The sequence below is a fragment of the Sphingosinicella sp. SM1-17 genome (assembly GCF_056821765.1).
Window position 1 is genome coordinate 219,089 of the sequence record NZ_JBPDIO010000001.1, and the last position, 111,659, is coordinate 330,747.

General features: G+C 64.6%; 113 protein-coding genes, 1 other RNA gene and 1 pseudogene (2 of these 115 running past the window's edge). 47 read left to right on the forward strand and 68 right to left on the reverse strand.

Translation table 11 applies throughout. The features are described 5' to 3' along the window. Both ACRYLT_RS01150 and ACRYLT_RS01155 read left to right on the forward strand, forming a co-directional pair. Positions 1-85, forward strand: the 3' end of a protein-coding gene (locus tag ACRYLT_RS01150; protein ID WP_482662275.1) for a DUF885 domain-containing protein. It extends 1,703 nt beyond the left edge of the window; the window shows 85 of its 1,788 coding nt (coding positions 1,704-1,788); the start codon falls outside the window, past its left edge; it ends in the stop codon at positions 83-85. Between the two features lie 14 nt (positions 86-99). Next, a complete protein-coding gene (locus ACRYLT_RS01155; RefSeq protein ID WP_482665371.1) occupies positions 100-582 on the forward strand; it encodes a DNA-deoxyinosine glycosylase in 483 nt (160 codons plus the stop codon). On the opposite strand, the gene ACRYLT_RS01160 is transcribed toward ACRYLT_RS01155, so the two are convergent. Together ACRYLT_RS01160 and ACRYLT_RS01165 are read right to left on the reverse strand one after the other, a co-directional pair. Continuing rightward, a complete protein-coding gene (locus tag ACRYLT_RS01160; protein WP_482662276.1) occupies positions 565-903 on the reverse strand; it encodes a hypothetical protein in 339 nt (112 codons plus the stop codon). The two genes, ACRYLT_RS01155 and ACRYLT_RS01160, sit on opposite strands and share 18 nt — an antisense overlap. Next, entirely contained in the window at positions 900-1,646 is a 747-nt protein-coding gene (locus ACRYLT_RS01165) for a 3'(2'),5'-bisphosphate nucleotidase CysQ (protein WP_482662277.1), read from the reverse strand. Before ACRYLT_RS01165 ends, ACRYLT_RS01160 begins: the two co-directional genes overlap by 4 nt. Before the next feature lie 89 nt (positions 1,647-1,735). Here ACRYLT_RS01165 and ACRYLT_RS01170 point away from each other — a divergent pair, with 89 nt between their 5' ends. The 3 genes from ACRYLT_RS01170 (at position 1,736) to ACRYLT_RS01180 (ending at position 7,039) form a co-directional block, all read left to right on the forward strand. Next, complete coding sequence (locus ACRYLT_RS01170; RefSeq protein WP_482662278.1) at positions 1,736-2,857, forward strand: NAD(P)/FAD-dependent oxidoreductase; 1,122 nt, start codon at positions 1,736-1,738, stop codon at positions 2,855-2,857. 5 nt (positions 2,858-2,862) lie between these two features. Then, positions 2,863-4,992, forward strand: a complete 2,130-nt coding sequence (locus tag ACRYLT_RS01175) for a transglycosylase domain-containing protein (RefSeq protein ID WP_482662279.1) — start codon at positions 2,863-2,865, stop codon at positions 4,990-4,992. Positions 4,993-5,056: 64 nt separating this feature from the next. Further along, positions 5,057-7,039 (forward strand): transglycosylase domain-containing protein, encoded by a 1,983-nt coding sequence (locus ACRYLT_RS01180; protein ID WP_482662280.1) that lies wholly within the window; start codon positions 5,057-5,059, stop codon positions 7,037-7,039. Position 7,040: 1 nt separating this feature from the next. Here the strand turns inward: ACRYLT_RS01180 and ACRYLT_RS01185 are convergent, their stop codons facing one another. Beyond that, the gene (locus ACRYLT_RS01185) at positions 7,041-7,250 is read right to left on the reverse strand and encodes a hypothetical protein (protein WP_482662281.1); all 210 of its coding nucleotides are present in this window, start codon (positions 7,248-7,250) and stop codon (positions 7,041-7,043) included. A gap of 126 nt (positions 7,251-7,376) precedes the next feature. Here ACRYLT_RS01185 and ACRYLT_RS01190 point away from each other — a divergent pair, with 126 nt between their 5' ends. Continuing rightward, a complete protein-coding gene (locus ACRYLT_RS01190) occupies positions 7,377-8,378 on the forward strand; it encodes an AI-2E family transporter (RefSeq protein ID WP_482662282.1) in 1,002 nt (333 codons plus the stop codon). A 6-nt stretch (positions 8,379-8,384) separates the two neighbouring features. On the opposite strand, the gene ACRYLT_RS01195 is transcribed toward ACRYLT_RS01190, so the two are convergent. After that, entirely contained in the window at positions 8,385-10,727 is a 2,343-nt protein-coding gene (locus ACRYLT_RS01195; RefSeq protein ID WP_482662283.1) for a transketolase, read from the reverse strand. A gap of 138 nt (positions 10,728-10,865) precedes the next feature. Here ACRYLT_RS01195 and ACRYLT_RS01200 point away from each other — a divergent pair, with 138 nt between their 5' ends. Continuing rightward, entirely contained in the window at positions 10,866-11,132 is a 267-nt protein-coding gene (locus tag ACRYLT_RS01200) for a hypothetical protein (RefSeq protein ID WP_482662284.1), read from the forward strand. Between the two features lie 2 nt (positions 11,133-11,134). Here ACRYLT_RS01200 and ACRYLT_RS01205 read toward each other — a convergent pair whose 3' ends face one another. From ACRYLT_RS01205 to ACRYLT_RS01280, 16 genes are all read right to left on the reverse strand, one after another. Continuing rightward, positions 11,135-12,553: a dihydrolipoamide acetyltransferase family protein gene (locus ACRYLT_RS01205; protein ID WP_482662285.1), complete on the reverse strand. Its 1,419-nt coding sequence runs from the start codon at positions 12,551-12,553 to the stop codon at positions 11,135-11,137. Positions 12,554-12,559: 6 nt separating this feature from the next. After that, positions 12,560-13,564 carry an alpha-ketoacid dehydrogenase subunit beta gene (locus ACRYLT_RS01210; RefSeq protein WP_482665372.1) on the reverse strand — a complete coding sequence of 335 codons (1,005 nt, stop codon included), beginning with the start codon at positions 13,562-13,564 and terminating at the stop codon, positions 12,560-12,562. Positions 13,565-13,569: 5 nt separating this feature from the next. Further along, positions 13,570-14,841 (reverse strand): thiamine pyrophosphate-dependent enzyme, encoded by a 1,272-nt coding sequence (locus ACRYLT_RS01215; RefSeq protein ID WP_482662286.1) that lies wholly within the window; start codon positions 14,839-14,841, stop codon positions 13,570-13,572. Between the two features lie 821 nt (positions 14,842-15,662). After that, the gene (locus ACRYLT_RS01220) at positions 15,663-17,048 is read right to left on the reverse strand and encodes a sensor histidine kinase (protein ID WP_482662287.1); all 1,386 of its coding nucleotides are present in this window, start codon (positions 17,046-17,048) and stop codon (positions 15,663-15,665) included. Next, positions 17,045-17,725 carry a response regulator transcription factor gene (locus ACRYLT_RS01225; protein WP_482662288.1) on the reverse strand — a complete coding sequence of 227 codons (681 nt, stop codon included), beginning with the start codon at positions 17,723-17,725 and terminating at the stop codon, positions 17,045-17,047. The genes ACRYLT_RS01220 and ACRYLT_RS01225 overlap by 4 nt, the downstream gene beginning before the upstream one ends. A 407-nt stretch (positions 17,726-18,132) precedes the next feature. Further along, positions 18,133-18,366 (reverse strand): hypothetical protein, encoded by a 234-nt coding sequence (locus ACRYLT_RS01230; protein WP_482662289.1) that lies wholly within the window; start codon positions 18,364-18,366, stop codon positions 18,133-18,135. A 28-nt stretch (positions 18,367-18,394) separates the two neighbouring features. Further along, positions 18,395-18,739 carry a PspC domain-containing protein gene (locus ACRYLT_RS01235; RefSeq protein WP_482662290.1) on the reverse strand — a complete coding sequence of 115 codons (345 nt, stop codon included), beginning with the start codon at positions 18,737-18,739 and terminating at the stop codon, positions 18,395-18,397. Then, on the reverse strand, positions 18,736-19,071 hold the full coding sequence (locus ACRYLT_RS01240; protein ID WP_482662291.1) for a hypothetical protein: 336 nt from the start codon (positions 19,069-19,071) through the stop codon (positions 18,736-18,738). The genes ACRYLT_RS01235 and ACRYLT_RS01240 overlap by 4 nt, the downstream gene beginning before the upstream one ends. Continuing rightward, a complete protein-coding gene (locus ACRYLT_RS01245) occupies positions 19,068-19,736 on the reverse strand; it encodes a PspA/IM30 family protein (RefSeq protein ID WP_482662292.1) in 669 nt (222 codons plus the stop codon). The genes ACRYLT_RS01240 and ACRYLT_RS01245 overlap by 4 nt, the downstream gene beginning before the upstream one ends. An 86-nt stretch (positions 19,737-19,822) precedes the next feature. Beyond that, the gene (locus ACRYLT_RS01250; protein ID WP_482662293.1) at positions 19,823-19,990 is read right to left on the reverse strand and encodes a hypothetical protein; all 168 of its coding nucleotides are present in this window, start codon (positions 19,988-19,990) and stop codon (positions 19,823-19,825) included. A 170-nt stretch (positions 19,991-20,160) separates the two neighbouring features. Further along, complete coding sequence (locus tag ACRYLT_RS01255; protein WP_482662294.1) at positions 20,161-20,394, reverse strand: hypothetical protein; 234 nt, start codon at positions 20,392-20,394, stop codon at positions 20,161-20,163. 35 nt (positions 20,395-20,429) lie between these two features. Next, entirely contained in the window at positions 20,430-20,663 is a 234-nt protein-coding gene (locus ACRYLT_RS01260) for a hypothetical protein (protein ID WP_482662295.1), read from the reverse strand. A 109-nt stretch (positions 20,664-20,772) separates the two neighbouring features. Continuing rightward, positions 20,773-21,768, reverse strand: coding sequence for a DUF2891 domain-containing protein (locus ACRYLT_RS01265; protein ID WP_482662296.1), 996 nt, complete (start codon positions 21,766-21,768; stop codon positions 20,773-20,775). After that, positions 21,769-22,716 carry a DUF979 domain-containing protein gene (locus ACRYLT_RS01270; RefSeq protein ID WP_482662297.1) on the reverse strand — a complete coding sequence of 316 codons (948 nt, stop codon included), beginning with the start codon at positions 22,714-22,716 and terminating at the stop codon, positions 21,769-21,771. It lies immediately after the preceding gene. Continuing rightward, on the reverse strand, positions 22,713-23,399 hold the full coding sequence (locus ACRYLT_RS01275) for a DUF969 domain-containing protein (protein ID WP_482662298.1): 687 nt from the start codon (positions 23,397-23,399) through the stop codon (positions 22,713-22,715). The genes ACRYLT_RS01270 and ACRYLT_RS01275 overlap by 4 nt, the downstream gene beginning before the upstream one ends. Beyond that, on the reverse strand, positions 23,396-26,965 hold the full coding sequence (locus tag ACRYLT_RS01280) for a hydantoinase B/oxoprolinase family protein (protein WP_482662299.1): 3,570 nt from the start codon (positions 26,963-26,965) through the stop codon (positions 23,396-23,398). Before ACRYLT_RS01280 ends, ACRYLT_RS01275 begins: the two co-directional genes overlap by 4 nt. Positions 26,966-27,048: 83 nt before the next feature. Between ACRYLT_RS01280 and ACRYLT_RS01285 the strand changes: the two genes are divergently transcribed. Genes ACRYLT_RS01285 through ACRYLT_RS01295 form a run of 3 tightly spaced genes read left to right on the forward strand, consistent with a single transcriptional unit; the run spans position 27,049 to position 29,225 of the window. Then, positions 27,049-28,080, forward strand: a complete 1,032-nt coding sequence (locus ACRYLT_RS01285; RefSeq protein WP_482662300.1) for a YihY/virulence factor BrkB family protein — start codon at positions 27,049-27,051, stop codon at positions 28,078-28,080. Continuing rightward, the gene (locus ACRYLT_RS01290) at positions 28,077-28,742 is read left to right on the forward strand and encodes an HAD family hydrolase (RefSeq protein WP_482662301.1); all 666 of its coding nucleotides are present in this window, start codon (positions 28,077-28,079) and stop codon (positions 28,740-28,742) included. Before ACRYLT_RS01285 ends, ACRYLT_RS01290 begins: the two co-directional genes overlap by 4 nt. A gap of 36 nt (positions 28,743-28,778) precedes the next feature. Beyond that, positions 28,779-29,225, forward strand: a complete 447-nt coding sequence (locus ACRYLT_RS01295; RefSeq protein WP_482662302.1) for a hypothetical protein — start codon at positions 28,779-28,781, stop codon at positions 29,223-29,225. A 4-nt stretch (positions 29,226-29,229) separates the two neighbouring features. Here ACRYLT_RS01295 and ACRYLT_RS01300 read toward each other — a convergent pair whose 3' ends face one another. The 20 genes from ACRYLT_RS01300 to ACRYLT_RS01395 all read right to left on the reverse strand — a co-directional run bounded on the left by ACRYLT_RS01300 (position 29,230) and on the right by ACRYLT_RS01395 (position 47,528). After that, positions 29,230-30,168: a hypothetical protein gene (locus ACRYLT_RS01300; protein WP_482662303.1), complete on the reverse strand. Its 939-nt coding sequence runs from the start codon at positions 30,166-30,168 to the stop codon at positions 29,230-29,232. 128 nt (positions 30,169-30,296) lie between these two features. After that, positions 30,297-31,016 (reverse strand): type II secretion system protein N, encoded by a 720-nt coding sequence (gene gspN, locus ACRYLT_RS01305; protein ID WP_482662304.1) that lies wholly within the window; start codon positions 31,014-31,016, stop codon positions 30,297-30,299. Further along, the gene (gene gspM, locus ACRYLT_RS01310) at positions 31,013-31,483 is read right to left on the reverse strand and encodes a type II secretion system protein GspM (protein WP_482662305.1); all 471 of its coding nucleotides are present in this window, start codon (positions 31,481-31,483) and stop codon (positions 31,013-31,015) included. The genes gspN and gspM overlap by 4 nt, the downstream gene beginning before the upstream one ends. After that, entirely contained in the window at positions 31,480-32,529 is a 1,050-nt protein-coding gene (gene gspL / locus ACRYLT_RS01315; protein WP_482662306.1) for a type II secretion system protein GspL, read from the reverse strand. Before gspL ends, gspM begins: the two co-directional genes overlap by 4 nt. Then, positions 32,510-32,923, reverse strand: a complete 414-nt coding sequence (gspG, locus tag ACRYLT_RS01320; RefSeq protein ID WP_482662307.1) for a type II secretion system major pseudopilin GspG — start codon at positions 32,921-32,923, stop codon at positions 32,510-32,512. Before gspG ends, gspL begins: the two co-directional genes overlap by 20 nt. Further along, on the reverse strand, positions 32,923-34,146 hold the full coding sequence (gene gspF / locus ACRYLT_RS01325; protein ID WP_482662308.1) for a type II secretion system inner membrane protein GspF: 1,224 nt from the start codon (positions 34,144-34,146) through the stop codon (positions 32,923-32,925). The genes gspG and gspF overlap by 1 nt, the downstream gene beginning before the upstream one ends. Beyond that, a complete protein-coding gene (locus ACRYLT_RS01330) occupies positions 34,139-35,614 on the reverse strand; it encodes a GspE/PulE family protein (RefSeq protein ID WP_482662309.1) in 1,476 nt (491 codons plus the stop codon). Before ACRYLT_RS01330 ends, gspF begins: the two co-directional genes overlap by 8 nt. Then, the gene (gene gspD, locus ACRYLT_RS01335) at positions 35,611-37,650 is read right to left on the reverse strand and encodes a type II secretion system secretin GspD (protein WP_482662310.1); all 2,040 of its coding nucleotides are present in this window, start codon (positions 37,648-37,650) and stop codon (positions 35,611-35,613) included. The genes ACRYLT_RS01330 and gspD overlap by 4 nt, the downstream gene beginning before the upstream one ends. After that, on the reverse strand, positions 37,647-38,447 hold the full coding sequence (locus ACRYLT_RS01340; RefSeq protein WP_482662311.1) for a type II secretion system protein N: 801 nt from the start codon (positions 38,445-38,447) through the stop codon (positions 37,647-37,649). Before ACRYLT_RS01340 ends, gspD begins: the two co-directional genes overlap by 4 nt. Before the next feature lie 257 nt (positions 38,448-38,704). Then, on the reverse strand, positions 38,705-39,481 hold the full coding sequence (locus ACRYLT_RS01345; RefSeq protein WP_482662312.1) for a prepilin peptidase: 777 nt from the start codon (positions 39,479-39,481) through the stop codon (positions 38,705-38,707). A gap of 42 nt (positions 39,482-39,523) precedes the next feature. Further along, on the reverse strand, positions 39,524-39,907 hold the full coding sequence (locus ACRYLT_RS01350) for a hypothetical protein (protein WP_482662313.1): 384 nt from the start codon (positions 39,905-39,907) through the stop codon (positions 39,524-39,526). A gap of 118 nt (positions 39,908-40,025) precedes the next feature. Further along, the gene (locus tag ACRYLT_RS01355; protein ID WP_482662314.1) at positions 40,026-40,865 is read right to left on the reverse strand and encodes an HpcH/HpaI aldolase/citrate lyase family protein; all 840 of its coding nucleotides are present in this window, start codon (positions 40,863-40,865) and stop codon (positions 40,026-40,028) included. Continuing rightward, entirely contained in the window at positions 40,862-41,314 is a 453-nt protein-coding gene (locus ACRYLT_RS01360; RefSeq protein WP_482662315.1) for a MaoC family dehydratase, read from the reverse strand. The genes ACRYLT_RS01355 and ACRYLT_RS01360 overlap by 4 nt, the downstream gene beginning before the upstream one ends. 10 nt (positions 41,315-41,324) lie before the next feature. Continuing rightward, entirely contained in the window at positions 41,325-41,762 is a 438-nt protein-coding gene (locus ACRYLT_RS01365) for an ion channel (RefSeq protein WP_482662316.1), read from the reverse strand. Between the two features lie 3 nt (positions 41,763-41,765). Then, positions 41,766-43,652 carry an acetyl/propionyl/methylcrotonyl-CoA carboxylase subunit alpha gene (locus tag ACRYLT_RS01370; RefSeq protein WP_482662317.1) on the reverse strand — a complete coding sequence of 629 codons (1,887 nt, stop codon included), beginning with the start codon at positions 43,650-43,652 and terminating at the stop codon, positions 41,766-41,768. A 7-nt stretch (positions 43,653-43,659) separates the two neighbouring features. Next, the gene (locus ACRYLT_RS01375) at positions 43,660-44,052 is read right to left on the reverse strand and encodes a hypothetical protein (RefSeq protein ID WP_482662318.1); all 393 of its coding nucleotides are present in this window, start codon (positions 44,050-44,052) and stop codon (positions 43,660-43,662) included. 16 nt (positions 44,053-44,068) lie between these two features. Then, positions 44,069-45,664, reverse strand: coding sequence for a carboxyl transferase domain-containing protein (locus ACRYLT_RS01380; RefSeq protein WP_482662319.1), 1,596 nt, complete (start codon positions 45,662-45,664; stop codon positions 44,069-44,071). Further along, positions 45,661-45,981: a hypothetical protein gene (locus ACRYLT_RS01385; protein WP_482662320.1), complete on the reverse strand. Its 321-nt coding sequence runs from the start codon at positions 45,979-45,981 to the stop codon at positions 45,661-45,663. Before ACRYLT_RS01385 ends, ACRYLT_RS01380 begins: the two co-directional genes overlap by 4 nt. After that, a complete protein-coding gene (locus ACRYLT_RS01390; protein ID WP_482662321.1) occupies positions 45,978-46,364 on the reverse strand; it encodes a DUF1801 domain-containing protein in 387 nt (128 codons plus the stop codon). Before ACRYLT_RS01390 ends, ACRYLT_RS01385 begins: the two co-directional genes overlap by 4 nt. A gap of 9 nt (positions 46,365-46,373) precedes the next feature. Beyond that, positions 46,374-47,528, reverse strand: a complete 1,155-nt coding sequence (locus ACRYLT_RS01395) for an isovaleryl-CoA dehydrogenase (RefSeq protein WP_482662322.1) — start codon at positions 47,526-47,528, stop codon at positions 46,374-46,376. A gap of 196 nt (positions 47,529-47,724) precedes the next feature. Here ACRYLT_RS01395 and ACRYLT_RS01400 point away from each other — a divergent pair, with 196 nt between their 5' ends. Beyond that, entirely contained in the window at positions 47,725-48,921 is a 1,197-nt protein-coding gene (locus tag ACRYLT_RS01400; RefSeq protein WP_482662323.1) for an acetyl-CoA C-acyltransferase, read from the forward strand. A gap of 142 nt (positions 48,922-49,063) precedes the next feature. On the opposite strand, the gene ACRYLT_RS01405 is transcribed toward ACRYLT_RS01400, so the two are convergent. Then, positions 49,064-49,498 (reverse strand): hypothetical protein, encoded by a 435-nt coding sequence (locus tag ACRYLT_RS01405; protein WP_482662324.1) that lies wholly within the window; start codon positions 49,496-49,498, stop codon positions 49,064-49,066. 119 nt (positions 49,499-49,617) lie between these two features. Continuing rightward, positions 49,618-50,568, reverse strand: a complete 951-nt coding sequence (locus tag ACRYLT_RS01410) for a LysR family transcriptional regulator (RefSeq protein WP_482662325.1) — start codon at positions 50,566-50,568, stop codon at positions 49,618-49,620. A 146-nt stretch (positions 50,569-50,714) separates the two neighbouring features. Between ACRYLT_RS01410 and ACRYLT_RS01415 the strand changes: the two genes are divergently transcribed. Both ACRYLT_RS01415 and ACRYLT_RS01420 read left to right on the forward strand, forming a co-directional pair. Then, complete coding sequence (locus tag ACRYLT_RS01415; protein ID WP_482662326.1) at positions 50,715-51,044, forward strand: UrcA family protein; 330 nt, start codon at positions 50,715-50,717, stop codon at positions 51,042-51,044. 77 nt (positions 51,045-51,121) lie between these two features. Next, positions 51,122-51,682: a glycine zipper 2TM domain-containing protein gene (locus ACRYLT_RS01420; RefSeq protein WP_482662327.1), complete on the forward strand. Its 561-nt coding sequence runs from the start codon at positions 51,122-51,124 to the stop codon at positions 51,680-51,682. A 54-nt stretch (positions 51,683-51,736) separates the two neighbouring features. On the opposite strand, the gene otsA is transcribed toward ACRYLT_RS01420, so the two are convergent. Genes otsA through ACRYLT_RS01455 form a run of 7 tightly spaced genes read right to left on the reverse strand, consistent with a single transcriptional unit; the run spans position 51,737 to position 59,711 of the window. Beyond that, the gene (otsA, locus tag ACRYLT_RS01425) at positions 51,737-53,164 is read right to left on the reverse strand and encodes an alpha,alpha-trehalose-phosphate synthase (UDP-forming) (RefSeq protein WP_482662328.1); all 1,428 of its coding nucleotides are present in this window, start codon (positions 53,162-53,164) and stop codon (positions 51,737-51,739) included. Then, a complete protein-coding gene (locus tag ACRYLT_RS01430) occupies positions 53,161-54,951 on the reverse strand; it encodes a glycoside hydrolase family 15 protein (protein ID WP_482662329.1) in 1,791 nt (596 codons plus the stop codon). Before ACRYLT_RS01430 ends, otsA begins: the two co-directional genes overlap by 4 nt. After that, a complete protein-coding gene (otsB, locus tag ACRYLT_RS01435; protein ID WP_482662330.1) occupies positions 54,948-55,679 on the reverse strand; it encodes a trehalose-phosphatase in 732 nt (243 codons plus the stop codon). Before otsB ends, ACRYLT_RS01430 begins: the two co-directional genes overlap by 4 nt. A 47-nt stretch (positions 55,680-55,726) precedes the next feature. Next, positions 55,727-56,212 (reverse strand): SH3 domain-containing protein, encoded by a 486-nt coding sequence (locus tag ACRYLT_RS01440; RefSeq protein ID WP_482662331.1) that lies wholly within the window; start codon positions 56,210-56,212, stop codon positions 55,727-55,729. A gap of 16 nt (positions 56,213-56,228) precedes the next feature. Beyond that, complete coding sequence (locus ACRYLT_RS01445; RefSeq protein ID WP_482662332.1) at positions 56,229-57,635, reverse strand: NAD(P)H-dependent flavin oxidoreductase; 1,407 nt, start codon at positions 57,633-57,635, stop codon at positions 56,229-56,231. Positions 57,636-57,691: 56 nt separating this feature from the next. After that, the gene (locus ACRYLT_RS01450) at positions 57,692-58,834 is read right to left on the reverse strand and encodes a glycosyltransferase (protein WP_482662333.1); all 1,143 of its coding nucleotides are present in this window, start codon (positions 58,832-58,834) and stop codon (positions 57,692-57,694) included. Between the two features lie 4 nt (positions 58,835-58,838). Further along, positions 58,839-59,711: an alpha/beta fold hydrolase gene (locus ACRYLT_RS01455; protein ID WP_482662334.1), complete on the reverse strand. Its 873-nt coding sequence runs from the start codon at positions 59,709-59,711 to the stop codon at positions 58,839-58,841. 118 nt (positions 59,712-59,829) lie between these two features. On the opposite strand from ACRYLT_RS01455, the gene ACRYLT_RS01460 reads away from it, so the two are divergent. Both ACRYLT_RS01460 and astD read left to right on the forward strand, forming a co-directional pair. Beyond that, positions 59,830-61,251 carry a protein adenylyltransferase SelO family protein gene (locus ACRYLT_RS01460; protein WP_482662335.1) on the forward strand — a complete coding sequence of 474 codons (1,422 nt, stop codon included), beginning with the start codon at positions 59,830-59,832 and terminating at the stop codon, positions 61,249-61,251. 31 nt (positions 61,252-61,282) lie between these two features. Then, positions 61,283-62,719 (forward strand): succinylglutamate-semialdehyde dehydrogenase, encoded by a 1,437-nt coding sequence (astD, locus tag ACRYLT_RS01465; protein ID WP_482662336.1) that lies wholly within the window; start codon positions 61,283-61,285, stop codon positions 62,717-62,719. A 37-nt stretch (positions 62,720-62,756) separates the two neighbouring features. Here the strand turns inward: astD and ACRYLT_RS01470 are convergent, their stop codons facing one another. Both ACRYLT_RS01470 and ACRYLT_RS01475 read right to left on the reverse strand, forming a co-directional pair. Further along, complete coding sequence (locus ACRYLT_RS01470; protein WP_482662337.1) at positions 62,757-64,886, reverse strand: prolyl oligopeptidase family serine peptidase; 2,130 nt, start codon at positions 64,884-64,886, stop codon at positions 62,757-62,759. Between the two features lie 63 nt (positions 64,887-64,949). Then, complete coding sequence (locus tag ACRYLT_RS01475; protein WP_482662338.1) at positions 64,950-66,440, reverse strand: replicative DNA helicase; 1,491 nt, start codon at positions 66,438-66,440, stop codon at positions 64,950-64,952. Positions 66,441-66,536: 96 nt separating this feature from the next. On the opposite strand from ACRYLT_RS01475, the gene ACRYLT_RS01480 reads away from it, so the two are divergent. Genes ACRYLT_RS01480 through dcd form a run of 3 tightly spaced genes read left to right on the forward strand, consistent with a single transcriptional unit; the run spans position 66,537 to position 68,004 of the window. After that, positions 66,537-67,052 carry a UPF0262 family protein gene (locus tag ACRYLT_RS01480; RefSeq protein ID WP_482662339.1) on the forward strand — a complete coding sequence of 172 codons (516 nt, stop codon included), beginning with the start codon at positions 66,537-66,539 and terminating at the stop codon, positions 67,050-67,052. Beyond that, a complete protein-coding gene (locus ACRYLT_RS01485; protein ID WP_482662340.1) occupies positions 67,052-67,450 on the forward strand; it encodes a hypothetical protein in 399 nt (132 codons plus the stop codon). The genes ACRYLT_RS01480 and ACRYLT_RS01485 overlap by 1 nt, the downstream gene beginning before the upstream one ends. After that, positions 67,450-68,004 (forward strand): dCTP deaminase, encoded by a 555-nt coding sequence (gene dcd / locus ACRYLT_RS01490; RefSeq protein ID WP_482662341.1) that lies wholly within the window; start codon positions 67,450-67,452, stop codon positions 68,002-68,004. The genes ACRYLT_RS01485 and dcd overlap by 1 nt, the downstream gene beginning before the upstream one ends. A 36-nt stretch (positions 68,005-68,040) precedes the next feature. Here the strand turns inward: dcd and ACRYLT_RS01495 are convergent, their stop codons facing one another. The 6 genes from ACRYLT_RS01495 to ACRYLT_RS01520 all read right to left on the reverse strand — a co-directional run bounded on the left by ACRYLT_RS01495 (position 68,041) and on the right by ACRYLT_RS01520 (position 75,736). Continuing rightward, a complete protein-coding gene (locus tag ACRYLT_RS01495) occupies positions 68,041-68,916 on the reverse strand; it encodes a cytochrome c (protein WP_482662342.1) in 876 nt (291 codons plus the stop codon). A 149-nt stretch (positions 68,917-69,065) separates the two neighbouring features. Then, positions 69,066-70,418 (reverse strand): methyl-accepting chemotaxis protein, encoded by a 1,353-nt coding sequence (locus ACRYLT_RS01500; RefSeq protein WP_482662343.1) that lies wholly within the window; start codon positions 70,416-70,418, stop codon positions 69,066-69,068. 102 nt (positions 70,419-70,520) lie between these two features. Then, positions 70,521-71,108 carry an NADPH-dependent FMN reductase gene (locus tag ACRYLT_RS01505; protein ID WP_482662344.1) on the reverse strand — a complete coding sequence of 196 codons (588 nt, stop codon included), beginning with the start codon at positions 71,106-71,108 and terminating at the stop codon, positions 70,521-70,523. Positions 71,109-71,160: 52 nt separating this feature from the next. Continuing rightward, positions 71,161-72,015: a pirin family protein gene (locus ACRYLT_RS01510; protein WP_482662345.1), complete on the reverse strand. Its 855-nt coding sequence runs from the start codon at positions 72,013-72,015 to the stop codon at positions 71,161-71,163. Next, positions 72,012-74,354: a ribonuclease R family protein gene (locus ACRYLT_RS01515; RefSeq protein WP_482662346.1), complete on the reverse strand. Its 2,343-nt coding sequence runs from the start codon at positions 74,352-74,354 to the stop codon at positions 72,012-72,014. Before ACRYLT_RS01515 ends, ACRYLT_RS01510 begins: the two co-directional genes overlap by 4 nt. Positions 74,355-74,359: 5 nt before the next feature. Then, positions 74,360-75,736 carry a M28 family peptidase gene (locus tag ACRYLT_RS01520; protein ID WP_482665373.1) on the reverse strand — a complete coding sequence of 459 codons (1,377 nt, stop codon included), beginning with the start codon at positions 75,734-75,736 and terminating at the stop codon, positions 74,360-74,362. Between the two features lie 119 nt (positions 75,737-75,855). On the opposite strand from ACRYLT_RS01520, the gene ACRYLT_RS01525 reads away from it, so the two are divergent. Further along, positions 75,856-76,746 carry a hypothetical protein gene (locus ACRYLT_RS01525; RefSeq protein WP_482662347.1) on the forward strand — a complete coding sequence of 297 codons (891 nt, stop codon included), beginning with the start codon at positions 75,856-75,858 and terminating at the stop codon, positions 76,744-76,746. A 4-nt stretch (positions 76,747-76,750) separates the two neighbouring features. On the opposite strand, the gene ACRYLT_RS01530 is transcribed toward ACRYLT_RS01525, so the two are convergent. Continuing rightward, positions 76,751-77,758, reverse strand: coding sequence for a fumarylacetoacetate hydrolase family protein (locus tag ACRYLT_RS01530; protein WP_482662348.1), 1,008 nt, complete (start codon positions 77,756-77,758; stop codon positions 76,751-76,753). An 87-nt stretch (positions 77,759-77,845) separates the two neighbouring features. On the opposite strand from ACRYLT_RS01530, the gene ACRYLT_RS01535 reads away from it, so the two are divergent. The 7 genes and pseudogenes from ACRYLT_RS01535 to mmsB form a co-directional block, all read left to right on the forward strand. After that, positions 77,846-79,342 (forward strand): CoA-acylating methylmalonate-semialdehyde dehydrogenase, encoded by a 1,497-nt coding sequence (locus ACRYLT_RS01535; RefSeq protein ID WP_482662349.1) that lies wholly within the window; start codon positions 77,846-77,848, stop codon positions 79,340-79,342. 2 nt (positions 79,343-79,344) lie between these two features. Further along, the gene (locus tag ACRYLT_RS01540; protein ID WP_482662350.1) at positions 79,345-79,860 is read left to right on the forward strand and encodes a hypothetical protein; all 516 of its coding nucleotides are present in this window, start codon (positions 79,345-79,347) and stop codon (positions 79,858-79,860) included. Continuing rightward, a complete protein-coding gene (locus ACRYLT_RS01545; protein ID WP_482662351.1) occupies positions 79,857-80,999 on the forward strand; it encodes an acyl-CoA dehydrogenase family protein in 1,143 nt (380 codons plus the stop codon). The genes ACRYLT_RS01540 and ACRYLT_RS01545 overlap by 4 nt, the downstream gene beginning before the upstream one ends. A gap of 20 nt (positions 81,000-81,019) precedes the next feature. Continuing rightward, positions 81,020-82,081: an enoyl-CoA hydratase/isomerase family protein gene (locus ACRYLT_RS01550; RefSeq protein ID WP_482665374.1), complete on the forward strand. Its 1,062-nt coding sequence runs from the start codon at positions 81,020-81,022 to the stop codon at positions 82,079-82,081. Beyond that, positions 82,078-83,862, forward strand: a complete 1,785-nt coding sequence (locus ACRYLT_RS01555) for an alpha/beta fold hydrolase (RefSeq protein ID WP_482662352.1) — start codon at positions 82,078-82,080, stop codon at positions 83,860-83,862. The genes ACRYLT_RS01550 and ACRYLT_RS01555 overlap by 4 nt, the downstream gene beginning before the upstream one ends. Before the next feature lie 15 nt (positions 83,863-83,877). Continuing rightward, positions 83,878-84,651 carry an enoyl-CoA hydratase gene (locus ACRYLT_RS01560; RefSeq protein ID WP_482662353.1) on the forward strand — a complete coding sequence of 258 codons (774 nt, stop codon included), beginning with the start codon at positions 83,878-83,880 and terminating at the stop codon, positions 84,649-84,651. Beyond that, positions 84,644-85,597, forward strand: a pseudogene (mmsB, locus tag ACRYLT_RS01565) (3-hydroxyisobutyrate dehydrogenase); the annotation flags it as partial. The gene ACRYLT_RS01560 and the pseudogene mmsB, both read left to right, overlap by 8 nt. Before the next feature lie 24 nt (positions 85,598-85,621). On the opposite strand, the gene ACRYLT_RS01570 reads toward mmsB, so the two are convergent. Then, the gene (locus ACRYLT_RS01570) at positions 85,622-87,088 is read right to left on the reverse strand and encodes a glycerol kinase (RefSeq protein ID WP_482662354.1); all 1,467 of its coding nucleotides are present in this window, start codon (positions 87,086-87,088) and stop codon (positions 85,622-85,624) included. A gap of 28 nt (positions 87,089-87,116) precedes the next feature. Here ACRYLT_RS01570 and glpD point away from each other — a divergent pair, with 28 nt between their 5' ends. After that, positions 87,117-88,550 carry a glycerol-3-phosphate dehydrogenase gene (glpD, locus tag ACRYLT_RS01575; protein WP_482662355.1) on the forward strand — a complete coding sequence of 478 codons (1,434 nt, stop codon included), beginning with the start codon at positions 87,117-87,119 and terminating at the stop codon, positions 88,548-88,550. Positions 88,551-88,556: 6 nt separating this feature from the next. On the opposite strand, the gene ACRYLT_RS01580 is transcribed toward glpD, so the two are convergent. Beyond that, positions 88,557-88,691, reverse strand: coding sequence for a hypothetical protein (locus tag ACRYLT_RS01580; RefSeq protein WP_482662356.1), 135 nt, complete (start codon positions 88,689-88,691; stop codon positions 88,557-88,559). A gap of 68 nt (positions 88,692-88,759) precedes the next feature. Here ACRYLT_RS01580 and ACRYLT_RS01585 point away from each other — a divergent pair, with 68 nt between their 5' ends. Beyond that, positions 88,760-89,170 carry a hypothetical protein gene (locus ACRYLT_RS01585; RefSeq protein ID WP_482662357.1) on the forward strand — a complete coding sequence of 137 codons (411 nt, stop codon included), beginning with the start codon at positions 88,760-88,762 and terminating at the stop codon, positions 89,168-89,170. Positions 89,171-89,177: 7 nt separating this feature from the next. Beyond that, on the forward strand, positions 89,178-89,660 hold the full coding sequence (locus ACRYLT_RS01590) for a hypothetical protein (RefSeq protein ID WP_482662358.1): 483 nt from the start codon (positions 89,178-89,180) through the stop codon (positions 89,658-89,660). Here the strand turns inward: ACRYLT_RS01590 and ACRYLT_RS01595 are convergent. Beyond that, positions 89,657-90,664 carry an SDR family oxidoreductase gene (locus tag ACRYLT_RS01595; RefSeq protein WP_482662359.1) on the reverse strand — a complete coding sequence of 336 codons (1,008 nt, stop codon included), beginning with the start codon at positions 90,662-90,664 and terminating at the stop codon, positions 89,657-89,659. The genes ACRYLT_RS01590 and ACRYLT_RS01595 overlap by 4 nt on opposite strands. Positions 90,665-90,792: 128 nt before the next feature. Between ACRYLT_RS01595 and ACRYLT_RS01600 the strand changes: the two genes are divergently transcribed. Next, positions 90,793-91,251: a PA2169 family four-helix-bundle protein gene (locus ACRYLT_RS01600; protein WP_482662360.1), complete on the forward strand. Its 459-nt coding sequence runs from the start codon at positions 90,793-90,795 to the stop codon at positions 91,249-91,251. A 102-nt stretch (positions 91,252-91,353) separates the two neighbouring features. Here ACRYLT_RS01600 and ACRYLT_RS01605 read toward each other — a convergent pair whose 3' ends face one another. After that, positions 91,354-92,427, reverse strand: coding sequence for an aspartyl protease family protein (locus tag ACRYLT_RS01605; protein ID WP_482662361.1), 1,074 nt, complete (start codon positions 92,425-92,427; stop codon positions 91,354-91,356). A gap of 338 nt (positions 92,428-92,765) precedes the next feature. Between ACRYLT_RS01605 and ACRYLT_RS01610 the strand changes: the two genes are divergently transcribed. Both ACRYLT_RS01610 and ACRYLT_RS01615 read left to right on the forward strand, forming a co-directional pair. Next, positions 92,766-93,278, forward strand: a complete 513-nt coding sequence (locus ACRYLT_RS01610; protein ID WP_482662362.1) for a hypothetical protein — start codon at positions 92,766-92,768, stop codon at positions 93,276-93,278. A 2-nt stretch (positions 93,279-93,280) separates the two neighbouring features. Beyond that, complete coding sequence (locus tag ACRYLT_RS01615) at positions 93,281-93,496, forward strand: helix-turn-helix domain-containing protein (protein WP_482662363.1); 216 nt, start codon at positions 93,281-93,283, stop codon at positions 93,494-93,496. 132 nt (positions 93,497-93,628) lie between these two features. On the opposite strand, the gene rplQ is transcribed toward ACRYLT_RS01615, so the two are convergent. The 3 genes from rplQ to mscL all read right to left on the reverse strand — a co-directional run bounded on the left by rplQ (position 93,629) and on the right by mscL (position 95,103). Further along, complete coding sequence (gene rplQ / locus ACRYLT_RS01620; protein WP_482662364.1) at positions 93,629-94,051, reverse strand: 50S ribosomal protein L17; 423 nt, start codon at positions 94,049-94,051, stop codon at positions 93,629-93,631. Positions 94,052-94,262: 211 nt separating this feature from the next. Next, positions 94,263-94,541, reverse strand: a complete 279-nt coding sequence (locus ACRYLT_RS01625) for a type II toxin-antitoxin system HicB family antitoxin (RefSeq protein ID WP_482662365.1) — start codon at positions 94,539-94,541, stop codon at positions 94,263-94,265. 133 nt (positions 94,542-94,674) lie between these two features. Next, on the reverse strand, positions 94,675-95,103 hold the full coding sequence (mscL, locus tag ACRYLT_RS01630) for a large conductance mechanosensitive channel protein MscL (protein ID WP_482662366.1): 429 nt from the start codon (positions 95,101-95,103) through the stop codon (positions 94,675-94,677). Between the two features lie 220 nt (positions 95,104-95,323). Between mscL and rimP the strand changes: the two genes are divergently transcribed. The 13 genes from rimP to ACRYLT_RS01695 all read left to right on the forward strand — a co-directional run bounded on the left by rimP (position 95,324) and on the right by ACRYLT_RS01695 (position 109,405). Further along, on the forward strand, positions 95,324-95,851 hold the full coding sequence (gene rimP / locus ACRYLT_RS01635; protein WP_482662367.1) for a ribosome maturation protein RimP: 528 nt from the start codon (positions 95,324-95,326) through the stop codon (positions 95,849-95,851). 3 nt (positions 95,852-95,854) lie between these two features. After that, a complete protein-coding gene (gene nusA / locus ACRYLT_RS01640) occupies positions 95,855-97,486 on the forward strand; it encodes a transcription termination factor NusA (protein ID WP_482662368.1) in 1,632 nt (543 codons plus the stop codon). Continuing rightward, a complete protein-coding gene (locus tag ACRYLT_RS01645; protein ID WP_482662369.1) occupies positions 97,452-98,183 on the forward strand; it encodes a DUF448 domain-containing protein in 732 nt (243 codons plus the stop codon). The genes nusA and ACRYLT_RS01645 overlap by 35 nt, the downstream gene beginning before the upstream one ends. Further along, positions 98,180-100,693 (forward strand): translation initiation factor IF-2, encoded by a 2,514-nt coding sequence (infB, locus tag ACRYLT_RS01650; RefSeq protein ID WP_482662370.1) that lies wholly within the window; start codon positions 98,180-98,182, stop codon positions 100,691-100,693. Before ACRYLT_RS01645 ends, infB begins: the two co-directional genes overlap by 4 nt. A gap of 198 nt (positions 100,694-100,891) precedes the next feature. Then, positions 100,892-101,296 carry a PaaI family thioesterase gene (locus ACRYLT_RS01655; protein ID WP_482662371.1) on the forward strand — a complete coding sequence of 135 codons (405 nt, stop codon included), beginning with the start codon at positions 100,892-100,894 and terminating at the stop codon, positions 101,294-101,296. Continuing rightward, positions 101,286-101,687, forward strand: a complete 402-nt coding sequence (gene rbfA / locus ACRYLT_RS01660) for a 30S ribosome-binding factor RbfA (protein WP_482662372.1) — start codon at positions 101,286-101,288, stop codon at positions 101,685-101,687. The genes ACRYLT_RS01655 and rbfA overlap by 11 nt, the downstream gene beginning before the upstream one ends. Then, complete coding sequence (locus ACRYLT_RS01665) at positions 101,684-102,217, forward strand: GNAT family N-acetyltransferase (protein ID WP_482662373.1); 534 nt, start codon at positions 101,684-101,686, stop codon at positions 102,215-102,217. Before rbfA ends, ACRYLT_RS01665 begins: the two co-directional genes overlap by 4 nt. A gap of 11 nt (positions 102,218-102,228) precedes the next feature. Next, on the forward strand, positions 102,229-102,840 hold the full coding sequence (locus tag ACRYLT_RS01670) for a thymidine kinase (RefSeq protein ID WP_482662374.1): 612 nt from the start codon (positions 102,229-102,231) through the stop codon (positions 102,838-102,840). Between the two features lie 3 nt (positions 102,841-102,843). Beyond that, positions 102,844-103,740 carry a tRNA pseudouridine(55) synthase TruB gene (gene truB / locus ACRYLT_RS01675; protein WP_482662375.1) on the forward strand — a complete coding sequence of 299 codons (897 nt, stop codon included), beginning with the start codon at positions 102,844-102,846 and terminating at the stop codon, positions 103,738-103,740. Positions 103,741-103,757: 17 nt separating this feature from the next. After that, complete coding sequence (gene rpsO / locus ACRYLT_RS01680) at positions 103,758-104,027, forward strand: 30S ribosomal protein S15 (protein ID WP_482662376.1); 270 nt, start codon at positions 103,758-103,760, stop codon at positions 104,025-104,027. Positions 104,028-104,209: 182 nt separating this feature from the next. Then, the gene (gene pnp, locus ACRYLT_RS01685) at positions 104,210-106,582 is read left to right on the forward strand and encodes a polyribonucleotide nucleotidyltransferase (protein ID WP_482662377.1); all 2,373 of its coding nucleotides are present in this window, start codon (positions 104,210-104,212) and stop codon (positions 106,580-106,582) included. Between the two features lie 326 nt (positions 106,583-106,908). Then, on the forward strand, positions 106,909-109,035 hold the full coding sequence (locus ACRYLT_RS01690) for a PAS domain-containing sensor histidine kinase (protein WP_482662378.1): 2,127 nt from the start codon (positions 106,909-106,911) through the stop codon (positions 109,033-109,035). Continuing rightward, complete coding sequence (locus ACRYLT_RS01695; protein WP_482662379.1) at positions 109,028-109,405, forward strand: response regulator; 378 nt, start codon at positions 109,028-109,030, stop codon at positions 109,403-109,405. Before ACRYLT_RS01690 ends, ACRYLT_RS01695 begins: the two co-directional genes overlap by 8 nt. A 42-nt stretch (positions 109,406-109,447) precedes the next feature. Here the strand turns inward: ACRYLT_RS01695 and ACRYLT_RS01700 are convergent, their stop codons facing one another. After that, positions 109,448-109,708: a hypothetical protein gene (locus ACRYLT_RS01700; RefSeq protein WP_482662380.1), complete on the reverse strand. Its 261-nt coding sequence runs from the start codon at positions 109,706-109,708 to the stop codon at positions 109,448-109,450. A 152-nt stretch (positions 109,709-109,860) separates the two neighbouring features. After that, positions 109,861-110,224: a transfer-messenger RNA gene (gene ssrA, locus ACRYLT_RS01705) on the reverse strand. A gap of 52 nt (positions 110,225-110,276) precedes the next feature. On the opposite strand from ssrA, the gene ACRYLT_RS01710 reads away from it, so the two are divergent. Further along, a complete protein-coding gene (locus ACRYLT_RS01710; protein WP_482662381.1) occupies positions 110,277-110,609 on the forward strand; it encodes a hypothetical protein in 333 nt (110 codons plus the stop codon). On the opposite strand, the gene ACRYLT_RS01715 is transcribed toward ACRYLT_RS01710, so the two are convergent. Next, positions 110,569-110,964, reverse strand: a complete 396-nt coding sequence (locus ACRYLT_RS01715) for a hypothetical protein (protein WP_482662382.1) — start codon at positions 110,962-110,964, stop codon at positions 110,569-110,571. The genes ACRYLT_RS01710 and ACRYLT_RS01715 overlap by 41 nt on opposite strands. Positions 110,965-111,285: 321 nt before the next feature. Between ACRYLT_RS01715 and ACRYLT_RS01720 the strand changes: the two genes are divergently transcribed. Then, positions 111,286-111,659, forward strand: partial view of a copper resistance system multicopper oxidase gene (locus ACRYLT_RS01720; RefSeq protein WP_482662383.1) — the beginning only. The gene runs 1,390 nt beyond the window's last position; only the first 374 of its 1,764 coding nucleotides appear in the window; it begins with the start codon at positions 111,286-111,288; its stop codon lies off the right edge, out of view.

Genomic DNA, 111,659 nt, shown 5'->3' on the forward strand with positions numbered 1-111,659 from the left:
CCACGATCAGGTCATCGGTACGGGTGCGTTGCCGCTCGCGATCCTGGAGGGGAAACTCGAAAGCTGGATGGAGCGCGGCCGCTGACGAACGGATCGCCTCTGCAGCATTGCTTCCCTCCGGTCACCCGTTCTGACACTCGGCTGCTCCTGCTCGGCAGTCTGCCCGGAGCCCGCTCGCTCGCGCAACAGCGCTATTATGCGCACCCCCGCAATCAGTTCTGGGCGCTGACCGGCGCCGTGATCGAGCAGGACCTGGTCTCGCTCCCTTACGAGGCACGGCTTCAAGCTCTGCTTCGCGCGCATATCGGGCTCTGGGACACGGTCGCTTCGGCAGCGCGAAAGGGAAGTCTCGACTCCCACATCAGGCTTCACGAGCCGAGTGATGTCCGGGCCCTCGCGGATCGCCTTCCGGGATTACGGGCCATCGGCTTCAACGGCGGCGCGGCGGCAAGAGTCGGTCGCCGGCAGCTCGCCGGCTACCAGGCGGCCGACCTGATCGATCTTCCTTCCAGCAGTCCTGCCTATACGCTCGCCTTCGAAAAGAAGCTTGAAGGGTGGATGCGGCTACGGGCCTATCTCTGACGGTTCCGATCCGACCTTGTTGCTGACCGGTGGCGGACCGCGACGAGCGACCAGAAACAGGACCAGCGGCCAGACGAGCGTGTTGACGAAGTCAAGCAGCGAGGAGACTGGGTCCCACTCCGGTCCGCTATAATCGACCAACTCGTTCAACAAGGCGAGCAAGGCGACCACCGCCAGCGGAACCGGGGAACGCATTCGTCGCTGCAGCACCAGCGCCGTGAGAACGAAGATCGCCAGGCCGACATGGACGTGGATCAGATCCTCTGACATCCCGGTCGAGTCGCTGAGCGCGTTCTTCAGCTCAGAGTATCGAAGGATCATATTGCCCCATCCGAGCGCCGGCCGTAGATCGCAAGCACCTGCTCGGCAAGTTCGGGACGCGCAATCAGCAGGTCCGGCATCAGCGCGCTCGAGCGATTATAGACGAGCGGCGAGCCGTCGGCCCGGCTTGCATGAAGACCCGCGCCCAGGGCCACGGCGACCGGGGCGCAATTGTCCCATTCATGCTGGCCTCCGGCATGAAAATAGAGGTCGGCGTCGCCAGCCACGATCGCCATGGCCTTGGCTCCAGCCGAGCCCATTTCGACAAGCTCGGCCCCGAGCAGCGCCGCCAGCTCAGAGGCTTCCGCGGGGGGGCGGGTCCGGCTGACCAGCATCAAGGGGCGCTGTCCGGAACGCCTGGGCGGCAGCGCAACCTGATCCGACCGGAACAAGCGCCCTTGCGCCGGCACGGCCACGGCCCCGACCCGCGGAGCACCACCGATCGACAGGCCGACATGGACAGCCCAGTCGGACCGCCCCTCGCTATATTCGCGTGTTCCGTCGAGAGGGTCGATGATCCACAGCCGCTCGCTCCGAAGCCGTTTCGGATCGTCCGCACTCTCTTCCGAAAGAACCGCGTCTTCCGGCCGCCATTGCTGAAGCGCGGTCAGGATGAAGGCGTTGGCGACCTTGTCGCCAACCCCGCCAAGTGCGGCGCCTTCAAGGAAGGATTGATCGCGCAACTCCATCAGCAGGCGCCCGGCCCCCTGCGCCAGCTGCGCCGCCAGCTCTTCATCGGTCATGATCGGCAGATGCCCGGCAATCGTGGTCCTCACAAGCGCGATGTCAGTCGCCTCGTGACCCCTAGTACCAATTGCGCTAGCTGCGCCCCGTGGACAGCGCGGACTTCCTGATCATCGGCGGCGGAGTCGCGGGCCTTTCCGCAGCCGCACGGCTTGCCGAACACGGGCGGGTCATTGTGATCGAGGCGGAATCGGCTCTCGGCTATCACTCGTCGGGACGCAGCGCGACCTTTTCCCACTACGGCATCGGCAACCGGATCGTTCGGGCGCTCACTTTCTGCAGTCGCGACTATTTTCTCGCTGCGGGCGAGGGGCAGCTTTGCCATCGCAGCACCGCCTTGTTCGTCGCAACCGACGAGATGCTGCCGGCGCTCCAGGCTCTCGAACAGGACATGGCGCCTTTCACCGACAGCGTCACCCGTGCCGATGAATCGGAAATGCGACGGCTCTTCCCGGCGCTTCGGGTCGGCTCGGACGACATCGTTTCGGGCATCGTTTATCCCGATGGCCTTCGGCTGGACTCCGACGCTCTGCTCCAGGGCTATGCCCGGTCGGTTCGCGATGCCGGCGGACAGATTCTGACCGGCCGGCGGGCGACAGCGGTCGAGCATCGCGGCGGCAGGTGGACATTAGAGGATCAGAGTGGCGAGTGCTGGTCGGCGCCGATCTTGATCAATGCTGCAGGCGCCTGGGCCGACTCCGTCGCAGATCTGGCCGAAGTCCGCCCTCTGGGCCTGAAGCCGCTTCGGCGAACCATCATCGTCGTCGACGGCCCATCGGGGACGGATGTTCGCGGATGGGCCTTCGTGAAGACGGCGGTCGACGATTTCTACATTCTGCCGGAGTCCGGCCGGTTGATGGCGTCTCCGGTCGACGAGATCGAGTGCGAGCCGTGCGACGCTCAACCGGAGGAATATGATGTCGCACTCGCCGCCTGGCGGGTCCAGCGCTACACCACATTGGCGGTGGATCGGATCGCTCATCGATGGGCGGGGCTCAGGACGTTCGCTTCCGATCGAACACCTGTGGTCGGATTCGCGCCCGACGCGCCCGGCTTCTTCTGGCTTGCCGGCCAGGGCGGGTTTGGCCTGCAGACGGCGCCAGCCGTCGCAGAGGCGGTGGAGTCCCTGATTACCGGAGCGGCCTGGCCGAAAGGACTTGCCGAACAAGGGGTAAAGGTGGAACATCTCGATCCGACAAGGCTGGGGTAACCTTCGTGGGTTATTTGGGATTCGGTCGAGCCGACCGAGCGGATCTGGAACTCGAGCCTTCGCGCGATCCCCCGAACGATTCCGGAATCTCCTTCGACATATGGGAAACGCTGAACGAACCGGACCGCATCCGGATCGAACAGGCCATGCGGGAGCTTGCCCAGGTACGCGCGCACGCGGCGGCGCTCTATTATGGGGAGGCGGGTCCATCCGGAGTCGGCGTTCCGCCCTGGCCGGGCGCTCCGCCGCACGTCCGATCTCACTATCTTAAGCTGGCGCTCTATGCCTTGCAGCCGCGCTATATCGGACTGGAAGATGCCGAGCTCCCCCGCCCGCGCATCGTCGACGCGACTCTTGAAGGTCACACCCGACGCTACAATCGCGTCGCCCAGCGTATTCGAACGGCGACCAAGGTCTTCCTCTATGCGTGCTTCGTCGGCCTCACCCTTCTGCTTGCCTGGCTCGCGCTTACCGCTCCATTGAGCCGATCGCTCCAGCCGATTGCGGCGCCGAGCGTGGTGGTACTCGCCAGCGACGGCGAGCCCATCGCCCGGCGCGGCGCCGTTCGCGTGGCGCCTGTGGACGTCACGGAGTTGCCGGCCCATGTAGGCCAAGCGTTCGTCGCGATCGAGGATCGGCGATTCTACCGGCATCTCGGGATTGATCCCTATGGAATCGCGCGCGCTTCCTTCCGCAACTGGCGAGCCGGTGCCGTGCGCGAGGGGGGCAGCACCATCACCCAGCAGCTCGCCAAGACCAGTTTCACGGGTGCCGAGCGCAGCATGGGACGGAAGGCGCAGGAAGCCTTGATCGCCCTCTGGCTCGAAGGCTGGCTGAGCAAGGAAGAGATTCTCAGCCGGTATCTTTCGAACGTCTATTTCGGCAACAACATCTACGGCCTGCGGGCCGCATCCCGCTTCTATTTCAGCGTCGAACCTGAAGAGCTGTCGCTTTCGCAAGCGACGATGCTCGCCGGCCTGGTCAACGCTCCGAGCCGGCTAGCGCCCAACCGGAATCTCGAGGGTGCCCGCCGGCGCGCCCGCCTCGTGACTGCAACCATGGTCGATGTCGGCTATATTGGCGAGTCGGAAGCGGAAAGGCTGCGACCGGCGCGGCTTCGCCTCGCGCCTCGGGACGACCTGCCAACCGGAACCTATTTTGCCGACTGGGTGCTTTCCGGAGCCGAATCCGGCGGCCGCGACGAATATGGCGAGCGGACCATCGAGAGCACGCTCGAACGAGAGCTTCAGCGCGCCGCCATCGCCGCCTTCCGCGAGGCGCGGATCGGCAATCGTCAGGCGGCTCTGGTTGCGATGCGAACGGACGGCCGGGTCGTGGCAATGCTTGGCGGTCGCGACTATGGGCGCAGCCCCTTCAATCGGGCGACGCAGGCACGACGCCAGCCGGGCTCCACTTTCAAGCTGTTCGTCTATCTCGCCGCTCTCCGATCCGGAATGTCTCCGGACAGCCTCGTCGAAGACCGTCCCATCGAAGAGGGCGAGTACCGGCCCCGCAACGTGGATGGAGTCTACCGGGGCGACATCACGCTCCGCGAAGCCTTCGCCCGGTCGAGCAATGTCGCGGCGGTCCGGCTTGCTCGGCAGGTGGGTCTGGCCAATGTCATTCGTGCAGCCCGCGACCTCGGAATCACCGCGCCAATCCCGGCCGATCCCAGCATCGCCCTTGGCAGCGCTCAGGTGAGCCTCATCGAGATGACCGCGGCCTATGCCGCCGTCGCCGGAGGTCGCTACCCGGTCCGTCCGCGAGGCCTTGCGGAAGAGCAAGGCGAGGGTGGCCTTGCGGAGCGCCTGTGGGACAGCATGCTGTCGGACGAACCGTCAGGCAGGAGAGACCGAGCATTCGAGCCGCTCCGCGACATGCTGGCCTATGCCGCGTCGAAGGGGACGGGCCGCGCCGCCGCGCTGCCGGTGACAACCTATGGAAAGACCGGCACCAGCCAAGGCTATCGCGATGCCTTGTTCATCGGGTTTGCCGGCGACCTGGTCGTCGGTGTCTGGGTCGGGAATGACGACAATCGACCGATGGGACAGGTCGGAGGCGGAGGGTTGCCCGCACGGATCTGGCGAAGCTTCATGATTCGAGCGCTCGATCTTCCGCGGCCGGTATCGCAATAGATCGCGCTTGATCACCAGCCGCGAAACATGCTGCTAGGCTGCTCGTTCAGCCGCCGAGAGGGCAATGTACGCCAGACCAGACGTTGAGAGCTTCAAGGAGCCGGGCGACGCGGATGACTCGGTTCCGCAGCCGCCTCTTTCGCGCGTTCGCAAGTTCAAGCGCGTCGCGCTCTTCACCCTCATCGGCTTTGCACTGATCCTGCTCTGGCTGATCGTCACCGCGCCTCTCTCCCGTTCGCTTCAGCCGGTGGGCGCGCCCGGGCTCACCATTCTTTCGGCTGAGGGGGAACCGATCGCTCGCCGCGGCGCGATCATCGGCGAGCCTGTCTCGGTCGATGAACTGCCGCCGCATGTCGGCCAGGCTTTTGTCGCCATCGAGGATCGTCGCTTCTATCGCCACCTCGGCGTTGATCCCTGGGGCATAGCGCGAGCGATGGTTCGCAACCTGCGTGCCGGACGCGTTCGCGAAGGCGGCAGCACCATCAGCCAGCAGCTTGCCAAGACCAGTTTCCTCAGCCCGGATCGCACCGCCGCCCGCAAGGCGCAGGAGGCACTGATCGCGCTCTGGCTTGAGGTTTGGCTGAGCAAGGAGGAGATACTCGGCCGATACCTTTCCAACGTCTATTTCGGCGACAATATTTACGGGCTGCGAGCCGCCGCTCGTCACTATTTCGATGTCGCGCCCGAAGAGTTGACCGTGGAGCAGGCGGCGATGCTAGCCGCTGTCGTCAATGCGCCATCCCGGCTTGCGCCGACTCGCGATCTCGAAGCGGCGCAGGATCGATCCCGGAGAGTCATGCAAGCGATGGCCGAGGCCGGCTATATCAGCGAGCAGGAGTTGGCCGAGCTTCGTCCCGCTCGGCTGAGGCTCGGGCCAAGCGATGACGTCCCGACCGGGACCTATTTCGCCGATTGGGTCGTACCCCAGGCAGCGGAGCTTGAGGAGGGCAGCTATGGCGAACGGCAGGTCCTGACGACGCTCGATGGCGACCTTCAGCGAATGGCCACACGGGCCGTCCGCCGAGCGGGATTGGGCCGCGCGCAGGTAGCGCTGGTTGCGATGCGGCTGGATGGTCGTGTGGTGGCCATGGTCGGCGGAAAGGATTACCGCCGAAGCCCGTTCAATCGCGCTACCCAGGCGCGCCGCCAGCCCGGTTCGGCCTTCAAGCTATTCGTCTATCTGGCCGCTTTTCGTGCCGGCTACACGCCCGAAACACCAGTGAACGACGTGCCGATCAGGCTGGGCAGCTGGGAGCCGCGCAACTATGGCAATTCCTACCGCGGCCGGATCTCGGTCAGGGAAGCCGTGGCTCATTCAAGCAACTCGGTCGCGGTCCAGGTCCAGGAGCGGGTCGGGCGTGACGCCGTCATCCGGGCTGCGCGAGATCTTGGAATAACCACGCCACTGCGTCCCGAACCGACGCTTGCGCTCGGCACGAGCGGCATGAGCCTGCTCGAGTTGACCGCCGCCTATGCGGCTGTCGCCGCCGGTCGCTACCCCATTCGTCCGCGCGGCCTTCCCAACCAGAGCGCCGGCTGGTTCGGTTCCGATCCCATGGAAGGGCTGAGCCGCGATCGGGCCTTTCCGATGCTCCGCGACGTCCTTTATGCCGTCACGAACCGAGGAACTGGCCGGACGGCCGCCTTGTCCGTTCCGACTTTCGGCAAGACCGGCACCACTTCCGATTATCGGGACGCCCTCTTCATCGGCTTCGCCGGCGACCTTGTCGTCGGCGTATGGGTCGGCAACGACGACAACAGCCCGCTCCCCGGCATATCCGGCGGCGGGACGCCCGCCCGCATCTGGCGCGCCTTCATGAGCGAGGCACTCGGTATCGCACCCGCCCCGCCGGTCGTTCGAGTGCCCCTTTCGGAAACCGATCGCGCGCCCTCAGTAGCCACTTCGAACAGCCAGAACGAAGCTCCACAGACGGAGCCCGAGGCCGAGCCCGTCCCGGGCGACGCTCCGGCGCCATCGCCTCAAGTACCCACGGTGGTCGCTCCGCCGCCAACGGCTCCGAGGGAGGAAGTCGAGCCTCAGCAATAGATCAATGGTCGGAGGTTGGCGGCGTTCGCCTCGCCCGCCGACGATCATAATATTTCTTTGCCCCATAAGCGCCGAGAGCAGCGATCCCCAGCGGCGTGAAGGCACGACGGACCAGCCAGGGTGCCGCGGCGCCGATCAATGCGCCCTTCATTCCCTCATTCCTGCCCGCGAGCCGCCTGCCGATGCCGGCGCCGATTAACTTGCCAATCATGATGGTCTCCGTTCTAGTCTCGCCTTTCGAAAACAGCGCCGGATAGGGCTGAAGGTTCCGCGGGTCATCGGAGGACAGGGTTTGAGCGAACCGCCAATTAGCCATCGTCTTTTCATTGAGCGACTGGTGATTGCGATTGCGGTGGTCGGGATCGCGCTGCTGCTCTGGAATTTACGCGGCCTTTTCATGCTGGTGTTCGGCGCGGCCCTGGTGTCGGTGATCCTCAACATCATTGCTCAACCTCTCCGCGAACGGCTGCGGCTGCCCGGCTGGGCGGCGCTTCTGGCCTCCGTTCTCATTGTCGCTGCCATCTTCACGGTCGCCTTCTGGACGTTCGGGGCGCAAGTGACTCGGCAGGCGGAAGCATTGCGGGAAATGATCCCCACTGCCTGGCAGGCGGTCCAAGCGCGACTGGACGCCTGGGGACTAGGCGAAACCGTTCGCGAGTGGACGGCGGGGCTGAGCTCAGGGGGAGGGGTACTGTCCAACCTCGGCAATATCGCGGTGACGGTAGGCAATGGGATCGCGGACACATTGCTGGTCCTGGTCGGAGGAATCTATCTTGCGGCGCAGCCGGATCTTTATCGAGTCGGGATCTTGAAGCTGGTGCCGGAAAGCGGCCGAGCTCTGGCTGCGCAGGCGCTTGATGCCAGCGCTCGGGCCCTGCAACTGTGGCTGCTCGGCCGGCTGGTTTCGATGGTCGCCGTCGGCCTGCTCACCTGGCTTGGCCTGACGATCATCGGCGTGCCGTCAGCCATGGCGCTGGCTCTTCTCGCCGCCTTGCTCGAATTCGTTCCCTTCATCGGCCCGATCATTGCGGCGGTTCCAGCCATTGTCCTGGCCCTTGCGCAAAGCCCGGAGACGGCGCTTTGGACGGTCCTTCTGTTCCTCATCATCCAGCAATTGGAGGGCAATGTGCTGGAACCGCTGGTCCAGCAGCGGGCGGTCGATCTGCCTCCCGCCCTGCTTCTCTTCGCGCTTGTGGCCGGAGGGCTGGTCTTCGGAGTGGCCGGAGTCATCCTCGCCGCGCCCTTGACGGTGGTTCTCTTCGTGCTCGTCAAACGCCTCTACGTGCAGGAGGCGCTCAACACAGCGACCCCCCTGCCCGGCGACGGATCCCGCGACTAGAGCCGATCAATCCAGGAAAAGCTCGGCTGCGGCTTCCACGATCGCATCTATATCCAGTCGATAGGCGCGGTAGAGGTCCGTCAGGCTGCCGGTCTGGCCGAAGCGATCGACCCCGAGCGGGCTGACCTTGTGACCGTGGACCCCGCCCAGCCACGAGAGCGACGCAGGCGCGCCGTCGAGCAGAGTCACCAGTCCGGCGGTGCGAGAAAGCGGTGCCAGCAGCTTTTCCACATGCGAACGTTCCGCCGGTCGCCCGTCCCATCGCCTGCTTCGGCTCTCGCTCCAGCCGCGATGGAGCAGATCCGGCGATGTGACGGCGAGCAGGCCAAGGCCAGGGATATCCTCGCTGAGGGTCTCCCAGGCGGACAGCGCCTCCGGCGCCACGGCGCCGGAATAGACGAGAGCGGCCTCGGCGCCCTCGCTCGGCTCGCGAAGCCAGTAAGCTCCGGCGAGTGCTGGCGCCTTCCATGATTCGTCGGATCGTTCGACCTGGCGGATGGTCCGGGTGGTCAGGCGTAGATAGACGCTCTCCCCCTCCGCGCTCTGCAGCAGCCTGAAGGCTTCCTCCATGAACAAGGCCAACTCGTCGACGAAAGCCGGCTCGTAGTGGCGTAGGCCCGGTTGACCCATGGCGATCAGCGGCGGGTTGATCGATTGATGGGCTCCGCCCTCGGGACCAAGCGTGACTCCGGATGGGGTGGCCACCAGCAGGAACCGCGCGTCCTGATAGCAGCCATAGTTGAGCGCATCGAGGCCACGGGCGATGAACGGATCGTAGACGGTGCCGATCGGGAAGAGGCGCTGGCCGAACAGGTCGCCGGCGAGACCCAGGGCCGTCAGCATCAGGAACAGATTGTTCTCGGCAATGCCCAGTTCGATATGCTGCCCTGCCGAATGTGCGCCCCACTTCTGCGCGGACGGGATCTTCGCTTGGGCGAAGACGTCGGCCAGTTCTTGGCGTCGAAACAGTCCCCGCTGGTTCACCCAGGCTCCCAGATTGGTCGAAACGGTCACATCGGGGGAGGTGGTGACGATCCGGTCCGCCAAGGGGAGCGCACCTTCTCCAGGAGCCTTACCCGCCGACCGGGAAAGATCGAGCAGGATCCGGCCGAAGGCCGCCTGAGTGGACTGCTCCTCGCCAGGCGGCGGAACGATCGTCGGCACTTCCGTCTGGTTCCAGGCCCTGTCGCGCTTCGCCCTCGCAATCCGACTGCCCTCGACGAGGGAGCGGGCCGCCGCCGCAGAATTGTCGCCAAGACCAGCCCAGGGCTCCCATTCCTCTCCCTCCGGGATTCCCATCCTTTCGCGAAGAGCGGCGATCTGGGTAGGCGTCATCAATCCGGCATGATTGTCCTTGTGGCCGGCGAAGGGCAGTCCCTGGCCCTTGATAGTGAAGGCAATGAACAGCGTCGGCACATCGTCCTGAGCCGAGTCGAACGCTTCGACGAGCGCTTCCACGTCATGGCCGCCCAGATTGGTCATCAGAGCCTGCAGGGCCTCGTCGTCGCGAGCGTCGAGGATGGGCGCCACGCCGGGAACATCCCTGAGCAGTCGCTCGCGCCAGGCCGCACCGCCGAGATAGGTGAGCGCCGAATAATCGGCATTGCTTACCCTATCGAGCCAGCCTCTGAGTTCGTCTCCTCCTTCTTCCAGGAAGGCGGACTCGAGCTGGCGGCCGTAGCGCAGGGTCACGACTCTCCAGCCGCAGCTTGCGAAGATTTCGTCGAAGCGGCGGAACATCCGGTCGGCGCTCGTGGCATCGAGCGACTGGCGATTATAGTCGACGATCCACCAGCAGTTGCGGATATCATGCTTGTAGGCCTCGATCAGGCATTCATAGATGTTACCTTCATCGAGTTCGGCGTCACCTAGCAGCGCAACCATCCGGCCGACTTCAGCGGACTCCATCAGCCGGTGAGCGATCAGATAATCCTGGACCAGGCTTGCGAAGGCGGTGATCGCAACTCCAAGCCCGACCGAGCCCGTCGAAAAATCGACCGGGATCCGGTCCTTGGTTCGACTGGGGTAGCTCTGCGCCCCGCCAAAGCCCCTGAAAGCCTGAAGTTGCTCGCGCGACTGGTTGCCGAGCAGATAGTGGATCGCGTGAAGAACGGGTCCCGCATGCGGCTTCACCGCCACCCGATCGTTGGGACCAAGCGCATGGAAGTAGAGCGCCGCCATGATCGTCGTGATCGAGGCGCAGGACGCCTGATGCCCGCCCACCTTCAGCCCGTCCAGGCTCTCTCTGACGTGATTGGCATGATGGATCGTCCAGGATGAGAGCCAGCGCAGGCGATCGTCGATCAGCCGTAGCGCGTCGAGATCGAGCCCTTCCGTCTTCTTCAGCATGAGGCGCCTCTAACCGCATTCGGTTCAAAGCTGGAATCTCTTTTGGCTTCCAGGCGCCTCGCTCGGCCAGAGGAGAACCGGGCAAGGTTGATCCTCTTGGGCTGGAAGTGTAGAAATTGGCACAGGAGAGGATCAGGAATGCTTGATCCGACGCGTCCGCACTGGGTTCCCGCGGTCGTCTCGCCGGAGCGCGACTGGGCCGGCAAGCCCGGCTGCCGCCGCGGCGCACGCTACCTGATTGGCGAGCGGGAGTTGAAGCCTGCCTCGGAGGACATTCCCACGTTCGACAGCCGCGCCGAATGCCTGCGCTGGATCATGGCTCATCGAATCGAGCTCAACCGCAATGTACCCGGCGCAGCCGTGGTGCCCGTCGATCTGGCGCGCTGGATGCTCGGACTCGCCTAGCTTCACCTCATCGACAACAGGCGCAGCGGGTTTTCGATCAACTTCTTGAGGTCCTGCATGAACAGCGCGGCATCCCAACCGTCGATCACCCGATGATCGCACGACAGGGAAAGGTTCATCATCTTGCGCACGTCGAGCTCGCCGTCGACGACGACGGGCGTCTCCTTGACCTTGTTCACGGCGATGATCGCCACTTCCGGTCGGTTGATGACCGGCGTCGAGACGATTCCGCCCATCGGACCCAGACTGGAGATGGTGATGGTCGATCCGGACAGTTCGTCGCGGCTCGCCTTGCCGGAGCGGGTCGCCTCCGCCAGGCGAAGGATCTCGCTCGCCAGATCCCAGACGTCGCGACCGTCGGCATTTCGAATGACCGCTACGGCAAGGCCGTTATCCGTCTGTGTCGCCATGCCCATATGCACGGCGCCCGAGCGATGAATGACGTTCGCCTCGTCATCATAGCGGGCGTTGAGCTGCGGGAAGTCGGTCAGGGTTCGGCAGAGAGCGGTGATCAGAAACGGAAGCATCGTCAGCTTCGGATTGGCGCCGCGATCGGCGTTCATCATTGCGCGCGTCGACTCGAGCGCCGTGACGTCGAACTCCTCGACCAGCGTGAAATGCGGAATTCGACGCTTGGCCTCCTGCATGTTTTCGGCAATCCGGCGTCTCAGTCCGACGACCTTGACCTCCTCATCCGTCCGGCGCGCCGAAGCGGCGCGCGAAACGCCGCCGCCATTGTACAGCAGATAGGCATCGAGGTCGGCGTGGCGGATCCTGTCGCCTGAATATCTGACCTGCGCGAGATCAATGCCGAGATCGCGGGCGCGCTGGCGAACCGCCGGCGAAGCCAGTACCGTTGCCCGCTGCGCATCGGCGGATCCGTGCCGGTCGCCCCTGGACCCGTTGACCGCTCCAGGAGCCTGTTCGGAGCGCTCATCGGTGGAGGGAGCTTCGTGCCGAGTGCGGCTCCCGCCGGACGAGGGCTGCGCCCGCCATTCGCCGATTCGACGACCTTCCTGTCCCCGATCTTCGGATCGACGGTCTTGCCCGGATCGACGGTCGGGGGCGGCGCGTCGTTCCCCGGCTTCATCCTCGGTGGTTGGAACCAGGTCTTCAAGCGGCTCCGGCACCTCGGCCATTCCGTCCGCCATGGGTTCCTGTTCAGCGGCAGGTGCTTCGCCTTCGGTCTCCAGAACGACCAGAACGCTGCCGATCGGGATCATGTCGCCGACACCGCCCGCGACTTCGAGCACCTTGCCCGCGACCGGCGATTCCATCTCGACCGTCGCCTTGTCCGTCATCAGGTCGGCGAGTTGCTGATCCTCGGCGACCAGGTCCCCGGGCTTCACGTGCCAGGCGACGATCTCCGCCTCGGCAATGCCTTCGCCGATGTCCGGCAGTTTGAATTCGTAGCGGGCCATGCGGGGTCAGTCCTCCACTGCAGCCTTGAGCGCCGGGCCCAGTCGCGCCGGGCCCGGGAAGTAGGTCCATTCCATCGAGTGCGGGTAAGGCGTGTCGTAGCCGGTTACGCGAACGACCGGGGCCTCAAGATGATAGAAACAGCGCTCCTGCACGAGCGCCGACAGTTCGGCACCGAAGCCGGCGGTCCTCGTGGCCTCGTGAACGATGACGCAGCGCCCGGTTTTTCTCACCGACTGTTCGATGGTTTCGATGTCCAGCGGCACGATGGTCCGAAGGTCGATCACCTCGGCGTCGATTGCTTCCGCCTCCGCCGTCGCAAGGGCGACATGAACCATGGTTCCATAGGCCAGGACCGTCACCTCCTCGCCTTCGCGGACGACGGCCGCCTTGCCGAGCGGGACGGTGTAGTAATCCTCCGGAACCTGGGCCAAAGGATGCTTCGCCCAGGGGGTGACCGGGCGTTCGTAGAAACCATCGAACGGTCCGTTGTAGATCCGCTTGGGCTCGAAGAAGATGACCGGATCGGGATCTTCGATCGCTGCGATCAGCAGGCCCTTGGCATCGTAAGGATTGGACGGGATGACCGTCTTGATACCAGGCATGTGGGCGAAGAAGGCTTCGGGAGACTGGCTGTGCGTCTGGCCGCCGAAGATCCCGCCGCCATAGGGAGAGCGGATCACCATCGGCACCGACCATTCGCCGGCCGTCCGGTAGCGGATTCGTCCGGCTTCCGAGTAAATCTGATCGAAGGCCGGGAAGATATAGTCGGCGAACTGGATCTCGACCACGGGCTTGAGGCCATATACCCCCATCCCGATGGCGGTGGCGACGATCCCGCCTTCCGCGATCGGCGTGTCGAACACCCGGTGCCGGCCATATTTCTTCTGGAGTCCCGCCGTCACTCGAAACACGCCGCCGAAATAACCGACATCCTCGCCGAACACGACGACGTCGGGATCGCGCTCCATCATCACGTCGTGGGCGCTGTTCAGCGCCTCGATCATGTTCATGGCCTTCATTTGCGTCGCGCCTCCGCTTCGGCGAGCGCAGCTTCCCGCTGTTCGGCCAGATGCCAGGGCACGGTCTCGAAAACCTCCTCGAAGAGCGACGGTATGTCCTCGAAATGGCCGTTGCCGAGCGTTCCGAGCCTTTCAGCTTCCTTCTGAGCCGACCGAACCTCTGCGCCCAGTTCTTCCTCCAGTGCCGAATGGCGTTCCTCGTCCCATTCGCCAAGGCCGGCGAGATGGGCCTTCAGCCTTTGGATCGGATCCCCGAGCGGCCATTTCGCGCCGGCTTCCTGCGGGCGATAGGCGGTCGGATCGTCGGAGGTGGAATGGCCTTCCACCCGATAGGTGAACAGTTCGATCAGCGTTGGGCCGAGATTGGAGCGCGCCCGATCTGCCGCCCAGCGGGTTGCTGCGTAGACGGCCAGCGGATCGTTCCCGTCCACTCGAAGCCCCGCAATCCCGTACCCCACCGCGCGTGCCGCAAAGGTGGTCAGCTCCGCACCGGCGATTCCGGAGAAAGTGGAGATCGCCCACTGATTGTTGACGACGTTGAGAATGACCGGTGCCCGGTAGACGCCCGCGAAGGTCACCGCATTGTGGAAATCGCCTTCGGCCGTCGCGCCGTCGCCGATCCAGCCTGCGGCGATCCGGCTGTCGCCCTTGATCGCCGAAGCCATGGCCCAGCCTACCGCCTGAGGAACCTGGGTCGCAAGATTGCCGGAAATGGAAAAGAAACCCTTCTCCCGATCCGAATACATGATCGGTAGCTGCCGGCCTTTGAGCTTGTCGCCCTTGTTGGAATAGATCTGGCACATCATCTCGACCAGCGGGTAGTCGCGGGCGACGAGGAGCCCCTGCTGGCGATAGGTTGGGAAGCACATGTCCTCCGGGTCGAGCGCGTGCGCCGCCGCAACCGCCACCGCCTCTTCCCCGCGGGACTTCATGTAGAAGCTGGTCTTTCCCTGCCGCTGGGCTCGGAACATGCGCTCGTCGAAAATCCGGACCAGCATCATGTCCCGCAGCATCCGTCGCATCTTCTCGGCGTCGAGCCTCGGGTCCCACGGCCCGACGGCCTTCGCCTCGTCGTCCAGCACCCGCACCAGCGTGAAGCACAGCGGATGCGTATCGGTCGGCGGCGCCGCGACATCGGGCTTCGGAACGCTTCCGGCGGCCGGGATCGCGATATGGCTGAAGTCGACCTCTTCGCCAGGCCGAGCATCAGGTTCCGGAACGTGGAGCGAGAGCGCCGGCCGATTGGGGCGCTCGATCTTGGTGGCCATCCTCTACCCTGTTTTCGTCTGGGTCTGCGCTGCCGTTAGTCGATTTTCAGCAGCTGTGCACCCCTTGTGAAGCTGCCGGTCCCGCAGGGAAATGCGCAAGGTCGATCAAGCCGATACGTCAAAACGGGGCTAGAAGGGCGGGAGTTTGGGGGGGCGATCATGCCATTGCTTACCCGTCTTGTTCTGATCCTCTGCCTGATCGTGCCGACCAGTGGCGCCTTGGCACAGCCGAACGGCCGGCCGGAAACGATCGCCATTGTCAGCGCCGACGTGCTGCCGATGACTGGCACAGAGAGGCTCAAGGACCAGACGGTGCTGATCTCCGGCGATCGGATCCTCAACATCGGCCGGCGCAGCCAAATGAGAGTTCCGGCGGGCGCTCGAAGGGTCGATGCCCGCGGCCTGACCTTGATGCCGGGCCTCGTCGACATGCACGTACATCTCGCTCCAGCGCCCGGTGAACCGGGCGAGACGGCGCAGCGGATGGCGAGCTCGGCGAACAACCTGCTGGTCCGCGAGGCGGTCGAGCGCCGGGCGCTCGCTGGTCCACGCTTCTACGCGGCCGCACCGGGGCTTCATCTCAACAACACGGCCTCGGTCGAAGCGTCGCGGCAAGCGGTCGCCGCCGCACGCGAAGCCGGTTACGACCTGATCAAGTCGCACCATCTGCCGGACCCGGCCATCTGGGAGGCCGTTCAGGACGAGGCGCGGCGCCTGGGCCTCCCCACGACCGGTCACGTCGACAACCCGATCGGGCTCGCCCGAGCCATGGCAGCCGGCCAGCAGGTCGAGCATCTCGACCGGACGGCGCAGACTGCAAGTCAGGCTGATTTCGCCCTGCGGGCGTCGCCGCTGTCCCCGAGTGAGCTCATCCGCCAGTTGACGGTCAGCCCTCGACTGTCGGATCGGAACTCCAGCTTGGACTCGTGCAGCGCTGCGACGGCCGACACGAACGCAAGACCTAGTCCCAGCCCCGGCGTCTCCACCGCCGCAGGCGCCCGGAAGAAGCGCTGACCGAGCTTCGACAGGCTTTCCGGCGGGACTCCGGGGCCATCATCGATCACCGTCAGGAAAATGTCGCCCCCTTCTCTCCCCACAGCAACCTCGATCCGGCCGCCGGCCGGCGTGTACTTGATGGCATTGTCGATGAGATTGACGAAGGCTTGGAACAGGAGGTCGCGGTCGCCGAGCACCAGAAGCGGCGGCCGAGCGTCCGAGCACAGCCGCTGCGAACGCGCCTCCGCCTCCGGCTGATAATAGTCGACGGCATCGAGGAGGAGAGTGGCGGCGTCGACGGCAGCGAAGTCGCGGGCCGGAAGCGAGCTTTCCACTCGAGCGATTCGCAGCACGGCCTCGAAGGTGGACTGAAGGCGGTCCGCCTCGGCGATTACCTCGTTCAGTATCCGGTCGTCCGTCCCGGTTTCCGACTGTAGCTCCAGAAGACCGGCCTGAAGTCGGGCAAGGGGGGTTCGAAGCTCATGGGCGACGTTGTCGGAGACCCGGCGCACCGCCTCTATCGACTCTTCGATCCGGCTCAGCATCAAGTTGAAAGTGTCGCCGAGCCGGTCGAAATCGTCGCCGGTGCCGCGAAGCTCGATGCGTTCGGTCAGATCGCCCGCAATCACCCGCCGGGCCGTACTCGACATGGCTTCCATGCGGCGCCCGATCGCCAGGCTCATCAGCGCTGCGCCGAAGATCCCGAGCAAGGCGAGCGCCGGAAGCAGCCAGACGAGGGCTTCCGTCAACTCTTCCTCCAGATCGTCGAGATCGTCGATGTCGCGCCCGATCATGAGCCGAGCGCCATCCTCGAACCGCTGGTCAAGCACCAGCGGCTCATGTTCGTCCTCGTCCCCCTCCCGTGAAATGTCCGCTTCGATCCGATGCCACGATCCGGTGAAGCGGGTGGGCCAGCTTGGAAGATTTGCGGTGGCGATCGATCCGTCGGGCCTCAGCAGAGCGTGGTAGGCGAGCCTTGGCGAAGGCGCACCGGCGCGCTCCTCCAGTCGATCTGCAAGTCGCTCCGCCCCATGCTGGTGGTACAAACGCGCCAGCTCGCGGCCTTCGACGGCAAGCTCGTCGCGAACTTCGCCAATCGGGGCGGCAATCGCCACCCAGTAGTAAAGCCCGCCGAGAACGGCCACCGAGGCACTGAAGAGGCCGACATAGACAAGCGCGAGGCGGAAGGAGAGACTACCGAGCAACCTCATTCGAGGCGTCGCCCGATCGCATAGCCGGCACCCCGAACGGTTTCGATCAAGGGCGTCTCGAATCCACGATCGACCTTCTGGCGAAGACGGCTGACATGCTGATCGATGATGTTGGTCTGGGGATCGAAATGATAGTCCCAGACATGCTCCAGTAGCATCGACCGAGTCACCACCCGACCGGCATTGCGGGCAAGATATTCGACGATACGGAATTCCCGGTCGGTCAGCTCGATCCGACGTCCGTTCCGGACGACGGTACGTCCGAGGCGATCCACCACAAGCTCGCCGATCCGGATCTCGGAGGGCTCCTGGATGTTCGGCTTGCGTCGCCCAAGTACCTCCGCCCTCGCCAACAGCTCGGAAACTGCAAAGGGCTTCGGGAGATAGTCGTCGCCTCCGGCACGAAGGCCGCGAACCCGTTCGTCGGTGTCGCCGAGAGCGCTCAGGATCAGGACGGGCGTCGAGTCGCCTGTCGCTCGAAGAGTCTGCAATATCCTCATGCCTTCGACTTGGGGAAGCATCCGGTCGAGGATGATGAGGTCGTAGCGCTCCGTAGAGGCCTGGAGGAGCCCAGATCTCCCGTCGGCGCGATGGTCGACGAAATGTCCGTTCTCGCGAAGCGCCTTCCCGACATAGGCCGCGACGCGCGCGTCATCCTCGATCAGCAGGACGTGCATGGCCGCGACCTTCGCGGTCGCGGCAGCTCAAGACAAGTCTCGCGAGCCAAGATGGAGGATTTCAAATCTTTCCGGAAATCGGGCGCAAGGCCGATTGCCTAGACCGGCTCCGTCGGCGGCCGCGCCGGAACCGCCGCTGGGGAGATCGGATGAGGACAGCTTTTGCGATGGCCGCAGGCGCGGGCCGAGGAGCCTTCCGATGCAGCTGATCTGCGCCGTGATCGGTCATCAGGCGACGCCCTTTTCGGCGCGCCGCCGTCGAGGACAGTGGGTCAGTCGTTGTGTTCTATGCCAGCGGACGCTGGTCCGGCGCGGCCGCGATCCCTGGCAAGCCTCGGACGAGGAACTGCCTGACCTGAGCTGAGGAAGCGAGTCCCTCCCGCAGCGTGCGGGAGGGCTCGACCGACCTAGAGATCGATGCAGGCGGCAATCGACTCGAGCTTTCGGATCCGCTCCTTGAGATCCGCGATCTCAATCCGCTCGGCGGCAGTGCCAGACTCCTGGGGACGCTGGTGTCCGGCAAGCTCCAGTCGCTTCACCTCCAGCCAGCCCTGCCAGCCCTTCAGGCCGGCGAACAGGGCGATACTGAGCGCGAGCAGCCCGAAGCTCGCCATGGTTATCATCGTCAGCGGTTCGCTCATTCTCTCCTCCCGGATCTGTCTTTCCTGATCAGCGAAGTTCCTCGATTTCGCGCGCGAGGCGGCTGTTGGAGCTGGTGACGTAGGTCTCGATCGCCTGCATCCTCAGGTCCAGATTGCGCGTCCGTTCGTCGGATTGCTCGCTTGCCGCAAAGCGCCGCAAACCGGATCCCGAAGGGCGACCCCTTCGGCCGACCAAGGCGGCAACGAAATAGGCGACAATCGTCCAGGGGAAGGCGCCGATCAGGGTCGCGAGTACCAAGCCGACCCGGATGATCGTCGCGTCGATACCGGTCCGATTGGCCAACCCGGCGCACACGCCCAGGAACTTTCCCTGCTCCTGGTCCAGTTCGAATATTCTGCGATTCGCCCTCATCTCGTCCTCCCTGGTTCGGCGCCCTCGGCGTCGGATTTCGGAAGCTTTTCACGCTCCCGCGATTCCACCGCGACGAGGCGCTCCAGCACCTCCAGTCGCTGCTCCATCCGCTCCATCAGCCGGAGCAGGTCTTCGGTTTCCAGAGTCTCTTCGTCACGACCGAAGCTCGCCTCGCCTCGGCGCTCGGCTTTCCTTCGCCGGCGCACATGCCGCGGCGGGCGTACCAGCAGGTAGAAGAGCAGGGCCGCGAGCAGCATCCCGACGATGCTTCCCAGCCAGGCGAGACCCTCGACAAGCTGCATCACTTCCGGTTCCGTCATTCGGATCGTCATGCCGCCTCCTTCATCGCCGCCTTCATCGCGGCGAGCTCGGCCTCGACCCGCTCAGCCACCTTCAATTCGGCAATCTCTTCCTCAAGCGTCTTCGGGGGTGCGGCGAGAAGAAGCGCATCGGCATGGCCCTCGGCGAGGTCGGCCTGGCGTTCCAGCAACTGGAAGTTGGAGAAAGCCTGCTCGACCCGGCTGCCGGCATACATTTCCCGCATCCGGGCACGGTTTTCTGCAGTTTCCAGTCGGGTCGCGATAGCGTTCTGACGACTACGAGCTTCGCGAAGCTTCGCCTGCAGCTTGGCGATATCCGCTTCCGATGCACGGAGCGACGAGTCGATGGCGGCGATCTCGCCACGAAGTTCGTCCGCCAGTTCGGTGAGTTTTTCCCGTTCGATCAGAGCGGCCCGGGCGAGGTCCTCGCGGCCCTTGCTCAAGGCAAGTTCGGCTCGCTCGTTCCAGCTTTCCTGCATGGCCGCCAACTTGGCTATCTGACCGCGCTTTTCCTTCTGGTCCGCAATCATCCGGGCCGCCGATGCCCGAACCTCGACGAGGGTCTCCTCCATCTCGAGGATGACGACCCGTACCGTCTTCGCCGGATCGTCCGACCGGTTGACCAGATCGATCACATTGGCGGCGATGATGTCGCGAGTGCGGGAAAAGATGCTCATGGGCTGCTCCGACGGAGGAAAGGTTCGGGCGGCGGCCGAAGAGAAGTCAGGGGGTGGATCTTCCCTCCGACCGCTTGGCCCACGGCTCAGGCCGTCGCTTGAGCCGAAGAGGGAACCGCTGCCGCGGCGTAGTCGGTCGAGTTCTGGCCGGCCGAAGTGGCCGGGCCGACGGCTGCCGCCACACAGGCGGTCGAAATGACGAGCGCTCCGACGGCGGCGGTGACGATGCGGTTGATGTTGGTGAAGTTGACCATTGCTCTGCTCCCTTTGAACCTCGGTAATCTCTTATGTCCGAGGTTTATCAAGAGCCGTGCCAAGTCGGTTTTTTGGCGGAAATCAGCCGATTTCTACGCTCGCAGCGTTCCAGCGGTCGCACCAGACATGCTGGCACTTGGCGCAATTTGCCAACTTTTGGTGAGGCTTTTCAGTTCTTGCCGGGCTTCGCCTTTTGCGCCGGCGAATTGGCATTGCCGCCGACCTTCTCTTCGCCGAGTCGGCCATGGCCATAATATTCCATTTCGGTCTGGCCGCCGTGGCCCATGAAGCCGCCTTCGCCGCCGCCTTCCTTGCCGGTGTGGGGATTGGGATAGGGCCCGCCGCCGGACTGCCCGGCCCCCTTGGTTCCGGTCTGCCGTTCCACCTTTGCCTGATCGGACATGTCGAAGCTCCTTTCCGGCATCAACCGGCGGGGCTTCAAGCTGTTCCGGAAGCGAAGTCGGTCTTGCGTCGACGCTCGCCGCTGTCGGGGCGAGTGAGATCCAGGAGCTTGGCGCCGGCCATGAACACGACGCCCGTGCAGGCGGCGAAGAGAAGCCAGCCGGGGGGGCCCGGGAAGCGCTCGAGATAATGGAAACCGCGATCCACCGAACCGAGCGCCAGGGCATAGATGACCGCCAGTGCTTCCCAGCGAGTTTTGATGACGAACAATCTTGCCAGCCGTTTCATCATGCACGAGCAGGAGCAAGAAGCGGGCCAGCAACGCAAATGCGGCGCTGCGAAGGTTAACGCGGTAAGGAATTGTAAACCATACCGACGCTCAGGCGCGAGTCTCCAGCGCCAGCAAAGCGAAGGTGGCGAGCCAGTGCTCGCCCATATAATCGCCGGTGACATGGGGCAGGCTGGCGTCGAGGTGCTCGTCTGCCGTGGCAATTGCGAGCTCGGCGAGCTCGCGAGCGAGAGCGTCGGCCAGGCCGCGCCAGCACCAGGCACGGCTGAGGTTTACGCCGTCGAGATGCGCGATCTTGCCGTCCGACCGGTCCGAGACGAAGGCGGGCTTGAACAAGGTACGCGGCTCGCCCGCGGCAAGATTGGGAAGGAAGCCTTCCATCCAACGCCGGAACTCATCCGGCGGCAGCACCCGGCGCATCAACAGGGCTTCGGCCAGCGCCGGAGAAAGGAAATCGTCCCCCGCCGGCTCCCAGCCGGGACAGTTTCGGTCTCCTCCATAATAATAGCTTGCCCGAGTCCTGATCAGCGCCGCGAGTTCCCGGTCGTTTGCTTCGGCCCATTCGAGCGCCAGTATCAGGGCGAACGCGGTGTTGTAGTGAGCACCGGTGCGGATCGGATAGGTCAGTTTCGGAAGGAAGGACTTGAACCGATCTGCGAACGCCCCGGCCAGGGGCTCAAGGTTCGCCGCCCAGTCGGTGGAGTGGCGCTGCGCTTCGCCATGGAGAGCAAGCAGCCAGGCCCAGCCATAGGGCCGCTCGAACGTGCCGGTATAAGCGCGATCGAGATAGTCGAGTTCGCCCGCAACCTTTTCCGGTTCGAGCATCTCGTCCAGCAGGTTCCTGACTCGGTCGGCGACGCCGAGCTGCGGATAGAGCCGCCGGGTCCGCATCAGCAGCCAATAACCGTGGACGCAGCTATGCCAGTCGAAGCTCCCGAAGAATATCGGGTGGAGTTCGCGCGGGGAAAGAACGTCTTCCGGTCCTTCCATCACATGGTCGAGCTTGTGCGGATATTCCCGAGTGACGTGATCGAGGGCGATCTCCGCAAAGCGGTTCGCGGTTTCGGCGGTGAGGTGATGCTTCATTCAAAAGGCCAGGAAGTAGATGAAGAGGATGTTCACGGCGAGCAGCGGCACGGCGGTGCCGATCTGAGCCTTGATGACGCCGTTCTGGTCCTTCAGCTCGAGCAGGGCCGCTGGGACCAGATTGAAGTTGGCCGCCATCGGCGTCATCAAGGTCCCGCAAAAGCCCGCCAGCATGCCGATGGCCCCGACGACGGCCGGATCCCCGCCATAGTTGAGGATCAGTAGCGGCACGCCGATGGCGGTCGCCATGACCGGAAAAGCCGCGAAGGCGTTGCCGGTCAGGATGGTGAACAGCGCCATTCCCAGGCCGAACGCGATCACCGCCGGAAGGATCGTTCCTTCCGGAATGACGGTCAGCACCAAAGTCCCGATAGTCCGGCCCACTCCGGTGTCCGCGAGTACCAGTCCGAGCGCCGCCAGCATCAATGGCAGCACCGCCGCCCAACCGACCGCATCGATCAGTCGGCGACCCTCGTCGATCGGCGCCAGGGCGGGTGGCCTGATCCAGGCGAAGATCAACGCGATCGCAAGCAGCACGCCCAGACAGAGAAGGATGAAGGTTTCTCGGTTGCGCTCGAAAAGGCCGGATTCGCGTAGCGGCGTGTAGAGATAGAGGAGCGTGCCGAGCACCGCCGTGAGCAGGACGACCAGGATCGGCACGAACAATTTGTTGCCGTAGCGAAGGCCGGCCGCTGTCCGCTCCTCCTCGCCCGTCGAAGCCGCTCCCCTTCCGAGGAGCTTGAGAGTCGCCAGTGCGGCGAGACCGAGGACGAGGAAGCCGTTGGCAAGATCGCCCAGGCGGTGCCCGGCCAGAAGACTCAGAGCGACCAGTCCCCAGAAGGCGGCATTTCCGAATCGCTTCGGATTGGTCCGATCGAAAGCGCTGAGCAGTGCCCAGGCGGCAAACAGGGACCCGACCAGGTAGAAAACGTGCTGGGTCGTGATCATGGGCGCGCGCCCTTGGCGGATCGGGCCAACGAGCGATCGAGCAGGAGGAGACGCGAGCCATGGATGAGGAAGGCGGCGATGGCGGTCGGTATCGCCCAGACCGCCAGCTGGAGGGGCGAAAGCATGATATTGTAGGCCTCCAGCGTCTGCTGGATCAGGATGATCGAGCCGATCGCAAAGAAGATGTCTTCACCGAAGAACAGGCCGACATTGTCGGTCGCTGCCGAATAGGCCTTCACCCGCTCCACCGTCTGCTCGTCGAGATCTGCGCCCTGTTGCTCGGCAGCCGCCAACGCCATGGGCGCCACCAGCGGACGCACCGTCTGGGGATGACCGGCCGTCGAATGCAGGCCGATGGCGGAAATGATCTGGCGGTAGAGCAGATAGAGGATCAGCAGCCGGCCGACCGTCGCCGCCTGAAAACGCGCGATCAGCGTGCGGGCGCGCTGCTGAAGGCCATAGCGCTCGAGCAAGCCGACCACCGGCAGAACGACATAGGGAATGATGATGATCCGGCTGTCGTTGAACGCCTTGCCCAGCTTCGCGATCATCTCGACGAGATCGAGTCCGGCAAGGAGCCCGGTCGTCAGGGCCGCGACCGGAACCACCAGCATCGGATTGAATCGCAATCCGAAGCCGAGAACGACCACCAGGATGCCGAGCAGGGGAAGATACTGGTTCATTCCGCGCCGAAGCCGCCCCCGCCCGGAGTCTCGATCACCAGCATGTCGCCGGGTTCCATCTCGACGGAAGCGGTTGCGTCCAGAACCATCTCCTGCCCATTTGCCCGAACGACCTTGTTGATCCCCGGCCTGGCATCGCCGCCGCCTTCGATGCCTCGGGGCGCGACCCGCCGGCGGTTGGACAGCATTCCCGCGGTCATCGGTTGCAGGAAGCGGATCCGCCGTTCGATCCCGTCGCCGCCGCGGTGCCGACCCGACCCGCCGGAGCCCCGGCGGATGGCAAAGCGCTCGAGAAGCACCGGGAAGCGGGTCTCCAATATTTCAGGATCGGTCAGCCGGCTGTTGGTCATGTGCGTGTGGACCGCGCTGGCACCGTCGAAATCCGGTCCCGCCCCCGCCCCGCCGGCGATCGTCTCATAATATTGGTAGGTCGCGTTGCCGAAGGTCAGATTGTTCATCGTTCCCTGGCTCGGAGCGAGCGCCTTGGCCGCCGCGAACAGGCAGTCGGTGATCACCTGGCTGGTTTCGACATTGCCGGCGACCACCGCCGCCGGATAGCGGGGATTGAGCATGGAGCCATCCGGCACTTCGAGGCTGATCGGCCTCATGCAACCGTCGTTGAGCGGGATGGCGTCGTCGAGCATCGTACGGAAGACGTAAAGCGTCGCGGCCCGGCAGATCGAGTAGGGCGCGTTGAAATTGTTCGGCTGCTGCTCGCTCGTGCCGGCGAAGTCGACAAGGGCCGATCGCCGATCGCGGTCCACCCGGATCGAGGCGCAGACGATCGAACCATTGTCCAGTTCGTAGCGAAAGCTCCCGTCCGACAATCTGTCAATCAACCTGCGGACGGCTTCTTCCGCATAAGCCATGACATGGCCCATATAGGCGTCGACCACTTCCCTCTTATGCTCCCGGGAGATCCGCTTCAGCTCGCTTGCGCCGCGCGCGCAGGCCGCTACCTGCGCCTTAAGGTCGGCGACATTCCGGTCGGGGTTGCGCGCGGGCCACTCGCCTTTCCCAAGCAGCTCGCGAAGTTCCGCCTCACGGAAGCGCCCCCGGTCGACGAGCAGGAAATTGTCGATCAGCACCCCCTCCTCATGAACCGATCGGCTGTCGGGCGGCATCGATCCGGGCGCGATCCCGCCAATGTCGGCATGGTGGCCTCTCGCTGCGACGAACCAGGCCGGCGCCGGGTCGGCGTCGTCAGCGAAGACGGGCATGATGACGGTGATGTCGGGAAGGTGCGTACCGCCCCGATAGGGCGCGTTCAGCACATAGACGTCGCCCGGAAGCATTCCACGGCCGTCTCTTCCATCCCCCCGCGCATCGATGATCGTCCGGATGGAATCGCCCATTGAGCCGAGATGGACGGGTATGTGCGGTGCATTGGCGATCAGGTTGCCGCTGCGATCGAACAGCGCGCAGGAGAAATCGAGTCGCTCCTTGATGTTCACCGAGGAGGCGGTGTTCTGAAGAGCGACTCCCATCTCTTCGGCTATGGCCATGAAGAGGTTCCCCATCACCTCCAGCATCACTGGATCGACCTCGGTCCCGATCGCAGGCGCGCTTTGCCGGGCTTCTACCCGGCGTAGGACCAGATTGCCGAGCCGGTCCACCTCGGCACGCCAGCCGGGATCGACGACGGTGGTCGCCGCCTCATCGACGATGATCGCCGGTCCGGACAGACAATGGCCGGGCGAAAGCGAAGCGCGATCGATCACCTCCCCCGATGGAGGTGGAGAAAGATCGGCGGGAATCGGGTCCTGCGAAGCCGACTGCGGATCGGTCCCGGCTTGGAGCGCGTTCCCGGGAGGCGCGGAATATTCCCCTTTCCCCACCGCTTCGACGATGGCAGTTTCGATGACCACCTTCGCATCGGAAACGAAGCCGAACCGGGTCCGGTGAGCGGCTTCGAAAGCGGCTTCCATCGCCGGGCCCACCTCGACCTCCAGGGCCGTATCGCTCCCCTCGTAACGCAGCGCCGCACGTCGGCGGATTTGCGACGGTTCGACCCCCTGCGCCCGAAGCGCGGCCGAGGCTTCCTGCTCGAGCTCGCCAAGCACGGCCTCCAGCTCGGAGCCAGCCAGAGTCCGCTGCCTCAGTTCGACCATGTCGGCGAGGCCCATGCCGAAGGCGCTGAGCACCCCGGCGAGCGGATGGACCATCACGCACTCGATTCCGAGCGCATCGGCGACGAGACAGGCGTGCTGACCGCCCGCACCTCCGAAACACTGCAACGTGTAGCGCGTGACGTCATGGCCGCGCGCTATCGAGATCTGCTTGATCGCATTGGCCATGTTTTCGACAGCGATTCGAACGAAGCCTTCGGCCACCTCCCGCGGACTCTTCCCGATCCGCTCGGCAATCTCCTTCGCCCGCGCGATCGAAGCTCCGGAATCGATCGGCAGGTCGCCACCGGGGCCGAACAGGGAAGGGAAATGCTCCGGCCGGATCTTTCCGAGCACCACATTGCAGTCGGTCAGGGTGAGCGGCCCACCACGCCGATAGCAGGCCGGCCCGGGCACGGCTCCGGCACTGTCGGGGCCGACTCTGAAGCGGCTTCCATCGAAGTGACAGATCGATCCACCGCCGGCGGCGACCGTATGGATTTCGAGCATCGGTGCGCGAACCCGAACTCCGGCAACGGAGCGCTCGCTGGTTCGCTCGTAGGTTCCGGCAAAATGGGATACGTCGGTCGACGTGCCGCCCATGTCGAAGCCTATCACATGGGGGAATCCCGCCTGCTCGGCCGTTCGCGCCATTCCGACGATCCCGCCAGCCGGTCCGGAAAGGATGGCATCCTTTCCGCGAAAGGCCTGCGCGTCAGTGAGCCCGCCGTTCGACTGCATGAAGAGGAGCCGCGGCGTGGCGCCTCCCGCGCCGACTCCTCCAAGACCGGCTACCACCTTGTCCACATATCGGCGGAGCACCGGCGAAAGATAGGCATCGACGACGCAGGTGTCGCCACGTCCGATCAGCTTGATCAGCGGCTCGACCTCGTGGCTGGCGGAGACCTGGGTGAAGCCGATCTCCCGAGCCATCGCGGCGATTTCCACTTCATGGGCGGTCCATCGCCAACCATGCATCAGAACGATGGCGATGGCGCGATAGCCCTGAGCGAAGGCGTTTCGCAGCTTTGCTCGCGTCGAGTCGCGGTCGAGTGGCCGAAGCCGATCGCCCTTGGCCGAAAATCGCTCGTCAACTTCGATGACATGGCTGTAGAGCGGCTCCGGAAGCTCGATCCTCCGAGCGAAGATTTCGGGCCGCGACTGATAGCCGATCCTCAGAGCGTCGCCGAAGCCGCTGGTGATGGCGAGCAGGACAGGCTCCCCCCGCCGCTCGAGCAGGGCGTTGGTCGCGACCGTCGTTCCCATCTTCACCGAAGCGATGTGGCCGCCGCCATTTTCGCCCAGTATCTGCCGAATGCCCGCAACGGCGGCGTCTTCATAGCGCTCGGGATCGTCAGAGAGCAGCTTGCGAACGATCGTCCGGCCCTCGGGACTTCGGGCAACGATGTCGGTGAAGGTACCGCCGCGGTCGATCGAGAAGGTCCAGGCGGCGCTCATCGACGAGAGCCCTAGCATCGGTCAAAGTGGCGGAAAAGCGCCTCCCCATCGGAACCGAGCCGCCGCCCCGGCTTTGGCCGCTCATGCGCGATTCCGCACCATCTTCGGCGGCTGACGGACCCCGACAGATCTCGTCGACCAGCTGGAAACGCATCCTGCTCGACACCTGGAAGGATGCAGGGGACGACAATCTGACCCTTATTTCGGCCGGCGTGGCTTTCTACGCCTTTCTCGCCTTCGTGCCTTTGCTGACGGCTTTGGTGCTGAGCTACGGGCTGGTCGCGGAGCCCAGCTCCGTCGTCCGGCACATGCAGACTCTGACCAGCGTGATGCCCGACAATGCGGCTCAGATCATCGGCGACCAGCTGATGCACATGACAGAATCGAGCAATTCCAAGACCGGGTTCGCCCTTCTCCTCGCACTGGCCATTGCGATCTACGGCGCCAGCAAGGGCGCAGGGGCGATCATCACGGCGCTGAACATCGTCTGGGAAGTCGGGGAATCGCGCAGCTTCATCAAGCGAAACCTGATGGCGCTGGCCATGACGGGGGGCGCTGTGCTGGTCCTGTTTCTCGCCATCGTCGCCATATCTGCCTTCAATCTCCTCGAGCATCTGATGCCCGACCTCGACGGCGCCGGACAAGCCATGCTGAAGGGGCTCTTCTTCCTCGCAGCCGCGATTGCGGTGATGGTCCTGCTGGCGATCGTCTATCGTTTTGGCCCCAATCGTCCGGAAGCGGAATGGAGATGGATTACGCCCGGCTCCGTCCTCGCGACGATCATTTGGCTTGGCGCTACCCTGGGGTTCGGAGTCTATGTCTCGAACTTCACCGACTACAACGCCACCTATGGTTCGCTTGGGGCGGTGATCGTCTTCCTCACCTGGCTCTATCTCAGCGCCTATATCGTTCTGCTCGGCGCCGAGCTGAACGCTGTCCTGGAGCTGAAGATCGGATCGGAGAAAGTTCAGGAGCCCTCCTCTCGTTCAGCAACCGGCCGACCGGGCGACGGACCGCCGACGCCCTCCTTCCCAAGGCTTGCTGCCCGGCTCGGCGCCTTCTCGATGCTCCTGGCTCTCCTGGGCAGCGGAAGAAGGAATCGGAGCCTACCATGATTGAAGCTGTTCTTTTCGACGTCGACGGCACTCTGGTCGACAGCAATGATCTGCATGCCGTAGCCTGGCAGCAGGCGTTCCGTCACTTCGGCGTTGACTTGCCGTTCGATCGCATCCGTCAGCAGATCGGCAAAGGCGGCGACAATCTGATCCCCAGCTTGCTCCCGAAGGATCTTGTCGACGCGCGTCGGCAGGAGATCGAGGATTTTCGATCCGAGCTGTTCCAGCGTGACTATCTCCCGCGGGTTCAGCCTTTTCCCTGCGTCCGGGAATTGTTCGAGCGGCTCTGGGGCGACGGAGTCAAGATCGTGCTTGCCACTTCGGCGAAGCAGGTGGAGCTCAAGTTCCATGGGGATCTGCTCGGCGCCGCCGACCTCGTCTTCGCCGCCACCTCGAAAGACGATGTCGAGCGATCGAAGCCCTGCCCCGACATCTTCGAAGCCGCCCTCTCCAAAGTCGCTCCGGCGGAGCCCGGTAATGTCCGGTTGGTCGGGGATTCGCCCTGGGACGTGAAGGCGGCCGCAAAGCTCGGCCTGAAGGCGATCGCGCTCCGCTGCGGGGGCTTCCCGGATGACGATCTGATCGAGGCAGGCGCCGCCTCGATCTATGACGACCCTCGTGAGCTGCTTGCCCGCTACCCTGATTGGCTGCGGGTGGCTTGACCGGTTCGTCGGCTTGCGACAGCGCTGACGTCCATCATGGCCGAGTCGCACTTCACCACCGCCGATTTCCACAACCTGGCGCAGAAGCAGATCTACAGTGCCGTTCTCGAGACGCTGAGTGAAACCAAGCTCGATTGGCAATTGGTTGCGCCCCTGCTCGAAGCCGCTCGAGAAATCTGCCGAAGCGACTTCCAAGGTGAGGGATCGCGGATCCGGATCCATACCGTACAGCCCGATGGCGAGGGCTGGATCGACGCCGAAGAGGCGTTTCTCGGGATTTCCGTAACCGGTAACGAAGACGGGCAGCCGTGGCTCTCCGAAACCTACTGGATTTCCGACGTTGCGCTAGCGGATGGCGATCCCGACGAAGTACGCCGGATCGTTGCCGCGCTGGAGCGCAGCCTTGCCAAGATCAAGTCCTGGCTGGCCGAAAAGGCGGAAGGAGATCCGGCCGGTGCCGAACCTTCCTCCCGGCCTGATTGAACCGCTAGTTGCCGGCTCCTGTAACGCCGCGTTCGTAAAGCTGGATGCAGCGGTCATCCGACGCTTCGCGCGCGCAGGGCGGGTAGCCGGATTGCGATTCGAATGGTCCGCCTACGCCCTGATATTCGCTATGGCCGGCGAGGTACGGCTCGTCGTCGAACGCCGCGAGGCTGGTGCCGGAAGCCTCCTCGCTTGAGGCTGTCTCCATCTCGGATCCGTCAGCGATCGCCTCGTACGGCCCGCCCATGGCGGTGGTCACGCTATGATCGGCGAGGCCACCAGTGGACTGGTTCCAGGCGGCGAGCTGAGCTCGGACTCCGCGTTCGTAGAGCTGGATGCAGCGATCGTCGCCGGGGCCCGGCGAACAGGGAGGATAGTTCCAAGCGGCCGGCCGGGGCGTCAGGTCAAGCGACCTCGCACCGGGGTCGCCCTCGTCTAACGGGCCGCCCATGCCCGTCTGGTCCGACTTGGCGACGGACGCGGTTTCAAGCTTCGAAGCGCTTTTCGATCCCGACCAGTCGTCGACGGAGGCGGTCTGAAGCTTGCCTTCGCTCCATGATGGCGCCTGGCCCTTGGTGTCGTTCCACTGGGCCGTCCGGATCTTGGCATCAGGCACGCCCGCCATCGGCGCCTTGACGTTGCTCCAAAATACAGTCTCGCCTTTGACGTCGCCCAGGCTGGCTTTGTCGTCCCAGCCGCTCAACCATGCCTTCTGGACCGTCGAACCAGCGAAGCTCGCGCTCTTCGACTCCCACGTAGCAAGGGCTGGCTTGTCCGCGGCTGGGTCACCGAAGGACTTGCTCGTCCAGGCGGACTTGCCCGGCGCTTCTGAAGCGATCACCGTCTTGTCGCCCGCAAGCTCCGATTTGAAATCGGTCTGCGCCCACGCGATCGTCGAACTACTCAACAGCAGCGTACCGGCTGCCAACCAACAGCGTTTCATCAATGGCCTCCATCCCTGTCCGGCCGAGTCGCACGGCCGCGGATCAGCCCCTCCGCCCGCACCGAGAAGTGCAATGTGCGAAAAGAACGCTGCAATTCCGCCTTTTCTCCGCCGAAGCGGCGGGAGGGCTAGAAGCTTCCGTCGAGCCGAAGCAGCCAGCCACCGGCCGCCGGGCGAAAGCCGGCTGCCAGAAGCTGCGGTCGAAGGCTGTCATCGAGGGGACGGACGACGAGGTCGGCGCGATAGCGGCCATCGCCGGAGAGACTGAGAATCAGCCGCTCCATTCCACTCTGGCTGGTCATTGCGATCAGCAATGCGCCTCCGGCGCAGCGCGCCGTTCCGTTGAAGCTGGAGGACACCCGAAATCCGGAGACTTCGCCGGCCACCGCGGCTCGGACTCGTCCTTCGGCACGCTCGCAAACGCCACGCGCGAAACCGGCGCTGAAATCCTCGAACTCTATGGATGCAATCGGCAACGGCGCCGGCAACGCAGCCCCGCTCAGTCGTCCGGTGACGTCGTCGAAGCCGAAACCGTGTTGCGAAGCGGTCACGGCGCCTTCGAAAGGATCGGTGCCGTTCGGCCGGGCCAGAGTGATCCGCGCCCGCCCCAGCAGGAGCGGAAGCGTATTCAGGCGAGCCTGGACGTCGCCGAGCGGAACTGGGCCAACCTTTGCCTCCTCCAGCATTCCCAGCCAGACGCTGCCGCTGGCCGAGCGCGCCGACAGCCCACGCGAGTCCAGATCGAACCAGCTCAAGGCGAGCCGCAGCGGCAGCAAAGCCAGCAAGGCGAAAGCAAAGGCCGAAAGGAAGTAGAGACTGCGGCCGAGAGGAAGTCGGACTCGGATCATCGGCTCGGCGCCCGGAAGCTGATGTCCGCTCCGATCGTCCGGTCCGGATTGATTCGCGCCCGCAGCGAAGCCACGGCAAGCCCCTGCCGTTCCAGTTCCGACACCCAGCCGAACAAGGCCTGCGGCCGCGCTGCTTCGATCGTTATCGAAGCGGCCGCCGGGCTCTGGGTGACAACCCGCGCATTGGCGAATCCCGCTTCCGTGGCGGTTCGGCTGACCAGGGAATCGATCGGGAGTGGCACCGGAGAGCGTTGGCGGGATCCCTGAGCCGCCTCGGCTTGGGCCCGGGCCTCGGCGAGGGCGACGATCGCTGATTCGTGGCGCTGGCGAGCGGCCTCGATCGAGTCCGAAAGCGGCCGGATCACCAGCAGCCAGCCGAGCACCAGCGTCAGAAGCGATAGCATGACGAGGAGCAGGCGCCGCTCTCGAAGCGTTCGCTCTCCCCACCAGGTCGTCAGAGCGGTCATCGCAGCCTCACCGTCAGGTCTGCCATCGGTCGCCCGCTTGAGCTTTGCTGTGCGCCGGGTTCGACGACGAGCCCGCTGGATTCGAGGCGGGATCGGAAAGCGGCGAGAGTGGCTGGATTGTCCATGGCTACCGCGGCCTGGAGGCTGCCGTCAGGTCGATATTCGAGCCTCGCCACCTCGATGTTGGGGGTCGACCGCACGGCTTCGAAAAAATTCCCGGCGATTGGGCTGAACGCCTGAGTTTCGGTGGCACCGGTCTGCGCCGAAACGGAGCGCGCTTCGGCTTCGAGCCGGTCGGCCGCGAAAGTGAAGGCCAGCAGCCTCGCCACCTCGACAGCAAGGCTCAGGACGGCGAGCGTCAGAACAAGCCAGCCGATCCTCCGGAAATGCCCCGAATCCGATTTCCACCGCCGGCGCTTCGCGAATGCTCCCTGACGAAGATTGAGCGGCGGCGCCGAAAGAATCGGCTCCAGGCCCGATTCGACGTCGGAGGAATCGAGTTCGGTGACGGCGCTGTCCCCAAGCACGATCTGCGCCAGTTCCGGTTCGAGCGTGAAGGCTGCCGCGCTTGCGCGATAATCGTCGCGGTGACGAACGAAGGACTCTTCAGCGGCCGGGAGCAACAAGGGGCCGGGCACGATCAGGTGGGCATCGAACCGGCCAAGCCATTGCGTCATCAGCCGAACGGGGACGAGGCCGACCGGCGTCAGCCCCCGCTCCGGGCGGCCAACGGCGACATGCAATTCGGCGAGCGGATCGGGCGTCGCATCGGCAAGGAGCAGTCGAGCGGCCGCCGCAGCCTGAGCTTCGGTCAGGCCCACCGCAAGTTCGAGCCAGTGGACGGTCGCCTGGCTGCCAGGAACCGCAAGCGCGAGCTTCACTCCGGGATCCGGAGCGGGAGGCTCACCCTCTCCTCTCGTCGCCACCTCGCCGCCGTCAAGCAGCAGCCAGCGCTCGGCTTCTCCGGATTCGTCCAGAAAGACGAGCAGGAAGCCGGCGCCGCTTGCCGCCGCGGGCTGGAAGGCGTCAGTTGGCGATATCTTCATTTTCCCCTTCGCCGCCCTCCCGGCCATCGGCGCCCAACGAAGCGATCTGGAACGGACGTCCGTCAGGGGCGGGAGCGCTGTAGCGATACGGATTGCCCCACGGATCGTCCGGCAGGCGACGGACGTAATTGCCGGAAACCAGGGCCTGCAGCCCCTCGTCGCTGGTCGGGTAGCGCATGTGATCGAGCCGGTACATCTCGATCCCTTGCTCGAGAGTGGCGATGTCGGCGCGAGCCTTGGTCGTGGCCGCACGATCGGTGGCGGGCATCACGTTGATCACCACGATCGTTGCGAGAAGGCCGAGGATGACGATCACCACCATCAGTTCGACGAGGGTGAAGCCCTCCTCGCTATGTCGCTTGTGAGGCGCGCGGGCCTTGAGTTTCAGCAGCATCAATATCCTCCGGCGAGCGTGTCGAGTTGCAGGATCGGCAGCAGGATCGACAGGACGATCACGGCGACGACCGCACCCATGACAACGATAATGGCGGGCTCCAGCAGCGACAGTGCGGTCGAAGTGAAGGAATCGAACTCCCGCTCGAGATAATCAGCCGCCCGTTCCAGCATCATGTCGAGCCTTCCGGACGCTTCCCCGCTGGCCGCCAGATAAACGAGCAGCGGCGGAAACACGCCCGCCTTGCGCAGGGCGCCGGAAAGACTGCCGCCGGTGCGCACCGTTTCCGCGATATGCGCCGAGGCGGAACGGAGCACGCGATTGTGAACGGTCTCCGTCGTCAGCTTCAGTCCCTCGAGCAAGGGCAACCGGCTGGCGATCATCGTCGACAGGGTCCGCGCCATCCGCGCGGCATGAAGATCGCGGATGAGCCGCCCGATCAGGGGCAGGCGAAGGAGAAAGGCATCGAACTTCATTCGCAGCCCCTCCTCCTTCAGGGCGCGCCCGCCAATCAGCGCCCCGGCCCCGATCAGGATCAGGAGCAGCCACCACCAGCTGCTGAGGAAGTCGGAAAGCCCGATCACCATCCGAGTCAGCAAGGGAAGCTCCTGACCGACATCCTCGAACTGTTCGACGACCTTCGGTACGACAAAGATCATGAGCGCGAAGACGACAAAGGTCGCAACCACCGCAAGGACGATCGGATAGGCCAGCGTCGAGAGAACCTTGCCCCGCACCTGCGCCTGCCGCTCCAGCAGGTTCGCCAGGCGCTCGAGGATCTGAGGCAGGGTCCCCGAGCTTTCGCCCGCCGCAACCATCGCCCGGTAGAGCGGTGGGAAGCTCTTCGACTCCCTTGCCATGGCATCGGCCAGCCGCCGACCTTCGACGACGCCCGAATGAACTTCCGACAGGATCAGCCGCAGCTCCTCCCGCTCCGCCTGGCGAGAAAGGGTGCGCAACGCCTCCTCGAGCGGTGACACCTGTGCCAGGGTGGCAAGCTGGCGGGTGAAGAGGGTGAGCTGCTTGCCGCTCAGCTTCCTGCGTCGGATCAGCCCTCGCGACAGCAGCGGCGGACTGGCACCCTCCGACCTGGGTTCGATCTGGACCACGTAAAGCTTGCGCGAGGCGAGCTGGGCCCGAGCCGCGTCCGCCGTGTCCGCGCGGACCGAGCCGCGACGCTCGCGCCCCGCCGGATCCAGGCCGACATAGGCATAATCAGGCATTTCCGCCCTCGTGGCGGGAGACCCGAACCGCCTCTTCCGGACTCGTCATCCCTTCCAGCACCAGGCGGCGAGCCGCGACCGACAAGGTTTCCGAATGTCGAAACGCGTGGGCGGCAATCTCCGCTTCGTCCGCGCCTGAATTGATCAGGCGTCGAATGGCTTCGTCGACCTTCACCGCTTCGAACAGGCCGACCCGCCCCTTGTAGCCGCTCGAGGAACAGGCGGAGCAGCCCCGGGCCTCGAACACGATGGCCCCCGGTTCGAGCCCGAGCAGAGAGGCGAGCGATCCCGTCGCTTCGACGGGTTGCCGGCATTCGGGACAAAGGCGTCGAACCAGCCGCTGCGCAAGGACCGCGCGCAACGTGGAGGCGATCAGGAAGGGCTCCACCTTCATGTCGCGAAGCCGGGTGATCGCGCCGACGGCATCGTTGGTGTGAACGGTGGATAGGACGAGATGCCCGGTCAGCGCCGCCTGGACCGCGATTTCGGCCGTCTCGCGGTCGCGGATTTCGCCCACCATGACGACGTCAGGGTCCTGGCGAAGAATGGCGCGGAGCCCGGCGGCGAAGGACAGGCCCACCTGCGGATTGATCTGGGTCTGTCCAACGCCATCGACGGCATATTCCACCGGGTCTTCGACGGTCAGGATGTTTCGGCTGCCGTCGTTCAGCAGCTTGAGTCCGGCATAAAGGGATGTCGTCTTGCCCGATCCGGTCGGGCCGGTGACTAGAACGATGCCATTCGGTTCAGCCAAGGCGTCGCGGAACATCCGCTTGATGTGATCCGCCATTCCCAGCCGGTCGAAGTCGATTCCGGCATTCTCCTTGTCCAGGATCCGAAGCACGACCCGCTCGCCCGCCCGGCTGGGCAGAGTCGAAACGCGAACGTCGATCAGCTTCCCGCCGAGGGTCAGTCCGATCCTCCCGTCCTGAGGCAGCCGCCGCTCGGCAATGTCGAGCCGGGCCATGACCTTGACTCGGCTGACCACCACCGGCGCGACATGAGCCGGCATCCGCAACGTCTCCCGGAGCACGCCGTCGATCCGCATTCGAACGACCAAGCCGCTTTCATAGGGCTCGATGTGGATATCCGAGACGCCTTGCCGCGCCGCGTCGGCGATGATTCCGTTGATCAGTCGAATGGCAGGCGCGTCGTCGGACGTGTCGAGAAGGTCGTCAGCGCTCGGAAGGGCCGAAGCCAGATGGCCCAGATCATCGTCAAACCCGAGCGACGCCGCCGCTTCCGGTCCGGAGGCGTAGAGATCGGACAGCAGGCGGTCGAACTCGGCGCCATTGACCGTCCGCAGCGCGAAGGGCCGACCGAGGAACCGCCTGAGTTCGATCAGCGACTTCGCGTCGGCGCCGTCTCGCATCGCTACCCCTTCTTCGGTGGCGACCAGACCATGGCGTCGAGCGAAGCTGTAGGGAATTCGTGCCGGAGTGACCGCAATGGCGGCATCCTCGCTCATTGCTGCGGCACCTCCGCGGGGGGCGCGACAATGGCATCCTGCGGCTGAGGTGCCGCAGGAACGGCGGGCGGCGTGGTGCCGAGATAGTCGCGGACCAGCTCGTCCAGGGTCGGTTCGCGATTGGGATTGGCGAGGAGCTGCTGACCACGGGCGTAGCCGTAGCGGCGCGCGCTCATCGCCCGGGCATCCTCGGTCGACCGCAAGATGGTCGGACGGATGAACACCATGAGGTTGGTGCGTGCCCGCGCCCGCCCGCGCGATCGGAACAGGTTGCCCAGCACCGGAATGTCGCCGAGCACCGGAACGCGCTCGAAGGTTCGACGGTCATTGTCGTCGAGCAAGCCGCCAATGCCGACGATCTCGCCATCGTCGACGGTGATCGTCGTCTCGATCTCCCGCTTGTTGAGGACCAGCTCCTGAAAATCGTCGGAGACCGGACCGGCAATCGAACTCACTTCCTGGCGAAGGTCGAGCTTGATCGAGCCTCCCGCATTGATTTGTGGTCGCACCTCGAGGGTGATTCCGACATTCTGCCGCTGGACGGTCCGGAACGCATTGTCGAAATTGTCGGAAAGCGCCTCGCCCGTGGTGATCGGGATTTCCTGGCCGACGAGGATCCGCGCCTCCTGATTGTCGAGCGTCATGATCGACGGAGTGGAGAGGATGTTGGACTGGTTGTCCGACCGGACCGCATTGACGATCGCTCCGAAGATCGCGTTTCCGCTCTGGATGGCGACGCCACCCAGCCCGCCCGTTGCCCCAGCCAGGGAGGCCAGGGCAGCATCCTGAAGCTCCTCCTGAAGCTCTTCGGAGGCCCCGAGTTCGCGCGCCGCAATCGCACCGGCGATCAGATTGGCGTTGGGAGCGATGTTGGAATAATTGGTGACCGCAAGCGGGATGTTGGAACCGCGCAGTCCCGACAGGAAGAGCTGGACTCCGAGCCGCTGAGCGGCCGTGTCGGAAATCTCGACGATGATTGCCTCGACCAGCACCTGCTGTCGGCGCACGTCGAGCTGCCGGATGACCTCGCCAAGCGTGCGCTGGATGTCCGGCGTCGCCGAAATGACGATCGCATTGGCGCCTTCGAAGCGAGTGACGACCGCGCCCCGCGCGGCGACCGGCGGGGTCGCGGACGCCACGGTTGCGACCGGCGCGGGAGGCGTTGATTGCCCCAGCGGAGTCTCGCCGCTGGTTCGGCGGGTTCGGGCAGGCTGCGAAGCGGACTGGGTCGGAGTCTGGCCGAGGAGCTGCTGAAGGACCGGAAGAAGCTGCTCCGCATCGGCATGTTCGAGGAACACGACCCGGATCTCGCTGCCGCTAGCGGCGCGACGGTCGAGCTCCTGAGCAATCCCGATAAGCTGGGCGACGGAGCTGGCGTCGCCCCGCAGAGCGATGGCGTTGGAGCTGTCGACCGGAACCACGGACACGCCTTCCGGGGCCAACTCGCCGAGCGCCGCCGCAATCTCCCGAGCACCCGCATTATCGAGTCCGACGAGCCGGGTGACTCCGCTGTCGACGTCGATTTGGGCCAGCACCTGGCGGATCCGGCGAACATTGTCGGCAAAGTCGGAAACGACGATCGAGTTGCGTCCCGCCGTGATCGACCCGTCGCGACTGACCAGCGGCCTCAAGGTCTCGACGGCCGCCGCTGCCTCGATGTTCCGGACCCGGAAGATCTCGGTGACGAAGCCGCTGGGACTTCCCCGACGGGATCCTCCGACCGGCGCCGAGGCCGCTGCCCCCGCTACCGGCTGGACTCGAAGCGCCCCGCCGGCCGCTGGAACGGCGACGTAGCCATTGGCTCGCAGGGTGGACAGGAAGAGTTCGAAATATTCGCTGCGCGACAATGGCCGTTCGGTGACGACCGAGACCCGCCCCTGAACGGCCGGATCGATGATGAAAGTCCGGCCGGTGACTCGCGCCGCATCCTGAATGAAGGCGCGAATGTCCGCGTCCCGAAGATTCAGGACATATTGGGACGAAGCCGGGGTCAGCGGCGCCAGGACCAAAGCGAGGGCAATGAGAAAACGCTTCACAGGCTCAACCTTGCACGAAGGGGGACGGCGCGACCGCCTCGATCGACCACCAGGACGACCTCGCCGGAAGAGGAGCGGACGAGGTTCTGCGCCTGTTCAAGCGACTGGACCCGCTGTCCGTTGACCGAAACGATAACATCGCCGGGAGCGAGGCCGGCGGCGCGAAGCGCTTCGCCTCCGTCGCTTCCGGGATTGACGATGATTCCGTCGACACGACCGCCATTCATCCGAGGCTGGAACTGGATCGGCGCGGTCGTTGGCGAAGTCGGTGCGGGCTGCGGCTCGGATGCGGGTGCGGGTGCGGGACTGCCCGTCCCGGCGGCTGGCGCGGGAGTGGACTGATCGAGGAAGATCTGCTCAGCCGTGCCATTGCGATTGATCGTGACGCTGTCGAAGCCGACTTCCGCCAAGCTTACGCCCGGAATGATTTCCTCACCCACCGCGAAGCTGCGCTGAGTGCCGTCCGGCAGTCCGATAATGGCCGAGCCTCGCCCGGTCGCGCGATCCTCGCGGACTCCGTAGAGCTTGAGATTCAGCGAAGTGACCGTGACGGGCCCCGAGTTGCCGCTGAGACGGAAGAAGGGATCGAACTCGCTCAGGACCGCTCCGCCGGTCTGCACCACCGCGCTCGCCGGCCTCCATTCGCCGACAGGCTCGAGCGGCGTGACAAGGGTCCAGAGCAATCGAGCGGCCTGAACGGCGATCAACGCCAACAGGCCCAGCTCGAGCACCGAATAAGGCGTCGGGCGCAGCTGCCCGAGCAGTCGCTCGGCGCGTGGAGTGACTCCAAGGCGCATTGATGTACCGAAACCCTCCCCACGGCCAGATGGCCAATTAGGTCCGCTCCATGACTCTTATGAGACAGAATTGCGGACGCCGGAACGGCTCATCGTGTTGAAAGGCTGGGCAGAACGCCTCCCCTTCCCCGCCAGAGTCGCCCGGAAGCCATGGTTCACAGCTTTTGTGGAGAGTCGCAAGGGCCGAGAATCGGTCGGGCGGCGCCTCTAGGGAAGAACGCCGCCCTTAAGTGGCCCAAGTAACACATGGATTCTGGCTACAGGCTGAATGATCCAGGAGCGACGACAAGCCAGATGGGCCAGGCCGCCATAGCCATCAGCGTGCCGAGCGGGAGTCGGGTCGTGCGGGTGACCGCATGGCCCCGCAGCCGCATCAGCATGATGGCTCCAACCCCGAGCAGCCCAGCACCGAGAAGGACGAAAGGCAGCTGGAACAAGCCGAGCCAGGCGCCGATGGCGGCGAGCAGTTTGGGATCGCCCCCGCCCATGCCTTCGCGGCCGCGAAGACGGCGATAGGCCTGCGCGATCAGGTAGAGGCTGCTCCATCCTGCCGCGGCGCCGACGGCACGATCGGCAAGCGGCGGCCCGATCTGCATCCAGGCGGCGAGCAGCCCGAGCGGAATCAAGGGCAAGGTCAGGCGATCCGGAAGCCACTGATTCTCGAGATCGATCAGGGCGATCAGCAAGAGCCACCATCCGAGCAATGCAGTGACGATCGCGAGCGGCAGCGGGTGAGCGGCGACGGCCACCAGGCCCAGTCCGGCGCAGGCCAGCTCGACGGCCGGATGCCGGCTGTCGATGGCCGAGCCGCATCGGCGGCAGCGTCCGCGCTGGACCGCGAAGGAAAGCAAGGGCACGAGCTCCCGGAACGACAGCGGCACTTCGCAGAAGTCGCAGCGAGATCGGCCGACCAGCGCACTTTCGCCCCTTGGCCAGCGAATCAGGAGGGTGGCGATGAAGCTCCCGGCAATGGCGCCGAGCAACAGGCCGGCCACCCCGTTCAGAAGCGGAACATCGATCGGGGGGGCCGCCATCGCCTCCCCACTAGGGGGAGGCGCGACGAGGTTCAACTTTGCCTAGCGCGTGCCCAGGCTTGCCGAGCGGTAATGGGCGAGCGCTTCGCGGGCGAGCTGATGGGTGCTTGCGGTGCGCCCGCCGATGGTTTCGACCTCAGCGAGGTCGTGAGCCGCGAGGACCTGGTGCCAGAGAGCCAAGGCTTCGGCGCTCCGGCCCGTAGCCATATAGACTCGGCCGAGATTGAGCAGCCGGGCCGGATCGTCCTTGGCCACTCGACTGTCGGTGGTCAGCAGACGTTCCGCCGTTGCCCAGTCCGAGCGTTCGATGGCGGCAACGGCGAGGCCACCACGAGGATAGTCGCTCTCGACCAGGGTGGCCTGCTGCGCGGTGGCGCAGGCGGCGAGAGGAATTGCCAGTACCAGAGTCGCGAATCCCTTCATCATCTTCTCCGCAAAACCTTTTGATTGTAGTGGCTATTGTTACAACATCATGACATCCGCTGCAACATCTCTCGATGGAGGAAAATCCCCGGTTTGTTCAGTGATATAGGGAGATTCGCCGTCAGTCGGCGGCGGCGAGTATCCGCTTCGCGAGCAGAAGATGAGGTCGATCGATCATCTTCCCGTCAAGCGAAAGCGCCCCAGCGCCCGGATTCGCTTCGAACGCCGCTACGACCGCCTTGGCCTTGTCCAGTTCTTCCCGAGTCGGGGTGAAGGCGCGATTGATCACGGGAACCTGTGAGGGATGAATCGCCATCATCCCGACGAAGCCGTCCCGGCGCGCTCGAGCCGCATATCGCTCAAGTCCTTCGAGATCCTTGAACGCCGGATAGACCGTCTCGATGGGGGCGACACCCGCAGCCGTCGCGCCGAACAGGCAGAGCGATCGCGCCATTTCATAGGGCGGCGTATATTTGCCGTCCTCTTCTCGGCTGGTGATCGCCCCCACCGCCGCCGGCAGGTCCTCGGCGCCCCAGGTAAGGGCGACAAGCCGCCTCTGATCCCCGTAGGTGCCGAGCTGGAAGATTGCGGCCGGGGTTTCGGTGGCGATGGCGATGATCCGAGCCGAATCGTTGCCTCGCTCCGTCAACCGCCGCGACAGCTCCGCAACCGAGGCCCCGCCCTCAGCCTTGGGCAGTACGATTCCGTCCGGATTGGCCGGCAGGATCGCCGCAAGGTCCTTGTCGATCTCGGGCCCGTCGAGCAGATTGACCCGAACCCAGAGCTTGGTGGAGCGGTTTGTGTCGAGGAACTCGGCCACGGCCGACCGAGCCCGCGGCTTGGCTTCCGGAGAAACCGAATCCTCGAGGTCCAGGATCAATGCATCCGCTCCGGACGAACGGGCCTTTTCCATCCGGTCCGGCCTGTCGCCGGGCACGAACAAGAGCGATCGCAGCTTCATTCCGGCCGTCTTCGCATCAAGGCGGTCCGCTCCATCACGCAGACCAGTTCGTCACGCTGGTTGAACATTCGGTGCTCGAACGTGACGATACCGGCATCGGGTCGAGACCTCGAATCCTTCAGCCCCACCACTTCGGTCTCGGCTCGAAGCGTGTCGCCGATGAATACCGGCTTGGGCATCCGAACCTTGTCGTAACCCAGATTGGCGACCAGCGTTCCCAGGGTCGTGTCTCCGACGGAAAGTCCGACCAGCAGCGAGAATGTGAAAGTGCCGTTGACAACGATCCGGCCGAATTCGGTCGTCTCGGCATAAGTCTGATCGAGATGGAGCGGCTGCGGATTATGGGTCAGCGTCGATATCAGAAGATTGTCGGTCTCGGTGACCGTCCGGTGCGGCTGGTGCCGAAGCGTGTCGCCGAGAGTCCACTGCTCGTAATAGCGTCCAGCCACGCTTGTTCTCCTATCGCCTCAACCGGTTCATGGTCGTCGCCACATAGGCGGCTGACCAGCTGATCAGGACAAATCCGATCAGTGCCTCTACCGCGCCCAGCAGCCGCCAGTCGCCGGGGAAATAGTCTGCAGTTCGGCCAAGCGTCGCGTAGGCCGATGCCGAATAATAGAGCGCCTCCTCAAGGGTCTGCATCGTCCCGAGAGCGAGATAGAGAGCCGCGAAGATCCAGATTTCAACGATGTGCAACGCAAAGATCAGCAAGCCTACCGAACCCAGCAGAACCAGCGCGCGCCAGTCGAACGCCTGTTCCTCGAGCCGATCCTTGTTGAGCTTCAGCACCTTGGCGATCGCCACCAGGCCGAGGCTGTGAAGGATGGTCATCAGCAGCACCATCACGGCGGACATGCCGATCTGCATGCCGAGCCTGATGGTGTCGGTCTCAACCACCGGCTAGTCGGCCTTTTCGATCCGAACCAGCAAGGTGCCTTCCGCCACCTGCCCGCCTTCCGTCGCCTTCATCTCGGCAACGACGCCGTCGAAAGGCGCGGTGAGGCTATGTTCCATCTTCATGGCTTCCAGGGTGACCAGCTTCTGCCCCTTCGCGACCCGGTCTCCCTCCCGGGCATCCACCGCGATGATCCGGCCAGGCATCGGCGATGAAAGATCGCCGTCGACTGCGCTTCCGCTGCCGGCGGCGCCGGCCGCGCCCGGCAGTGTGAAGGCGAAGGCCTGGCCGCCCGAGAAGACGAGCACTGTCTTTCCGGAAGCGGTGGCAACGCCTTCAAGCGGAAGGCCTGCGGCCACGTCGATCGTTCGAGTTTCGCCGGCATGACTGAGGCTCGCGCGAAGATCAGGATCGCGGTTCATCCTGAACCCCTGAAGGCCCGTCCAGGGCTGCTCCTCCTCCGGCGCCCCGAAATCCGCCGAGAGCATTGCCAGCGCCGCCAGGTTCCAGATGCCCTCCGTGGGCACTGGGTCCGGCACCAGCGCATCGATCTTCGCCGGGATGAAGCTGGTATCGACCTCGCCGGCGCGGAAATCGGGATCGGCGGCGGCGCGGGCGAGGAAGCCGGCATTCGTCTTGACCGGCCAGACCTCGACCGTTTCGAGTGCGTTGACCAGTTCGTCGATCGCCTCGCCGCGGTCGCGGCCCGAAGCGACCAGCTTGGCAATCATCGGATCGTAATAGGGGCTGATCCGGTCCCCTTCCTCGACTCCGGTCTCGATCCGAACGCTTCTCGGAAGCACGAAATGGTCGAGCCGGCCGGTTGATGGCAGGAAGCCGTGCGCCGGGTCCTCGGCATAAAGCCTCGCCTCGATCGCCCAGCCATGAATTCCGAGCTCCTCCTGCCGCAGGGGAAGCGCCTCGCCGCTGGCAACCCGAAGCTGCCATTCGACGAGATCCTGGTCGGTGATCTCCTCGGTCACCGGATGTTCGACCTGGAGACGGGTGTTCATCTCCATGAACCAGATCCGGTCGGGTCGAAGACCTTCCGAAGCGTCGGCGATGAACTCGATCGTCCCGGCACCGACATAGTCGACCGCCTTTGCCGCTTTCACCGCAGCCTCGCAGACGGCAGCCCGAGTCGCCTCGTTCATCCCGGGTGCCGGCGCTTCCTCGATCACCTTCTGGTGACGCCGCTGGAGCGAGCAGTCGCGTTCGAACAGGTGCACGACATTGCCGTGGCGGTCGCCGAACACCTGCACCTCGATATGACGCGGCCGCTCGACATATTTCTCGATCAGCACCCGGTCGTCGCCGAAGGACGAGGCGGCCTCCCGCTTGCAGCTTTGCAGCATGTCCTGGAACTCGCCCGCCGAGTTGACCCGGCGCATGCCCTTGCCGCCACCGCCGGCCACGGCCTTGATCAGGACCGGATAGCCGATCGAGTCTGCCTCGGCCTGCAACCGTTCAGGAGACTGATCCTCGCCCAGATAGCCGGGAGTCACCGGCACGCCCGCCTGCTTCATCAGCTTCTTGGCGGCGTCCTTGAGCCCCATCGCCCGGATGCTGTCCGGGTTCGGCCCTACCCAGATCAGGTCAGCGTCGATCACCGCCTGGGCGAACTCGGCATTCTCCGACAGGAACCCATAGCCGGGATGGATCGCTTCCGCCCCGCTCTCGCGCGCGGCGGCAATGATCCTTTCGCCGAGGAGATAGGATTCCCGCGCCGGCGAAGGACCGATATGCACCGCCGAATCTGCCTCCCGAACATGAAGGCCATTGCGGTCGGCATCGGAATAGATGGCCACCGTTCGAATCCCGAGCCGTCGCGCCGTCCGGATGATCCGGCAGGCGATCTCGCCGCGATTCGCGATGAGGAGGGACTGAATCACGTCGTTTTCACCGTCTCAGGGCACCCGTTCTAACGCCGAGCACCCGGAACTCGTAGCTGACGATTCCGAGGCTGGGGAGCTGGTCATCGGTGATCAGTTCGCGGGCTCGGCCTTCGTCGACGCCTTCGCTCCAGATCGTCATGCCCATGATCGGCTCGCCTTCGAAGGCGCCCCCGGCGATCGTATGACCCTCAACGGCCAACCGCTCATAGATCGCCTGATGAGCACGCGCTTCGGCCAAATGAGCGTTCAGCCTATCCCAGTTCGGACCCGGGCGCGTGATCATGACGAGGTGCCGCGCGACAGGCTCCGGCTGTCGCGCCGGCGCCTGCTGCTCCGGCTGGCCAGCCAGGACCGGCGTGGGCATCATCAACGCGGCGGCCAGCATCAGCTTCCTCATCTTCCCCTCCCAGGCCTCACATTCTGAACAAGCCGAAGCGCGGCGCCTCGGCAATCGGTGCGTTCAACGTCGACGCGAAAGCCAGCCCGAGCAGGTCGCGGGTCTGCACCGGATCGATGATCCCGTCGTCCCACAGCCGCGCCGTGGCGTGATAGGGATTGCCCTCATCCTCGTAGCGTTGCCGGATCGGCGCCTTGAAGGCTTCGGCTTCTTCCGGAGTCCAGTTGTCGGCGTCCTTGTGTACGGTCGCGAGCACGCTCGCCGCCTGTTCGCCCCCCATTACCGAGATCCGGCTGTTCGGCCAGCTGAACAGGAATCGGGGGCTATAGGCCCGGCCGCACATGCCGTAATTGCCGGCGCCGAAGCTGCCGCCGATAAGGACGGTGACCTTGGGCACCTGAGCGGTCGCCACCGCCGTCACCAGCTTGGCTCCGTCCTTGGCGATCCCGCCCGCCTCATATTTGCCGCCGACCATGAAGCCGGAAATGTTCTGGAGGAACAGCAGGGGCGTCCGGCGCTGGCAGGCAAGTTCGATGAAATGCGCGCCCTTCATCGCGCTCTCGCTGAACAATATGCCGTTGTTCGCCAGGATCGCGACCGGAATGCCCCAGATCCGCGCGAAGCCGCACACCAGGGTCGAGCCGTAGAGCGGCTTGAACTCGTGGAACTCGGAACCGTCCACGATCCGGCCGATCACCTCGTGCACGTCATAAGGCGTGCGCACATCGTCGGGGATGATTCCGTACAGCTCCTCGGGATCGAGCTTTGGCGGCTCCGGCTCCACAAGGTCGATGTCGACCGACTTCACCGTGTTCAGCCGGGCGACGATGTCGCGAACGGTGGCAAGCGCATGCTCGTCATTCTCAGCGAGATGATCGACGACTCCAGACCTCCGCGCGTGAAGATCGCCTCCACCCAGATCCTCGGCCGAGATGACCTCCCCCGTTGCCGCCTTCACCAGAGGCGGCCCGCCGAGAAAGATGGTGCCCTGGTTTCGGACGATCACCGTCTCGTCGCTCATCGCCGGCACATAGGCGCCGCCGGCGGTGCAGCTTCCCATCACGCAGGCGATCTGAGCGATTCCAAGGCTGCTCATATTGGCCTGATTGAAGAAGATGCGGCCGAAATGGTCGCGGTCGGGGAAGACTTCCGCCTGGTGAGGCAGGTTCGCGCCTCCGGAATCGACGAGATAGACGCAAGGAAGCCGGTTCTGCATCGCGATCTCCTGAGCGCGCAGATGCTTCTTCACCGTCATCGGATAATAGGTGCCGCCCTTCACCGTCGCATCGTTGCAAACGATCATCGTCTCGCGTCCCGAGACGCGACCGATCCCGGCGATCAGTCCGGCACCCGGCACCTCCCCGTCATACATGTCGCAGGCCGCAAGCTGGCCGATCTCGAGGAATGGCGAACCGGGATCGAGCAGGCGCTCGACGCGCTGCCGGGGAAGCAATTTGCCTCGGGCGACATGCCGCTCGCGATGCTTTTCCGGCCCGCCCTTGGCCGCTTGCGAGACCCGGTCGCGCAACTCTGCGGCAAGGCGCCGATTATGCTCCGCGAAACGCCGGAAGCTCTCCGAGCCCTCGTCAACCTTGCTGGTCAGAACCGTCATTGCGCCGCCTCGGAACGTTTCTCTTTCTGCTCGAACTCTTCGACGGCCTCCGCGACGGCCTTCATCTTCCTGCGATTCTTGGGACTGAGGAGATATTGCCAGACGCCGATCAGGTTGACGGCGAAAAGGACGATGTTCTGCCACATCAGCCCACCGGTATCGTCCATCTGGGCGAAGGCGATCCAGGCGATGTTCATCGTACAGAACAGGATGAAGCCGAAGCCGGTGACGCGACGGCCGAAGTCACCGGCCAGCATCAGCGCCGCGACGACGCCGCTGATCGTTGCATACCATTCCAGTAGTTCGGCGAGGGTCATGCGGTTGTCGTCGCTACGATCCAGCGGGAGAACAGGTCCTGGAGAGCCTCCTGTTGCGCTTCCACTTGATCGGCATCGGAAAAGACCAGCACGGCTCGATCCGGCGCGGGCCACTTCGCGAGCTTGGCGTCGTCCGCAAATTCGAAGTCGGTCGCGTCGCTCGTCTTCGATCCCCGGTGAAGCACGACGCGAACTCCGCCGGATCTTTGTAGACCAAGCGTGATCCGGTCCTCCTCACCGACGGCGAAGCTGGGCGCGTTCCACTTCATTCGCTCGGTAAGCTTCGGATGGGCATGAGCTGCGATCACGCGAAGCCGGTCCACCGTTGCCAGCGTGCCGTCGTCGAGGCTTGCCCGGAATGCCGCGATCGCATCCTCGCCCACAATCAGCTCCTACGCCGCCCCGATCAGCTCGCGGCCGATCAGCATCCGCCTGATCTCGTTCGTTCCCGCACCGATGTCGAGCAGCTTGGCGTCGCGGTAGAAGCGTTCGACCGGCCAGTCCTTGGTATAGCCGGCGCCGCCGAGCGCCTGGATCGCCTCGTTGGCAACCCGAACCGCATTCTCGCTGGCATAGAGGATCGCTCCGGCGGCATCGAAGCGCGTCGTCCGACCGGAATCGCACGCCCGGGCCACCTGGTAGACATAGGCGCGAGCGGAATTGAGGGCGACATACATGTCGGCCACCTTCGCCTGCATGAGCTGGAAGCTGCCGATCGGCTTTCCGAACTGTTTGCGCTCCCGGACGTAGGGGAGAACCACGTCGAGGCAGGCCTGCATGATCCCGAGCTGAATCCCGGCGAGCACCGTGCGCTCATAGTCCAGCCCGCTCATCAAGACAGCGACTCCGCCATTGACCGGGCCCATCACATTCTCTTCGGGAACTTCGCAATCGTTGAAGATCAGCTCGGCTGTCGGGCTGCCGCGCATCCCCATTTTGTCGAGTTTCTGGCCGATCGAGAATCCCGGCATGTCCTTTTCGATGATGAAGGTGGTGATCCCGCGGCTGCCCTCGCCTGTCTTGGCGTAAACGACAAGCGTGTCGGCATAGGCGGCGTTGGTGATCCAGAACTTGGTGCCGTTCAGGACATAGCCGCCCTGAACCGCCTCGGCCTTCAGCTTCATTCCGACGACGTCGCTTCCGGCCCCGGCTTCCGACATGGCGAGGCTTCCGACATGCTCGCCGCTGATCAGCTTGGGCAAATACCTCCGCTTCTGCTCCTCATTGCCCCAGCGACGGAGCTGGTTCACGCACAGGTTGGAGTGGGCGCCATAGGAAAGCCCGATCGAGGCCGAGGCCCGCGCCACTTCCTCCTGGGCGATGACATGCTCCAGATAGCCAAGGCCGAGCCCACCATAGTCCTCTTCGACGGTAATCCCGTGAAGGCCGAGTTCGCCCATTTGCGGCCAAAGCTCCCGCGGGAACCAGTCCTTTTCGTCAATCTCCGCCGCGATCGGCGCGATCTTCTCGTCGGCGAAGCGGCGGGTGGTGTCGCGAATCGTCTCCGCCATTTCGCCGAGGGCGAAATCGAGGCCCATTTCAGACATTCATCTCTCCCTGTCGGGGAGCGGCCCTAGCAGAGCGGCCAAGCCGGCGACAAGCGCGCCGGCGGCGGCCTTGCGGCCCCTGTTGATGCGCCGAAAGCAGCGCCCTGGCTCGGCCCAGGAGCCGCCTCAAACCGACCAGCCGCGATTTGAATACGGGTTCAGAAGGACCTATGTGCGCCGGCAAAGGAGACCTGTCATGGCCAGCGCCGCATCCGACCCGATCGTCATTCTCTCCTACGCCCGGACCCCGATGGGCAGCTTCCAGGGCTGCCTAGCCGGAGCTTCCGCAACCGATCTCGGGGCAACGGCCGTCAAGGCGGCGGTCGAACGCGCCGGCGTTTCGCCGGAAAGCGTCGACAAGATCTTCATGGGCTGCGTGCTCCCCGCGGGTCTGGGACAGGCGCCGGCGCGCCAGGCGGCGATAAAGGCTGGCCTTCCACGCTCAGTGGAAGCGACCACCGTCAACAAGGTCTGCGGCTCCGGAATGCAGGCCGCCATCTTCGCCCACGACATGATCGCCGGCGGCTCGGCCGACATCATCATCGCCGGGGGCATGGAGTCGATGTCCAACGCGCCCTATCTCCTCAAGAAGCACCGTTCCGGCGCACGCATCGGCCACGACTCCATTTACGACCATATGATGCTCGACGGGCTCGAGGACGCCTACGAATCCGGGCGCGCGATGGGCACCTTCGCCGAAGATTCGGCGCGCGAGTATCAATTTACTCGCGCCATGCAGGACGAATACGCAATCGAGTCGCTGCGGCGTGCCAGCGAAGCGATCAAGTCGGGCGCCTTCGAGCGCGAGATCGTTGCCGTGACGGTGACCAGCCGAAAGGGCGAAGAACAGATCAGCGTCGACGAACAGCCCGGCAAGGCTAATCCGGAGAAGATCCCCAATCTCAAGCCGGCCTTTGCCAAGGACGGCACCATTACCGCCGCCAACGCGTCCAGCATCAGCGACGGCGCCGCCGCTCTGGTGATCAGCCGGGCCAGCGTCGCGGAACGTCTTGGGGTCAAGCCGGTCGCCCGGATCGTTGCCCATGCCGCTCATGCCCAGGAGCCCGCCAAGTTCACCAGCGCTCCGGTTCCGGCGCTTCGGAAGTTGCTCGAGAAAGCGGGCTGGCAAGCCGGTGACGTCGATCTCTACGAAGTCAACGAAGCCTTCGCCTGCGTCGCGATGATCGCGATGCGCGACCTCGATATCGAACGAGAGCGGATCAACGTCCATGGCGGCGCCACCGCTCTGGGTCACCCGATCGGCGCCAGCGGCGCCCGGATCATGGCGACCTTGCTGTCGGCCCTCGAGACGCACGGCCAGAAGCGCGGCCTTGCCTCGCTCTGCATCGGCGGCGGCGAAGCCACCGCCGTGGCCGTTGAGCTGGTGAACTGAGCTCCGACGAAGGTAGGCACGCGTTGTCGCGAAGTGCGTGACGACGCATCGCAGGCCCGCTCGGATCGCAGCTGTGGAGGGAAGCGGTCCGGTACCGCAAGCGCGGACCTGAGCCTGGAGCTGCTAGCCTGAAGTTCCTAAACTAAAAGTCACGGCGCTGGGGCGGCTGCCCGTCGGTTCGGAACCAAGCCTCGAACTCGCCAGAAGAGGTGCTCCCCGAACAGCGGATGGCGGCGGCTCCTTGCGAGACGTCGCCCAATTCGCACAGACCGGTTGCATTCTCCGTCGTCGTCGACCCGTCGCCGCTCTCAGCCATCGTGATCCGTTCGACGCGCAGCGTTTCGCGATCATCGATGATTTGCAGGGCTCCGTTGAACGAGACCATCGCCCGGTTCGGGTCGGTGAAGACGAAGGAATTTCGGCCGCTGCGATAAACCATGTGCAACAGGGTTGGGCCGCAACTGGAGCTTCGATCCTTGCCGCGCGTGAGCAGCCGCTCGCATCTGCCGCCGAAAATATCGACGCTCTGGATGTCAATGGACTGCTGTGCCGGGGAGACGGATGCTGCAAAGAGCACAGTTGCTCCAGCGCAGACGAGCGTCGCCCTCACGGTTCTGGGTCCCATTTCTCCAAGATACGCCGGTACGGGAGCCTCGTCGAGCCGGATTGTAACGCAGGTGAATCGAAGCTGCCCGCTTAGCTTGCGCGATCGTCTGGTGCCGCCCACAAGTCGGGCTCGACCGGCCTTTGCACCCGCGCCAACCGGGTCAGCCGCTCGGCGAGAAAATCCATCACGGCGCGAATGCGAGGCGCGTGGCGCAGCCGTTCGTGGGTCAGCAGCCACAATTCGGCGTCGTCGGTCGCGATCGGTTCGAGGACACGGACCAGGTCCGGATCCCGGTCGGCGACGAAGCTTGGAAGCACCGCCAGCCCGGCCCCTGCCCGAACCGCGGCGAGCAGACCGGTGCCGGAACTGTGATGAAGAGTTACGGCTTCCTCGAGCCTGTGGCGCTGAAGCCAGGCGCGATACATCGGCCACACCTTTTCGCCGCCACCGCCGATGATCGTATGCATCCTGAGGTCCGCAGCCGAACGCGGCCGCGGATGGCGGGAGGCATAATCGCGACTGCAATAAAGAGTCCAAGGGTCGGCGGCGATTCGGCGACCGACAAGGCTTGCCCCGACCGGATGTCCGCGAACACCGCGGACGGCGACGTCCGCCTCACCCGCCGCGAGATCGCGCGGCAGATCGGCCGTGTCGAGTTCGACCCGAAGGTGCGGATGAAGCTGGTGGAGATCGCGAAGGATCGGCGGCAGGATGGTGACGGCATAGATTTCCTGCATCGTCAGGCAGACCGTGCCGCTGACCTCCCGCGCCTCTGCACCCGCGGCATCGGCGAACGCCCCCGCGGCCGCCTCAACGGCTTCGGCGCGTCCAACCAGCGCCTCGCCGGCGGGAGTGAGGGCATAGCCCGCCTGCCGGCGCTCGAAGAGCGAGAGGCCGAGCGCCGCCTCGAGCGCGGCGAGCCGGCGGGTGACCGTCGTCTGGTTCACCCTCAGCGCCTTGCCCGCAGCAAGGGCACTGCCGCTTCTGGCCACGGCGAGGAAATATCTGAGATCGTTCCAGTCGATCGGCGCTGCGAGCATCGCGTTTCTCTGCACCTCCGCGAAAGCCGGGTCATTCTGCGCTTCTGCAGAATGGTCGTGCAATATCGCTGATTGCGTTTCAATATGCAACTGATCTATCTCGACGAATGCCAGCGCTGGCTGATCTTTGATCCAGGAGAACAGCCATGAGAACCATCATCATCGCCCTCGCGGCCATCCTCGCGGGTGGCTTTGCCTCCGGCCATGCCGCTGCGCAGCTGAGTGACCGTCAGCTGGTTCGAATCAGCACTTCCGGCCTCGACCTGAGCACTGCCGAAGGTCGGACAGCGCTCGACCGGCGGATCGTCCACGCCGCTCGAAGCCTGTGCGGAACGCCATCGTCCGCCGATCTGCTCGGGCGGGACAAGATCGCGTCCTGCGTGGCAGAATTCCGGTTGCAGGCCGAGGGCCAGCGCGACGTCGCGCTGGCCCGGGCGATGCGTCGAGGGGAGCCGACGCTGGCGCTTGGCCGCTAACCTGACGGGAGATCCAGCCCCGCAACTGCACCGGGCTCGCCGATCGCTTCCTTTCGACTGCGCTTCATGGCAAATTCATGTCCCAGGGTGTGTGGTGGCGTGACAAGATGCCCGAGGAGATGGGGGACATGAAGACCAGTTTGCTTGCTCTGGCGGCTGCGGCCGCGACCCTGACGGCCGTGCCGGCCACCGCCCAGTCCCGAGCCGAGGAGGACCGTTGGCAGGCGGCACAGCGGCGCTTCGAAAGCGAGCGCAACCTCTACGAGCGCGAACGCGAGCGCTACGAGGCGGCGGTTCGCCGCGACGAGGAATATCGCCGGGACGATTACCGCTACCGCGACAATTATGGCCGCTACGAGACCGACTATGACGCCGCCCGCTATTATCGCGACGACCCCCGCTATCGTGAGCGCGTGCTGACGACCGAAGACCATGTCTATCGCGGCTCCGACGGGCGATATTATTGCCGCCGCAGCGACGGCACGACAGGTCTGATCATCGGCGGAGCGGTCGGTGGAATCCTCGGCAACGTCGTCGACGGCGGCCGGCGCCGCACCGGCGGTACTCTGATTGGCGGCGCGCTCGGCGCTTTGCTCGGGCGAGGGATCGAGCGCAGCCAGGAAGTACGCTGCCGCTGATCAGGGGTCATGAGCAGCGGCGAGGTGCCTGAGCCTCGCCGTCGGCCTCTGCCCCTATTTGGATAGCGTCTGGGCGTTCGAGTCGCCGGAGGAGTCGCCGACTTGTCCGGCACTCTGGAGTGCCTCGACGAAGGCATGGCGCCACCAGACGACGTCCTCCTGTTCGATCGTGTCCATCATCGCCCGCCACCGGCGGATCCGCTCGCCGCGCGGCATGTCGAGCGCCTTGCGCAGCGCATCGCTGATCTCGTCCTTGCTGTAAGGATTGACCAGCAGGGCATCCTTCAGCTGCAAGGCCGAACCGGCAAAGCGGGAGAGGATCAGAACGCCGGGATTCTGCGGGTCCTGCGCGGCGACATATTCCTTCGACACCAGGTTCATTCCGTCGCGGAGCGGAGTGATCAGCGCAGCCTGGGAAGCGCGATAGAATCCTGCCAATTCCTCGCGCGGATAGCCCTGGTTCACATAGCGGATCGGGACCCAGTCGACCTCGGCAAACTCACCATTCACTCGGCCCGACAACTCGTCGAGATGCTCCCGAATCGTCTCGTAGGTGTGGACCTCGCCACGCGAAGGCGGTGCGATCTGAAGGAAGGTGACCTGGCCGCGGCGCTCTTCATTCTCCTCGAGGAACCGTCGATAGCCGAGAAAGCGCTCTTCCAGCCCCTTGGAATAATCAAGGCGATCCACGCCGATGATGATCTGCTTGCCCTCGACGCTCTTTTTCAGACGCTCGTACGCCTTCTTGGCGGAGTGCGACTTGACCGCTTTGGCGAAGTCCTCCGAATCGATGCCGATCGGAAAGGCGGCCGCCTTGACGCTTCGACTGCCGACTCGGACGGTGCCGTCGCTCGTCACGGTCCCGCCCATTTCCCGCTCGATATAGTGATGGAAGCTGTCGAGCCACTCCTCGGTCTGGAAACCGATCAGGTCGTAGTCCAGCATCGAGCGAACGAGCTTCTGGTGGAACGGCAGCGAGGTGATCAGGCGCTGCGGCGGCCAGGGTATGTGGAGAAAGAAACCGATCCGGTTCTTCAGGCCTCGAGCGCGAAGCCGCTGCCCCATCGGAATGAGGTGATAGTCGTGGACCCAGATGAGATCGTCTGGCTCGATCAGCGGGGCGACGGTCTCGGCGAACCGCTCGTTGACCCTTTCGTAGCCGCTGCCGAAGGTCCTGTCATACTCGGCCAGGTCGAGTCGGTAGTGGAAGAGCGGCCACAAGGTGCGGTTGGCGTAGCCATTATAATATTCCTCGACGTCCTGTTCTTCCAGGTCGATCGTCGCGGTGGTCACGCCCTCATGCCGCTGGAGATCGATATGGCCGGTAAACTCCTCAGTGCGTTCGCCGGACCAGCCGAACCAGATCCCGCGATATTCTTTCAGCGCCGCGGCCAGCGCGACCGAAAGGCCACCTTGCGACCCCGATGCGCTCCGGGATTTCGGAGCGGAAACTCGGTTGGAAATGACGATCAATCGGCTCATCGAACGGAAGTCCAGGGTTTGGAGAGGAGGCCGGCACAGTTGATCAGCCCTACCAGCGAATAGGTCTGGGGATAGTTTCCCCAGAGTTCGTCGGTTTCGAAGTCCGTGTCCTCCGAGAGCAGCCCCGCAGGCGTGAGCCGCTCAAGCATCTGCTCGTACATGGCTCGCGCTTCCTCCTCTCGGCCGACGAGGTGAAGTGCCTCGATGTACCAGAAAGTGCAGAAGTTGAAGGCGGTTTCCGGCAGGCCGAAATCGTCTTCGCTGGCATAACGAAGCATGTGCTCGCCGCGCCTGAGCCCCTTTTCGATCGCGTTGAACGTGTTGACGAAGCGCGGGTCGGCTGCATCGACGAAGCGCATGTCCAGAAGCTGGAGCAGGCTTGCGTCCAGCTCGTCACCGCCGAAGGTTGCGGCAAAGCGCTCTTCCGAAGCGAGCCAGGCTCGCTCCTCGATCGCCCCTCGAACGGTCTGCGCTCGCTGCCGCCACAGCCTGGCACGGTCCATCAAGTTGAGCGCCTCGGCGATATTGGCGAGCCTGTCGCAGCCAGCCCAGCTCATCACCGAGCTATAGGTGTGAACGCCGGTGCGGGTTCGAAATTCCCAAAGCCCGGCATCCGGTTCGTCGTGACGGGTCCAGGCGAGTTCGCCCACTCTTTCGAGGCTGATGAAATCCTCTTCCGTCGCCTTGCGCAACAGCCGTTCATCGAAGAATGCCTGCGCATTCGACAGGATGATCTGTCCATAAGCGTCATGCTGAACCTGGGTGTAGGCGGCATTGCCGACCCGCACCGGCCCCATTCCGCGATAACCCGCCAGCTTGGCCGCTTCGAACTCGTCGAGCCGGGACTCTCCGGAGACGGCGTAGAGCGGCTGAATATGCCCCTCCTTCGCCTGATCGACGATGTTGCGCAGGTAGCTGAGATAGTTTTCGAGGACGTCCAGAGCGCCCAGACGGTTCAGTGCCTGGACGGTGTAGTAGGCGTCGCGGATCCAGCAATAGCGGTAGTCCCAGTTGCGCTGGGTGGCGGGCGCTTCCGGGATGGATGTGGTGAGCGCCGCGACGATTGCCCCCGTTTCCTCATGCTGGCAGAGCTTGAGCGTGATCGCCGAACGAATGACGATGCGTTGCCATTCCAGAGGGATGGCCAATCCCCGCACCCAGTCGCGCCAATGATCGGAGGTCTGGTGGAGAAAGGAGGCGAGTACCTCCGTGACGTTGCCGACAAAGGGTTCGTCGGGCCCAAGGAAGAAATGGAGAGACTTTTCCAGCCGGAAGAAGCGGTTCTCGAGGAGATGGATGACCGGCGCGTCGGTGGTGAGCCGAAGCGGCTGAGGCTTGAGAAGATAGCGTATGTGGTTGGTGCCGCTCGTCCGCTCGGCATCGCTCGCGCCCCAGTCTTTCGCCGGATTGAGGCTGACCCGGATTCGAGCCGTACCGACCACCGGCCTGACGATCCGAACGAAGGCGACGGGCCGATACATTCGGCCGCTCCGTTCGAATCGGGGGCAGAAATCGAATATTTCGACGACCGCGCCCTGCGCGTCAGTAAGGCGGGTGGCCAGGATCGGCGTGTTCTTCAGGTAGCGCTGCTCGGAAGAGACCTGATCTTCGACGCTGATCCGCCATTCGCCCCGCGGAATGTCGCTGTCGCCGACTGGATCGAGCAGCGAGCAGAAGAGCGGATCGCCGTCGACTCGTGGTTGGCAGCCCCAGACGAAGCCCGCCTTCTGGTCGATCAGCGCGCTTACCTGGCAATTCCCGATCGGCCACAGATTCAGATTCTTCACGCTGCCTCCCTCAGCCAGTCCGCCACCGCCTTCACCGACTCGACGCGGTAGCGGGCCGCGGTTTCGCGGGCCGGGCCCACGAGAACGCCGGCACCGCCCAGCGAAGCGGCCGCATCGAAGGCATGCTCGTCGGTGAGATCGTCGCCCACGAACACAGGACGCGCACCCTCGAAGTCGGGTTCCGTCATGAAGGCGCGAAGCGCGTCGCCTTTCGTCGCGCCTTCGGGACGGAGCTCGATCACCATGTTGCCGCGCTGGACAGAGAGGCCGCGCTGCTGTGCCAGGCCCTCCATGAATTCGATCGCGCGCTGAGCCTCGAGCGGGGCGAGGCGGTAATGGAGCGCAATCCCCGCCGGCTTCTCCTCGACGAGCAGCCCGTCCACGTCGGCGGCAAACCTGGCCACCTCGTCACGCAAATCGTCGAGGCCGATCGGCACACTCAGCGGCAGATTGGTGCCGTCGGCGAGCCGCAGCTCGAGCCCGTGCGAACCGGAGAAGGCGATTCCGGATAGCGGGACATGCCGCTCGAGGTCGGCAAGCGAACGGCCGCTGATGATCGCCAGTCTCCCCTCCAGCCGCCGGCGGAGCCGCTCCAGCATCGGTCCGAGATCCGCCGATACGTGGATCGAGTCGGGCGTTTCGGCGAGCTCCACCAGAGTGCCGTCGAAATCGAGGAACAGGGCCGCGCCCTCAAGAAGGTCGGGCGGCGGCTTGGGAAGGCTCGACATGCGGACCCGTTGGCAAGGCTGGCGGCAAAGCTCAAGCGCCAGCAGGATCAGTCGACGGTTTCGTCGCGGCCCACGCCCCAGATCCGATCGGTCCGCAAGTAACCCGCGCGGTTGCCGACCGCGAATCGGCACCACCCTTCGGCGCAGCGGGATATCCTTCCCACCACCCCCGGCTCCGCCCGGTATCGAATTCGCGCCGCCTCATTCGGCTCTTCGTGCATCGCTGCCGGCTGCTCGCCGCGAACGATCGCCGTTCGGGTGTCGCTGAGGAGGCTGACGAGCATCCAGCCGGTCTCCCCGTCGGGATCGCGGATCTTGCGCCAGTTCTGATAGACCTCCACCACCTGGATCGGCAGGTCGCGCCGAACGTAGAGCCAAGTGACGGGATAGGTCTCCCCCGGTCCGGTCCGCATGTGCGCCCGGCCGGCCGAGATCGAAGCCCAGTAAGGCGTCTCGCGCTGGCGTTGAGCTTGCGCCGTCAAAGCCGATGCGGTTGCGAGAACCAACAAGGCGAGAGTCAGAAAACGCTTCATTGCTCTGCGCTCGCCCTCAATTACCGGTCTGGATCCGCTCCACGAGCTGCTTCACCGTGGGCACGAAGCCGTTCGAATAGAAGGGATCAGTCTTGAATCGAAAGGCCGAGTGGCCGGCAAACATGAGGTTGTCCTCCACTGGTCCGCCATGGGCGATATCCTGGAGCGTCTTCTGGATGCAAAAGCTTCGCGGATCGGCGAGCCTTCCAGTCGTGTTCTTCTCATTGTCCGCCCAGGAGGAGAACTGGCACTGGGAAAGGCACCCCATGCAGTCGGCCTGATCCTTGCGGATCACATGCTTTTCCTCCGGCGTGACGAAGACGAGCGTTTCGTCGGGAGTCTTCAGAGCCTCGGTGAAACCCTGAGCGAACCATTCCCGGGCATGAAGAAGGTCACCCTTGGTGACCCAGAAATTCTTCTTGGTGCCGACTCCGACGTCGAGCTGGAACTTGTGATCGCCCAAAGGCTCCTTTGTGAAGGCGATCTGCCGGTGCGACCTTGCTTCCAGCGACCGAAGGAAACGGTTGCGGACCGCTGAGGAGTAGAATCCCGTCGGTGAGAAGCGATGAAGCAGGATATCCCCTTCCTCAAGCGTCAATAACCTCTGCTTCCATTCCTCGGGGATGGGACTTTCCTTGGTCAGCAGCGGCCGAGTGCCGAACTGGAAGGCGATCTGCCCCAGTTCCGGATTGTCGATCCAATGCTCCCATTCCTTCAGGTTCCACACGCCGCCCGCCATGACGATCGGCACGTCGTCCGGAATTCCGTTGTCGCGCATCGTCTGGCGCAGCGCCGCGACTCTGGGATAGGGGTCCTGCGGCTGCAAAGGATCCTCGGCATTGGAAAGGCCATTGTGGCCGCCGGCAAGCCAGGGATCTTCATAGACGACGGCGGAAAGCCATTCTGCCGCCTTGTGATAGGCGCGCTTCCAGAGCGCCGAAAAGGCCCGTGCCGAGCTGATGATCGGCAGATAGGAAACTCCGTAGGAGGCCGCGATCTCCGAAAGCTTGTAGGGCATTCCTGCGCCGCACGTCACTCCGGCGACCAGGCCCCTGGTGCGTTCAAGAACGCCATGGAGCACGCGTTGCGCACCGCCCATTTCCCAGAGCACGTTGATGTTGATCGCCCCCCTTCCGTTGGCGATCTCGTAGGCACGCTGCACCTGTTGCACCGCACCCTCGATCGCGTAGCGGATAAGCTCCTCGTGCCGCTCGCGACGGGTAAGGGCATGGTAGACTTGGGGGATGATACGCCCTTCCGGATCGTAGCTGTCGGCATTGACTGCGGAGACAGTGCCAATTCCGCCGGCCGCAGCCCAGGCCCCCGAACTCATATGGTTGGTCGCCGACACACCCTTGCCGCCCTCGATCAGCGGAAGCACCTCACGGCCAGCATAGCGGATCGGGCTGATACCCTTGAACATTCAACCTCCCAGACGAAAGCGCGCCTATAAGCGCAATGCGCGCCCCGCGCAAAAGATCACCCGAACCGGCTAAACGCATCAGGTCGCCTCATGGCTGCACCGTAAAGGCGCGCGTAGGCAGCGATCATATCCGCTTCATGGAACTCGCGCGCCGCCTTGGCCCGGTTGGAAGCGCCGATCGCCCGGCGCAGATCGGGTCGGTCGGCGAGCGTATCGAGGGCGGCAGCAAAGGCCGCTTCGTCACCCGGATCGACGATCAGCGGCCGGTTGTCGACGGAGACCATGTCGCCGATGTCGCCAACATCCGTCGCGACGGCGGGCAGTCCTGCAGCCATCGCCTCGACAAGCGAGATCGGAAACTGCTCGCTGTCGGACGACATGGCGAAAATGTCGAAATTCCCGATCCAGAGCGCAGGGTCGCCAAGAAAACCGGGCATCAGGAGGCGCGAAGCAACCCCGAGCGCCCTCGCCTCCGCGGCGATGCGCTCGCTTTCGGGCCCTTCGCCGACGATCACCAGCCGCGAGTTCCGGTTCGTCATCGCCGCAAAGGCCCGGACGAGCCGCGGCAGGTTCTTGACCCGGCGAAGGCCGGCAACCGTTCCAATCACCACCTCCCCTGGCCGCCGCTCGAAACCGGGGATGGCGTGCGGCACGGGAGGTGCGTTGAAGCGCTCGACCGGCACGCCGTTGGCAATTCTCAACACCCGCGCCGGCGCCTGTCGCCAGGCGCTGAGCGCGATCGACTCCAGCCGCGCGGACGGAACGACGAGGCGGAAAGCGCCAGCGAGGCCGGCCCGGCGGTAGAAATTGCGATCGCTTCTCAGCCCGTCCGCCTCGTCCTCGTTGAACCCGTCCTCGTGATGAACGAGCGGCGCTCCGCCGAACAGTCGCTTGGCCATGACCGCGTCGAAAGCACCCCAATTGTAGGTCAGAACGAGATCGAATTGCCGCTGGTAGCGGGACAGACGCCACAAGCGCGATGGCGTCGGAGCGCCCGTCAGCGGCGGCGCATCGTCGGGAAAGGCGACCCTGATACCGGGGGCGACGGCTGCGCGCGCCTCGAGACGACCCGGCATTCCGCTGATCACGACATGCTCGGCGGAATCGCCGAAGGCGTTCATCAACCGCACCGAGCGCATCTCCTTGCCGCCCGCCGAGAAGGTGGAATGGCAGTGGAGGATCCGGACTCTCCGGGCCATGCCCCTAGCGTTCCGGCTTGTTCTCGATGCGCTTCAAGAGGCGATCGATCGCGGCCTGTGCCTCAGGCTCATCGAGTGTGGGCGCGTGCCCGACCCGCGGCACCGTTACGCTTTCCATCGTCGGGTTGGCCGCGACCATTCGGTCGACGGTTTCGCCGGAAAGCAGATCTGAAAGCTCCCCGTGGACGACCAGTGAAGGGACCCCCTTGAGCCCACCAAAGGCCGGCCAAAGATCGAACCCCGTTTCGCCGCCGGGCACCTTGAACGGTTCGGCGATCCGGGAATCATAGTCGAAGACGATCCGCCCCGCCGGAGTGAGCTTGCATAGCCGCTTGGCATAAACGAGCCATTGGTCGATCTCCCAGTCGGGATAGCGATCGAACTGCATGTCGCGCAGGGCTCGAGCGGCGTGGAGCCAGGTCGGCCAGTTCTGCTGCTTGCCGACATAGGCCCGGATCCGCTCTAGACCGCGTGGCTGCAACTCGGGGCCGATATCGTTGAGAAGCGCGGCCGCAATCCGATCATTGTCGCTCATCGCCAGGAGCATGGTGATGAGGCCGCCGAGCGAAGTTCCGAACAGGATGAACCGTTCGAGCCTCAATTCGCGGACCAGAGCTTCCATGTCCTGCAGATAGGTCAGCGGGACATAGGTCATGGGATCCTTGGCATAGGCGCTTTCGCCTCGTCCGCGCAGCTCGACGCAGATCAGTCGCCACTCGCCCGCGAGCCGATCGGCCACGTCCTCGAAGTCGCGTGCGTTGCGCGTCAGGCCCGGGATGCAAAGGATCGGCGGCCGATCGGACGGACCGGAATAATCGCGGTAGTGGAGACGAAGGCCGTCGTTCGACCACCAATAATTGTCGCTCCATTCCGCCATTTCGTCGCCTCCCGCACCTGCGCCTTATCGGCAGAAAGGAAGCGAGGGCAATGGCACTGCGGCGATTGGCGGAAGCCGATAGCCAGGAACCGGAAGGATGGTTAGGGCTTGTCACTGAATGGCATTCCTCCCGGAACCAGGAATCTACCGCCCCGAGCGGGTCATCCTCGAACTTGGCGGGGAATTTTACGATCCGGTGCGACCGGCCGATTTCCCCCGGACGATTCTCAGGTTCCGGAACGACCGCTGGTCGCCTGCGGTCGGCCTCGGCGATCTCGACGAGCCGCAGTGGATCCGCCACTTCGCTCGCTTCGAGCCTCTGCCCGACAACCTGGCCGAGCCACTGGCGCTCCGTTATCACGGCCACCAGTTTCGGGTCTACAATCCGGACATTGGCGACGGCCGCGGTTTCCTGTTCGCGCAGCTGCGTGACGGGTCGGGACGGCTGCTCGACCTCGGAACCAAGGGATCCGGGCAGACGCCGTACAGCCGCTTCGGCGACGGTCGGCTGACTCTCAAGGGCGGAGTCCGCGAGATACTCGCGACCGAGATGCTTGAAGCCCTCGGCGTCGAAACCAGCAAGACGTTCTCGCTGATCGAGACGGGCGAGCCGCTCGAACGCAACGACGAACCCTCGCCGACGCGCTCGGCCGTGCTCGTGCGGCTCAGCCACGGGCATATACGGATCGGCACGTTTCAGCGCCTCGCTCATCTGGGTCAGAGCGACGAAATCGCGACCCTGACGCGATATTGCCTTCGCCATTATTTCGGGGAAGAGGAAGCCGGCGACGAGGCGCCGCAGCGTCTGCTCGACCATGTCACGTCGGGCACGGCCCGGCTCGCCGCCTCCTATATCGCCGCGGGCTTCGTTCATGGCGTGCTCAACAGCGACAATATCAACGTCACCGCGGAGAGCTTCGACTACGGACCGTGGCGCTGGACGCCATTCTGGGACGGGCATTTCACCGCTGCCTATTTCGATCATGCGGGTCTTTATTCGTTCGGTCGGCAGCCGGAGGCGATCCACTGGGACCTGGTTCAGCTAGCCCTGTCGTTGCGAAGCCTCGCCTCAGCCGAAGCGCTGACGCCGGTGCTGGAAAGCTTCCCGAACCGCTTCCAGGAAGCGCTGCGCGACGCCCTGTTCGGGCGGCTTGCAATCCTTCCGACGGACTTCAGCCGGGACATGGACCTGATCGTCGCGATGGAGTCGGCGCTTGCGACGAAGAGCGTGGAAATCGACCGCTTCTTCTTCGACTGGCGAAGCGGTCGACGGCGAGCTCCGTCGCCGGCGGATGAGGCCTATCAGGCAGATACCTTTGCCGAGTTCCGGCGCCTGGTCGGCGACTATGCCCCAGCCGCCGGGGCGCTCGATCACCCCTATTGGAGCGACGAGCGGCCCTGTTCGATGCATATCGACGAGGTCGAGGCGATCTGGAGTCGGATCGACGAAGCTGACGACTGGTCCGCGCTGCACGAGAAAGTCGCGGCCGTCAGGCGCATGGGCGAAGCGATGCGGACGGGATTGCGCGGCAGTGCTTGAAAATTCCGTGCCGCCCGGCATGAGTGCGTCCGTGTCTCAGACGCTCACCTCGATCGAACCCGCGACCGGCGCGACTCTTTGGACAGGCACTGTCGGCGATCCGGAAGCCGAAGTGGCTGCAGCGCGCGCCGCCTGGGCCGGGTGGGCGGCACGACCGCTGGCAGTCCGGGTCGAGACTCTTCGGCGCTTCGCCAATCTGGCTCGAAGCCGTCTCGAACCATTCGCCGACCTGATTGCCCGGGAAACGGGCAAGCCGCTCTGGGAAGCGCGGACGGAAGTCGAGGCCGTCGTCAACAAGGTCGACATTTCGGTGGCCGCCTATGCCGAGCGTACCTCTCAACGTCGGCTCGAAGGCGCGTTGGGTGCACGCGTCGCGGTTCGCCACAAGCCCCATGGCGTTCTCGCCGTACTCGGCCCTTACAATTTTCCGGCGCACCTGCCCAACGGCCATATCGTCCCCGCACTGATCGCGGGCAATGCGATCGTCTTCAAGCCAAGCGAAAAGACTCCGGCTGTCGGCGAGTATCTCGTCAAGCTCTTCCACGAGGCAGGCGTCCCCGAGGACGTCGTTCGAGTGGTGCAGGGCGGCCCGGAAGTGGGAAAGGCGCTCGCGGCGAATGCCGGTCTTGATGGACTGCTGTTTACCGGTTCGGCTCGCGCCGGGCTGGCGCTCCACCGACAGTTCGCCGAAACACCGCACAAGATCCTGGCGCTGGAGATGGGCGGCAACAATCCCCTGGTGGTGTGGGATTCAAGGGATCTGCACGCGGCGGCGGCGATGACCGTCCAGTCGGCCTATCTGAGCGCGGGCCAGCGCTGCACGGCGGCTCGGCGGCTGATCGTCAAGGACGGCGCCCATTCCGATCTGATCGATGCGATCACTCAGATCGTCGATCGGATCATCGTCGACCATCCGCACGCCGATCCCCCGCCCTTCATGGGCCCGGTGATCGACAATGGAGCGGCCGATCAGCTTCAGGATGCCTTTCTCGAGCTGATGGGTCGGGGAGGCCGCGCCATCCGCCGGCTGGATCGACCCAATGACGATCGACCTTTCCTCACTCCGGCGATCATCGACGTAACCGACGTGGAGCGGCGATCGGATTCGGAGCTGTTCGGGCCGGTCCTCCAGGTGATCCGGGTCCCCGATTTCGATTCCGCGCTCGCGGAGGCGAACGCCACCCGCTATGGTCTCTCGGCTTCGCTGATCGGCGGCTCGCCCGAGCTTTACGACCGATTCTGGGCGAACATTCGCGCCGGGGTGATCAACTGGAACAGTCCGACGAACGGCGCTCCTTCCAAGGCGCCGTTCGGCGGCATCGGGCTTTCAGGCAATCATCGGCCGAGCGCTTATTATGCCGCCGATTATTGCGCCTATCCGGTCACCAGCTCGGAATCCGAAAATGCCCGGGCGACGATCGGTATCGGCCTCGCCGATCCGACCGTACCGGGCAATATCGAAGGTTGAGGCCCGGCGCAGAACCGCCCGGCCTCACGGAGCATTTTCAGTCAGCCAGCCGCCGCGACGCATAGGTGAATTCAAGCGCCAGTCGCCGGGCCGTTTCCTGAAGGTTGGCCGCCGCGGAATGGCCACCCTGCATGTTCTCGTAATAATAATAGGGCTGTCCAAGCTCGGCGAGCCGGGCAGCAGCCTTTCGGCCGTGCGCCGGGTGAACCCGGTCGTCCGCCGTCGAAGTGTGAATGAACGGCGTCGGATAGGTCACTCCGGGCCTGAGCAACTGGTAAGGCGAGTAGCGTTCGATCCATGCGCGCTGCTCGGCAATTCGGGGATCGCCATATTCGCCGATCCACGAAGCGCCCGCGCCAAGCAGGTGATAGCGCATCATGTCGAACAGCGGCACCTGGATGATCGCCGCGTTGAACAGATCCGGCCGCTGAGTGATGGCGGTTCCGACCAGCAGCCCGCCCTGGCTTCCTCCGATCACGCCGAGACGCTGCGGACTGGTTATGCGCCGACGGATCAGGTCCTCGGCGACGGCGATATAATCGTCCCAGGTACGCTGCTTGTTCGCGCCCTGGGCTGCCTGGTGCCATTCAGGACCGAACTCCCCGCCGCCGCGCAGATTGGCGACGACCCAGGCATTGCCCTGTTCGAGCCACAGCCGCCCGGTGGTGCCGAGATAGGCCGGCTTGAGCGCGTTCTGGAATCCACCATAGCCGTAGAGCAGGGTCGGCGTGGACCCGTCCATCCGCGCATTTCGAGGGCGGATCAGGAAATAGGGGATCTTCGTCCCGTCGCGCGAAGTCGCCTCGAACTGCTCGACGAGGTGGTTCGACGCGTCGAACCGCGGAGGGGTCGTCTTGATCCGCTCCGGTTGGCCATCGCCGGACGCATCCAGGAGATAGAGCGAGCTGGGCTCGAGGAAGTCGGTGACGGAGAACATCGCCAGATCGTCCTCGTCCGACGCGGCAGCGATGGCGATGCTTGCATTCTGGGGGAGTGCGACCGGCCGGCTGCGCCAGGTGCCGTTCTCGTAATTCCAGATCGAGGCGCGCCCGCGCACATTGTCGAGCGAGTTGATGATCAACGCGTTGCGGGTGGTCGCGATCCCGGAAAGGGTCTGGCGCGGTCCCGGCGCCCAGACGAGGCTCGGCCTCGCTCCCCTGGGATTCCGCTTCCATTCTTCGAGATCGTAGGAAACGATGGAATCTGGGGCGAAGCGCAGGTTCGGGGCCGCTTCCCAGGCCTCGTCAAGCGACACGAGGAGCCGCCCATCGACGATTCCGGCCGGCGAAGCCTTGCGCGGAATTGGCAGAACCACGTTCCCGTTCGGGGTGAACAAGGTCCACTCATTTTCGAAGAAGCTCACCGACCGCCCGGCACCGACGGCATGGACCCGCCCGGCGGAATCGCGAAGCACCAGCGGGAAGACCCGCACATCCTCGGGACGGCCACGGAACAGCTCTTCCGCCTGGTCCAGTGGCTGCCCGCGCCGGAGGCGGCGGATGGTGATCGGATAGCCTGATGTGGACATCGTGCCTTCGCCGAAGTCGCGGGCGATGAGGATCGTGTCCTGATCGACCCAGGCGACATTCTGCTTGCCTTCGGGAAGGCTGAACCCTCCCGGCACGAACCTTCGTTCGACGAGATCGAATTCCCGGACGAAATTGGCATCGCGTCCGCCATCGGAGAGAATCACAAGGCAGCGCCGTTCCTCGGGCGGAAGGCAAGCCATTCCCTGATAGACCCAGTTCGCATTTTCCTCGCGGGCGAGCGCATCGATGTCGAGCACCGTCTCCCATTCGGGATCGGCACTGCGATAGCTTTGCAGATTGGTTCGACGAACAATGCCGCGAACATGCTCCGAGTCCTGCCAGAAATTGTAGAGTCCTGAGGGCCGGATCGACACGAGCGGGATGCGGTCGCGTGCCTGAAGTATCTCCAGCGCCCGATCATGGAATTGCTGGTAACGTGGATCGGCCTGGAGCTCGCCGAGAGTGCGCTCATTTTCATTGCGCGCCCAGGCGAGTGCCCGCTCGCCCTCAATCTCCTCAAGCCAGACATAGGGATCGTCTGCCGCGGCCGTCGCCGCCGATTCCGAAGTCTGGGCCATTCCGATTCCGGCTACGCTCACCAGCAATGCTCCTGCCAACAGCTTCCAGCGGACTGCCATTCTCACCCCTCCGTCGTTTCGGACAGGGCTAGCAGGCGCTTCGAGGAAGGCAAGTTCGGCGGCTCAGCCCCGCACTTCCGGCAGATAGTCGGAATCGGCATAGTCGCTGAAGCGGGTGATCTTGGCGTCGAAACGCAGCCTCACCTTGCCCGTTGCGCCGTGACGCTGCTTGGCGACGATCATCTCCGCGAGACCGTAAGCGCGCGCCATCTCCTCCTGCCACTTCGGGAATTCGGGATGGTCGTCCGCAGGCTGCTTGGCCGCGAGATAATATTCTTCGCGATAGACGAACCAGACCATGTCGGCGTCCTGCTCGATCGAGCCCGACTCGCGAAGATCGGAAAGCTGGGGACGCTTGTCTTCGCGCTGCTCGACGGCGCGGCTGAGCTGCGACAGCGCCAGAACCGGCACTCCCAGCTCCTTCGCGAGAGTCTTGAGCCCCCGGCTGATCTCCGAAATCTCCTGGACCCGATTGTCGCCGGAGCTGCCTTTTCCCGTCCCCTGAAGCAGCTGCAGATAGTCGACGACGACGAGCCCGATCCCCCGCTGACGCTTCATCCGCCGAGCCCTTGTGCGAAGGGCGGCGATCGTCAGGCCGGGCGTGTCGTCGATATAGAATGGCAGAGTTTCCAGCTCGGCGGCGGCGCGAGCGAGATTGCGGAAATCGAGCTGGCTGATCTTGCCCATTCGAAGGGCTTCGGAACTGATTCCCGACTGTTCGGCGAGAATTCGGGTCGCCAGCTGATCGGCCGACATCTCAAGGCTGAAGAAGGCGACTCCGGCTCCGGCGCGCTTCTGCGGCGGGATTCCATCCTCTTCCTCACGAACCCAGCGTCGAGCCGCGTTGAAGGCGATGTTGGTCGCAAGCGCGGTCTTGCCCATTCCGGGACGCCCGGCAAGGATGACCAGGTCCGAGTGGTGGAGACCACCGGTCTTCGAATTGACTCCGTCCAGCCCCGTCGTGACCCCGGACAGCCCGCCACCGGAGTTCAGCGCCTTTTCCGCCATCTGCACGGCCAATCGGGTGGCCTGGGCGAAGCTCTTGACCGAGCCTTCGCCTCCCCCTTCCTCGGCCACCCGATAGAGCGCCGCCTCGGCGGCCTCGATCTGGGCCTTGGGCTGCACCTCCTCGCTCGTATCGAGCGCCTTTTCCACCATTTCCCGGCCGACCCCGACAAGCGCGCGAAGCAGCGCGAGATCGTAGATCTGCTCGGCAAAGTCGCGGGCGCCGATGATTGCCGCCCCGCTTCCGGTTAGCTGAGCGAGATAAGCGGGGCCGCCCAGCTCCTTCATCTGCTCGTCGGCTTCGAACAGGGGCCGAAGAGTGACCGGGTTCGCGATCATGTTCCGGTCGAGCAGACGCAATATCTGCTCGTAGATCCGCCCGTGCAGCGGTTCGAAGAAATGGTCCGGCTTGAGCTTGAGCTGGATGTCCTCGGCAAGGCGGTTGTCGATCATCAGAGCGCCCAGAAGGGCGGCCTCGGCCTCGATATTGTGTGGAAGCGCCTGAGTGGGCGCTGCGGGAGTCTCGATCAGGGCAAGCGTTTGAACCATGTGGGGATTCATTGGACCTTTCGGCCCGAGCACTCAAGCCAGCAAGTCTGTGGAACTGATGTGGATAAGCGTTGCCGCAGCCGCTAACACCCTCCCGTGGGCGAGCCGAGGATCATCGATATCGAGCTGGACGAACGCTCGATTCTGAAGCGCAACGCCGATATCGAGCATGAGCGGCGGGTGGCGATTTTCGACCTGCTCGAGGGTAATCGGTTCGAAGCGGTCGGCCATGATGGTCCTTACCGGGTGAGACTTCGGGTCGAGGAAAGCCGACTTGCCATTGACCTGATGGACGAGAACGGGGCTGCGCTCGACACGATCCGGATGGGGCTGACTCGGTTCCGCCGGCCGATCCGGGACTATTTCGCGATCTGCGAAAGCTATTTCAAAGCGGTTCGGTCCGAGCATCCGCACGGAATCGAAGCGATCGACATGGCTCGGCGCGGGCTTCATAACGAGGCGGCCGAACTTCTCATCGACTGTCTGGACGGGAAAGTCCGCATGGACTTCGACACGGCCCGGCGGCTGTTCACCCTGATCTGCGTTCTGCACATCAAGCAGTCGACCACGGCGGTTGACTCGTCCGGCTCCGGACACGCATCCACGAGCTGATGAAGTCTTACGCCCTCGTCGTGCCGCTTTTGGTCCTCGCCGGTTGCCAGGCCTCTCGATCGGCTCCCTACGCGCCGGTCGAGAATGTCCGCTACAATGCTCTCGGGCAGGACCCGTTCTGGATGATCGTGATCGGGGACGACCGGATCGTTCTGAGGATCGGCGATCGCGCCGGGGAGAGCCAGGAAGCCGTCTGGCCGCGAACTCTGCCGAGAACCATCGACGGCGCAAGGATCTGGGAGTCGGGAGAAGGGACGCAGGTGATTGAGATCGAAGCCAGGCCCGGTCCTTGCCGCGCCCCAGGAGGTCAGCATTTCGAAGATCGGGTCCGGGTGCGCTTGAGCGGCCGCGAGCTCACCGGTTGTGGCGGCCGGCTGATATCGGGAGGGCAGCGTTAGTGGCCATCATGTCGGATCGCTGGATTCGCGAACGCGCTTTGGGCGAGGCGATGATCGAACCGTTCGTCGAGGCGCAGCGACGCGAAAACTGCATCAGCTACGGCCTTTCCTCCTATGGCTACGACGCTCGGGTCGCGGACGAGTTCAAGATCTTCACCAATGTCGACAATGCCATCGTCGACCCGAAGGACTTCGCCCAGAACAGCTTCGTCGATCGCAAGACTGACGTGTGCATCATTCCGCCCAACAGCTTCGCCCTCGCCCGAACGGTGGAATATTTCCGGATCCCTCGTGACGTGCTCGTCATCTGCCTCGGCAAGTCGACCTATGCCCGCTGCGGCATCATCGTGAACGTGACTCCGCTGGAGCCCGGCTGGGAAGGCCATGTCACGCTGGAATTTTCCAACACGACGCCGCTTCCCGCTAAGGTCTATGCCAATGAAGGTGCCTGCCAGTTCCTCTTCCTTCAGGGTAACGAACCCTGTGAGGTGAGCTATGCCGACCGGGCCGGCAAATATATGGGACAGCGCGGCGTGACCCTGCCGAAGCTCTAGTCGACCGCCTCGGCGGCTCGCAGGCTCAAGCCATCCCTACCGCTCGATTGCCGGGTCCTGGACGCGCTCGGCACGGGCGCGAAGATAATCGTAGATCTGGGCGATCTCGGAGTCGGTGAGGTGACGAGTGTCGTTTTGGGCGATTTCGCGCATCAGGCCGAGATCGCGCCCGCTTGGGCTGGCCCCGGTCCGCATCAGCCGACGGAACTGTTCGGAATCATAGGCACCGACGATGGAAAGGCCGGGGGCATGGACATCCGGCGCAGGCTGCCCACCGCCCAAATCGGCGCCGTGGCACTCGCTGCAGACATTGGCGGCGAGCCGGCGGCCGGCGGCGTGCTGCGCGCCGGTGTCATAAGGCTGGCGCACCCGAAATTCCTCGATCCGCTGGTTGGCGGAAGGGACTCTGCCCAGCGCGAGGAGGACTCGGCCGACCGGCCCCCACTGGATCGGCGACACATCGGCGGAGTCACGTGGCTGGCTTCGGATCCAGGCGATCAGCGCCGCAACCTCCTGATCGGATAGGCGCGAATACATCGGCGAGGGCATGACAAAGAGCGGGCGTCCGTCATAGCCGATGCCCTGGCGAATGCCCTGCGCCAGTTGCTGGTCGGTCGCCCGGGCGGCGACCTGGGTGAGGTTTGGCGCCCAGACCTTCGCGAACGGACCGCCATCGAACATGAGTCGGCCCCGCAGCCCTTCGCCGTGGCAGCTGACGCAGCCGAGGATCCGCGCCTGACGTCCGGCATCGGCAAGCTGCGCCGCCGTCGGCCGTGGAAGCCGCTCGGCTTCAGCCTCCTGGGTCTGGCCGAGCACGCGGGCCGAGGCGATCCACACCCAGGCCGCAAAAACCAGCAAGAGCACCAATATGGCGCCAACGGCATAGCCGATCCAGCGCAGCAGCTTGCGCATTTTCACGATCTCCCCGGCCGGCGCACGGAGCGCCGTTCCTCAATCTTCCTTGCCGCCGAGACGGTGGCGGTCGGCGCCCTGTGGGATCGACGCGTTTCAGAGCGATGGCGCTCAGCCCGGAAAAGTGTTTCGATTGTTACAGAGTGGGATCAGGCCGCCTGAACTTCGAAAAGGAAGCTGTCGACGCGATCGCGAAGGGCGTCGGCGCGCCGGTTGAGGTCCTCGGCGACGTCGCCGAGGCGGAGCGACATCTGTCCCGCGGCCGTCGCCCGTTCGCTCATTTCGGCAATGTGAGAAGAGATGCTCGCGCTCGCCAGCGCACATTGCTCGACATTGGCGGCGATGAGCGCCGTCGCTTCGGACTGGCTGACGACGGACTCCCGGATCCCCGAAGCGACTCCATCGAGTGAAACCACCACCCCTTCGATAGCAGAATTGACGGCGGCGCTCTCGGTGGCGGCGCTTCGGACCGATCGGATCTGCGCCTCGATCTGGCCGGCTGCCGCGCCCACTTTTCCCGCCAACGACTTCACCTCCCCGGCGACGACGGCGAAGCTTCGGCCCGCAGGGCCGGCCCTGGCCGCCTCGATGGTTGCGTTGATCGCAAGCATGTTCACCCTCGCGGCGATCTCCGAAATGACTCCGACGATGCTCTCGATGGCTTCCGTCGCATCGATCAGGCCGCGCGCTTTCTCCGCTCCGCGGGCTACATGGCGGACCGCCTGTTCGACGGCGGTCTTGGCCTCCGCTGCCCGGCCCTCGATGATCCGGCTCTGGCGTGCGAGCTCGGTGCTGCTGATCGCCACCTCCGCGATACCGTCGGCGCTCTGGGTCGAAGCGGAAGCGACCTGAGCGGCCTGCATCTGGTTCATTTCGGCTCGCTCGGCTACACCGCTCGCCGTCTCGCGGATCTGAGCGGCGGCTCCGGCCAGCGCTTCGCTGAAGGCGACGGCATCCGCCTGGAAACGGCCGAAGGCGGCGCGCAAGGCGCTCGCCCGAGCGATCGCCGCCTCGGCATCGGCCACCTTGCGCGCCTGGATCCGACGCTCGCGCTCTGCGGCAAGCGCAAGCAGCTTCTGGCTCGGGAGCAGCCCGCAATAGCGGCCGTTTCGGGTCAGGATCAGTCCTTCGGCAGCGCCGGCTCCGTCATGAGCGGCGATCAGCGACTCGATCGGAGCATCCGCCTCTATGACGGGACACGGCTGGATCAGCTCGGCAAGAGTCCAGCGACAACCCGGATTGGCAAGCAAAGCATGGCCGAATGGACTGAACAGCAGGTCGCGCACGACCCGCTCGTGAACTGCGCCCAAGGGGCGGCGGTCCCTGTCCACGACGGCGAGGAAACGGGCATCGGGATTGCGGCGAAAGGCTTCGATCGCCTCCGGTAGCGGAGTGGCTTCACGAATCGCTTCGGCCGGCTCGGCGAAGGCCGCCGCTCCATCGTCGGCGTCGCGCCGCCTCGTGGGAGCCGAAACCTTCAAGCCGAAATCGAATGGTGCCATTGCCGTCCTCCTGACCGGCCCCCTAGCCGCGGAATGGTTAACGGCGACTTTGCCGAAAATGGCGGATTCGTGACACTTTTGCTCCGAAAAGGTTACCGCAGGCTAGCGCGACGCAAGCAGGGCCCTCGATTCGTGAATCAGGTGCACCCAGTCGGCAAAGGCACCGGCAAGGCCAAGGACGATGTCCCTGAGCGGGCCTTCCTTGAGGCAGCCCTCGGAATCGAAGCTGTCGTCGCCGACCCGGCCCAGATAGGCTTCGGGATGCTGCATCACCGGCATGTTCAGGAAGACGCATGACTGCCGAAGCTGATGGTTGGCGCCGAATCCCCCGATGCTGCCGGGCGACACGCTGACGATCGCCGCCGGTTTCTGGTTCCAGACGCTCTGGCCGTACGGCCGGGATCCGACGTCGATGGCATTCTTGAGGACGCCGGGAACACCGCGATTATATTCGGGAGTGACGAACAGCACGCCGTCGGCCGAGCGGATCTCGTCCCGGAAGCGGCCATAGGGAGCCGGAGAGTCCGGATCATAGTCCTGGTTGTAGAGTGGGAGATCGCCGATCTCGACGATCCGGCAATCGAGTCGATCGCCGGCGAGCGCACAGAGCGACCGCGCCACCTTGCGATTGATGCTTTCCCGACGCAGGCTGCCGACGAGGATCGCGATATCGTAGGGATGTTGCGCCACTTCTCCCTCCTCGGTTCGTCCTATGCTCTCCGTACCATCAGGCTCATGACCGTCAGAGGCTCCCCAGGCGCCCGGCCTGGTAGTCGGCGATCGCCTCCATGATCTCCTCGCGACTGTTCATCACGAAGGGCCCGTGGGCGACGATCGGCTCATCGAACGGTGTGCCGAGGCCGAAAAGGATCTTGGTCTTCCGGCCGTCCGCGGAGATACTGACCGAGTCACCGTTCCCGAGTTCGACAAGATGATGCTGGAGCACCGGCACGCCTCCGACCCGGGCAGCTCCGGCGATCACGTACAGGAAGACTGCCTTCCCCGCAGGGGCGGCAAGTTCCGCCCGAGCATCGGGCTCAAGGTCGATGAGCATCAGCTCGATGTCGGTAAGCGGCCGAACCGGCCCTTCCGTGCCCTGAAAGCGGCCGGACACCAGCTGGACCGAACCGTTGCCGTCGGCGGTCGAAAGGCTTGGCATGTCGCCGGCTTCCAGCCCGACATAGGCCGGCTCCGTCATCTTGAGCCGGCCGGGCAGGTTGACCCAGAGCTGAAGGATTTCCAGCGGTCCGCCGCGCTGTTTGAACATCTCCGGCGAGAGCTCGGCATGGACGAGACCGCGACCGGCCGTCATCCACTGAACGCCGCCGGCATGGATCACGCTCTCATGCCCGCCGCTGTCGCGATGGGCGAGCTCTCCGGAGACGATGAAGGTGACCGTTTCGAAGCCGCGATGGGGGTGCGGCCCGAACGGCAGACCGCGATTGTTCGGCGGGTAAACCTGCGGCCCGTGATGGTTCAGGAAGAGGAAGGGGTCCAGATGGTCGATCGCGGGTCCCGGGATCGGTCGTCGAGTGACGAGATCGCCGATATCGTCACGTACCGCCGGGTGCAGCCGAAGGACGGGCCGCCCGCTCATCGGCGCTTGCCCTGGTGGCGGATGTTCGCGGGGCGGCCGCGTTTGCCCTGCACCCGCTGGCGTTCCTTGCCCTCGCCGCGGCGACCGTCGCGAACCCGGCCTGGCCGCCCGACGCCCTTGGGAGAGTCCGGCAGCTCGAAACGCAAGCTGCCGCTGACCGGATCGGCTTCCGCCAGCCGCAAGGTCAGCCGCTGGCCGAGCGCATAGGTTTCGCCGCTTTCGTCTCCCGTCAGGGTCTGGCTCGACTCGTCATAGCGGAAATAATCGTGGGCGAGGGTGCCGACCGGCACAAGACCGTCCCCGCCCAGTTCCTCGACCGTCGCGAAGAAGCCGAATGGCTGGACTCCGGTGATCCGGCAGGGGACCAAAGCTCCGACATGCTCGGCGAGGTAGGCGGCAACGTAGCGGTCCAGAGTCTCGCGCTCGGCGATCATGGCGCGCCGCTCGAGGTTGGAGATGAGCTCGCCCGTTACTTCCATTGCCGCCGCCTCCTCGTCGGTGAGGCCGCCATCGCCGAGTCGGAAAGCGCGCACCAGCGAGCGGTGGACGACCAGGTCGGCATAGCGCCGGATGGGCGAGGTGAAATGCGCATAGGAGCCGAGCGCCAGCCCGAAATGGCCGTGATTCTGCGGGCCATAATAGGCTTGCGTCTGGGTACGAAGGATCTGCTCCATGATCTGCGGCCGGAAATCGGCCTCGCCGATCCGTTCGATGATCCGATTGAAGGTGGCGGGGCGGACTACCTGGCCGAGCGCGAATTCGATGTTGAAGGTCTTGAGATAATCCTTGAGCGCCACCAGCTTCTCGCGGCTTGGCGGCTCGTGAACCCGATACATGACCGGCGCCTTCTTCGCTTCCAGAGCCTTGGCCGCGGCGACATTGGCGGCGATCATATAATCTTCGATCAGCTTGTGGGCATCGAGCCGCTCACGCGGTGCAACCGAGGTGATCCGGCCCTTCTCGTCAAGCATCACCCGGCGCTCCGGCAAATCCAGCTCCAGTGGCGCCCGCTTGCCGCGCGCCGCATACATGGCGCTCCAGCAATCCCATAGCGGCCGAAGAGTCGATTCCACGATCCCCGGATCTGCCGGCGGCGCGGCCTCGATCTCCGGCATCGAACAGGGGGAGGAAGAGACTTCGACCGGGTCGATTGTCTCCCCCTTGGCTATCCCGGCCGAAGAAAGCGCATCGATCGCCGCCTGAGCATCTTCATAGGCGATGTTGGCCGCGATCCGGACTCGGGCTCGGCTGAATCGCCACGCCTTGAGCTGGCCGTCCTTCGTCACCTGCAGGTGACAGGCCAAAGCGGCGCGATCCTCCCCTTCCTTGAGCGAGCAGATTTCGGCGGACAGGATCTCCGGGAGCATCGGCACGACGCGATCCGGGAAATAGACGCTGTTGCCGCGCTTGCGGGCCTCCTTGTCGAGCGCCGAACCGGGACGGACGTAGAAGCTGACGTCGGCGATCGCGACGATTGCCTTCCATCCGCCCGGATTGGCCGGATCCTCGTCGGCAGCGGCCCAGACGGCGTCGTCATGATCGCGCGCATCGGCCGGATCGATCGCCACGATCGGGATGTGGGTGAGATCCTCGCGCTCGCCCAGCTCCTGCTTCGAAACGCGCTCAGCCTCCGCAATGACGCTGTCGGGGAATTGATGCGGGATCTCGTGCTTGTGGATCGCGATCAGGCTGAAACTGCGGGGCGCAAACGGATCTCCGAGCGTCGTGTCGACCCGCGCCGACAGCCGCGGCGGCCGGCCGGTCTTCTCGGCAAGGACGAGATCGCCCGGCCCCGCGTCGCCGAGGTCCGAAATGGGCAGTTCCCGCCTTTCTTTTTTCTCGACCGGGCGAAGCCAGAAATTGGTGCCTTCCTGATGAACCACGCCCAGGACGAGTTCGCTGCCCTTGAGCAGCTTCTTCATCGGGTGGGCGATCCAGCCGTCACGGCCTTCTTCGGTTCGTGACAGGATACGGTCGCCGACCGCCAGAGCACTTCCCCGGCCCTTGCGCTCCATTACACGCAAACGCGGCGGCTGCCCTTCCGCTTCCCACCGCTCCGGAATTGCCCAGGCGCGGCCGCTTTCGTCGACGTCGACGACGCGGAGAACCGTGACCTTTGGCACCCCGCCCATCCTGTGAAAGGCGCGGCCTGGGCCGGCATCGATCAGGCCCTCGTCGCCCATGTCGCGCAGCAGTTGCTTCAGAGTGATCTTGTCCTGGCCCTTGAGGCCGAAGGCGCGGGCGATCTCGCGCTTGCCCGCCGGCTCATCCGACGAAGCGATGAAATCGAGGATCTGCTGGCGGCTGGGCATGCCGCCCTTGGCTGAACTTCTGGCCATAGCTCCTAATGCTGCGCCGGCGGAGGTGGAGTGTAGGGACGGAACGCACCACCGGGCACGGCGGATGCAACCGGGCTTTCAGAGCCGTCGGCGGAGACGGAAGAGACGCCGAAGATCCAGTCGTCGACTCGGACGCCGGGCAGGACGGCGCCCGGACTGGTGACACGCATGCCATGCTGCCAGTCGGCTGCGTTGGTCCGCCGCCAGCGCACGACATAGGCCTCGGCGCCTGGGACGGCTTCCCAGCCCAGGGTCGTGTCGGTCGAGACCGCCCCCTCTACCATCGGTTCCGGAGGCATGGGCGCACGAGCGATGGCCGCAAGGGCTGCAACGTTGAGAGCCGTCACCTTGCGCAGATAAGGGAAATCCATCTTGTCGACGGTATCGCCATATTCGACGCCATTCTCGGTTCGAAGGTCCTGGTGCTGGTGATTGTAATTCTCGACCGCGACCGAGAAGCGCACCGCGGGGAAACCGGCATTGAGGAACTCGGTGTGGTCGCCACCGCGGCCGAAGCGATCGTTGCGCCAGATCTGGCGGACATCGAGGCCGAGGCTGAGCTCCTCGGCCAGCGAGACGAGGAACCGCGACAGGTTGCGGGACGGCGAATCATTTTCGCCGCCGAGGCTCCGCTGCCGCGCCGCGAGGTCCTCGCGCCCCTGCCAGCGTGGCCCTTCCGAGAAGACCCGGACATGGTCGTCGTCACAGACGCCGTCGGAGCCGCAGCTGTTGCCGATAATGTCGTTGTTGAGGTTGGCGATCACCTGCCAGCCCTGGGCCCGGGCATAGTCGGCGAGGATTCTGCCACCATAGAGGCCCTGCTCCTCTCCGGACAGCGCCGCGTAGACGATCGTCGCCGGGAAGCGATGTCGGGACAGCACCCGCGCCGCCTCCATCACCGCGGCGGTGCCGGAGCCGTCGTCATTGGCGCCCGGCGAGTCGGCGGTGGCGTTCATCACGTCAGAAACTCGGCTGTCGATATGACCGGTGATGATCACCACCTGGTCGGGCCGCTCGGTCCCGCGCTGGATGGCGACCACGTCTTCGACCAGAGTGGGGTTCGGGATCCGCCGGCCGGTGACCGTGTCGCCGGTGCGCACGACCTGCAGGCAGCCGCCGCAGTCACGCGAGTAGCGACGAAATTCCTCCTCGGTCCAGCGCAAGGCCGCCCCGATCCCGCGAGTCGGATGATCGCGCGACGACAGCGTGTGACGTGTGCCGAAACCCACCAGGCGTTCGACCGAAGCCTTGAGCCGCTCCTCCGAAACCTGATCCGCGAGCTGACGAAGGCTCGCCGGCGCCGCTGGCTGGCCTGTTCGCTGCGCGCCGGCCGCCGGCACAAGGAGGGACAAAGCGGCGAGCGAGACCAGCAGTTTCTTCATGACGACGTGGATGAACCTGTCGGCGGCGACTCGCAAGTTCGACGACTTCGATCGAAACGCGATCGGGCTTGGTCGAAGCCAAGCGGCGGCAGCGCTCCTGACGGCCATAGCTGCCCGTCATGCGACTCGTGATCACCGCTCTGCTCGCCTTCCTCTGGATAGCCGCCCCGCTCAACGCCCAGGCTCGCGCGCCGCAGGCAGCCGTCGACGCCTTGATCGCCGCCGATCGCGCCTTCTCGGCCGCCGCGGCCGAATCGGCGGATGCGCTTTCCGGAATTGAGCCGATGCTCGATCCGGAGGTCGTGATGCCGGTGCCTGGCATGGGCCAGGTCGTGGGTCGCGATTCGGTGATGGCCGTCTTCCGACGCAATCCCGCGTTTCGGTTGGGGCGAGTGCGCTGGACTCCGATCCGAGGCGGGATTTCGGCCGACGGAACCCACGGCTTCACCTATGGCTATCTCAGCCTTTCGGCGGGCGATCCGGAACGGCGGGAGCGGAAATATCTCGCTTACTGGATCCGGCGCCCGCAGGGTTGGCGGGTGGTGGCCTATCGCCAGAACGTGCGGCCGGCCGGCGAGGTTTCGCTCGACATGTTGCCGCCATCGCTGCCGACCTTCACCGCTCCCCCGATATTGGAACCTGCGGAGATCGCCGTCCATCAGCATAGTCTGGCCGCGGCGGAGCAGGCCTTTTCGGACCGTGCACAGCAGGTCGGCCTCCGCCGCGCCTTCGCCGAGTTCGGCCGGGAAGATGCGATGAACATGGGCCAGGGACCGACCCTGAGTATCGGCCTCGAATCGGTCACCGCCAACTTTCCCGACGAGCCGTCGAGCCCGCTGAGGTGGAGCACGGAGCGAAGCTTCGTCGCGTCCAGCGGCGACCTCGGCGTCAGCATCGGCACCATCCATGCGAACGGACCCGTGCCTGAAGGACGGCCGAACAGCCTGCCCTTCTTCACCGTCTGGAGGCGCGACCGTCCCGAAGCGCCGTGGCGCTATATCGCGGAATAAGGCTTCAGGCGGGAACGACCTGCTGTTCGATGACTCCGAAGATCGGATGGCCTTCGGGACCGTCCATCCAGATGCGAACCGAGTCGCCATGCTTGAGGAAGGGCGTCGCTGCCTGGCCGTCAAGGATCGTCTCGACCGTGCGAACTTCGGCGATGCAGCTATAGCCCCGGCCGCCCCGGCCCACCGGCTTGCCGGGTCCGCCGTCCGAGTCGCGGTTGGAGACGGTGCCCGAGCCGATGATCGAGCCAGCGCCGAGATTCCGGGTCTTCGCGAGATGGGCGATCAGGGTTCCGAAATCGAAGGTCATGTCCTCGCCGGCATCGGCGCGGCCGAACGGCTGACCGTTCAGATCCACCTTGAGTTCGCCATGCAGCTTTCCGTCGCGCCACGCCCCGCCGAGCGCGTCCGGAGTCACCAGCACCGGCGACAAAGCGGATGCGGGCTTCGACTGAAGAAAGCCGAAACCCTTCGCCAGTTCGGACGGAATCAGGTTGCGCAGAGACACGTCGTTGACCAGACCGACGAGCTTGATGTGACCGAGCGCGTCCTCACGCGAAACGCCGCGAGGGACATCGTCGGTGACGACGACGATCTCGGCTTCGAGGTCGCATCCCCAGCTCTCATCCGGCAGCGGGATGGGATCACGCGCGGCGAGCATTTCGTCCGAGGCGCCCTGGTACATGAGCGGGTCGGTCCAGAAGCTTTCCGGCATCTCGGCGCCCCGCGCCTTTCGGACCAGGGCGACATGATTCACATAGGCCGAGCCATCGGCCCATTGGTAGGCGCGCGGCAGCGGCGCGTCGGCCTGCCGCTCGTGAAAGCGCTCCTTGGGGATGGCATCGTGGGCGAGGTCCTGGGCGAGCAGCCGAAGCTGCGGCTCCATTTCCGCCCAATGGTCCAGCGCCGCCTGAAGGGTCGGCGCAATGTGCGCGGCATCCGCGCACCAGGCGAGATCGTCGCTGACGACGACCAACCGGCCGTCGCGGCCGGACTTGAGACTAGCCAGCTTCATGCCCGTCCACTGGCATTTCGCCGCCGCCTTGGCTAGGGGCTGCGGCCGAAGCGATACGACGACAACTGATCCTCAAGGGCTGCTTTCATGCGTAACATCGACCATTTCATCGGCGGCGCCGCTCATTCGTCCGGCGAGCGCCAGGGCGACATCTTCGACCCGAACAATGGCGGCGTTCAGGCGCGCGTCCGATTCGGCACCGCGGCCGATCTCGAGCAGGCGGTTGCCGTGGCCCGCAACGCCTTTCCGGCCTGGGCGGCGACCAACCCGCAGCGGCGGGCACGGGTCATGTTCAAGTTCAAGGAACTGGTCGAAAAGAATATGGAGGATCTCGCGCTCCTCCTCTCCTCCGAGCACGGCAAGGTGATCGCCGATGCCAAAGGCGACATCCAGCGGGGCCTCGAAGTGATCGAGTTCGCCTGCGGAATCCCTCATGCGCTCAAGGGAGAATATACCCAGGGCGCCGGCCCCGGCATCGACGTCTATTCGATGCGCCAGCCGCTCGGCGTCGTTGCGGGCATCACTCCGTTCAACTTCCCGGCGATGATCCCGATGTGGATGTTCGGAGTCGCGATCGCCTGCGGCAACGCCTTCATCCTGAAGCCTTCGGAGCGGGACCCCTCGGTCCCGGTGCGGCTCGCCGAACTGATGAAGGAAGCCGGGCTTCCGGACGGCATCCTCAACGTCGTTCACGGCGACAAGGAAATGGTCGACGCCATCATCGACCATGACGAGATCAAGGCGATCAGCTTCGTCGGCTCGTCGGACATCGCCCAGTACATCTACAGCCGCGGCACCGCGAACGGCAAAAGAGTGCAGGCGTTCGGCGGCGCCAAGAATCACGGCATCGTCATGCCGGACGCCGATCTCGACCAGGTGGTGAACGACCTGACCGGCGCTGCCTTTGGCTCGGCCGGCGAGCGCTGCATGGCCCTGCCGGTTGTCGTTCCGGTCGGTGAAAGGACCGCGAACGAACTTCGCGAAGCTCTGATTCCCGCCATCGAGAAGCTCCGGGTCGGAGTCTCGACCGACGCCGAAGCGCATTATGGGCCGGTGATCAACGCCGCCCACAAGCAGCGGATCGAAAGCTACATCCAGATGTGCGCCGATGAAGGCGGCGAGCTCGTCATCGACGGTCGCGGCTTCTCGCTGCAGGGTCATGAGGAAGGCTTCTTCATCGGTCCGACCTTCTTCGATCATGTGAAGCCGCATTTCCGCTCCTATCAGGAGGAGATTTTCGGACCCGTCCTGCAGATGGTCCGGGCCGACAGCTTCGAGGAAGCGCTTCGCCTTCCTTCGGACCATCAATATGGCAATGGCGTTGCCATCTTCACCCGCAACGGCCATGCCGCGCGCGAGTTCGCGGCTCGAGTCAATGTCGGCATGGTCGGGATCAACGTGCCGATCCCGGTGCCGGTCGCCTACCACACGTTCGGCGGCTGGAAGCGGAGCGGCTTCGGCGACATCGACCAGCACGGGCCGGAGGGCGTTCGCTTCTGGACGAAGTCCAAGAAGATCACTCAGCGCTGGCCCGATGGCAGCGTGACCGGCGAAAATGCCTTCGTCATTCCAACGATGGGATAAAGATGAGGACGGAGATCGTCCGCGTTGCCCTGCTCGCGAGCTTCGCCCTTACGGCCACGGCTCAGGCGAGCGTTCCGCCAAGCGGATGGCAGCCGCCGCGCTGGAAGGGTCCGGGCCTGCTCTGCGCTTCAGCCTTCACTCTCCGGCTGAACGATGGCGAGCATGCCACCCAAGGCTATCCAAGCGTCGGGGAGATCCGGTTCGCCGTGACCGGCGGCGAGTCTTCGTTCGAGGTCGTCGAAGACTGGTATTCCCGTCCTCATGATGACCGGCAGTCGGTCCGCACCCTTTCAGGTGGCAACCTTTATCTGCTCAGGATGGATCGCAACGAGAATAGTCCCGCCTTCCTCTTCGTTCCGAATGCAGAAGGGCTGCCGTTCACGCTGAACTTCACCAGCCAAGGTGGGGAAGCAGCCGCGCTTGAGCGGGTGCTTCCCCGTCTGGCCTTCGCTCATCCCGAACGCGAGGGATGTCTGGAACAAGAGCCGGAAGCCGATCCGGCCACGGAGCAGAAATGAGCCAGTTCGACCTGACCGAGGAGCAGCGCCAGATCCAGGAGATGGCGCGCCAGTTCACCGAAGCCGAGATCAGCCCCCATGCGGCGGAGTGGGACGAGAAGCACATCTTCCCGCGCGAGACCATCCGCAAGGCGGCGGAACTGGGCTTCGGCAGCATCTACGTCTCGGAGGAGAGCGGCGGGATCGGGCTCGGCCGATTGGAAGCCGCGCTCATCATGGAAGCCATGGCCTATGGCTGTCCTTCGACTTCTGCGTTCATCTCGATCCACAACATGGCGAGCTGGATGATCGACCGGTTCGGGTCGGCGCGGGTGAAGGAGAAATATCTCCCGTCGATGGTGACCATGGAGCGGATGGGCTCCTATTGCCTGACCGAACCAGGTTCCGGCTCCGACGCGGCCGCCTTGAAGACTCGGGCAGTGAAGGACGGCGAGCATTATGTTGTCACCGGGTCCAAGGCTTTCATTTCGGGCGGCGGCGAGAACGAGCTTTACGTCACCATGGTCCGGACGGGTCAGGAAGGGCCGAAAGGCATCTCCTGCCTCGTCATCGAAAAGGACATGCCCGGGGTCAGCTTCGGCGCCCAGGAGCGCAAGCTCGGCTGGCATTCGCAGCCGACCGCCCAGGTGAATTTCGACGAGGTTCGAGTACCTGCGGAAAACCTCGTCGGCGGCGAGGGCGAGGGCTTTCGGATCGCGATGATGGGCCTGGATGGGGGGCGGCTCAACATCGGCGCCTGCAGCCTGGGCGGGGCCCAGCGCTGCCTCGACGAGGCGGTCCGCTACACCAAGGAAAGGAAGCAGTTCGGGCAACCGATCGCCGACTTCCAGAATACCCAGTTCATGCTGGCGGACATGGAAACGGAGCTGCAGGCCGCCCGGATGCTGCTCTACGCCGCCGCAGTGAAGGTGACGGAGAATGCGCCGGACAAGACCCGGTTCGCGGCCATGGCCAAGCGACTCGCGACGGACACCGGCTCCTCGGTGGTGGACTGTGCGCTCCAGCTTCATGGCGGCTACGGCTATCTGATGGACTATCCGATCGAGCGCTTCTGGCGCGACCTGCGTGTCCACTCGATCCTCGAAGGCACCAACCAGGTGATGCGCGTGATCGTCGGCCGGGATCTGATCCGGCAGTGACGGAGGACGCGACGGCGGCGATGACCCAGACGGTCATCTCTCGGGTCGAGGGCTCGGCCGGACGCTTGAGCCTCAACCGACCGAAGACGATTCACGCCCTGGACCTCGACATGGTGCTGGCGATGACCGCCTCGCTGATCGAATGGCTGTACGAGCCGCGCGTGGAGGCGGTCCTGATCGACCATGCCGAGGGCCGGGGATTCTGCGCCGGCGGCGACGTGGTCACGATCGCGAAGAGCGCGAAGGGCACCGGCGCCGCCGCTCGGACCTTCTTCTTCAACGAATATCGCCTGAACCACCTGCTGTTCACCTATCCGAAGCCGACCGTCGCCTTCATGGATGGGGTGACAATGGGCGGCGGAGTCGGAATCTCGCGCCCCTGCCGCTACCGGGTCGCGACCGATCGCACCCTCTTCGCCATGCCGGAAACCTCGATCGGCCTGTTTCCCGACGTGGGCGGCGGCTGGCATCTGTCCCGACTGCTCGGACGACTGCCCCAGTTCCTGGCGCTGACCGGCGCGCGGCTGGACGGCGCGGAATGTTTCGCTCTGGGTCTTGCCACGCACTATGTTCGCCACGAAGATCTCGATCAGCTGAAGGCGGATATCGCCCGCGATCCTTATCGAATCGAAGCCCTGCTCGCCCACGCCCAGGCGGCGCCGCCGCCGGCCCGGATCAAGGAGAATCGGGATCGCATCTTCCGTCTGTTCCGGGCCGACACGCTCGAGGGGGTCCTTGCGGACCTCGAGGCGGACGGATCGGAGTGGGCGCTCAAGGAACTCGAGAGCCTCCGGCGCAAATCGCCGACCGCCTGCAAGGTCTCGCTTCGATTGCTCGAAAAGAGCGCGGCCCTTCGCGACTTCGCGGGCGAGATGGAAATGGAATATGGACTGGTCAGCCGGGTCTCCGCGCATCCCGACTTTGCCGAGGGCGTTCGCGCCTTGCTGGTCGACAAGGACAATTCTCCCCGTTGGCAGCCTGACCGGCCGGAGGCGGTGAGCGAGGAGATGGTGGAAGCGATGTTCGCGCCACTGCCGCCCGATGAGGCCTGGTCGCCGCTGCCGCTCGCGAGGAACGAATGACCGACAGCCGAGTCTTCAAGCTGCCCGAAAAGGCTCCCGATCCCGCGGAGCTTGCCGAAGCCTGGAGCCGGGTCGTCGAGAATGCGCTCCAGGCGATGCGATCGGCGGCGAATGTCCCTTCCAGCGTCTCCTACGACCCCAGCGCCCCGGCGCGCGCCTTCGCCGATTTCACCATGCAGATGTGGACCGATCCTGCCGGCGTGCTCCAGGCGAGCCAGAAGGCGGCGGCAGAGTGGATGGAGTTGTGGAGCCGTACCGCGCGAAAGGCAGCCGGCGGCGAGATCGAGCCGCTCGTCGCGCCGGACCGCGGGGACAGGCGGTTCAGCGACCCGGCCTGGTCCGAAGAGCCGCTGTTCGATTATTTGAAGCAGGCCTATCTGCTGGCCAGCCGCCAGGCCACCGAGCTGGTCGAACAGGCGGAAGGCGTCGACGAGGCGACCCGGACTCGAGCGCTCTTCTTCACCCAGGCCTATCTGAGCGCCCTGTCGCCGGCCAACTTCGCCTTCACCAATCCGGAAGCGATCCGAAAGGCGATCGACACCGGATCGATCAGCCTTCTTTCCGGCCTGGCGAACCTTCTCGCCGATGCCGCCACCGAAGCCAAGCTTCCGCAGCGGCGTACGGGTTCCGAATTCGAACTGGGCCGGGATATCGCCGCCACGCCGGGGAGCGTCGTCTATCAGAACGCGCTGATGCAGCTCATCCAATATGCGCCGACGACAGAGACGGTATACAGGCGTCCGCTTCTCTACGTGCCGCCGCTGGTGAACAAATATTATCTGCTGGACCTTCAGCCCAGATCAAGCCTGATCCGGTGGCTGGTCGAGCAGGGTCATACCGTCTTCGTCATCTCCTGGGTCAATCCCGGGCCGGAGCTCGCCGACAAGGGCTTGGCCGACTATCTCGAACTCGGGCCGATAGCCGCGCTCGACGCGATCGAAGCGGCAACAGGAGAGCACGAGGTCGACGCTTTCGGCTTCTGCATGGGCGGGACCCTGGTCGGGATCCTCGCCGCCCTGCTCGCTGCCCGCGGCCAATCCGAGCGTCTCGCTTCCGCGACGACCATTGGCGCCCTGTTCGACTTCTCGCGCCTGGGCCAGTGGGCGACCTTCGCCGAGCCGGAGCAGCTCAGGGCGATGGAGCGTCACCTCGACGCCCGCGGGATCATGACCGCCAGCGAGCTGCAGGCCCTGTTCAGCGTCGTTCGCGCCAACGACCTGATCTGGTCCTCCGTGGTGAGCCATTATCTGCTCGACCGGGAAGCCCCGCCTTCGGACATTCTCCACTGGTTCGCCGACGGCGCCCATATCCCCAGAGCGTTCCTGCTCGACTGGGTCAGCGAGATCCTCAAATCGAACAAACTGACCATGAGCGGTGCCCTCCAGGTCGGCGGGGAATCCATCGATCTCGGTGCCGTCGAGACTCCGGTCATGGTGGTTTCGCTCAAGGACGATCATGTCTCCTCCTGGGAAGCGACTTATGACGGTGCCCAGCTGCTGGGAGGGCCTGTCAGGTTCCTGCTCGGCGGGTCCGGCCACAATGCCGGCGTGATCAACCCGCCGTCGGCGAACAAGCATGGTTTCTGGACCAACGAAGCCTTGCCGGCGACCGCCGAAGAATGGATGGCTGGTGCGACCCGGCACGACGGATCCTGGTGGCCGGATTGGCAGGCTTGGCTCGTCCGAGACAAAGTCGATCGGGTCCCCGCCCGAACTCCCGGAAGCGGCAAGCTCAAGGCGATCGAGCCGGCACCCGGAAGCTATGTGCGCGTCCGCGCCTGAAATGAAGAGGTAGTCATGAGTTACGAGAATATCCTGGTCGAGCAACGCGGCGCGGTGACTCTGATGACGCTCAACCGGCCGAAAGCGCTCAACGCCCTCAACAGCCGGGTATTGGCCGAGCTGATCGACGCCTTTGCCGCCTTCGACTCCGACGAGGGCCAGCGCTGTGCCGTCCTGACAGGCAACGACAAGGCCTTCGCCGCCGGCGCCGACATCAAGGAAATGTCGGATCAGGGCTTTGCTTCGATGTATTCGAGCAACTTCTTCGCCGGATGGGAGAAGGTGACCGCGACACGCAAGCCGTGGATTGCGGCCGTCGCCGGCTATGCGCTCGGGGGCGGCTGCGAAGTGGCGATGATGGCCGATTTCATCATCGCCGCCGACACCGCAAAATTCGGGCAACCCGAGATCAAGCTGGGCGTGACCCCCGGAATGGGCGGCTCGCAACGGCTCACCCACGCCATCGGCAAGGCGAAGGCCATGGAGATGTGCCTGACCGGCCGGATGATGGACGCGCAGGAGGCGGAGCGTTCGGGGCTCGTCGCGAAGGTCGTTCCCGCGGACCGATTGCTCGAGGAGGCGTTGTCCACGGCCGAGGCAATCGCGTCGATGGCACCGCTTGCGGCGATCGCCACCAAGGAAATGGTCAACGCCGCCTTCGAGACGGGCCTGTCGCAAGGCATCCTGTTCGAGCGGCGCCTGTTCCACGGCCTGTTCGGAACCGAGGACCAGAAGGAAGGCATGGCCGCTTTCGTCGACAAGCGGCAGGCGGAGTGGAAGGGCAGGTAGAATGGCACGCGTCGCATTCATCGGGCTTGGCAATATGGGCGGCGGAATGGCCGCAAACCTGGCGAAAGCGGGACATGACGTGCGCGCTTTCGACCTTTCGGAGCCGGCGCTCGAACGCGCCAGAGAGCGCGGCTGCCTTCCCGCCGCCTCGGCAGCGGAAGCCGTTCAGGAGGCGGAAGCGGTGGTGACCATGCTCCCAGCCGGCAAGCATGTCCGCGAAGTCTATGAAAGCAGCATTCTCGGCCACGCGCCCTCGACGGCAATCTTGATGGACTGTTCGACGATCGACGTCGCGACTGCCCGCGAAGAGATCGAGAAGGCACGTTCGAAAAGCTATCTGATGGTCGATGCGCCGGTGTCGGGCGGGATCGCCGCGGCGGAAGGCGGCACGCTCACCTTCATGGTCGGCGGCACCGAGGAAGCGTTCAAGCGCGCCGAGCCCTACCTCTCGCTGATGGGCAAGGCCGTGATTCATGCCGGCGGGCCGGGCTCCGGGCAGGCAGCAAAGATCTGCAACAACATGCTGCTCGGCGCGTCGATGATCGCCACCTGCGAGACCTTCGTGCTCGCGCAGAAGCTGGGACTGAATCCGCAGACCTTCTTCGACATCGCCTCCAAGGCTTCCGGCCAATGCTGGTCGATGACCAGCTATTGCCCGGTTCCGGGAGTCGGGCCGGACACCCCTGCTGACCGCGGCTATGACGGCGGTTTCGCAGCGGCCCTGATGCTGAAGGATCTGCGCCTGGCGATGGAGGCGGCGCAAAGCGTCGATGCCTACACTCCGATGGGCGCAGGCGCAGAGGAACTCTATACCCGCTTCGCGGAATCGCTCGGCGGCGCTGGCAAGGATTTTTCCGCAATCATCAAGATGATCGACGACAGCTGGGAAAGACCCGATGGCGCGGATGCGCCGTCTCCGCCGCCCGGGGTCAAGATCGGCCGCTAGCCGATCCGATCGCACCGGGGCGGATCAAGGCTGGTCGGTGACGAGAGCGAGGGCTCGGCGCCATCCTTGGAGCCGCGCCTGGCGCACTTGCGCCGGCATGCTCGGCTCGAAAAGCTCGATTGCACCCCGCATGGCGGATGCTTCATGGAGCGAGCTGAACAGCCCGCAGCCGACGCCGGCTAACATCGCCGCTCCCAATGCCGTCGTTTCGACAAAGGCGGGGCGCTCCACCGCCAGATCGAGCACATCCGCAAGATCCTGGGCGATCCAGTTGTTGGCGACCATGCCGCCATCGACTTTCAGGCGCTCCCACCTGGCTCCATCGCTGGCAAAGGCCGTCATCAGATCGTGGGTCTGATGCGCCTGCGCTTCGAGTGCGGCGCGAACGATATGGGCTCGTCCGGTTGAAAAGCTCAGCCCCGTTATGACCGCCCGCGAATCCGGCCGCCAATGCGGCGCACCGAGACCGCACAGCGCAGGCACGATCTGGACGCCGTCGCTATCCGCCAGGCTTCGGGCGACCCGCTCTGTTTCGCCCGAACTGGCAATCAGGCCGAGATCGTCCCGAAGCCATTTGACGAGGCTCCCGGCGACGAAGATTGATCCTTCCAGTGCATAGGCGGTCTCGCCACTCAGACGCCAGGCGACGGTCGAAAGAAGGCGATGGCGGGAGATCGGCGCATGCTCACCGGTATGGGTCAGGACAAAGGCGCCGGTACCAAAGGTCGCCTTGGTCTCGCCCGGCGCGAGGCAGCCCTGTCCGATCGCCGCTGCCTGCTGGTCTCCGGCCATGCCGCAAATCGGGATCGGGGCGCCGAACAGGGACGTCTTCCCGAACCGCCCCGAACAGTCGACAATCTCCGGAAGAGCGCTCGCCGGAACGTCGAAAAGATCCAGCAGGGCCGAGTCCCACAGACCGGTGCGGATGTCCATCAGCGCCGTTCTCGACGCGTTGGTGGCGTCGGAGACGTGAAGCCCCTCGGTCAGTCGGTAAACGAGCCAGCTTTCGACGGTCCCGATGGCAAGGTCGCTGCCTGCCGCTCGAAGCTGCGGCCATTCGGCCATTGCCCAGGCGATCTTGCTGGCGCTGAAATAGGGGTCGAGCAGCAGCCCGGTCCGCTCCTGAAGGCCAGGCTCGTGCCCTTCCTCCTTCAGCCGAGCGCAGATCTCGGCGGTCCGACGATCCTGCCAGACGATGGCCGGAGCCAGGGCCCGGCCGCTGCTCCGGCTCCAGAAGACCAGAGTTTCGCGCTGGTTGCTGATCCCGATCGCCGCGACTTTATGAGCACCGCCGGCCCGCTGCAGCACCGCTCCGGCACAAGCGAGGCTGCTTTCCCATATCTCCTCCGGATCATGTTCAACCCATCCGGCGCGCGGATAATGCTGGGCAAGCTCGCGCTGCTCGCCGTCGAGACAGGTTCCGTCCGGCGCGAACAGCAGCGCTCGAGTGCTGGTCGTGCCTTCGTCGATAACGAGGATGGTGTCCGCCACGGCGCCTAGGCTAACAGACAAAGCGGCAATGGAAAGCTTCGACCTTCTCGTCGTCGGCGGCGGAATCAACGGCGCGGCCATCGCCCGCGATGCCGCCGGCCGCGGCCTGTCGGTGCTGCTCGTGGAAAAGGACGATCTCGCCGCCCACACGAGTTCCGCTTCGTCGAAGCTCGTCCATGGCGGACTTCGCTATCTTGAGCATCTAGAATTCAGGCTGGTCCGCGAATCACTCCATGAACGCGAGATATTGCTCCGGACGGCGCCTCACCTGGTCCGGCCGCTGCGCTTCGTCCTGCCGGATCCGCCAGGTGGGCGACCGACCTGGTGGGTTCGGCTCGGCCTTCTCACCTACGACCTGCTCGCCGGCCGCAACAGCCTGCCCCGATCGCGAGGCCTCGGCCGCAAGGATCCGGCGCGTATCCCACTCAAGCCGGGCTTCAAGTGCCTCAGTTATTGGGACGCCTGGGTCGACGATTCCCGCCTCGTCGTCCTCAACGCACTCGACGCGGCCGAGCGGGGAGCGGAAATCGCCACCCGCACCGAATTGCTCTCGGCCCGCCGCGAGGAAGGCCGATGGATCGCTCAGCTGTCGGGGAGCCGTCAGGTCGAGGCTGGGATGATCGTCAATGCGGCAGGCCCCTGGGTGGCTGAGGTGCTGAGCGAGCGGCTCGGTGGCTCCGGGCGGAGCGGGGTGCGGCTGGTCAAAGGCAGTCATATCGCCGTTCCTCGACTCTGGGACGGGGAACAGGCCTATATTCTTCAGCAACTGGATGGGCGCATTGTCTTTGCCCTCCCCTTCGGCGATTTCAGCCTGATCGGTACTACCGACATGCCGGTCGAAACGCCCGAAGACTCGAGTCCCTCCTCCGAGGAGGTGGACTATCTGTGCGCCGCGGCGAACCGCTATTTCCGGCGCCCGGTCGAAAAAGCGGACCTGGTCTGGTCCTATGCCGGCATCCGGGCCCTCTTCGACGACGGGGCGGCCAGCGCGAAGGACGTCACCCGCGACTATCGTCTGGAACTCGATCCTTCGCCGGGACCCAGGCTTCTGTCGGTCTTTGGCGGCAAGATCACCACGGCCCGGGCGCTCGCCACGGAAGCCCTCGACCGTCTCGAGGTCGGCGGCTTCAAGTTCACCGCGACCTCGCCGCTCCCTGGCGGGAACATCATGCCCGGGTTCAACCGCTGGCTGGAGGAGATTGGCACCTGGATGCCGGGCCCACTGCTGAACCGATTGGCGCGATCCTATGGCACCCGCCTCGATCGCCTGCTGGACGGGATCGATTCCATGAAGGGCCTCGGCCGCCATTTCGGCGCCGGACTTCATGAAGCCGAGGTCCGATACCTGCGCGATCAGGAATTCGCTCGAACCGCCGAGGACATAATGTGGCGGCGGACGAAATTGGGACTGCACCTGAGCGCGGCGGAGCAGGACGCGCTTCGCCGATATATCGGGGGCTAGGCCGGCCTATGGCCCTTCGTGAAGCGGATCGGTGCCATGCGGCGGCACCTCATCCGCCGCCTTTCGGTTGCGTTCCTGCTCCGCCTCGATTTCCCGCTGGTCTTCGTGCGGCAGATTCTCGTCGGTCCTGTTTCCGTTCATCACTGCGCTCCTCGCTCGACCAACGCCGACAGGCCGGAACGGCTCCGCCGTTCGCCGGTTGAGCCGGCATGCCCAGCGCCCGACAAGCTTTCGAGTCGCGCGGCAGCGGCGACGGCACCACGGGGTGGAAGCTGGACCGCGAGCAGCGCAAGGAACTTCTTCAGCAATTCCCGCCCCGATTCCGGAATGTCGTGGCGGATCATGTGACTCTGGCCACCAGGGCCGCGCGCGACGCACCGCTTCCGGAGGAAACCGAGGGTGAAATAATCGGCCGTGCCGATGACGGCCGCGGAGTTGAAGCTCTGGTGGTGCGGATCGACGGCAGCAGCGACCGGCCCGACGGAAGTACCTTCCACATCACCTGGTCGCTGGAGGAGGGCCGTCAAGCCAAGGAAAGCAATGACGTGCTGCGCGAACAGCCTTGGGAGGTCTTCGATCTGCCGATGCCGGTAAGGCTTCATCCGGCCCGTTGGCCCTAACGGCAATATGGCGCGCCAGCTTTATCTCGACTGTGACGGCGTGCTTGCCGATTTCGAGAAGGGCGCCACCGCGCTGCTCGGAAGTCATCCTCGCGCCTTCGAACGAAAGTACGGGCCCGGCCGCTTCTGGCAGAAGCTTGCCTCAGCGCCCGATTTCTATTTCGGCTTGCCGCTGATGACCGACGCGATGGAACTGTTCGAGGCGGTCAGACACCTTGATCCCATCATCCTCACCGGCCTGCCGCGCGGGAACTGGGCGGCTGACCAGAAAGTGCGCTGGGCCGCCAGATACTTTCCCGGAACGAGGATCATCACCACCATGGCCCGCGACAAGCGCGATCATGCCAAGGCCGGCGACGTTCTCGTCGACGATCAAGTCAAGCACCGCCACCTGTGGGAAGAGGTTGGCGGCATTTTCGTTCATCACAGGAACGCCAGGGAGACGCTGGTGGAGCTTGCAGAATTTTTCCCGCTGAAAGTCGGAGACTAGGCGGTCTCCCGGACTCGGCCTCTGCGCAGCAGAAGCGCGCCCAATCCGACTGCTGCCGCCGCAATGGCCATGGTCGCACCCGGATTGCGCGCGGCTCGGGAATAGAGGCTCGGGCGAATGATGCTGCCCTGGTGATCGCCGCGGACGCGAGCCTCAGCTCGGCCATGATAGAGATTGTCTTCCGGCGTCGCGGGCCGATCGCCAATTTCTGCGGGGAGGAGAAACTTCTCGCTGATCCAGTCGGCCATTCTCGGCGCACGGTTGCCCAGGCTGCTGAACACTCGCGCGGTGCCGCCGACGAAGGCGTCGCGGATCGGCCGCTCGCATGCGCGAAGCACCGTCGCGGCCACTTCCTCGGGCGCATAGACGGGTGGCGGGAGTTTCGGCTCGCGGCCAGTATAATCCTTGGCATGCTGCGGCAACGGCGTTCCGATCGAAGCCGGCTTCACCAGGGTTACCGAGATCGGGGCGCCGTCGGCTTCCAGTTCCATCCTCAAGGCATCGGTGAATCCCTTCACCGCATGTTTGCTGGCCGAATAGATCCCCTGGAGCGGGAAGGCCCGATCCGATTCGACCGACCCGATGTTGATCAGAGCGCCGCCTCTGCCTTTCAGGTGATCGATCGCCACTTCCGATCCGTAGACGGTTCCCCAGAAATTCGTCTCGAACAGCTTTCGCATATCGTCTTCCGAGACCTCGCCGACCTTTCCCCAGATCAGCACCCCGGCATCGTTGATCCAGGAATCGAAGCCGCCGAAGCGATCCTTCGCAGTCGCCGCGATCTTCTCCACATCTTTGCGGTCTCCAACATCGGCAACGACGAACACGGCCTCACCGCCGGCTTGCTTGATCTCGTCGACTGCCTGCGCGAGGGCGTCGCGGCTGCGTGCCGCCAGCACGACGTTCGCACCGCGACGTGCCGCCAATTTCGCTGTTGCCAGGCCGATCCCCGACGAAGCTCCGGTGATGACGATGACCTGTTCAGCGACCGGCTTGAGCATCATGACCCTGTCCTCCTGCGACCGTTCAACACTTCCTCGAGCGGAGGCGTTCCGCCGATGCGGCGAACTCGTGAACATTCCGCAAGGCCGCTCGTTTCACCTGAGCAACCCCCGACCAAAGGAGTATTCGAATGGCCAATGAGCACGACATTTCCGTTCTCAACACCCTGATCACCACGACCATCGACAGCGCCAACGGCTTTGAGCGTTCGGCTGAGGACACCGACATGCCGCAGTTCGCCGACATGTTTCGTCAGTTCGCGACCGAGCGCCGGCAAGTCGTCGGCCAACTTCAGGAACGGGTGCGCGCGCTGGGCGGGACGCCGAACGACGACGGGTCCCTCAAGGCGGATCTACACCGCCGCTGGGTCGACATGCGCGACGCGATCACCAAGGGTGGTGATCGGGAGATCATCGAAGAGGTCGAGCGCGGCGAGGACTATATCAAGGACAAGTACGAAGCCGCGCTCAAGGACAACGAGCTTTCAGCGGAGACTCTCAGTGTCATCCGCGAGGGCTATCAGTCGGTACGCGCCGGGCATGACCGGGCCAGTGCCCTGAAGCATTCGATGCAGGGTGCAACGGCCTAGCTGGCCGGGCATGCCCCGGTCGGAGTTCCCGGAACAGGGCGCGACGGCCTAGGCAACGGACGCGTCCTTCCAGGGCGGAACCGCCGCGGCGGTTCCGCCCGCTTACTGCTGGCTGGCTTCGGCTTCCAGTGGCTCACCAAGCTCGAGACGCATCCGCGAAAAGTCGATCGTATAGCTTTCAAACAGCCGCAGCAGGTCCGATCCCAGAGTACCGTAAGTATCTGGCTCGGGTCCCTGCCCCGGCAGCTCGACAGGAAGCTGCGGCCAGGTCAGCGATCGTCCGGCGACGGCAACCGGCGCGTCCGTCCAGGTCGCGATCCGCTGCTGCGCCGTCCCTCCCGCGCTTGAAGCACTGACAACTTCCGTCCCGCGGCCCACCAGTGCAGAAGGAACGGCTTGGGCATACAAGGCGGTGAGTGCGGTCCGGTTGGCACCGGTGTCGAGCAGCAGCGGGAAGTCCCGACCACCAATGGTCACCTCCACGAACAACTGGCTGCCATTGCCGTGGAGGTTTGGCCTGGCTTGCATCGACGAGGCGGGCGGCAGCAGCGTCAATCGTCCGCTTGCCTCCATTCGAACTTGGCCGAGCGCCCGCATCACCGGAAGTCCGACGATCGCCTTGATGTCGTAGCCACCGGGCACCTGTGGAAAGCTGAGTTGCGAATCCTCAATGATCAGGAAGGGCACGTTGCGGAGAGTTGCGCCGGCGATGTCGAGACTGTCGGCAATCCCAATTCTCGCCGCAACCGTGGTCCGGACGCCATTGCCAATCTCCGTCTCCTGCTTGACCACCCTTACCCGTAGCCGGCGCGCGGTTTCGACCGAAAGCACCGACAAGCCAGCGCCGGTATCGAACACCGCTTCCTGTGCCCTACCGTTGATCGCGACGTCGATACGCGGCAGCCCCACGCGGTCGATCCTGCCGGAAGTCGAGCCCTCGCCAGCGGAGCGAAGCACCGACTGCCGCGGCTGTTCACTCAGCAGGCTCGAGAGGCGCCAGGCTCGATCGGCCTCGACGGCTGCTTGGGTTTCGCCCGCAGCGGCCAGTGCCTCGGACAACATGCGGCCGGCACGCTCAGCCTCGGCAAAGTCGCCGTCGGCGAAGGCCGCCGCCGCCACGATCGAGAGCGCCGAGCGACGCATCGAGGGATCTGTCAGGGCTGGCAGCAGTGTCATCGCCATCCGTCGCGCGGTCCCGATTTCTCCCCTTCCTGCGGCCAGCTGCGCCTGGAGCAATGTCCGAAGGGCGCCCTCCGGAGCTCGATCCAGAGCCTTCCGGGCCGAACTCAAATCGCCCCTTGCCGCCGATCGACGAATTTCATCGAGGGACTCGATCGGATCGGCCTGACCAGCAGGCGCCACGAACCAGAGTGAGACAATGAAAGCCGCTCTCAGCGTGAATGATCGCAAAGTCTTCCCCTTTCCGCCGACTGACCGCTTGCCAGATGCGGACAATGGTCTAGTCTCACTGTTCGAACATAAATCATCGTAAAACGAAAAGAGATTTACGTCAAATGGTATTGTATGGCTTGTCCCGTTCCGCACGTCGACTTCGCTTCGCGACCATGATCGGAAGCGGGGCGGTGGCGCTCATGCTTCTTGTGTCGCTGTGGATTCTCCTGTCGGGGGAATTGGGAGTTGGTCAAACTCCGGTGCGTGTGGATTCGGGTGGCCTTCCGACCAGGGCTGCCGCGGGGGTGCTCGCGGTCTTTTCCGCCTTCCTCGCCATCGCCCTGCATCGGCTTTCGCAAATGCTCAGGAGGGTTGAAGAGGGACAGCCGTTCAGGACCGCAGGCGAACTTCGCGGCTTCGCCCTCTACCTCTTCCTGGCGGTCCTCGTTACCATCTTGCTGCCGCCGATCCTCCATGCTGCGAGCGGTGTAGAACCAGGATCCAGCCGAGGGATCCAGCTCTCGCTCAGCGGCGATCAGGCGCTGATGCTCCTCGTGACCGGATTGCTGTTCCTGGTGGCGCGACTCCTCGATCAAGCCCAGGCTATCGCCGACGATGCGAGCCAGATCGTCTGAAAATGGCGATCATCGTCCGACTCGACGTCATGCTGGCGCTGCGCAAGGTGAAGTCGAAAGACCTCGCGCAGCATGTCGGGATCACCGAAACCAACCTTTCATTGCTCAAGTCGGGGCGAGTGAAGGGCATACGCTTCGAAACTCTGGATGCGATCTGCGACTATCTCGACTGCCAGCCCGGCGATCTTCTCGTCCACCAGAAGGATCCGGCCGACTGACCAGGGCCCTTCCAGCCGCCGGAAGCCTCGCCGGACGACTTGTCCGGAACCCGCTTCAACCGCTCTCGTGGGGCTGAACAAAAAAGGGCGGCCCGCAGGGACCGCCCTTCTAGATAGTCGATGGGCTGGCCGTCAGGCGGCTTCGGCCTCCAGCTCGTCACCCATTACCGGGCCGCTGTCCTGCCCCTTGGCGGCCGGATCCCGGTCAACCAGCTCGATGATCGCCATCGGCGCGGCGTCCGAAGCCCGAATGCCGGCCTTGATCACCCGGGTATAGCCGCCATTGCGATCGGCGTAGCGGGGGGCGAGAACATCGAACAGCTTGGTCAGCTGAAGCTCGTCGAGCAAGCGCGCATGGGCGAGGCGGCGGTTGGAAAGCCCGCCCTTCTTCGCGAGCGTGATCAGCTTCTCGACATAGGGACGAAGCTCCTTCGCCTTCGGAAGCGTGGTCGTGATCTGTTCGTGCTTGATCAGCGCCGCGGCCATGTTGCGGAACATGGCGATACGGTGGCTGGAGGTGCGGCCGAGTTTGCGGCCGCCGACGCGATGGCGCATGGTCTTACCTTTCGTTCGTCCCGGAGCCGTTCGAGGTACTCCGGGCCAGGCCGCCATGATGGGGGACGGCCCAAACCCCAAACAAAAAGAACGGACCCCAGGCCCGCTCCTTCACGTGGCGTGCGAAAAGCCGATCGCGGCGCAAAAGTCAAGTTCCAGAGGCCTAGCGGGAACTTGTCGCCTGTTCGATGCGGCGGCTGCCGCGCTCGACTCACTCGAGTTCGAGCAAGGAGGGCCGGCGCGGCGTGATCTTCGGTGCTCCGCAGATGTAGGAAGGTTCAGGAATCCTGCGCCCTTCGCTTGAATAGCCGGAAAGCACGGCTTCGAGCAAAGCCGGCGCCCGATCGAACGCCTCCTGCTCGCTGGACGCCACGACAACGACTTCCGGAACGTCCGGGAGCACCAGCATGACTCGTCCCTCCGGCTCGGGAATGAGCCTGGCCGGATAGCCGCGTGCGGGTTCGCCGCTCTTCTTCTCCTCTTTCCACATCTTCCTGGCACCAGGTCATTCGAGAGTTCGGAAATGGCCGGCGCCGTCGCCAGCCGTGAAGCATCCGGCATCCGGTTGCCTCAGCGGCCGTCAATACCCGATGGATCAGATGGTTCCTGCCGGAAGCCGCAACTCAGCGCGCCCTGCGCAGTTCGTCCCGAATTTCGCGCAGGAGAACGATATCGGTTGGTTCCACCGCGGGCTCAGCTTCGGCCTTGGGCCGGAGCCGGTTTGCCGTCCGCACCATCAGGAAGATGATGAAAGCGAGGATCAGGAAGTTGATCAGGACGGTGAGGAACTGGCCGTAGCCGAAGACCGGCGCTCCTGCCGCCTTGAGCGCGGCATAGTTGGAAAGCGAACCGGAATAGCCCTCAGGTACCGCTCCGAGCAGGATGAAATAACTGGAAAAATCGAGCCCGCCGAAGATCGTGCCGACCAACGGCATGATGATATCTTCGGTGAGCGAGGTGGTGATCGTGGCAAAAGCTGCACCGATGATCACCGCCACCGCCAGGTCCAGCACATTGCCGCGGGCGATGAATTCACGGAACTCCCCAAGCATTTCTTCCCCCCCTTCCGCTAAGTCCACTCGCCGGCGATGGTCGGCGAAGCGCGTGCAACGGTCATAGCAGTCCGGCTTCGGATCATCCAATCGCCGCTTGCTCAGCCACTTCGGCTCGCCTATATGGCTTCAACCTTTCTCGACATCGGAAACGAAGTTGAGGCTGGTCCCGGGGGACGGGGCCGGCACGGGAAAGCTTTAGCGTACAAGGATGGCCTGAATGGCGGATGTCGCGCGACTGACCGAGCTGATCGAACCGGAGGTCCAGGCCGAGGGATTCGAGCTCGTGCGCGTGATGATGGTCGGCGGCAAGGACGACCCGACGCTCCAGGTAATGGCCGAACGACCCGACACACGGCAGCTCGATCTTTCCGACTGCGAGCGGCTGTCGCGGCGCCTTTCCGAGATGCTCGACCGGGAGGATCTGATCGAGGAGGCCTATCGGCTCGAGGTGAGTTCACCCGGGATCGATCGGCCGCTGACCCGTCCCAGGGACTATGAGGATTGGAAGGGCCATGAAGCGCGGGTGACGCTGCGCGAACCTCTCAACGGGCGCAAGCAGTTCACCGGGGACATTCTCGGCCTCGAAGGAGAGACCGTTCTGATCGATGTCCGCGGAGTCGGTCCGACCGGGCTGCCGCTTCGCGACATCCATTCCGCCAAGCTTCTGTTGACCGACAGACTGATTGAAGCCACCGCCCCCCTTTCAGCCGAGGGCGCGGACGAGATTTTGGAAGGACAGGAATAGACTATGGCTACCGCCGCAAGCGCTCCGGGCGCCGTTTCCGCCAACAAGGCCGAGCTGCTCGCCATCGCCGATGCGGTCGCTCGGGAGAAGTTGATCGACCGCACCATCGTCATCGAAGCGATGGAGGATGCCATCCAGCGCGCCGCGCGAGCCCGCTACGGTGCCGAGAACGACATCCGTGCCAAGCTCGACCCGACCAGCGGTGACCTTCGTCTGTGGCGGGTCGTGGAGGTGGTCCAGGACGTCGAAGACTATTTCAAGCAGGTCAGCCTTGAAGACGCGCAGAAGCTCCAGCCTGGCGCCAATATCGGCGACTTCATCGTCGATCCGCTGCCGCCGATCGAATTTGGCCGGATCGCCGCTCAGGCCGCCAAGCAGGTCATCTTCCAGAAGGTGCGTGACGCCGAGCGCGAACGTCAGTTCGAGGAGTTCAAGGACCGGATCGGCGAAGTCATCACCGGCGTCGTCAAGCGCGTCGAGTTCGGCCACGTCGTCGTTGATCTCGGCCGCGCCGAGGGCGTCATCCGCCGCGACCAGCAGATCCCGCGCGAAGTGCTTCGCGTGGGCGACCGCGTCCGCTCGCTGATCCTCAATGTCCGGCGCGAGAATCGCGGACCGCAGATCTTCCTGTCCCGGGCGCATCCCGACTTCATGAAGAAGCTCTTCGCTCAGGAAGTGCCGGAAATCTACGACGGCATTATCGAGATCAAGGCCGCTGCCCGCGATCCCGGCAGCCGGGCCAAGATCGGCGTCCTTTCGCATGACAGTTCGATCGACCCGGTCGGCGCCTGCGTCGGAATGAAGGGCAGCCGAGTTCAGGCGGTGGTCCAGGAACTGCAGGGCGAGAAGATCGACATCATTCCCTGGTCGCCGGATCTGGCCACTTTCGTCGTCAACGCGCTCCAGCCGGCGACGGTCAGCCGGGTCGTCATCGACGAGGAAGAAAGCCGGATTGAAGTGGTCGTTCCGGACGATCAGCTCAGCCTGGCGATCGGCCGGCGCGGCCAGAACGTCCGCCTCGCCAGCCAGCTGACCAACTCGGCGATCGACATCATGACGGAAGCCGACGCGAGCGAGAAGCGCCAGCGCGAGTTCGTCGAGCGCTCGGAGATGTTCATGAACGAACTCGACGTCGACGAGACGCTCGCTCAGCTGCTCGTCGCCGAAGGTTTCGGCGCGCTCGAGGAAGTCGCCTATGTTGAGGCCGAGGAACTGAGCTCCATAGAAGGCTTCGACGAAGAGCTTGCCGCCGAGCTTCAGAATCGGGCCACCGAGGCATTGGAGCGACGCGAAGCGGCCGCTCGCGAGGAGCGACGCGCCCTTGGAGTCGAGGACGATCTTGCCGAAATGCCCTATCTGACCGAGCAGATGCTCGTCACTCTGGGCAAGGCGGGGATCCGTACGCTCGACGATCTGGCTGACCTTGCAACCGACGAGCTGATCGCGAAGAAGCGGGTCGAGCCGCGCCGTCGTGAGCCCAGCAACAGGACGGAAGACAAAGGCGGCATCCTCGCCGAATATGGCCTGAGCGAAGAGCAGGGCAACGAGATCATCATGGCTGCTCGTGCCCACTGGTTCGAGGACGAGGCCGGTTCCGACAATGGGGAGGACGCGGTTGCGGAAACTCCCCAATGAGACGCTAGAGCGCACTGACCATAGTCCGGAGCGCAAGTGCATCTTGAGCGGCGAGCATGCCGCTCGGGATGAGCTGATTCGGCTCGCGCTTGGCCCCGATGGCCAAGTCGCTCCGGACGTTCGCGCGCGAGCGCCCGGTCGTGGCGCCTGGATCGGCGTCGCCAGGCCTGTCCTCGAAGCGGCACAGGCGAAGGGCAAGCTGAAGGGCGCACTGGCTCGAGCGTTCAGAACAGGTGACTTTGCGATCCCGGACGACCTCGGCGCGCGGGTCGAGGCTGCGCTGAGGCAGACGGCGCTCGACCGGCTCGGACTGGAGGCGCGTTCCGGAAATCTGATTACCGGCTCTGAAAAGATCGAAGTGGCGGCCCGCCGCGGCCAGGTATGGCTGCTGATCCATGCCGCCGATGCAAGCGACGAAGGGCGGCGGCGGCTGGATCAGGCGTGGCGAGTCGGCTCAGAGCGAGAAGGCAGCGGCCTCCAAGGGTTGGTTTTTCCCGAGGGAAGGGCCATATTGTCATTGGCGCTGGGCCGCGAAAATGTGGTACATGTCGCCATCGTGGACGGGGCGGCGGCGACGCGTGTTCGCCACGCAGTCGAGCGGTGGCGCGCTTTTATCGGACGTGATGCTGAGCTAGTGGCCGCTCCGGCGGGTGCACCGGCTGCGCGCGAAATGGATGTGAGTGAAGGATTAGAATGAGCGAGACGACGGACAAGCCGAAACTCGGAGCGCGCGCGCCGCTGGGACTGAAGCGCACGGTCGAGACGGGCAAGGTGAAGCAGAGCTTCAGCCATGGCCGCTCGAACACCGTGGTGGTTGAGGTGAAGAAGCGCCGGATCCTGGGACGCCCGGGCGAAGCCGAAGCGCCGAAGCCGGAGCCGACGCCGGCCCCTGCCCCGGTGGCGCGCGCGCCGGAGCCTGCGCCCGCCCCCAAGCCGGCACCGCGGCCGATCGACGATGCCGCTGCGCGGCGCGAGCTGACCCAGCGTCTGGCCAGGGAGGCCGAGGAAGCGCGGCTGCGTGCGCTTGAGGAAGCGACTCGCCGCGAGGAACAGAAGAATCGGGCAGCGACGGAGGAGGAGCGTCGGCGCGCCGAGGAAAATCGCCGGGCCGAGGAGGAGGCCCGGGCAAAGGCCGAAGAAGAGGCGAACCGACAGGCCGAGGAAGAAGCTCGTGCCGCCGAGCCTGCTGCGCCCGCCGCTCCGGAACCGAGCACCGAGGAGGAGAGCCGCCGTCCCGCTCCCGCCCGGCCCAAGCACGGCAATGTCGCGCCGAAGCGGCCGGAGCCGGCACGGCCGACCCGTGGCCGCGACGAGCATCGCCGCGAGCGCGGCAAGCTCACCGTCACCCGGGCGCTCGACGACGAGGGCGATGCCCGCGCCCGTTCGCTGGCCGCGCTTCGCCGCGCCCGCGAAAAGGAAAAGCGCGCCCACATGCAGTCGGGACCGTCGCAGAAGCAGGTTCGCGACGTCGTGGTTCCGGAAGCGATTACCGTGCAGGAACTCGCCAACCGGATGGCCGAGCGGGCCGCCGACCTGGTCAAGGCCCTGTTCAAGATGGGCATGGTCGTCACCGTCAACCAGACGGTCGATCAGGACACGGCCGAGCTGCTCGTCACCGAGTTCGGTCACAACATCAAGCGGGTCAGCGAAAGCGACGTCGACATCCAGACCGACACGGACGTCGATCCGCCCGAGACTTTGAAGCCGCGCCCGCCGGTGGTGACGATCATGGGCCATGTCGATCATGGCAAGACGTCCCTGCTCGACGCCATCCGCGGCGCCAATGTCGTGTCCGGGGAGGCCGGCGGAATCACGCAGCATATCGGCGCCTATCAGGTCCAGCTGAAGGACAAGTCCAAGGTCACCTTCCTCGACACGCCGGGTCACGAAGCGTTCACCGAAATGCGGGCCCGCGGTGCCAATGTAACGGACATCGTCGTTCTCGTGGTCGCCGCCGATGACGGGCTGAAGCCGCAGACGATCGAGGCGATCAATCACACCAAGGCCGCGGGCGTGCCGATGATCGTGGCGATCAACAAGATCGACAAGCCGGGCGCCAATCCCCAGAAGGTCCGCGAGGAGCTGCTTCAGCACGAGATCGTCGTCGAGCAGATGGGCGGCGACGTCCAGGACGTCGAAGTCTCGGCGCTCAAGAAGACCAACCTCGACGGGCTTCTGGACGCGATCAACCTCCAGGCGGAGATCCTCGAACTCCGCGCCAATCCGGAGCGTGCGGCCGAAGGCGCGATCGTGGAAGCCAAGCTCGACAAGGGCCGTGGCCCGGTTGCGACCGTTCTCGTCCAGCGTGGCACGCTTCGAGTCGGCGACGTGTTCGTTGCTGGCCCGATCGCCGGCAAGGTCCGGGCGATGATCGACGACAAGGGTCGTCAGGTGAAGGAGGCGCCGCCCTCCTTCCCGGTCGAAGTGCTTGGTCTTTCGGGCGTCCCCTCGGCAGGCGACGTCATGACCGTGGTCGAGAACGAGGCGCGGGCGCGCGAAGTCGCCACCTATCGCCAGTCGGTTCTGGACCGGAAGCGGACGACGAGCGCGCCCGCCAGCTTCGAAGCCATGTTCGCCTCCAAGGCGAGCACGACCAAGGAGTTTCCGCTCGTCGTCAAGGCCGACGTTCAGGGATCGACCGAAGCGATCGTCAGCGCGCTCAACCGCATCTCCACCGACGAGATCAAGGTCCGGATCCTTCATTCGGGCGTGGGCGCGATCACGGAGAGCGACGTCACTCTTGCCAATGCCAGCGGCGCACCGATCATCGGCTTCAACGTTCGCCCCAATGCCAAGGCGCGCGAGGTGGCGGAGCGCAACAAGGTCGAGTTCCGTTATTACGACGTCATCTATCATCTCACCGACTGGGCGAGAGGGGCGATGGCAGGCGAGCTCGGTCCGGAGGTGATCGAGACCGTGGTCGGCCGAGCTGAGGTTCGCGAGATCTTCCCAGCCGGCAAGAAGGACAAGGCCGCCGGTCTGCTCGTCACCGAGGGCGTGATTCGCAAGGGCCTGAACGCCCGCCTCACGCGCGAGGATGTGATCGTGTCGAAGACCACCATTGCCTCGCTTCGGCGGTTCAAGGACGACGTGGCGGAAGTCCGCGCCGGCCTGGAATGCGGCGTGGTCCTGGCGGACACCAACGATATCAAGGCGGGCGACATGCTCGAGGTATTCGAGGTGGAGGAGCGCGAGCGGACGCTTTGATCCATTCCGGCCTGGGCGGTGGTCGCCAGTTCCCGAGAGGGACGCGGGACCACCGCCATTCAGGCGCAGGATCGGCTCTGGCTCGGCCTGCTGTGGTCGGCGGCTGCCGAGCGAAGCGGGCGTTTCGCCTTTACTGACGCAGTTCTGATGGGAGATCCGATGTCGGGACCCTCGCCTTCCGTATTCGATCGTTTTCCGATGCCCTCAGCTTCCAAGCTGCTCGGCTGGACCCTGCGCGCCGTCGATACGCGGGCAGGAACCATCGAAATTGGATTCACGGCCGACGAACGCTTTCTCAATCCGGCCGGAACCGTTCAGGGCGGTTTCCTTGCGGCCATGCTCGACGATACTCAGGGACCGGCGCTTTTCGCGATGACCGACGGCCGGGTCTATGCGCCGACGATCGATTTCAACATCGCCTTCATCAAGCCGGCGCGACCGGGCCGCTTCGTCGGCAAGGGCCGCGTCGTCAATCTCGGCAAGACGATCGCCTTCACAGAAGCCGAGCTGTTCGACGAAGCCGGCGATCTGGTGGCTCGTGGGACCTTTTCCGCTCGGGCGATGAAGGGCGAAATGGCAGGAGTGCCCGCCAGTGCGCCGTAACGAGACTCCCGAGGGGCGCTCGGTTCGCCTGCTCCGCGTCGGCGAGCAGGTGCGACATGCCTTGTCCGAGATCCTGATGCGCGGGGACGTGCACGATGAAATCCTGGCGAGCCACAGCGTTTCGGTCACAGAGGTCCGAATGTCGCCGGACCTCAGGCACGCCACGATTTTCGTGAAGCCACTGCTCGGCTCGGACGAGGCCGAGGTGCTCCAGGCCCTCAAGCGCAACGTTCGCTACCTCAAGGGCGAGGTCGCGCGCCGAGTGAACACCAAATATGCCGCCGACCTGAAGTTCCTCCCCGACGAAAGCTTCGACGAAGGCAGTCGAATCGATCGCCTGCTTCGCGATCCCAAGGTCGCCCAGGACCTCGAAGGGGACGAGGAGGCTTGAACCTCGCCGATCGGATGGAGGAAGGCGAAGTCAGCCTCGTTCCGCTGCGCGAGGAGCATCGGGACGCTCTCAAGGCCGCCTGCGCCGAGGATCTGGAGATCTGGCCAATCTACGCTTCCTCCTACGATCCGGACCATTTCGACGGAAGCTTCGACACCTTGATCGGCCGGCCCGACTGGGTCCCGTTCGCCATCTTCTCCGGCGACGCGCTGGTCGGGGTGAGCGCCTATATCGGAATCGACGCGGCTCGCGGCGTGCTGGAGATCGGCAACACTTATTATGTACCCCGGCTGCGCGGCACCGGCTTCAACCGACGAGTGAAGGACCTGATGCTGAAGCGCGCCTTCGGCTGCGGCTTCCGCCGTGTCGAGTTCCGGGTCGACAGCCGCAACGGCCGCTCGCAGGCGGCCATGGCGAAGCTCGGTGCGGTGCGTGAGGGAGTGATCCGCGCCGATCGGATCACCTGGACCGGCCATGTCCGGGACACGGTTCTGTTTTCGATCCTCGCGGACGAATGGCCGCCCCGCTAGAGTCGATGGCGATGGCCAAGCTCTATTTCTATTATGCGTCGATGAATGCCGGCAAGTCGACGACCTTGCTCCAGGCTGATTTCAATTATCGCGAGCGCGGCATGCAGACGATGCTCTTCACCGCCGCGCATGACGACCGGCTGGGCACTGGCCTGATCGGCTCGAGGATCGGGCTGGAGGCCGGCGCCAATACCTTCCAGGCCGACACCGACATCCGCACCGCCATCGAGGACGAGCTGAAGAAAAGGCCGGTCCACTGCATTCTCGTCGACGAGGCGCAGTTCCTGTCCCGCGCCCAGGTGCTGCAACTCGCCGGCGTTTGCGACGAGCTGGACATACCGGTGCTCGCCTACGGCCTCAGGACCGACTTCCAGGGCAACCTCTTTGAGGGAAGCGGAGCGCTGCTGGCGCTCGCCGACACCCTGGTCGAATTGAAGGCGATCTGCGAGTGCGGCCGCAAGGCGACGATGAACCTGCGCGTCGACGAGGAAGGGCGGGCGGTGCGCGCCGGCGCCCAGACCGAAATCGGAGGCAACGATCGCTATATCGCCTTGTGCCGGCGCCACTTCATGGCTCGACTGAAGGAGGCCGGGGAGCGTCAGCTGCGGCTCGGCATCGCCTGAAAGATGCATGGCTGGCTGATCATCGACAAGCCGGTGGGGCCGGGCTCGACCCAGGTCGTCTCGGCGGTCAAGCGTGCGCTTCGCGACGGCGGCTACCCGAAGGTGAAGGTCGGCCATGGCGGAACGCTCGACCCGCTCGCGAGCGGCGTGCTTCCGGTCGCCCTTGGCGAGGCGACGAAGCTCGCCGGGCGAATGCTCGACAGCGACAAGATGTACGAATTCACCATCCGGTTCGGTGAAGAGACGGACACCCTGGATTCGGAAGGGGAGGTCGTCGCCACCTCCGACAAGCTTGTCGACGATGCCGATGTGAAGGACGTGCTGGTTGGGTTTCTAGGCCCGATCCTTCAAACGCCACCCGCTTACTCTGCGCTGAAGGTTGATGGGAAAAGATCCTACGATCTTGCCCGGTCAGGCGCCGAGGTGTTGCACGACCCGCGGCAAGTGACGATCCACGCGCTCGACTATCGCGGCAGCTGGCGGAAGGACGGACTCTTGCACGCGACCCTTTGCGCCCACGTCTCCAAGGGGACCTACATTCGGTCCCTCGCCCGCGACATCGCCCGAGCCCTTGATAGCGTCGGGCACGTCACCATGTTGAGGCGACTGAAGGCCGGCCCGTTTGCGCTGGAGCAGGCGATTTCACTGGACAAATTGGCCGAACTCGCTACATCGCGCGGCCTTGAACAGGCACTCTTGCCGCTGGCGGCAGGGCTGGACGACATCCCGGCTCTTCCCGTCACACCCGATCAGGCAAGACTGCTCCGCCAGGGGCAGAAGGCGATCGGGACCGCCGCAAAGCCGGGCCTACATCTTGCGATCGACCGCTCTGTTCCGGTCGCGCTTGTGGAGGCCGAAGCCGGGGGAACACTCCGGGTGGTGCGCGGCTTCAACCTCTAGTTTGAAAGGAATGGACGATGTCGGTGACCGCTGAGCGCAAGCAGGAACTGATCAACGACAATGCCCGCAATTCGGGCGATACCGGTTCGCCGGAGGTGCAGGTCGCAATCCTCACCGAACGGATCAACAATCTTACCGAGCATTTCAAGACCCACGCGAAGGACAATCACTCCCGGCGCGGCCTTCTGATGCTCGTCAACAAGCGCCGCTCCCTCCTCGACTATCTCCGCAGGAAGGATGAAGAGCGCTACGCCGCACTGATCGCGAAGCTCGGCCTTCGCAAGTAACCGAAACGGCCCCTCGCGGGGCCGTTTCTCATATTCGCCCTCCGCAATTCGGCGGAGGCGGATGGGTCATTCGGACCCGAAAGGCGGGCAAATGCCTGCTCGAGATCGTCATGGAAGTCTGCTTCCATGGGATCTGCATAGGCCCCGAGGCGCATAGGGCGCCCGGAGTGAAGGAAACTGGAATGTTCGACATCAAGAAAGTTGAAATCGAGTGGGGCGGCAAGACGCTCTCCCTCGAAACCGGCCGCGTTGCCCGTCAAGCCGACGGCGCCGTTCTGGCCACCCTGGGCGAAACCGTCGTCCTTTGCGCCGTCACTGCGGCAAAATCGGTAAAGGAAGGGCAGGACTTCTTCCCGCTCACCGTTCACTACCAGGAAAAATTCTCGTCCGCCGGGCGGATCCCGGGCGGCTTCTTCAAGCGCGAGCGCGGCGCCACCGAAAAGGAGACGCTGACCAGCCGGCTCATCGACCGTCCGATCAGGCCGCTCTTCCCCGAAGGCTTCTACAATGAAGTCCTCGTGATCGCCCAGGTGCTGTCCTATGACGGCGAGAACGAGCCGGACATCGTCGCGATGATCGCCGCCTCTGCGGCTCTTACCCTGTCCGGCGTGCCCTTCATGGGTCCGATCGGTGCGGCGCGGGTCGGCTATGCCGATGGCGAATATCAGCTGAACCCCAGCCTCGATCAGCTCAAGGAAGGCGAGCTCGATCTCGTCGTCGCCGGCACTCGCGATGCCGTGCTGATGGTCGAATCCGAAGCCAAGGAGCTTTCGGAAGAGGTCATGCTCGGCGCCGTCATGTTTGCCCATCGCGAAAGCCAGAAGGTGGTCGACGCGATCATCCGTCTCGCCGAGCAGGCCGCCAAGGAGCCCTGGGAGCTTCCGGAGGACACGACCGGCGGAGAGATTCTCGGGAAGCTTCGTGAACTCGCCGGAACCGGCCTCGAGCAGGCCTACAAGATCGTCGGCAAGGCCGAGCGGGTCGCCGCTCTCGCCGCCGCCAAGACTCCGCTCAAGGAAGCCTATGAGGATGCCGACCCGTCGACCAAGTTGAAGGCGACCAAGCTCGGCAAGAAGCTCGAAGCGGAGATCGTCCGTACCGCCATCCTCAAGGAAGGCCGCCGGATCGACGGTCGCGACACGAAGACGGTTCGCCCGATCGAGGCAATCGTCGGTTTCCTGCCGCGTGCCCACGGTTCCGCGCTCTTCACGCGCGGCGAGACCCAGGCGATCGTCACCACCACGCTCGGCACCAAGGACGCCGAGCAGATGATCGACGGGCTCACCGGCCTCTCTTACGAGCGCTTCATGCTCCACTACAACTTCCCGCCTTATTCGGTCGGTGAAGTGGGCCGCTTCGGCCCTCCGGGGCGGCGCGAAGTCGGACACGGCAAGCTGGCCTGGCGGGCGATCCACCCGATGCTGCCCAGCCACGAGGAGTTTCCCTACACGATCCGGGTCCTGTCCGACATCACGGAGAGCAACGGCTCCTCGTCGATGGCGACGGTGTGCGGCGCCTCGCTCAGCCTCATGGACGCCGGCGTTCCGCTCAAGCGGCCGGTCGCGGGCATCGCCATGGGGCTGATCCTCGAAGGCAATGATTTCGCGGTGATCAGCGACATCCTTGGAGACGAGGACCATCTCGGCGACATGGACTTCAAGGTGGCCGGCACGTCCGAGGGCATCACTGCCCTTCAGATGGACATCAAGATCGCCGGGATCACCGAAGAGATCATGCGGACCGCTTTGGCTCAGGCGAAGGAAGGCCGGGCCCACATCCTCGGCGAGATGGCCAAGGCCCTGGGCGAAGTCCGTACCGAGCTTTCGGCGCACGCGCCGAGGATCGAGACGATGACGATCCCCAAGGAGAAGATCCGGGACGTGATCGGCACCGGAGGCAAGGTGATCCGCGAGATCGTCGCTCAGACCGGCGCCAAGGTCGACATCGACGACGAGGGCGTGATCAAGATCAGCTCGTCCGATCTTTCCCAGATCGAGGCGGCGCGCCAGTGGATCGCCGGGATCGTCGAGGAGCCGGAGGTCGGCAAGATCTATACCGGCAAGGTGGTCAATATCGTCGATTTCGGCGCGTTCGTGAACTTCATGGGCGGCCGCGACGGCCTGGTCCACGTGTCGGAGATGAAGAACGAGCGGGTCGAAAAGCCCACCGACGTCGTCTCCGAGGGCCAGGAAGTGAAGGTCAAGGTCCTCGAAATCGACCCGCGCGGCAAGGTCCGCCTGTCGATGCGGGTCGTCGACCAGGAGACCGGCGCCGAACTGGAGGACACCCGTCCTCCGCGTGAACCGCGCGAGCGCGGCGAACGGGGCGAACGTGGCCCGCGCCGCGACGGTGAAGGCCGTGGCGGTGATCGCGGCGGCCGCGACCGCGGCCGCGGCGGTCGGGATCGGGGCCCCCGCCGTGATGGCGAAGGTCGCGGCGACCGGAGCGAACGCGGCGAGGACCGCGGTGACCGGAGCCCGCGCCGGGAGAGCGGCGGCGACGAGGGCCCCGAGCCCGAATTCGCGCCCGCCTTCCTGACCCGCGACGACGATTGACGCGAAGGCTTCGGCCCAGCTGAAACAGGAAAGGCCCCGCAGCGATGCGGGGCCTTTTTTGTTGGCCCGGACAACTGAAGTCACAACTGGAAAGGAACCGGTCATCGTCGGAGCGCTGAGCGCCTCCGCAAGCGGCGGTGGCGAGGAGATGCCGAACGGGTTGGTGCAACAACCCGCCCATGTCGACAGCGGGGCGACAGTGCGTCTCCAATATGTTAGCTAGGCCCATCCAGCACGACAGTGGCTCATCTTCGCGAGGCCGGCCCATGTCCACAGTTCAAGCCTTACCGACTCACCCCCACCCGCTCAGCGAGTATGAGGCCCTGGTGGCTGCGGCCCCGAGCGCGCTGGAAGCCATTCCCGGTGCCGTCTACCTGTGTGACGCTGAAGGCTGGCTCGTCCGCTACAACTCCGAGGCGGCCGCCCTGTGGGGGCGAGAGCCGCCACTCGAGCCGCACAAGGAGCGGTTCTGCGGTTCGCATCGGCTGTATCTCGTCGACGGAACACGGCTGCCGCACGAAACCTGTCCGATGGCGGATGCCGTTCGTACGGGCAAGGATACCCGCAACGCCGAAGTCGTGATGGAGCGGCCCGACGGACAAAGAGTCACGGTGCTGGTGAACATCCGGGCGCTGCGTGACCATGAGGGCAAGATCCAGGGCGCGATCAATTGTTTCCAGGACATTAGCGACCGCAAGGCGCTCGAGGAAGAGATCCTCCGCAAGAACATGGATCTTGAGGACTTCTTCGAGAATAGCGCAGTTGGGCTCCACATCGTCGGCGGCGATGGAATCATATTGCGCGCCAATCGCGCTGAGCTCGACATGCTGGGCTATTCGGCCGAAGAATATGTCGGACGGCATATTTCGGAGATCCACGCCGATTCGGTGGTTATTGATGACATTCTCCATCGACTGTCATGCGGAAAGCAGCTCGAGCGCTATCCGGCCCGGCTCCGGGCGAAGGACGGGTCGATTCGCCACGTCCTGATCACGTCGAACAGCCGGTTCGAACATGGCGAGTTCGTGAACACCCGCTGCTTCACCATGGATGTCACGGGGCTGAGGGAAGCGGAGGAGGCTCGCCGCGAGAGCGACGAGCGACTGGCCGCCACTTATCAAGCGGCCACCGTTGGGATTGCCGAAGTCGACACGAATGGCCGCTACGCACGAGTCAATGATGCCTTCTGCGCGATCCTCGGGCGCTCGCGCGACGAACTCCTTCACACGAGCTTGCTGGAAATCACTCATCCGGAAGATCGTGCGGACGAGGGCGACAAATATGAACGGCAGGTTCGAGGGGAGCTCGCGAGCTATTCCATCGTGAAGCGAGCGTTGAAGCCGGACGGATCGGTCGTCCATCTGGAAGTGTCGAGTTCCTCCGTTCGCGATCAGGAAGGGCGCTTCAGATATGGCGTCCGGGTGATGCAGGACGTGTCCGAGCGCAATCGGATGCAGGAGGCGATCCGGTCGAACGAACGGCGCCTTCGCGAACTTCTGGAAGCTCTTCCTGCGGCGGTCTACACGACCGATGCCGAAGGCAGGGTGACCTTCTACAACCAGGCCGCCGTGGATCTGGCAGGAAGGGTGCCGGTGCTTGGGAGCGACCGATATTGCATCTCCTGGAAACTGCGCAATGCCGATGGCTCGCTACTGGCGCACGAAGATTGCTTCATGGCTCTGACATTGCAGCAGAACGCGCCCGTTCGCGGAGCGGAAGCCATCCTGGAAAGGCCGGACGGAAGCCGCGTCTTCGTTATCCCCTACCCCACTCCGCTCCGCGACCATGACGGACGCCTGGTGGGCGCGGTCAACATGCTGGTGGACATTACCGAGCGCAAGGAGGCCGAAGCTCGCCAGAAAGTGCTGATCGGCGAACTCAATCACCGGGTGAAGAATACGTTGGCGACCGTCCAGTCGCTCGCCGTCCAGACGGTCAAGCATGCGGCCGACCTCAAGGATTTCGCAGCCAAGTTCGAAGGTCGGGTGATGGCGCTCGCCCAGGCGCACGATCTGCTGACGAAGCGAAGCTGGATCGATGCACCGCTCGCAACTCTGCTCCACGACATCATCGCTCCCTACAGCAACGATCGAGCCCGACTTCAGATCGAAAGCTGCTCCCTCGACCTCAACCCGCGCGCAGCGCTTTCGTTGACGATGATCCTGAGCGAATTGGCAACGAACGCCGCCAAATATGGCGCGCTGAGCACCTCGTCGGGTGCGTTGACGGTTTCCTGCGAGGTGAGCCCGGAGCCGAATGCCACGCTCAAGCTGGAATGGATCGAAACCGGCGGGCCCGAAGTGAACCCTCCGACCCGGCGGGGCTTTGGAACTCGCCTCATCGAACGTTGCGTGCAACGGGATCTCGATGGCAAGCTCGACCTGCGCTTCGATCCGGACGGGGTCCAGTGCACACTCCTGCTGCCGATTAAATTGCTTTCGCCCCATGGGTGAGGCCGAGAAGGCGCCGGCGCTTCGGGTGCTGCTTGTTGAGGATGAAGGTGGCGTCGCCCTGTTGATCGAGGACATGCTCGAAGAGCTGGGATTCGAGGTCGTGGCCTCGGCAGCGCACCTTTCCCGAGCCTATGAAGCGACCCGGTCCACGGCGCTCGACCTTGCGGTTCTGGACGTCAACCTCGACGGCCAGCCCTCGTTTGACCTCGCCAGGACGTTGAGCGAGCTTGGTGTCCCGTTCGTGTTCAGCACGGGCTATGGCGATTCTGGTCTGCCGGAAGAGTTTCGGGATCGTCCTGTCCTGGCCAAGCCGTTCAGGATCTCGGATCTTCAACAAGCTCTCTCGGCCGCTCTCGCCCGAGCTTCATAAGGCTCGACTGCGGGCCCGGTCAAATCAACCTGCGATCAGCAATCAGCGCGTGCCGTTACCCGGATCGCTTTGGTTCGCTTCCGACTCGTTGCCGGCCACGGCGTTGAGCAGCAGGTCAGCCTCGTTCTCGAGCCTGGCTTCCAAAGCGCTCACCTCGTTTTCGACCTGGCTCTCCAGCTCGCGCGCCTTGTTTTCGATCTCCGCCTTCTGGCGTTCGAAACGATTGGCGACCGGCTCAGGCTCTTCGGTGCAGGCCGGAAGGAGGACCAGTCCGAGGACAAGGGCGATGAACGGCGCGCGCATGGGCACGTCCTTACGGCAGGTGGGGCTGCGCTGAAAAGAGGATTGGGTTTGCAGAGCTCGTATCGGCCGCGAGGATCCGAGGATCGCCTCGACATCGATCAGATCGGTGGAAGTCCAGGGGGTTCTGTTGCCCGGCCCCCCTGGCGGCCGCTGGAATCCGCTTCTGTTGCCCGGTGCGGCCCGAACCGCGCTTTTGTCTGATGTAACCTAGGCCTTAGAGGACCAGGTTACGCAGCAATCGCGAGCGCCTCGTTATCGTTGGCACTTGTGTGATGGGCCGTTGCGGTGGTCCCATTCCGGGCGAAAACAGCGCTTTTCAGCACACGTCGATCCTGGTTCGGCCCCATCATCTGATCCGCCTCCGTCGCGTTGCCGTGACGGCGCTCGGTCCAGGTGGTGGAGCCGCCGGGTACTGCCCCCGGGTCCGCTGCGCCTATTGAACGCCGCAGTTTATCGCCATAGCCGGCCGAAGCCGGCACTTCCCTATATAGGGAGGCCGCTCCCGATGTGAAGTCGGCCAGGCTCCTCGCCGATTGCGCAAGACCGCGCCCTCCCCTAAATAGGCTCAGTGAGCTTTCGCCGTCTCCTACCTTTGCTGGCCCTTCTGGCGTTGATCTGCGCGCCCTTCGGCCGAATGGCGGCAGCCGAAACGATGACCGGCAGCCACCACGCCGCTGGCGCAGCGAACATGGCCGGCCATTGCAGCGAAATGCCGGCGCCCGAGCCGGATCGGCCCGACAAGTCGATCGATTGCATGGTCGCCTGCGCCGCCATGGCCGCGACCGATGCTCCAGCGCTGCGCCCAACGGCATTCGCGGCCGCCGCGCCCGAAGGCCGGCCGATCGCCGCTTTCATCGGTCTCAACCCCGAAGCCGATCCTCCACCTCCCCGATTCTCCTGACGATCTGGAACTCAACCGACATCCAAGGAGAATCGAAATGAAGATCATCACGACCGCGATCGCATTGGCGATCGCTTCGCCCGCTGTTGCTCAAACAGCACCGGCCTCGCAGCACCAGGGTCACGGCCAGCACCAGCAGCATGGCCAGGGACACGGGCAGCACCAGCAGCACGGACAGGATCACGCCCAGCATGGTCAGGGCCACGGTCAGCACGGTCAACACGGTCAGCACGGTCAGCACGGTCAGCACGGTCAGCATGACCGCGGGTGCTGCGCAGACCGCAACGGCAACGGCCGGATGGATTGCTGTGAGGAAGGGCAGAACGGCCAGCGACCCCAATGCTGCGAAGAGCATGGTGAACAGCGCTCGGGACAGAGCGGCCAGAGCAGCGGTCGCTCCAGCTAAAGGACTGTGAAGGAGGGCGGCGGCGAAGCTGCCGCCCTTCCGACTGTCCCCTGAGACTTGCCTTCCAGTCGCGGCTCCACGGAGAGCCGAGTTGGTTCGAGGGCCAATCCAGGCGTCAAGCGGGCCGCACCCGGACAGGTTGCGCACAGCTGCCGCATCGGCAAGCATTTTCAGAAAAGACAAGGGGATGTCAGCCAGATCGCTGCTGCGGCAGAGGTCCTCTGTGGACCTTCCCCAGCCTGGCTCTACCATATCCAGGAGTAACGGCCAGTGAGCTCACCTGCGAAGATCAATCGTCGACTATTCATCGGCGGGGCGGCGGCCGCGGTCGCGACTCCGAGCCTCCACAACCTGTTTCCCGCCTGGGCGCAGACCGGATCGCACGGCCTCGTCACCAAGCTCGGACCAACGCTCACGGGCGACGAAATTCATCTCCGTATCGCCGAGGGCATGTTCGCCGTGGACGGGCGAACCGGTCATGCCATCACCATCAACGGCACTATTCCGGCACCGCTCATCCGGCTGCGCGAGGGTCAGAATGTCCGGCTGGTCGTCGAAAACCAGCTTGACGAGGATACGTCGATCCACTGGCATGGACTGATCGTCCCCTTCCAGATGGACGGCGTTCCGGGAATCAGCTTCCC

Coding starts and splice junctions, on each gene's coding strand:
- ACRYLT_RS01215 (WP_482662286.1), bottom strand. CDS start 14,841: ATGGCCACCAAGATCGAGCGCCCCAATCGGCCGGCGCTCTCGCTCCAC.
- ACRYLT_RS01475 (WP_482662338.1), bottom strand. CDS start 66,440: ATGGTTCAAACGCTTGCCCTGATCGAGACTCCCGCAGCGCCCACTCAG.
- ACRYLT_RS01510 (WP_482662345.1), bottom strand. CDS start 72,015: ATGAGCGGGCGGCCCGTCCTTCGGCTGCACCCGGCGGTACGTGACGAT.
- ACRYLT_RS01395 (WP_482662322.1), bottom strand. CDS start 47,528: ATGTCTGAAATGGGCCTCGATTTCGCCCTCGGCGAAATGGCGGAGACG.
- gspM (WP_482662305.1), bottom strand. CDS start 31,483: ATGACCGCTCTGACGACCTGGTGGGGAGAGCGAACGCTTCGAGAGCGG.
- ACRYLT_RS01530 (WP_482662348.1), bottom strand. CDS start 77,758: ATGAAGCTGGCTAGTCTCAAGTCCGGCCGCGACGGCCGGTTGGTCGTC.
- nusA (WP_482662368.1), top strand. CDS start 95,855: ATGGCTACCGCCGCAAGCGCTCCGGGCGCCGTTTCCGCCAACAAGGCC.
- ACRYLT_RS01380 (WP_482662319.1), bottom strand. CDS start 45,664: ATGACGGTTCTGACCAGCAAGGTTGACGAGGGCTCGGAGAGCTTCCGG.
- ACRYLT_RS01645 (WP_482662369.1), top strand. CDS start 97,452: ATGGGGAGGACGCGGTTGCGGAAACTCCCCAATGAGACGCTAGAGCGC.
- otsA (WP_482662328.1), bottom strand. CDS start 53,164: ATGAGCCGATTGATCGTCATTTCCAACCGAGTTTCCGCTCCGAAATCC.
- ACRYLT_RS01695 (WP_482662379.1), top strand. CDS start 109,028: ATGGGTGAGGCCGAGAAGGCGCCGGCGCTTCGGGTGCTGCTTGTTGAG.
- ACRYLT_RS01515 (WP_482662346.1), bottom strand. CDS start 74,354: ATGGCCAGAAGTTCAGCCAAGGGCGGCATGCCCAGCCGCCAGCAGATC.
- gspG (WP_482662307.1), bottom strand. CDS start 32,923: ATGCTGCTGAAACTCAAGGCCCGCGCGCCTCACAAGCGACATAGCGAG.
- gspF (WP_482662308.1), bottom strand. CDS start 34,146: ATGCCTGATTATGCCTATGTCGGCCTGGATCCGGCGGGGCGCGAGCGT.
- ACRYLT_RS01290 (WP_482662301.1), top strand. CDS start 28,077: ATGATTGAAGCTGTTCTTTTCGACGTCGACGGCACTCTGGTCGACAGC.
- ACRYLT_RS01670 (WP_482662374.1), top strand. CDS start 102,229: ATGGCCAAGCTCTATTTCTATTATGCGTCGATGAATGCCGGCAAGTCG.
- ACRYLT_RS01605 (WP_482662361.1), bottom strand. CDS start 92,427: ATGACACTGCTGCCAGCCCTGACAGATCCCTCGATGCGTCGCTCGGCG.
- ACRYLT_RS01700 (WP_482662380.1), bottom strand. CDS start 109,708: ATGCGCGCGCCGTTCATCGCCCTTGTCCTCGGACTGGTCCTCCTTCCG.
- ACRYLT_RS01385 (WP_482662320.1), bottom strand. CDS start 45,981: ATGACCCTCGCCGAACTACTGGAATGGTATGCAACGATCAGCGGCGTC.
- ACRYLT_RS01415 (WP_482662326.1), top strand. CDS start 50,715: ATGAGAACCATCATCATCGCCCTCGCGGCCATCCTCGCGGGTGGCTTT.
- gspN (WP_482662304.1), bottom strand. CDS start 31,016: ATGATCCGAGTCCGACTTCCTCTCGGCCGCAGTCTCTACTTCCTTTCG.
- ACRYLT_RS01265 (WP_482662296.1), bottom strand. CDS start 21,768: ATGAAGCATCACCTCACCGCCGAAACCGCGAACCGCTTTGCGGAGATC.
- ACRYLT_RS01185 (WP_482662281.1), bottom strand. CDS start 7,250: ATGATTGGCAAGTTAATCGGCGCCGGCATCGGCAGGCGGCTCGCGGGC.
- ACRYLT_RS01230 (WP_482662289.1), bottom strand. CDS start 18,366: ATGAGCGAACCGCTGACGATGATAACCATGGCGAGCTTCGGGCTGCTC.
- ACRYLT_RS01440 (WP_482662331.1), bottom strand. CDS start 56,212: ATGAAGCGTTTTCTGACTCTCGCCTTGTTGGTTCTCGCAACCGCATCG.
- ACRYLT_RS01655 (WP_482662371.1), top strand. CDS start 100,892: ATGCCCTCAGCTTCCAAGCTGCTCGGCTGGACCCTGCGCGCCGTCGAT.
- ACRYLT_RS01250 (WP_482662293.1), bottom strand. CDS start 19,990: ATGGTCAACTTCACCAACATCAACCGCATCGTCACCGCCGCCGTCGGA.
- pnp (WP_482662377.1), top strand. CDS start 104,210: ATGTTCGACATCAAGAAAGTTGAAATCGAGTGGGGCGGCAAGACGCTC.
- ACRYLT_RS01445 (WP_482662332.1), bottom strand. CDS start 57,635: ATGTTCAAGGGTATCAGCCCGATCCGCTATGCTGGCCGTGAGGTGCTT.
- ACRYLT_RS01225 (WP_482662288.1), bottom strand. CDS start 17,725: ATGCACGTCCTGCTGATCGAGGATGACGCGCGCGTCGCGGCCTATGTC.
- ACRYLT_RS01285 (WP_482662300.1), top strand. CDS start 27,049: ATGCGCGATTCCGCACCATCTTCGGCGGCTGACGGACCCCGACAGATC.
- ACRYLT_RS01625 (WP_482662365.1), bottom strand. CDS start 94,541: ATGTGGAAAGAGGAGAAGAAGAGCGGCGAACCCGCACGCGGCTATCCG.
- ACRYLT_RS01525 (WP_482662347.1), top strand. CDS start 75,856: ATGCGACTCGTGATCACCGCTCTGCTCGCCTTCCTCTGGATAGCCGCC.
- ACRYLT_RS01580 (WP_482662356.1), bottom strand. CDS start 88,691: ATGAACGGAAACAGGACCGACGAGAATCTGCCGCACGAAGACCAGCGG.
- otsB (WP_482662330.1), bottom strand. CDS start 55,679: ATGTCGAGCCTTCCCAAGCCGCCGCCCGACCTTCTTGAGGGCGCGGCC.
- ACRYLT_RS01255 (WP_482662294.1), bottom strand. CDS start 20,394: ATGTCCGATCAGGCAAAGGTGGAACGGCAGACCGGAACCAAGGGGGCC.
- ACRYLT_RS01715 (WP_482662382.1), bottom strand. CDS start 110,964: ATGCTCTTCGCAGCATTGGGGTCGCTGGCCGTTCTGCCCTTCCTCACA.
- ACRYLT_RS01245 (WP_482662292.1), bottom strand. CDS start 19,736: ATGAGCATCTTTTCCCGCACTCGCGACATCATCGCCGCCAATGTGATC.
- ACRYLT_RS01350 (WP_482662313.1), bottom strand. CDS start 39,907: ATGATGAAGGGATTCGCGACTCTGGTACTGGCAATTCCTCTCGCCGCC.
- ACRYLT_RS01420 (WP_482662327.1), top strand. CDS start 51,122: ATGTCCCAGGGTGTGTGGTGGCGTGACAAGATGCCCGAGGAGATGGGG.
- ACRYLT_RS01330 (WP_482662309.1), bottom strand. CDS start 35,614: ATGAGCGAGGATGCCGCCATTGCGGTCACTCCGGCACGAATTCCCTAC.
- ACRYLT_RS01470 (WP_482662337.1), bottom strand. CDS start 64,886: ATGGCAGTCCGCTGGAAGCTGTTGGCAGGAGCATTGCTGGTGAGCGTA.
- rimP (WP_482662367.1), top strand. CDS start 95,324: ATGGCGGATGTCGCGCGACTGACCGAGCTGATCGAACCGGAGGTCCAG.
- ACRYLT_RS01205 (WP_482662285.1), bottom strand. CDS start 12,553: ATGGCCCGCTACGAATTCAAACTGCCGGACATCGGCGAAGGCATTGCC.
- ACRYLT_RS01520 (WP_482665373.1), bottom strand. CDS start 75,736: ATGAAGAAACTGCTGGTCTCGCTCGCCGCTTTGTCCCTCCTTGTGCCG.
- ACRYLT_RS01235 (WP_482662290.1), bottom strand. CDS start 18,739: ATGAGGGCGAATCGCAGAATATTCGAACTGGACCAGGAGCAGGGAAAG.
- ACRYLT_RS01180 (WP_482662280.1), top strand. CDS start 5,057: ATGTACGCCAGACCAGACGTTGAGAGCTTCAAGGAGCCGGGCGACGCG.
- ACRYLT_RS01240 (WP_482662291.1), bottom strand. CDS start 19,071: ATGACGATCCGAATGACGGAACCGGAAGTGATGCAGCTTGTCGAGGGT.
- ACRYLT_RS01460 (WP_482662335.1), top strand. CDS start 59,830: ATGGCATTCCTCCCGGAACCAGGAATCTACCGCCCCGAGCGGGTCATC.
- gspL (WP_482662306.1), bottom strand. CDS start 32,529: ATGAAGATATCGCCAACTGACGCCTTCCAGCCCGCGGCGGCAAGCGGC.
- ACRYLT_RS01610 (WP_482662362.1), top strand. CDS start 92,766: ATGGTATTGTATGGCTTGTCCCGTTCCGCACGTCGACTTCGCTTCGCG.
- ACRYLT_RS01200 (WP_482662284.1), top strand. CDS start 10,866: ATGCTTGATCCGACGCGTCCGCACTGGGTTCCCGCGGTCGTCTCGCCG.
- ACRYLT_RS01585 (WP_482662357.1), top strand. CDS start 88,760: ATGCCCAGCGCCCGACAAGCTTTCGAGTCGCGCGGCAGCGGCGACGGC.
- ACRYLT_RS01300 (WP_482662303.1), bottom strand. CDS start 30,168: ATGAAACGCTGTTGGTTGGCAGCCGGTACGCTGCTGTTGAGTAGTTCG.
- ACRYLT_RS01485 (WP_482662340.1), top strand. CDS start 67,052: ATGAAGTCTTACGCCCTCGTCGTGCCGCTTTTGGTCCTCGCCGGTTGC.
- ACRYLT_RS01375 (WP_482662318.1), bottom strand. CDS start 44,052: ATGAGGAAGCTGATGCTGGCCGCCGCGTTGATGATGCCCACGCCGGTC.
- ACRYLT_RS01355 (WP_482662314.1), bottom strand. CDS start 40,865: ATGAAGCTGCGATCGCTCTTGTTCGTGCCCGGCGACAGGCCGGACCGG.
- ACRYLT_RS01280 (WP_482662299.1), bottom strand. CDS start 26,965: ATGAGCGCCGCCTGGACCTTCTCGATCGACCGCGGCGGTACCTTCACC.
- ACRYLT_RS01345 (WP_482662312.1), bottom strand. CDS start 39,481: ATGGCGGCCCCCCCGATCGATGTTCCGCTTCTGAACGGGGTGGCCGGC.
- ACRYLT_RS01165 (WP_482662277.1), bottom strand. CDS start 1,646: ATGACCGATGAAGAGCTGGCGGCGCAGCTGGCGCAGGGGGCCGGGCGC.
- truB (WP_482662375.1), top strand. CDS start 102,844: ATGCATGGCTGGCTGATCATCGACAAGCCGGTGGGGCCGGGCTCGACC.
- ACRYLT_RS01550 (WP_482665374.1), top strand. CDS start 81,020: ATGACCCAGACGGTCATCTCTCGGGTCGAGGGCTCGGCCGGACGCTTG.
- ACRYLT_RS01545 (WP_482662351.1), top strand. CDS start 79,857: ATGAGCCAGTTCGACCTGACCGAGGAGCAGCGCCAGATCCAGGAGATG.
- ACRYLT_RS01275 (WP_482662298.1), bottom strand. CDS start 23,399: ATGAACCAGTATCTTCCCCTGCTCGGCATCCTGGTGGTCGTTCTCGGC.
- ACRYLT_RS01555 (WP_482662352.1), top strand. CDS start 82,078: ATGACCGACAGCCGAGTCTTCAAGCTGCCCGAAAAGGCTCCCGATCCC.
- ACRYLT_RS01220 (WP_482662287.1), bottom strand. CDS start 17,048: ATGAGGTTGCTCGGTAGTCTCTCCTTCCGCCTCGCGCTTGTCTATGTC.
- ACRYLT_RS01595 (WP_482662359.1), bottom strand. CDS start 90,664: ATGATGCTCAAGCCGGTCGCTGAACAGGTCATCGTCATCACCGGAGCT.
- ACRYLT_RS01410 (WP_482662325.1), bottom strand. CDS start 50,568: ATGCTCGCAGCGCCGATCGACTGGAACGATCTCAGATATTTCCTCGCC.
- ACRYLT_RS01495 (WP_482662342.1), bottom strand. CDS start 68,916: ATGCGCAAGCTGCTGCGCTGGATCGGCTATGCCGTTGGCGCCATATTG.
- ACRYLT_RS01540 (WP_482662350.1), top strand. CDS start 79,345: ATGAGGACGGAGATCGTCCGCGTTGCCCTGCTCGCGAGCTTCGCCCTT.
- ACRYLT_RS01450 (WP_482662333.1), bottom strand. CDS start 58,834: ATGGCCCGGAGAGTCCGGATCCTCCACTGCCATTCCACCTTCTCGGCG.
- ACRYLT_RS01500 (WP_482662343.1), bottom strand. CDS start 70,418: ATGGCACCATTCGATTTCGGCTTGAAGGTTTCGGCTCCCACGAGGCGG.
- ACRYLT_RS01590 (WP_482662358.1), top strand. CDS start 89,178: ATGGCGCGCCAGCTTTATCTCGACTGTGACGGCGTGCTTGCCGATTTC.
- ACRYLT_RS01295 (WP_482662302.1), top strand. CDS start 28,779: ATGGCCGAGTCGCACTTCACCACCGCCGATTTCCACAACCTGGCGCAG.
- mscL (WP_482662366.1), bottom strand. CDS start 95,103: ATGCTTGGGGAGTTCCGTGAATTCATCGCCCGCGGCAATGTGCTGGAC.
- ACRYLT_RS01535 (WP_482662349.1), top strand. CDS start 77,846: ATGCGTAACATCGACCATTTCATCGGCGGCGCCGCTCATTCGTCCGGC.
- ACRYLT_RS01600 (WP_482662360.1), top strand. CDS start 90,793: ATGGCCAATGAGCACGACATTTCCGTTCTCAACACCCTGATCACCACG.
- ACRYLT_RS01210 (WP_482665372.1), bottom strand. CDS start 13,564: ATGAACATGATCGAGGCGCTGAACAGCGCCCACGACGTGATGATGGAG.
- ACRYLT_RS01160 (WP_482662276.1), bottom strand. CDS start 903: ATGATCCTTCGATACTCTGAGCTGAAGAACGCGCTCAGCGACTCGACC.
- rplQ (WP_482662364.1), bottom strand. CDS start 94,051: ATGCGCCATCGCGTCGGCGGCCGCAAACTCGGCCGCACCTCCAGCCAC.
- infB (WP_482662370.1), top strand. CDS start 98,180: ATGAGCGAGACGACGGACAAGCCGAAACTCGGAGCGCGCGCGCCGCTG.
- ACRYLT_RS01560 (WP_482662353.1), top strand. CDS start 83,878: ATGAGTTACGAGAATATCCTGGTCGAGCAACGCGGCGCGGTGACTCTG.
- ACRYLT_RS01340 (WP_482662311.1), bottom strand. CDS start 38,447: ATGCGCCTTGGAGTCACTCCACGCGCCGAGCGACTGCTCGGGCAGCTG.
- ACRYLT_RS01270 (WP_482662297.1), bottom strand. CDS start 22,716: ATGATCACGACCCAGCACGTTTTCTACCTGGTCGGGTCCCTGTTTGCC.
- ACRYLT_RS01455 (WP_482662334.1), bottom strand. CDS start 59,711: ATGGCGGAATGGAGCGACAATTATTGGTGGTCGAACGACGGCCTTCGT.
- ACRYLT_RS01400 (WP_482662323.1), top strand. CDS start 47,725: ATGGCCAGCGCCGCATCCGACCCGATCGTCATTCTCTCCTACGCCCGG.
- ACRYLT_RS01195 (WP_482662283.1), bottom strand. CDS start 10,727: ATGCTGAAGAAGACGGAAGGGCTCGATCTCGACGCGCTACGGCTGATC.
- ACRYLT_RS01615 (WP_482662363.1), top strand. CDS start 93,281: ATGGCGATCATCGTCCGACTCGACGTCATGCTGGCGCTGCGCAAGGTG.
- glpD (WP_482662355.1), top strand. CDS start 87,117: ATGGAAAGCTTCGACCTTCTCGTCGTCGGCGGCGGAATCAACGGCGCG.
- rpsO (WP_482662376.1), top strand. CDS start 103,758: ATGTCGGTGACCGCTGAGCGCAAGCAGGAACTGATCAACGACAATGCC.